The sequence below is a fragment of the Amycolatopsis sp. NPDC049252 genome, from assembly GCF_043197175.1.
Taxonomy (GTDB): Bacteria; Actinomycetota; Actinomycetes; order Mycobacteriales; family Pseudonocardiaceae; genus Amycolatopsis.
On record NZ_JBICSQ010000010.1, the window covers coordinates 64,302 to 174,139 of the forward strand.

General features: G+C 72.1%; 119 protein-coding genes, 1 tRNA gene and 2 pseudogenes (1 of these 122 only partly in view). 57 read left to right on the forward strand and 65 right to left on the reverse strand.

All coding sequences use genetic code 11. The features are described 5' to 3' along the window. The 3 genes from ACGFMK_RS15190 to rimO all read right to left on the reverse strand — a co-directional run. On the reverse strand, window positions 1-96 hold a 96-nt coding region (locus ACGFMK_RS15190; RefSeq protein WP_392762848.1), incomplete at its 3' end, for a CinA family protein. Window positions 97-98: 2 nt separating this feature from the next. Then, a complete protein-coding gene (gene pgsA / locus ACGFMK_RS15195) occupies window positions 99-755 on the reverse strand; it encodes a CDP-diacylglycerol--glycerol-3-phosphate 3-phosphatidyltransferase (RefSeq protein WP_323331431.1) in 657 nt (218 codons plus the stop codon). Beyond that, a complete protein-coding gene (gene rimO / locus ACGFMK_RS15200) occupies window positions 752-2,188 on the reverse strand; it encodes a 30S ribosomal protein S12 methylthiotransferase RimO (protein ID WP_392762541.1) in 1,437 nt (478 codons plus the stop codon). Before rimO ends, pgsA begins: the two co-directional genes overlap by 4 nt. A gap of 87 nt (window positions 2,189-2,275) precedes the next feature. Here rimO and ACGFMK_RS15205 point away from each other — a divergent pair, with 87 nt between their 5' ends. From ACGFMK_RS15205 to ACGFMK_RS15215, 3 genes are all read left to right on the forward strand, one after another. After that, the gene (locus ACGFMK_RS15205) at window positions 2,276-2,794 is read left to right on the forward strand and encodes an amino-acid N-acetyltransferase (protein ID WP_392762851.1); all 519 of its coding nucleotides are present in this window, start codon (window positions 2,276-2,278) and stop codon (window positions 2,792-2,794) included. 159 nt (window positions 2,795-2,953) lie between these two features. Beyond that, the gene (locus ACGFMK_RS15210; protein ID WP_392762543.1) at window positions 2,954-3,388 is read left to right on the forward strand and encodes a phospholipase; all 435 of its coding nucleotides are present in this window, start codon (window positions 2,954-2,956) and stop codon (window positions 3,386-3,388) included. Window positions 3,389-3,434: 46 nt separating this feature from the next. Beyond that, a complete protein-coding gene (locus ACGFMK_RS15215) occupies window positions 3,435-4,061 on the forward strand; it encodes a nitroreductase family protein (protein ID WP_392762546.1) in 627 nt (208 codons plus the stop codon). On the opposite strand, the gene ACGFMK_RS15220 is transcribed toward ACGFMK_RS15215, so the two are convergent. Beyond that, window positions 4,054-4,464: a hypothetical protein gene (locus ACGFMK_RS15220; protein WP_392762549.1), complete on the reverse strand. Its 411-nt coding sequence runs from the start codon at window positions 4,462-4,464 to the stop codon at window positions 4,054-4,056. The two genes, ACGFMK_RS15215 and ACGFMK_RS15220, sit on opposite strands and share 8 nt — an antisense overlap. 36 nt (window positions 4,465-4,500) lie before the next feature. Next, window positions 4,501-7,005 carry a DNA translocase FtsK gene (locus tag ACGFMK_RS15225; protein WP_392762551.1) on the reverse strand — a complete coding sequence of 835 codons (2,505 nt, stop codon included), beginning with the start codon at window positions 7,003-7,005 and terminating at the stop codon, window positions 4,501-4,503. A 126-nt stretch (window positions 7,006-7,131) separates the two neighbouring features. Between ACGFMK_RS15225 and ACGFMK_RS15230 the strand changes: the two genes are divergently transcribed. Genes ACGFMK_RS15230 through ACGFMK_RS15240 form a run of 3 tightly spaced genes read left to right on the forward strand, consistent with a single transcriptional unit; the run spans window position 7,132 to window position 9,611 of the window. Next, window positions 7,132-7,941: a lysophospholipid acyltransferase family protein gene (locus ACGFMK_RS15230; protein ID WP_392762854.1), complete on the forward strand. Its 810-nt coding sequence runs from the start codon at window positions 7,132-7,134 to the stop codon at window positions 7,939-7,941. A 55-nt stretch (window positions 7,942-7,996) separates the two neighbouring features. Beyond that, entirely contained in the window at window positions 7,997-8,614 is a 618-nt protein-coding gene (wrbA, locus tag ACGFMK_RS15235) for an NAD(P)H:quinone oxidoreductase (RefSeq protein ID WP_392762553.1), read from the forward strand. A gap of 49 nt (window positions 8,615-8,663) precedes the next feature. Further along, window positions 8,664-9,611, forward strand: a complete 948-nt coding sequence (locus tag ACGFMK_RS15240; RefSeq protein WP_392762556.1) for a DMT family transporter — start codon at window positions 8,664-8,666, stop codon at window positions 9,609-9,611. Here ACGFMK_RS15240 and ACGFMK_RS15245 read toward each other — a convergent pair. The 9 genes and pseudogenes from ACGFMK_RS15245 to thyX all read right to left on the reverse strand — a co-directional run. Then, window positions 9,601-9,912, reverse strand: a pseudogene (locus ACGFMK_RS15245) (TIR domain-containing protein); the annotation flags it as partial. The gene ACGFMK_RS15240 and the pseudogene ACGFMK_RS15245 overlap by 11 nt on opposite strands. Before the next feature lie 95 nt (window positions 9,913-10,007). After that, window positions 10,008-11,660, reverse strand: coding sequence for a VWA domain-containing protein (locus ACGFMK_RS15250; RefSeq protein ID WP_392762559.1), 1,653 nt, complete (start codon window positions 11,658-11,660; stop codon window positions 10,008-10,010). A 360-nt stretch (window positions 11,661-12,020) separates the two neighbouring features. After that, a complete protein-coding gene (locus ACGFMK_RS15255) occupies window positions 12,021-13,718 on the reverse strand; it encodes a ribonuclease J (RefSeq protein WP_392762562.1) in 1,698 nt (565 codons plus the stop codon). Next, entirely contained in the window at window positions 13,715-14,728 is a 1,014-nt protein-coding gene (gene dapA, locus ACGFMK_RS15260; RefSeq protein ID WP_392762564.1) for a 4-hydroxy-tetrahydrodipicolinate synthase, read from the reverse strand. The genes ACGFMK_RS15255 and dapA overlap by 4 nt, the downstream gene beginning before the upstream one ends. 101 nt (window positions 14,729-14,829) lie before the next feature. Next, window positions 14,830-16,317 carry a serine/threonine-protein kinase gene (locus ACGFMK_RS15265; protein ID WP_392762567.1) on the reverse strand — a complete coding sequence of 496 codons (1,488 nt, stop codon included), beginning with the start codon at window positions 16,315-16,317 and terminating at the stop codon, window positions 14,830-14,832. 77 nt (window positions 16,318-16,394) lie between these two features. After that, on the reverse strand, window positions 16,395-16,835 hold the full coding sequence (locus ACGFMK_RS15270) for a hypothetical protein (protein ID WP_392762569.1): 441 nt from the start codon (window positions 16,833-16,835) through the stop codon (window positions 16,395-16,397). A 25-nt stretch (window positions 16,836-16,860) separates the two neighbouring features. Then, the gene (locus ACGFMK_RS15275; RefSeq protein WP_392762571.1) at window positions 16,861-18,102 is read right to left on the reverse strand and encodes an Nramp family divalent metal transporter; all 1,242 of its coding nucleotides are present in this window, start codon (window positions 18,100-18,102) and stop codon (window positions 16,861-16,863) included. Between the two features lie 116 nt (window positions 18,103-18,218). Next, complete coding sequence (locus ACGFMK_RS15280) at window positions 18,219-18,617, reverse strand: ACT domain-containing protein (protein WP_323331448.1); 399 nt, start codon at window positions 18,615-18,617, stop codon at window positions 18,219-18,221. Next, window positions 18,617-19,369 (reverse strand): FAD-dependent thymidylate synthase, encoded by a 753-nt coding sequence (thyX, locus tag ACGFMK_RS15285; RefSeq protein ID WP_392762574.1) that lies wholly within the window; start codon window positions 19,367-19,369, stop codon window positions 18,617-18,619. Before thyX ends, ACGFMK_RS15280 begins: the two co-directional genes overlap by 1 nt. Before the next feature lie 132 nt (window positions 19,370-19,501). Here thyX and ACGFMK_RS15290 point away from each other — a divergent pair, with 132 nt between their 5' ends. From ACGFMK_RS15290 to ACGFMK_RS15300, 3 genes are all read left to right on the forward strand, one after another. Continuing rightward, complete coding sequence (locus ACGFMK_RS15290; protein ID WP_392762577.1) at window positions 19,502-20,020, forward strand: toxin-antitoxin system HicB family antitoxin; 519 nt, start codon at window positions 19,502-19,504, stop codon at window positions 20,018-20,020. Between the two features lie 12 nt (window positions 20,021-20,032). After that, the gene (locus tag ACGFMK_RS15295; RefSeq protein WP_392762579.1) at window positions 20,033-20,998 is read left to right on the forward strand and encodes a DUF4097 domain-containing protein; all 966 of its coding nucleotides are present in this window, start codon (window positions 20,033-20,035) and stop codon (window positions 20,996-20,998) included. Between the two features lie 83 nt (window positions 20,999-21,081). Further along, the gene (locus ACGFMK_RS15300; protein ID WP_392762581.1) at window positions 21,082-22,167 is read left to right on the forward strand and encodes an ADP-ribosylglycohydrolase family protein; all 1,086 of its coding nucleotides are present in this window, start codon (window positions 21,082-21,084) and stop codon (window positions 22,165-22,167) included. A gap of 240 nt (window positions 22,168-22,407) precedes the next feature. Here the strand turns inward: ACGFMK_RS15300 and ACGFMK_RS15305 are convergent, their stop codons facing one another. Beyond that, window positions 22,408-23,622: a winged helix-turn-helix domain-containing protein gene (locus ACGFMK_RS15305; protein WP_392762583.1), complete on the reverse strand. Its 1,215-nt coding sequence runs from the start codon at window positions 23,620-23,622 to the stop codon at window positions 22,408-22,410. 57 nt (window positions 23,623-23,679) lie between these two features. Between ACGFMK_RS15305 and ACGFMK_RS15310 the strand changes: the two genes are divergently transcribed. After that, window positions 23,680-24,237, forward strand: a complete 558-nt coding sequence (locus tag ACGFMK_RS15310) for a GNAT family N-acetyltransferase (RefSeq protein ID WP_392762585.1) — start codon at window positions 23,680-23,682, stop codon at window positions 24,235-24,237. A 66-nt stretch (window positions 24,238-24,303) separates the two neighbouring features. Here ACGFMK_RS15310 and ACGFMK_RS15315 read toward each other — a convergent pair. Continuing rightward, window positions 24,304-24,897, reverse strand: a pseudogene (locus ACGFMK_RS15315) (GtrA family protein); the annotation flags it as partial. Between ACGFMK_RS15315 and ACGFMK_RS15320 the strand changes: the two are divergent. Continuing rightward, entirely contained in the window at window positions 24,851-25,369 is a 519-nt protein-coding gene (locus ACGFMK_RS15320) for a hypothetical protein (protein WP_392762587.1), read from the forward strand. The pseudogene ACGFMK_RS15315 and the gene ACGFMK_RS15320 sit on opposite strands and share 47 nt — an antisense overlap. A 149-nt stretch (window positions 25,370-25,518) precedes the next feature. Here the strand turns inward: ACGFMK_RS15320 and ACGFMK_RS15325 are convergent, their stop codons facing one another. The 10 genes from ACGFMK_RS15325 to truB all read right to left on the reverse strand — a co-directional run bounded on the left by ACGFMK_RS15325 (window position 25,519) and on the right by truB (window position 34,866). Next, window positions 25,519-26,295: a hypothetical protein gene (locus ACGFMK_RS15325; RefSeq protein ID WP_392762588.1), complete on the reverse strand. Its 777-nt coding sequence runs from the start codon at window positions 26,293-26,295 to the stop codon at window positions 25,519-25,521. 19 nt (window positions 26,296-26,314) lie between these two features. Beyond that, window positions 26,315-26,761: a tetratricopeptide repeat protein gene (locus tag ACGFMK_RS15330; RefSeq protein WP_392762590.1), complete on the reverse strand. Its 447-nt coding sequence runs from the start codon at window positions 26,759-26,761 to the stop codon at window positions 26,315-26,317. Window positions 26,762-26,771: 10 nt separating this feature from the next. After that, a complete protein-coding gene (dapB, locus tag ACGFMK_RS15335; protein ID WP_392762593.1) occupies window positions 26,772-27,512 on the reverse strand; it encodes a 4-hydroxy-tetrahydrodipicolinate reductase in 741 nt (246 codons plus the stop codon). Beyond that, window positions 27,509-28,873 (reverse strand): M16 family metallopeptidase, encoded by a 1,365-nt coding sequence (locus ACGFMK_RS15340; RefSeq protein ID WP_392762595.1) that lies wholly within the window; start codon window positions 28,871-28,873, stop codon window positions 27,509-27,511. The genes dapB and ACGFMK_RS15340 overlap by 4 nt, the downstream gene beginning before the upstream one ends. Window positions 28,874-28,967: 94 nt before the next feature. Next, entirely contained in the window at window positions 28,968-31,217 is a 2,250-nt protein-coding gene (locus ACGFMK_RS15345) for a polyribonucleotide nucleotidyltransferase (RefSeq protein WP_392762598.1), read from the reverse strand. A gap of 231 nt (window positions 31,218-31,448) precedes the next feature. Beyond that, on the reverse strand, window positions 31,449-31,718 hold the full coding sequence (rpsO, locus tag ACGFMK_RS15350) for a 30S ribosomal protein S15 (protein WP_003084034.1): 270 nt from the start codon (window positions 31,716-31,718) through the stop codon (window positions 31,449-31,451). Window positions 31,719-31,863: 145 nt separating this feature from the next. After that, entirely contained in the window at window positions 31,864-32,367 is a 504-nt protein-coding gene (gene thpR, locus ACGFMK_RS15355; protein WP_392762604.1) for an RNA 2',3'-cyclic phosphodiesterase, read from the reverse strand. Beyond that, window positions 32,367-32,840 carry an XRE family transcriptional regulator gene (locus tag ACGFMK_RS15360; protein ID WP_392762608.1) on the reverse strand — a complete coding sequence of 158 codons (474 nt, stop codon included), beginning with the start codon at window positions 32,838-32,840 and terminating at the stop codon, window positions 32,367-32,369. The genes thpR and ACGFMK_RS15360 overlap by 1 nt, the downstream gene beginning before the upstream one ends. 120 nt (window positions 32,841-32,960) lie before the next feature. Further along, complete coding sequence (locus ACGFMK_RS15365) at window positions 32,961-33,923, reverse strand: bifunctional riboflavin kinase/FAD synthetase (RefSeq protein WP_392762610.1); 963 nt, start codon at window positions 33,921-33,923, stop codon at window positions 32,961-32,963. Window positions 33,924-33,951: 28 nt separating this feature from the next. Beyond that, a complete protein-coding gene (gene truB / locus ACGFMK_RS15370) occupies window positions 33,952-34,866 on the reverse strand; it encodes a tRNA pseudouridine(55) synthase TruB (RefSeq protein ID WP_392762613.1) in 915 nt (304 codons plus the stop codon). A gap of 123 nt (window positions 34,867-34,989) precedes the next feature. Here truB and ACGFMK_RS15375 point away from each other — a divergent pair, with 123 nt between their 5' ends. Next, window positions 34,990-35,487: a GNAT family N-acetyltransferase gene (locus ACGFMK_RS15375; protein ID WP_392762615.1), complete on the forward strand. Its 498-nt coding sequence runs from the start codon at window positions 34,990-34,992 to the stop codon at window positions 35,485-35,487. Here ACGFMK_RS15375 and ACGFMK_RS15380 read toward each other — a convergent pair. After that, window positions 35,458-36,783, reverse strand: coding sequence for a nitrate/nitrite transporter (locus ACGFMK_RS15380; RefSeq protein WP_392762618.1), 1,326 nt, complete (start codon window positions 36,781-36,783; stop codon window positions 35,458-35,460). The genes ACGFMK_RS15375 and ACGFMK_RS15380 overlap by 30 nt on opposite strands. 164 nt (window positions 36,784-36,947) lie before the next feature. Here ACGFMK_RS15380 and ACGFMK_RS15385 point away from each other — a divergent pair, with 164 nt between their 5' ends. Further along, window positions 36,948-37,751 (forward strand): SDR family oxidoreductase, encoded by an 804-nt coding sequence (locus ACGFMK_RS15385; protein ID WP_392762620.1) that lies wholly within the window; start codon window positions 36,948-36,950, stop codon window positions 37,749-37,751. Between the two features lie 44 nt (window positions 37,752-37,795). On the opposite strand, the gene ACGFMK_RS15390 is transcribed toward ACGFMK_RS15385, so the two are convergent. Together ACGFMK_RS15390 and ACGFMK_RS15395 are read right to left on the reverse strand one after the other, a co-directional pair. Then, entirely contained in the window at window positions 37,796-39,115 is a 1,320-nt protein-coding gene (locus ACGFMK_RS15390) for an MATE family efflux transporter (RefSeq protein ID WP_392762857.1), read from the reverse strand. Between the two features lie 78 nt (window positions 39,116-39,193). Further along, window positions 39,194-40,183, reverse strand: a complete 990-nt coding sequence (locus ACGFMK_RS15395) for a bifunctional oligoribonuclease/PAP phosphatase NrnA (protein WP_392762623.1) — start codon at window positions 40,181-40,183, stop codon at window positions 39,194-39,196. A gap of 25 nt (window positions 40,184-40,208) precedes the next feature. Here ACGFMK_RS15395 and ACGFMK_RS15400 point away from each other — a divergent pair, with 25 nt between their 5' ends. Beyond that, on the forward strand, window positions 40,209-41,240 hold the full coding sequence (locus ACGFMK_RS15400) for a TRM11 family SAM-dependent methyltransferase (RefSeq protein WP_392762626.1): 1,032 nt from the start codon (window positions 40,209-40,211) through the stop codon (window positions 41,238-41,240). Here the strand turns inward: ACGFMK_RS15400 and ACGFMK_RS15405 are convergent. Beyond that, on the reverse strand, window positions 41,237-42,394 hold the full coding sequence (locus ACGFMK_RS15405; protein WP_392762629.1) for an SPFH domain-containing protein: 1,158 nt from the start codon (window positions 42,392-42,394) through the stop codon (window positions 41,237-41,239). The two genes, ACGFMK_RS15400 and ACGFMK_RS15405, sit on opposite strands and share 4 nt — an antisense overlap. Window positions 42,395-42,414: 20 nt before the next feature. Beyond that, window positions 42,415-42,696 (reverse strand): hypothetical protein, encoded by a 282-nt coding sequence (locus ACGFMK_RS15410; protein ID WP_392762631.1) that lies wholly within the window; start codon window positions 42,694-42,696, stop codon window positions 42,415-42,417. Between the two features lie 94 nt (window positions 42,697-42,790). Between ACGFMK_RS15410 and ACGFMK_RS15415 the strand changes: the two genes are divergently transcribed. The 4 genes from ACGFMK_RS15415 to ACGFMK_RS15430 are packed head-to-tail and all read left to right on the forward strand — an operon-like array spanning window position 42,791 to window position 44,867. Then, on the forward strand, window positions 42,791-43,351 hold the full coding sequence (locus ACGFMK_RS15415; RefSeq protein ID WP_392762633.1) for a TetR/AcrR family transcriptional regulator: 561 nt from the start codon (window positions 42,791-42,793) through the stop codon (window positions 43,349-43,351). Further along, window positions 43,348-43,980: a class I SAM-dependent methyltransferase gene (locus tag ACGFMK_RS15420; RefSeq protein WP_392762636.1), complete on the forward strand. Its 633-nt coding sequence runs from the start codon at window positions 43,348-43,350 to the stop codon at window positions 43,978-43,980. The genes ACGFMK_RS15415 and ACGFMK_RS15420 overlap by 4 nt, the downstream gene beginning before the upstream one ends. Window positions 43,981-44,007: 27 nt before the next feature. Beyond that, the gene (locus ACGFMK_RS15425; protein ID WP_392762639.1) at window positions 44,008-44,451 is read left to right on the forward strand and encodes a helix-turn-helix transcriptional regulator; all 444 of its coding nucleotides are present in this window, start codon (window positions 44,008-44,010) and stop codon (window positions 44,449-44,451) included. 5 nt (window positions 44,452-44,456) lie between these two features. Beyond that, complete coding sequence (locus ACGFMK_RS15430; RefSeq protein ID WP_392762642.1) at window positions 44,457-44,867, forward strand: VOC family protein; 411 nt, start codon at window positions 44,457-44,459, stop codon at window positions 44,865-44,867. On the opposite strand, the gene ACGFMK_RS15435 is transcribed toward ACGFMK_RS15430, so the two are convergent. The 7 genes from ACGFMK_RS15435 to rimP form a co-directional block, all read right to left on the reverse strand. Next, window positions 44,851-45,684, reverse strand: coding sequence for an alpha/beta hydrolase (locus tag ACGFMK_RS15435; RefSeq protein WP_392762645.1), 834 nt, complete (start codon window positions 45,682-45,684; stop codon window positions 44,851-44,853). The genes ACGFMK_RS15430 and ACGFMK_RS15435 overlap by 17 nt on opposite strands. Window positions 45,685-45,687: 3 nt before the next feature. Then, on the reverse strand, window positions 45,688-46,164 hold the full coding sequence (gene rbfA / locus ACGFMK_RS15440) for a 30S ribosome-binding factor RbfA (protein WP_392762648.1): 477 nt from the start codon (window positions 46,162-46,164) through the stop codon (window positions 45,688-45,690). A gap of 9 nt (window positions 46,165-46,173) precedes the next feature. Continuing rightward, window positions 46,174-46,467 (reverse strand): DUF503 domain-containing protein, encoded by a 294-nt coding sequence (locus tag ACGFMK_RS15445; RefSeq protein ID WP_155545954.1) that lies wholly within the window; start codon window positions 46,465-46,467, stop codon window positions 46,174-46,176. A gap of 80 nt (window positions 46,468-46,547) precedes the next feature. Next, window positions 46,548-49,559: a translation initiation factor IF-2 gene (infB, locus tag ACGFMK_RS15450; protein ID WP_392762651.1), complete on the reverse strand. Its 3,012-nt coding sequence runs from the start codon at window positions 49,557-49,559 to the stop codon at window positions 46,548-46,550. 78 nt (window positions 49,560-49,637) lie between these two features. Continuing rightward, window positions 49,638-50,033 (reverse strand): YlxR family protein, encoded by a 396-nt coding sequence (locus ACGFMK_RS15455; protein WP_392762653.1) that lies wholly within the window; start codon window positions 50,031-50,033, stop codon window positions 49,638-49,640. Next, window positions 50,030-51,076 carry a transcription termination factor NusA gene (gene nusA / locus ACGFMK_RS15460; protein ID WP_392762655.1) on the reverse strand — a complete coding sequence of 349 codons (1,047 nt, stop codon included), beginning with the start codon at window positions 51,074-51,076 and terminating at the stop codon, window positions 50,030-50,032. The genes ACGFMK_RS15455 and nusA overlap by 4 nt, the downstream gene beginning before the upstream one ends. Then, on the reverse strand, window positions 51,073-51,615 hold the full coding sequence (gene rimP, locus ACGFMK_RS15465) for a ribosome maturation factor RimP (protein WP_392762658.1): 543 nt from the start codon (window positions 51,613-51,615) through the stop codon (window positions 51,073-51,075). Before rimP ends, nusA begins: the two co-directional genes overlap by 4 nt. Window positions 51,616-51,738: 123 nt before the next feature. Between rimP and ACGFMK_RS15470 the strand changes: the two genes are divergently transcribed. Further along, on the forward strand, window positions 51,739-52,680 hold the full coding sequence (locus tag ACGFMK_RS15470) for a ferritin-like domain-containing protein (RefSeq protein ID WP_392762660.1): 942 nt from the start codon (window positions 51,739-51,741) through the stop codon (window positions 52,678-52,680). A 65-nt stretch (window positions 52,681-52,745) separates the two neighbouring features. Here the strand turns inward: ACGFMK_RS15470 and ACGFMK_RS15475 are convergent, their stop codons facing one another. The 5 genes from ACGFMK_RS15475 to ACGFMK_RS15495 all read right to left on the reverse strand — a co-directional run bounded on the left by ACGFMK_RS15475 (window position 52,746) and on the right by ACGFMK_RS15495 (window position 57,614). Next, window positions 52,746-53,339, reverse strand: coding sequence for a hypothetical protein (locus ACGFMK_RS15475; RefSeq protein WP_392762859.1), 594 nt, complete (start codon window positions 53,337-53,339; stop codon window positions 52,746-52,748). 112 nt (window positions 53,340-53,451) lie between these two features. Further along, window positions 53,452-54,462, reverse strand: a complete 1,011-nt coding sequence (locus ACGFMK_RS15480; RefSeq protein ID WP_392762662.1) for an aminotransferase class V-fold PLP-dependent enzyme — start codon at window positions 54,460-54,462, stop codon at window positions 53,452-53,454. A 31-nt stretch (window positions 54,463-54,493) separates the two neighbouring features. Next, on the reverse strand, window positions 54,494-55,258 hold the full coding sequence (locus tag ACGFMK_RS15485) for an isocitrate lyase/phosphoenolpyruvate mutase family protein (protein WP_392762665.1): 765 nt from the start codon (window positions 55,256-55,258) through the stop codon (window positions 54,494-54,496). 228 nt (window positions 55,259-55,486) lie between these two features. Next, a complete protein-coding gene (locus ACGFMK_RS15490) occupies window positions 55,487-56,152 on the reverse strand; it encodes a GPP34 family phosphoprotein (RefSeq protein WP_392762667.1) in 666 nt (221 codons plus the stop codon). 10 nt (window positions 56,153-56,162) lie between these two features. Further along, a complete protein-coding gene (locus tag ACGFMK_RS15495; protein ID WP_392762670.1) occupies window positions 56,163-57,614 on the reverse strand; it encodes an ArnT family glycosyltransferase in 1,452 nt (483 codons plus the stop codon). A gap of 166 nt (window positions 57,615-57,780) precedes the next feature. Here ACGFMK_RS15495 and ACGFMK_RS15500 point away from each other — a divergent pair, with 166 nt between their 5' ends. Next, the gene (locus ACGFMK_RS15500) at window positions 57,781-59,016 is read left to right on the forward strand and encodes a sensor histidine kinase (protein WP_392762673.1); all 1,236 of its coding nucleotides are present in this window, start codon (window positions 57,781-57,783) and stop codon (window positions 59,014-59,016) included. After that, window positions 58,991-59,641 (forward strand): response regulator, encoded by a 651-nt coding sequence (locus ACGFMK_RS15505; RefSeq protein ID WP_392762676.1) that lies wholly within the window; start codon window positions 58,991-58,993, stop codon window positions 59,639-59,641. The genes ACGFMK_RS15500 and ACGFMK_RS15505 overlap by 26 nt, the downstream gene beginning before the upstream one ends. Window positions 59,642-59,727: 86 nt before the next feature. Here ACGFMK_RS15505 and ACGFMK_RS15510 read toward each other — a convergent pair whose 3' ends face one another. From ACGFMK_RS15510 to ACGFMK_RS15525, 4 genes are all read right to left on the reverse strand, one after another. Continuing rightward, window positions 59,728-60,447, reverse strand: coding sequence for a M50 family metallopeptidase (locus ACGFMK_RS15510; RefSeq protein ID WP_392762677.1), 720 nt, complete (start codon window positions 60,445-60,447; stop codon window positions 59,728-59,730). 99 nt (window positions 60,448-60,546) lie between these two features. Next, window positions 60,547-60,918, reverse strand: coding sequence for a winged helix-turn-helix transcriptional regulator (locus ACGFMK_RS15515; protein ID WP_392762680.1), 372 nt, complete (start codon window positions 60,916-60,918; stop codon window positions 60,547-60,549). 40 nt (window positions 60,919-60,958) lie between these two features. Then, window positions 60,959-61,534 (reverse strand): TetR/AcrR family transcriptional regulator, encoded by a 576-nt coding sequence (locus tag ACGFMK_RS15520; RefSeq protein ID WP_392762862.1) that lies wholly within the window; start codon window positions 61,532-61,534, stop codon window positions 60,959-60,961. A gap of 66 nt (window positions 61,535-61,600) precedes the next feature. Then, entirely contained in the window at window positions 61,601-62,041 is a 441-nt protein-coding gene (locus ACGFMK_RS15525) for an SRPBCC family protein (RefSeq protein WP_392762682.1), read from the reverse strand. Window positions 62,042-62,064: 23 nt separating this feature from the next. On the opposite strand from ACGFMK_RS15525, the gene ACGFMK_RS15530 reads away from it, so the two are divergent. The 5 genes from ACGFMK_RS15530 to ACGFMK_RS15550 all read left to right on the forward strand — a co-directional run bounded on the left by ACGFMK_RS15530 (window position 62,065) and on the right by ACGFMK_RS15550 (window position 65,416). Further along, window positions 62,065-62,592, forward strand: coding sequence for a TetR/AcrR family transcriptional regulator (locus ACGFMK_RS15530; RefSeq protein ID WP_392762684.1), 528 nt, complete (start codon window positions 62,065-62,067; stop codon window positions 62,590-62,592). A gap of 93 nt (window positions 62,593-62,685) precedes the next feature. Next, complete coding sequence (locus ACGFMK_RS15535) at window positions 62,686-63,108, forward strand: hypothetical protein (RefSeq protein WP_323331493.1); 423 nt, start codon at window positions 62,686-62,688, stop codon at window positions 63,106-63,108. Continuing rightward, window positions 63,105-63,299, forward strand: coding sequence for a hypothetical protein (locus tag ACGFMK_RS15540; RefSeq protein ID WP_392762687.1), 195 nt, complete (start codon window positions 63,105-63,107; stop codon window positions 63,297-63,299). Before ACGFMK_RS15535 ends, ACGFMK_RS15540 begins: the two co-directional genes overlap by 4 nt. A gap of 45 nt (window positions 63,300-63,344) precedes the next feature. Next, entirely contained in the window at window positions 63,345-64,031 is a 687-nt protein-coding gene (locus ACGFMK_RS15545) for a response regulator (protein WP_392762689.1), read from the forward strand. Beyond that, entirely contained in the window at window positions 64,028-65,416 is a 1,389-nt protein-coding gene (locus ACGFMK_RS15550) for a sensor histidine kinase (RefSeq protein ID WP_392762691.1), read from the forward strand. The genes ACGFMK_RS15545 and ACGFMK_RS15550 overlap by 4 nt, the downstream gene beginning before the upstream one ends. 216 nt (window positions 65,417-65,632) lie before the next feature. Here ACGFMK_RS15550 and ACGFMK_RS15555 read toward each other — a convergent pair whose 3' ends face one another. Beyond that, window positions 65,633-66,037, reverse strand: a complete 405-nt coding sequence (locus ACGFMK_RS15555) for an ester cyclase (protein WP_392762694.1) — start codon at window positions 66,035-66,037, stop codon at window positions 65,633-65,635. An 81-nt stretch (window positions 66,038-66,118) separates the two neighbouring features. Between ACGFMK_RS15555 and ACGFMK_RS15560 the strand changes: the two genes are divergently transcribed. The 7 genes from ACGFMK_RS15560 to ACGFMK_RS15590 all read left to right on the forward strand — a co-directional run bounded on the left by ACGFMK_RS15560 (window position 66,119) and on the right by ACGFMK_RS15590 (window position 72,630). Then, window positions 66,119-66,655: a TetR/AcrR family transcriptional regulator gene (locus ACGFMK_RS15560; RefSeq protein WP_392762696.1), complete on the forward strand. Its 537-nt coding sequence runs from the start codon at window positions 66,119-66,121 to the stop codon at window positions 66,653-66,655. 205 nt (window positions 66,656-66,860) lie between these two features. Further along, window positions 66,861-67,757, forward strand: a complete 897-nt coding sequence (locus tag ACGFMK_RS15565; RefSeq protein WP_392762698.1) for a LysR family transcriptional regulator — start codon at window positions 66,861-66,863, stop codon at window positions 67,755-67,757. Window positions 67,758-67,874: 117 nt separating this feature from the next. Further along, complete coding sequence (locus tag ACGFMK_RS15570) at window positions 67,875-69,029, forward strand: CaiB/BaiF CoA transferase family protein (protein WP_392762701.1); 1,155 nt, start codon at window positions 67,875-67,877, stop codon at window positions 69,027-69,029. 15 nt (window positions 69,030-69,044) lie between these two features. Then, complete coding sequence (locus ACGFMK_RS15575; RefSeq protein WP_392762703.1) at window positions 69,045-69,788, forward strand: crotonase/enoyl-CoA hydratase family protein; 744 nt, start codon at window positions 69,045-69,047, stop codon at window positions 69,786-69,788. Between the two features lies 1 nt (window position 69,789). Further along, on the forward strand, window positions 69,790-70,536 hold the full coding sequence (locus ACGFMK_RS15580) for an acetoacetate decarboxylase (protein WP_392762706.1): 747 nt from the start codon (window positions 69,790-69,792) through the stop codon (window positions 70,534-70,536). Beyond that, entirely contained in the window at window positions 70,533-71,438 is a 906-nt protein-coding gene (locus ACGFMK_RS15585; protein WP_392762708.1) for a 3-hydroxyacyl-CoA dehydrogenase NAD-binding domain-containing protein, read from the forward strand. The genes ACGFMK_RS15580 and ACGFMK_RS15585 overlap by 4 nt, the downstream gene beginning before the upstream one ends. A gap of 1 nt (window position 71,439) precedes the next feature. After that, the gene (locus tag ACGFMK_RS15590) at window positions 71,440-72,630 is read left to right on the forward strand and encodes an acyl-CoA dehydrogenase family protein (protein ID WP_392762711.1); all 1,191 of its coding nucleotides are present in this window, start codon (window positions 71,440-71,442) and stop codon (window positions 72,628-72,630) included. Between the two features lie 6 nt (window positions 72,631-72,636). Here the strand turns inward: ACGFMK_RS15590 and ACGFMK_RS15595 are convergent, their stop codons facing one another. Both ACGFMK_RS15595 and ACGFMK_RS15600 read right to left on the reverse strand, forming a co-directional pair. Beyond that, window positions 72,637-73,851 carry an LCP family protein gene (locus tag ACGFMK_RS15595; protein WP_392762714.1) on the reverse strand — a complete coding sequence of 405 codons (1,215 nt, stop codon included), beginning with the start codon at window positions 73,849-73,851 and terminating at the stop codon, window positions 72,637-72,639. A 225-nt stretch (window positions 73,852-74,076) separates the two neighbouring features. After that, window positions 74,077-74,820 carry an SDR family NAD(P)-dependent oxidoreductase gene (locus tag ACGFMK_RS15600; protein ID WP_392762716.1) on the reverse strand — a complete coding sequence of 248 codons (744 nt, stop codon included), beginning with the start codon at window positions 74,818-74,820 and terminating at the stop codon, window positions 74,077-74,079. Between the two features lie 96 nt (window positions 74,821-74,916). On the opposite strand from ACGFMK_RS15600, the gene ACGFMK_RS15605 reads away from it, so the two are divergent. From ACGFMK_RS15605 to ACGFMK_RS15615, 3 genes are all read left to right on the forward strand, one after another. Beyond that, entirely contained in the window at window positions 74,917-75,537 is a 621-nt protein-coding gene (locus tag ACGFMK_RS15605; protein ID WP_392762719.1) for a TetR/AcrR family transcriptional regulator, read from the forward strand. A gap of 79 nt (window positions 75,538-75,616) precedes the next feature. Continuing rightward, window positions 75,617-77,134 (forward strand): MFS transporter, encoded by a 1,518-nt coding sequence (locus tag ACGFMK_RS15610; protein ID WP_392762722.1) that lies wholly within the window; start codon window positions 75,617-75,619, stop codon window positions 77,132-77,134. 9 nt (window positions 77,135-77,143) lie between these two features. After that, window positions 77,144-78,127 carry an RNA polymerase subunit sigma-70 gene (locus tag ACGFMK_RS15615; protein WP_392762725.1) on the forward strand — a complete coding sequence of 328 codons (984 nt, stop codon included), beginning with the start codon at window positions 77,144-77,146 and terminating at the stop codon, window positions 78,125-78,127. A gap of 357 nt (window positions 78,128-78,484) precedes the next feature. Here ACGFMK_RS15615 and ACGFMK_RS15620 read toward each other — a convergent pair whose 3' ends face one another. Beyond that, window positions 78,485-78,748 carry a WhiB family transcriptional regulator gene (locus tag ACGFMK_RS15620; RefSeq protein ID WP_323331510.1) on the reverse strand — a complete coding sequence of 88 codons (264 nt, stop codon included), beginning with the start codon at window positions 78,746-78,748 and terminating at the stop codon, window positions 78,485-78,487. A gap of 595 nt (window positions 78,749-79,343) precedes the next feature. On the opposite strand from ACGFMK_RS15620, the gene ACGFMK_RS15625 reads away from it, so the two are divergent. Both ACGFMK_RS15625 and shbA read left to right on the forward strand, forming a co-directional pair. Then, the gene (locus ACGFMK_RS15625; RefSeq protein ID WP_392762728.1) at window positions 79,344-79,835 is read left to right on the forward strand and encodes an RNA polymerase sigma factor; all 492 of its coding nucleotides are present in this window, start codon (window positions 79,344-79,346) and stop codon (window positions 79,833-79,835) included. Between the two features lie 147 nt (window positions 79,836-79,982). Beyond that, window positions 79,983-80,579 (forward strand): RNA polymerase sigma factor ShbA, encoded by a 597-nt coding sequence (gene shbA / locus ACGFMK_RS15630; RefSeq protein WP_392762865.1) that lies wholly within the window; start codon window positions 79,983-79,985, stop codon window positions 80,577-80,579. Here the strand turns inward: shbA and ACGFMK_RS15635 are convergent, their stop codons facing one another. Beyond that, entirely contained in the window at window positions 80,580-81,413 is an 834-nt protein-coding gene (locus tag ACGFMK_RS15635; protein WP_392762731.1) for a LysR family transcriptional regulator, read from the reverse strand. Window positions 81,414-81,509: 96 nt separating this feature from the next. On the opposite strand from ACGFMK_RS15635, the gene ACGFMK_RS15640 reads away from it, so the two are divergent. Beyond that, a complete protein-coding gene (locus tag ACGFMK_RS15640; RefSeq protein ID WP_392762734.1) occupies window positions 81,510-82,490 on the forward strand; it encodes a bile acid:sodium symporter family protein in 981 nt (326 codons plus the stop codon). A 143-nt stretch (window positions 82,491-82,633) separates the two neighbouring features. On the opposite strand, the gene ACGFMK_RS15645 is transcribed toward ACGFMK_RS15640, so the two are convergent. Beyond that, a tRNA-Ile gene (locus ACGFMK_RS15645) sits at window positions 82,634-82,707 on the reverse strand. A 190-nt stretch (window positions 82,708-82,897) separates the two neighbouring features. Here ACGFMK_RS15645 and ACGFMK_RS15650 point away from each other — a divergent pair. Continuing rightward, window positions 82,898-83,170: a hypothetical protein gene (locus tag ACGFMK_RS15650; protein ID WP_392762736.1), complete on the forward strand. Its 273-nt coding sequence runs from the start codon at window positions 82,898-82,900 to the stop codon at window positions 83,168-83,170. A 249-nt stretch (window positions 83,171-83,419) separates the two neighbouring features. Here the strand turns inward: ACGFMK_RS15650 and ACGFMK_RS15655 are convergent, their stop codons facing one another. After that, a complete protein-coding gene (locus tag ACGFMK_RS15655) occupies window positions 83,420-84,379 on the reverse strand; it encodes a hypothetical protein (protein ID WP_392762739.1) in 960 nt (319 codons plus the stop codon). A 190-nt stretch (window positions 84,380-84,569) separates the two neighbouring features. Here ACGFMK_RS15655 and ACGFMK_RS15660 point away from each other — a divergent pair, with 190 nt between their 5' ends. After that, window positions 84,570-85,571, forward strand: coding sequence for a hypothetical protein (locus ACGFMK_RS15660; RefSeq protein ID WP_392762741.1), 1,002 nt, complete (start codon window positions 84,570-84,572; stop codon window positions 85,569-85,571). A gap of 59 nt (window positions 85,572-85,630) precedes the next feature. Here the strand turns inward: ACGFMK_RS15660 and ACGFMK_RS15665 are convergent, their stop codons facing one another. Then, window positions 85,631-85,813: a hypothetical protein gene (locus ACGFMK_RS15665; protein WP_392762744.1), complete on the reverse strand. Its 183-nt coding sequence runs from the start codon at window positions 85,811-85,813 to the stop codon at window positions 85,631-85,633. A gap of 45 nt (window positions 85,814-85,858) precedes the next feature. After that, window positions 85,859-86,374, reverse strand: coding sequence for a hypothetical protein (locus ACGFMK_RS15670; protein ID WP_392762745.1), 516 nt, complete (start codon window positions 86,372-86,374; stop codon window positions 85,859-85,861). 206 nt (window positions 86,375-86,580) lie between these two features. Here ACGFMK_RS15670 and ACGFMK_RS15675 point away from each other — a divergent pair, with 206 nt between their 5' ends. Further along, complete coding sequence (locus ACGFMK_RS15675; protein ID WP_392762748.1) at window positions 86,581-86,862, forward strand: isoamylase; 282 nt, start codon at window positions 86,581-86,583, stop codon at window positions 86,860-86,862. Window positions 86,863-86,866: 4 nt separating this feature from the next. On the opposite strand, the gene ACGFMK_RS15680 is transcribed toward ACGFMK_RS15675, so the two are convergent. Beyond that, a complete protein-coding gene (locus ACGFMK_RS15680; RefSeq protein WP_392762751.1) occupies window positions 86,867-87,610 on the reverse strand; it encodes a LysR substrate-binding domain-containing protein in 744 nt (247 codons plus the stop codon). Between the two features lie 41 nt (window positions 87,611-87,651). Here ACGFMK_RS15680 and ACGFMK_RS15685 point away from each other — a divergent pair, with 41 nt between their 5' ends. From ACGFMK_RS15685 to ACGFMK_RS15705, 5 genes are all read left to right on the forward strand, one after another. Beyond that, the gene (locus ACGFMK_RS15685) at window positions 87,652-88,035 is read left to right on the forward strand and encodes a DUF5997 family protein (protein ID WP_392762754.1); all 384 of its coding nucleotides are present in this window, start codon (window positions 87,652-87,654) and stop codon (window positions 88,033-88,035) included. Further along, complete coding sequence (locus ACGFMK_RS15690; RefSeq protein ID WP_392762868.1) at window positions 88,032-89,255, forward strand: kynureninase; 1,224 nt, start codon at window positions 88,032-88,034, stop codon at window positions 89,253-89,255. Before ACGFMK_RS15685 ends, ACGFMK_RS15690 begins: the two co-directional genes overlap by 4 nt. A 62-nt stretch (window positions 89,256-89,317) precedes the next feature. Beyond that, window positions 89,318-89,776: a MarR family winged helix-turn-helix transcriptional regulator gene (locus ACGFMK_RS15695; RefSeq protein ID WP_392762757.1), complete on the forward strand. Its 459-nt coding sequence runs from the start codon at window positions 89,318-89,320 to the stop codon at window positions 89,774-89,776. Window positions 89,777-89,786: 10 nt separating this feature from the next. Next, window positions 89,787-90,638 carry a haloalkane dehalogenase gene (locus ACGFMK_RS15700; protein ID WP_392762759.1) on the forward strand — a complete coding sequence of 284 codons (852 nt, stop codon included), beginning with the start codon at window positions 89,787-89,789 and terminating at the stop codon, window positions 90,636-90,638. A 43-nt stretch (window positions 90,639-90,681) separates the two neighbouring features. Next, window positions 90,682-92,418, forward strand: a complete 1,737-nt coding sequence (locus tag ACGFMK_RS15705; RefSeq protein ID WP_392762761.1) for a pyruvate dehydrogenase — start codon at window positions 90,682-90,684, stop codon at window positions 92,416-92,418. Window positions 92,419-92,427: 9 nt separating this feature from the next. Here the strand turns inward: ACGFMK_RS15705 and ACGFMK_RS15710 are convergent, their stop codons facing one another. From ACGFMK_RS15710 to ACGFMK_RS15725, 4 genes are read right to left on the reverse strand one after another with little or no spacing between them, the layout of a single operon-like run. Continuing rightward, a complete protein-coding gene (locus tag ACGFMK_RS15710) occupies window positions 92,428-93,054 on the reverse strand; it encodes a TetR family transcriptional regulator (RefSeq protein WP_392762764.1) in 627 nt (208 codons plus the stop codon). Between the two features lies 1 nt (window position 93,055). Beyond that, window positions 93,056-94,201: an NAD(P)/FAD-dependent oxidoreductase gene (locus tag ACGFMK_RS15715; protein WP_392762767.1), complete on the reverse strand. Its 1,146-nt coding sequence runs from the start codon at window positions 94,199-94,201 to the stop codon at window positions 93,056-93,058. After that, window positions 94,198-94,386, reverse strand: coding sequence for a ferredoxin (locus ACGFMK_RS15720; protein ID WP_392762770.1), 189 nt, complete (start codon window positions 94,384-94,386; stop codon window positions 94,198-94,200). Before ACGFMK_RS15720 ends, ACGFMK_RS15715 begins: the two co-directional genes overlap by 4 nt. Then, complete coding sequence (locus tag ACGFMK_RS15725; protein WP_392762772.1) at window positions 94,386-95,783, reverse strand: fatty acid desaturase; 1,398 nt, start codon at window positions 95,781-95,783, stop codon at window positions 94,386-94,388. Before ACGFMK_RS15725 ends, ACGFMK_RS15720 begins: the two co-directional genes overlap by 1 nt. Before the next feature lie 332 nt (window positions 95,784-96,115). Between ACGFMK_RS15725 and ACGFMK_RS15730 the strand changes: the two genes are divergently transcribed. The 8 genes from ACGFMK_RS15730 (at window position 96,116) to ACGFMK_RS15765 (ending at window position 104,065) form a co-directional block, all read left to right on the forward strand. Next, window positions 96,116-97,117 carry a helix-turn-helix transcriptional regulator gene (locus ACGFMK_RS15730; RefSeq protein WP_392762774.1) on the forward strand — a complete coding sequence of 334 codons (1,002 nt, stop codon included), beginning with the start codon at window positions 96,116-96,118 and terminating at the stop codon, window positions 97,115-97,117. Between the two features lie 380 nt (window positions 97,118-97,497). Then, window positions 97,498-99,906, forward strand: coding sequence for a nitrate- and nitrite sensing domain-containing protein (locus ACGFMK_RS15735; RefSeq protein WP_392762776.1), 2,409 nt, complete (start codon window positions 97,498-97,500; stop codon window positions 99,904-99,906). Window positions 99,907-99,974: 68 nt separating this feature from the next. Further along, complete coding sequence (locus tag ACGFMK_RS15740) at window positions 99,975-100,400, forward strand: roadblock/LC7 domain-containing protein (RefSeq protein WP_392762778.1); 426 nt, start codon at window positions 99,975-99,977, stop codon at window positions 100,398-100,400. Then, on the forward strand, window positions 100,397-100,768 hold the full coding sequence (locus ACGFMK_RS15745; protein WP_392762781.1) for a DUF742 domain-containing protein: 372 nt from the start codon (window positions 100,397-100,399) through the stop codon (window positions 100,766-100,768). Before ACGFMK_RS15740 ends, ACGFMK_RS15745 begins: the two co-directional genes overlap by 4 nt. 16 nt (window positions 100,769-100,784) lie before the next feature. Beyond that, complete coding sequence (locus ACGFMK_RS15750; protein WP_392762784.1) at window positions 100,785-101,339, forward strand: ATP/GTP-binding protein; 555 nt, start codon at window positions 100,785-100,787, stop codon at window positions 101,337-101,339. A 141-nt stretch (window positions 101,340-101,480) separates the two neighbouring features. Beyond that, the gene (locus ACGFMK_RS15755) at window positions 101,481-102,569 is read left to right on the forward strand and encodes a hypothetical protein (RefSeq protein WP_392762787.1); all 1,089 of its coding nucleotides are present in this window, start codon (window positions 101,481-101,483) and stop codon (window positions 102,567-102,569) included. Between the two features lie 48 nt (window positions 102,570-102,617). Beyond that, the gene (locus ACGFMK_RS15760; RefSeq protein WP_392762790.1) at window positions 102,618-103,247 is read left to right on the forward strand and encodes a hypothetical protein; all 630 of its coding nucleotides are present in this window, start codon (window positions 102,618-102,620) and stop codon (window positions 103,245-103,247) included. Further along, on the forward strand, window positions 103,244-104,065 hold the full coding sequence (locus ACGFMK_RS15765) for a hypothetical protein (protein WP_392762793.1): 822 nt from the start codon (window positions 103,244-103,246) through the stop codon (window positions 104,063-104,065). Before ACGFMK_RS15760 ends, ACGFMK_RS15765 begins: the two co-directional genes overlap by 4 nt. 14 nt (window positions 104,066-104,079) lie before the next feature. On the opposite strand, the gene ACGFMK_RS15770 is transcribed toward ACGFMK_RS15765, so the two are convergent. Further along, window positions 104,080-104,664 (reverse strand): TetR/AcrR family transcriptional regulator, encoded by a 585-nt coding sequence (locus ACGFMK_RS15770; protein WP_392762796.1) that lies wholly within the window; start codon window positions 104,662-104,664, stop codon window positions 104,080-104,082. A gap of 109 nt (window positions 104,665-104,773) precedes the next feature. Here ACGFMK_RS15770 and ACGFMK_RS15775 point away from each other — a divergent pair, with 109 nt between their 5' ends. Further along, window positions 104,774-106,186, forward strand: coding sequence for an MDR family MFS transporter (locus ACGFMK_RS15775; protein WP_392762799.1), 1,413 nt, complete (start codon window positions 104,774-104,776; stop codon window positions 106,184-106,186). Here the strand turns inward: ACGFMK_RS15775 and ACGFMK_RS15780 are convergent. The 3 genes from ACGFMK_RS15780 to ACGFMK_RS15790 form a co-directional block, all read right to left on the reverse strand. Next, window positions 106,174-107,247 carry a family 2 encapsulin nanocompartment cargo protein terpene cyclase gene (locus ACGFMK_RS15780; protein WP_392762803.1) on the reverse strand — a complete coding sequence of 358 codons (1,074 nt, stop codon included), beginning with the start codon at window positions 107,245-107,247 and terminating at the stop codon, window positions 106,174-106,176. The two genes, ACGFMK_RS15775 and ACGFMK_RS15780, sit on opposite strands and share 13 nt — an antisense overlap. Before the next feature lie 38 nt (window positions 107,248-107,285). Next, window positions 107,286-108,137, reverse strand: coding sequence for a geranyl diphosphate 2-C-methyltransferase (locus ACGFMK_RS15785; RefSeq protein ID WP_323331542.1), 852 nt, complete (start codon window positions 108,135-108,137; stop codon window positions 107,286-107,288). 556 nt (window positions 108,138-108,693) lie between these two features. Continuing rightward, window positions 108,694-109,269 carry a TetR/AcrR family transcriptional regulator gene (locus tag ACGFMK_RS15790; RefSeq protein WP_392762806.1) on the reverse strand — a complete coding sequence of 192 codons (576 nt, stop codon included), beginning with the start codon at window positions 109,267-109,269 and terminating at the stop codon, window positions 108,694-108,696. A gap of 93 nt (window positions 109,270-109,362) precedes the next feature. Between ACGFMK_RS15790 and ACGFMK_RS15795 the strand changes: the two genes are divergently transcribed. Continuing rightward, window positions 109,363-109,838, forward strand: the beginning of a protein-coding gene (locus ACGFMK_RS15795) for an aldo/keto reductase (protein ID WP_392762809.1). The gene runs 544 nt beyond the window's last position; the window shows 476 of its 1,020 coding nt (coding positions 1-476); the start codon lies at window positions 109,363-109,365; the stop codon falls past the right edge of the window.

Consider the following 109,838-nt stretch of genomic DNA (forward strand, 5'->3'; position numbering starts at 1 on the left):
CAGGGTGGCGCAGACCAGCCCGGCGGTCAGCGACTCGGCGGCCGCGACCGTCTCGCCCCGGGCCCGCAGCGCCGCGACCAGGGCCTTCTCGTCCACGCTCAGCTCCCGGTGACGCGGCGCCCGGCCGCGCGCAGGCGCACCGCCCGGACCAGGTAGTCGACGCCGGTCACGACGGTCAGCACCAGGGCCAGGCCCATCAGCGCCCAGCGCACCGGGTCGGCACCGGCCGGCAAGGGCAGCAGGTACGCGGTGATCGCGGCGATCTGGGCCATCGTCTTGGCCTTGCCGCCGCGGCTGGCCGGGATGACGCCGTGGCGGATCACCCAGAACCGCAGCAGGGTGACGCCGATCTCGCGGACGGCGATCACGATCGTGACCCACCAGCCGAGCTCGCCGAGGATGCTCAAGCCCACCAGCGCGGCGCCGGTCAGCGCCTTGTCCGCGATCGGGTCGGCGATCTTGCCGAAGTCGGTGATCAGGCCGTACTTGCGGGCCACCCAGCCGTCGAGCTGGTCGGTCGCCGACGCGACGGCGAACAGCCCGGTGGCGATGGCGCGCCAGGTCGTGTCGACGCCGTCGCCGGTGAACAGGGCCGCGATGAACAGCGGCACCAGCACCAGGCGCGAGAGCGTCAGCAGGTTCGCCAGGTTCAGGGTGGGAACCGGGGTCGGTTCGGGAACCTGCGCGGGTGCGTCGCCGGCCGGCGTGGCGTGGGCCAGGCCCTCGTCCGCGGCGTCGCTCGGGAGCGCACTCACCGGTCGGCGTCCGGTGACGCGCGGACGATCAGGTCCACCCCCGCCGAGTCGACGACCTCGCACCGGAGGAAGTCACCGACCTGCGTCTTCTCCGGCGCGTCGAGGATGATGCACTCGCCGTCGACCTCGGGGGCCTGGTGCGCGGCGCGGCCGGTGAGCTCGCCGTCGTCGTCCAGCTCGACCAGGACGTCGACGAAGGTGCCGATCCGGTCCTCGGCGCGCTGCGAGGTCAGCTCCTCGACCAGGGCCGAGATCCGGGTGACCCGGCGGCCGACCTCTTCCTCGTCGAGCTTGCCGTCGAAGCCCTCGGCCTCGGTGCCGTCCTCGTCGGAGTAGCCGAAGACGCCGACCGCGTCGAGCCGGGCGCCGGTGAGGAAGCGCTCCAGCTCGGCCAGGTCGTGCTCGGTCTCGCCGGGGAACCCGACGATCACGTTGGTGCGGATGCCGGCCTCGGGCGCGTACTCGCGGATCTGCTCGGTCAGCGCCAGGAACGAGTCGGTGGAGCCGAACCGGCGCATCCGGCGCAGCACCTGCTCGCTGGAGTGCTGGAAGGACAGGTCGAAGTACTCGGCGACCCCCGGCGTGGTCGCGATGGCCTTGACCAGCTGCGGGCGCGTCTCGGCCGGCTGCAGGTAGGAGACGCGGACCCGCTCGATGCCCTCGACCTCCGCCAGCCGCGGCAGCAGCCGCTCCAGCGCGGTGGCGCCGTCGCGGCCGAAGTCCTTGCCGTAGGACGTCGAGTTCTCGCTGACCAGGAACAGTTCCTTGACGCCGTGCTCGGCCAGCCACATCGCCTCGGCGACGATCTCGTCCGGCTGCCGCGACACGAAGGAACCGCGGAACGACGGGATCGCGCAGAACGAGCAGCGGCGGTCGCAGCCGGAGGCGATCTTCAGCGCGGCCACCGGGGAGTCGTCGAGGCGCGTGCGCAGCACCCGCGGGCCCCAGCCGTGCTGCGCGTGGCCCGGGACCTCGACGTTCTCGGCCGCGGCGGGCCGCTGGACCGGGCTGATCGGCAGCAGCTTGCGGCGGTCGCCCGGGGTGTGCGAGGCGACCTTGCGCCCGGCGACGACGTCGTCGAGGCGGTCGGAAAGCTCGGCGTAGTGGTCGAAGCCGAGGACGGCGTCCGCCTCGGGCAGGCTGTCGGCCAGCTCGTGGCCGTAGCGCTCGGCCATGCAGCCGACCGCGACGACCTTCTTGCCCGTGTCGGAGGCCGCCAGCAGCGTGTCGACGGAGTCCTTCTTGGCCGACTCGACGAAGCCGCAGGTGTTGACCACCACGACGTCGGAGTCCTCCGGATCGGCCGCCAGCTCCCAGCCGCCGGCCGCCAGCCGGCCCGCCAGCTCCTCCGAGTCGACCTCGTTGCGGGCGCAGCCCAGGGTCAGCAGGGAGACGCGTCGGGTGGCGGCAGGTTCCGTGGCAGGAGAAGGCACGACGTTCAGGGTAGCCGCCGGGCCCGGGCGGCCCGACGACGGCGTAGCCCGGTCGTGTCGCCCCGCCTCCGGGAGCGTGTGGTTGAGTTGACGATCGTGCCGTCCGACTCGCCCCGCCCGACCGTCCGCCGCGCCCGGATCGCCGACATCCGCAAGATCAAGGCCCTGGTCGACGCGGACGCGGGCCGCGTGCTGCTGGAGAAGGACCTCGTGACGCTGTATGAGGCGGTCCACGAGTTCTGGGTCGCCGAGGCGGCGGGCGAGGTCCTCGGCGCGGCCGCCCTGCACGTGCTGTGGGAGGACATCGCCGAGCTGCGCACCGTGGTCGTCGACAAGGCCGCCCGCGGCCAGGGTGTCGGGCGGCTGCTGGTCGCCCGGCTGGTCGACGAGGCGCGTGAGCTCGGTCTCAAGCGGCTGTTCGTGCTGACCTTCGAGACCGGCTTCTTCGCCGGGCACGGCTTCGTGGAGATCGACGGCACCCCGGTGTCGCACGAGGTCTACGAGGAGATGCGGCGCTCGCACGACACCGGCGTCGCCGAGTTCCTCGACCTGCCCTACGCCAAGCCGAACACCCTGGGCAATTCGCGCATGCTGCTCGAACTCTGAACCCCCGGTGTCAACCCTGATCACCTGAACGATTCACGCGCGGTACCCCTGCTTCGAGAAGAATTTTCCGAATCCCCTCTTTCGGGCGGTGACGCACGCCACCCGAGGCCCGAAGCTGATCCGGCAACCGTCCGCCTGATCGGCAAGGGAACGAGAACGATGCGCACGACACTGCGGAACCTGGGGGCCACCGTGGCGGTGGCCGTTTCTGTCGGCGGGGGCGTCCTGATGGGCGCCGGCACTGCGGCGGCCGTCGACATCCCGACGGTCACCGACCAGTACCTCTTCCACACCTCGCTGTCCGGCTTCGAGTCGACGCGGGCCCAGCAGCCCTACAACGGCCAGCTCGACTGGTCGTCCGACGGCTGCTCCTGGTCGCCGGACACCCCGTTCGGCTTCCAGTTCCTCCCGGGCTGCCACCGGCACGACTTCGGCTACCGCAACTACAAGAAGCAGGGCCGCTTCAACGAGACGACCCGCAAGACGATCGACGACAACCTCTACAACGACCTGAAGAGCGTCTGCGGCGGCAACGTGGTCTGCAAGGGCACGGCCTGGACGTACTACCAGGCCGTCCGCAAGTTCGGCGGCTGATCCCGTTCCTGGCCCGGGCCGTCGCGGTCCGGGCCAGGATGGGGTCATGGAGATCGATCACCTGCTGAGCACCACCCGTGCCGTCCGGCGGAAGCTCGACCTCGACCGCCCGGTCGAGCCGGCCGTCCTCGAGGAGTGCCTGAACCTGGCCCTGCAGGCTCCCACCCCGGGCAACGCCCAGGCGTGGCGCTGGCTCGTGGTGCGCGACCAGGACGTGAAGGAACGGCTCGGCGCGCTGTTCCGCGAGGTCGGCGAGGCCTACCTGGCGGGCCGGGAGGCCGCGGCCGGAGACGACGCCGGCGCGAGCCGGTCGCTGGCGTCCGGGCGGCACCTGATCGACGTCATCGAGCGGGTCCCGGTGTTCGTCATCCCCTGTCTCGAGGGGCGGCCCAGCGGCGAGAACGCGACGGACGCGGCGTTCTACGGCGGCATCTTCCCCGCGGTCTGGAGCTTCCAGCTGGCCCTGCGCTCCCGCGGGCTGGGCTCGACGCTCACGACGTACCACCTCTCGCGTGAAGCGGAGGCGGCGGAAATCCTCGGTGTCCCGGACGGCTTCACGCAGGTGGGGCTGCTGCCGGTGGCGTACACGACCGTCCAGGACTTCAAGCCGGCCGCGCGCGTCCCGCTGTCCGAGGTCGCCTACCTGGACCACTGGGGCACGCCGCTCAGCTGACGCGGACGGTGGCCTCCTGGCCGTCCTCGCTCACCGACACCAGCTCGACCCGGCTCGCGGCGAACGACGTCGCCTGCGGGCCGGTGCGCGGGCCGCTGTGCAGCTCGGCCGTGGTGCTCTCGCCGCGGCCGGGCTCGCTCAGCAGGAACGCGAGGGACGCCTCGCCCTGCCAGAAGCACGTCATGCTCGGGCGGCACCGGGAGTCGCTGACCACGCGGACGTAGCGCACGGTCAGGTCCTTCCCCTGCACGGCGGCCTCCTGGCCGGCGTGGAGCGTCACCTCCGCCCCGGGCGGGGTGCTGACGGTCGAGGACACGGCCTGCCCGGAGGCGGCCGAGCTCCCGGCGCCCACCACGACGACGGCGAGGGCGAACACTCCGGCTGCGATGCGCTGCAGGTCCATGTGCTCAGGACGGAACGGACCCGGCGGCGGGTTGCACTACTCGTCGTCCGGGTCCGAAGGCACCGGGTCGCCGCCGCGGATCATGAAGAGGACCGACTCCAGTTCCTCCGGCTTGATCAGCACGTCGCGGGCCTTCGAGCCCTCCGACGGGCCGACCACGCCGCGGCTTTCCAGCAGGTCCATCAAGCGGCCGGCCTTGGCGAAGCCGACCCGCAGCTTGCGCTGCAGCATCGACGTCGAGCCGAACTGGGACGTCACGATCAGCTCGGCCGCCTGGATCAGCACGTCGAGGTCGTCGCCGATGTCCGGGTCGATCTCCTTCTTCTCGCCGGCCTTCTGCGCGGTGACGCCGTCCTGGTAGTCCGGCTGCGCCTGCTCCTTGGCGTAGTTGACGACCGAGGAAATCTCCTCGTCGCCGACGAACGCGCCCTGGATGCGGACCGGCTTGCCGGCGCCCATCGGCAGGTAGAGCGCGTCGCCCATGCCGATCAGCTTCTCCGCGCCCGGCTGGTCGAGGATGACCCGCGAGTCGGTCAGCGACGACGTCGCGAACGCCAGGCGCGAGGGCACGTTGGTCTTGATCAGGCCGGTGACGACGTCGACCGACGGCCGCTGCGTGGCCAGGACCAGGTGGATACCCGCGGCACGGGCCTTCTGGGTGATCCGGACGATCGCGTCCTCGACGTCGCGCGGGGCGGTCATCATCAGGTCGGCGAGCTCGTCGACGATCGCCATGATGTACGGGTACGGCCGGTACTCGCGCTCGGACCCGGGCGGCGCGGTGATCTCGCCCGACTTGACCTTCTTGTTGTAGTCGTCGATGTGCCGGACCTTGTTGACCTGCATGTCCTGGTAGCGCTGCTCCATCTCCTCCACCAGCCAGGCCAGCGCGGCGGCGGCCTTCTTCGGCTGGGTGATGATGGGCGTGATCAGGTGCGGGATGCCCTCGTACGGCGTCAGCTCGACCATCTTCGGGTCGATCAGGATCATCCGGCACTCGTCCGGCGTCGCCCGCGCGAGCAGCGACACCAGCATCGAGTTGACGAAGCTCGACTTACCGGAACCGGTCGAACCGGCGACCAGCAGGTGGGGCATCTTCGTCAGGTTCGCGGTGACGAAGTGGCCCTCGATGTCCTTGCCGAGGCCGATCACCATCGGGTGGTTGTCCTTGACCGTGGTCGGCGCGCGCAGGACGTCACCCAGGCGGACCATCTCGCGGTCGGAGTTCGGCACCTCGATGCCGACGGCGGACTTGCCGGGGATCGGCGCCAGCAGCCGGACGTTGTCGGTGGCGACGGCGTAGGCGATGTTCTTGGTCAGCGCGGTGATCTTCTCGACCTTGACGCCCGGGCCGAGTTCGACCTCGTACCGCGTCACCGTCGGGCCGCGGGTGAAGCCGGTGACCTGCGCGTCGATGCTGAACTGCTCCAGCACGCCGGTGATCGCCTCGATCATGGCGTCGTTGGCCTTGCTGCGGGACTTCGGCGCGTCGCCGAGCTTCAGCAGGTCCGGCGGCGGCAGCTGGTAGTCGCCTTCCACCGTCCGGGTGACCGCCAACGGGGGGTCCGCAGGCTTCTTCGGCTTCTTCTCCGGTACCTCGGCGGGCGGCTTGGGCAGCGCAGCGCTGGCCTTCGGGGGCTTGATCGGCGTCGGCATTTCGGCCAGCGCGGCGTCGAGGTCCAGCTGCTCGGGGTTCGCGTCGGCCGCCTGGCGGCGCCGCGACGGCTTGCGCAGGCGCGCGGTCTTCGGGTCGGCCTCGGTGACGGCGCCTTCGTCGGTCGCGAAGCCGGCGCCCTGCTCGGCCTCGGCGATCTCCTCCTCGTCGAGGCCCCAGTTGCGCAGGCGCTGCGGGATCTCGCGCACCGGCGTGCCGGTGAACACGAGCACGCCGAACACGAGCGCGAGGATCAGCAGCGGCACCGCGACCCAGGTGGTGACGCCCATGGTGAGCAGCCCGCCGGAGAAGGCGCCGATGATGCCGCCGGCGTACATCCGGGCGTCGTTGGTGTCCGGGAGCGCGGTGAAGATGTGTAGCATCCCGAGCACGGACAGCACGACCATGATCGTGCCGACGACCATCCGCGGCCGGGTCTCCGGGTGCGGTTCGGACCGCATCAGCGCGACCGCGACCACGACCAGGACCAGCGGCAACGTGACGGCGCCGGCCCCGAGGACGGTCCGGGTGGCGATCTCGACGGCCGCGCCGATCGGGCCGGCCGCGCGCCACCAGACGCCGACCGCGGCGATGATGGCCAGGGCGATCAGGCCCAGCGCGAGGCCGTCGCGGCGGTGCTCGGGCTCCAGCTCCCGCGTGCGGCCGACGGTGCGCGCCAGCGTCCCGAGGCCCTTGGCCAGCAGGTTCCAGGTGCCGCGGACGCCCTTGCCGAACACCCCCGGCGTCTTGCGCCGCGGGGCCGGCTTGCGGGCAGCGGGCTTGCGGGCGGCCGAGGTACGTGGCTTCGCCGGAGTACGGGGCTTGCGCGCCGCTGCTCCCTTCGCGCCGCTACCCGTACTTCGCTTCCTCGTCGCCGACCCAGCCATGCTCCAACGGTAACCGCCCCGGACGTTTCGTCACATGCGCCACTCTCAGCGCATCGTGAACTTCTGCCTCACAGTCGGGGCATGAGGGGCCATCCGGGTGAAATCGGCGTCTGCCATGCTCTGCGCATGTTCGCGCTGCGCACCGACGACTCGTCCCGCCGTGCCCCGGCCATCTGGCGGACCATGCTGAACATCGACCGCGGGCTGGTGAACCTCGTCGGGCGCCTCACCGTGACCGGCCGGATCCCGGCCCAGCTGCGGGGACGGCCGCTGCTGATGACCGCGAACCACATCGGCGTGTTCGACGCGTTCGTGCTGATGGCCGCGTGCAAGCGGATCGGGATCAACCCGGTGTTCATGCTGGCCGGCGGCATCCTGGACGCCCCGGTGATCGGGCCGGCGCTGCGGGTGAGCGGGCACCTGCGGGTGGACCGGAAGGTCGCGGCGACGGCGGTCGGGCAGTTCACCGAGGCCGTCGAGGCGCTGAAGACCACGCGCGAGCCGCTCATCGTCTACCCCGAGGGCCGGATCAGCCACGACCCGGGCCTGTGGCCGGAGCGCGGCAAGACCGGCGCGGCGCGCCTGGCGCTGGCCGCGGGCGTCCCGGTGATCCCGATCAGCCAGTGGGGCGCGCACGAGGCCGTCTACTGGGGCACGGAGACCGTCAACGGCCCGGCCGACCTGGTCCCGCTGGCCCGCTCCGGCCTGAGCGCGCCGCTGCGCCGCCCGAAGTTCCGGGTGCACTTCGGCGACCCGGTGGACCTGTCGGACGTCGAGCCGTCCCGCCCCGGCGCGGGGGTGCGAGCCCACGCGAAGATCATGCAGGCGATCACGGACGGCCTGGTCCCGCTGCGCGCGGGCGAGCTGGACCGGCCCCGGTTCCACGACCCGACCCGGCCGACCGACACCGTCAGCCCCTGGAAGCCCAAGCCCTGAGGTCCGGGAGTCCGGATCCTGAGACTCGTGGCCGCCTGCCCCTAGAGTCGGGCCGGTGAGCACACGGATACTCGTCGTCTACTACAGCTCGACCGGGAACACCGCCGCCCTCGCCGAGGCGCTCGCCGCGGGGGCGGCCGAGACCGGGGCCGAGGTGCGGGTGCGGACCGTGCCGGAGACGGTGCCCGCCGAGGCCATCGCGCAGAACCGGCGCTGGCAGGCCTGGATCGACTCGGGTCCGCACCACGAGCTCGCCACGCTCGACGACCTCCGGTGGGCCGACGGCCTCGCCGTCGGCAGCCCGACCCGGTTCGGCGGGCCGGCCGCCCAGTTGAAGTCCTATTTGGACAGCACGGGTGGGTTGTGGGCGCAGGGAAAGCTGGCGGACAAGGTCGCGACGTCGTTCACCACGGCGTCGACCTCGCACGGCGGGCTGGAGTCCACGCTGCTGGCGATCAACAATGTCTTCTACCACTGGGGCGCGATCGTCGTGCCGCTCGGCTACACCGACCCGCACCTGATGGAGTCCGGCAACCCGTACGGCGGCTCGTTCGTCTCGCGCAAGTCGGCGTCACCGGACGAGCTCGCGCTCGGCGCGCTGCGGGTGCAGGGGCGGCGGCTGGCCACCATCACGACGCACGTCGCGACCGGGCTCAAGCAGGACCGGGAGTAACCCGGAAAACCGCTTTGGTGGTGTCCGGGCGGCCCTTAAAGTCGCGACGGTGACCACCGAACTGCCCGTCGTCGCGCCACCCCGGGTCGCCTCGCGCGCCCGCGGGACCACGCTCGTCCTGCTCGCCGCCCTGTTCTTCAGCACGTCGGGCACGCTGGGCAAGTCCGCGATGTCCGCCGGGATCACCCCGGAGCAGGTGGCCGCGGCGCGGATCACGCTGGCCGGGCTCGTGCTGCTCGCCGGCGTGGCGCTGTTCGCGCCGCGGAAGCTGAAGGTGCGCCGCGAGCACCTCCCGGTGCTGCTCGGGTACGGCCTGCTCGGCGTGGCCGGCGTGCAGCTGCTGTACTTCGTCGCCGCGGGCCGGATCCCGGTCGGCATCGCCATCCTGCTGGAGTTCGTCTCGCCGGTGCTCATCGCGCTCTGGGTGCGGTTCGTGCGGCGCCACCGGCTGCCGCGGCCGGTGTGGGGCGGCATCGCGCTGGCGATGGCCGGCCTGTCGCTGGTCGCCCAGGTCTGGCAGGGCGTCACGCTGGACGGCGTCGGGCTGCTGGCCGGCTTCGGCGCGGCCCTCTGCTCGGCCGGCTACTTCCTGCTCGGTGAACGCGCCGTCGCCGACATCGACCCGCTGGGCCTGGTCACCTGGGGCATGGTGCTCGGTGCGGTCGCGATCTGCGTCGTCGCGCCGCCGTGGACGTGGCCGATGCGCCTGCTCGACGCCGGCGTCGAGTTCGGCGCCTGGCACCCGCCCGTCTGGCTGCTGATGGTCCTGCTGGTCCTGGTGGCGACGGTGCTCGCCTACGCCTGCGGCATCTCGTCGCTGCGGCACCTGCCCGCGTCGGTGGCGAGCGTGCTCGGGCTGGTCGAACCGGTGATCACGACGGTCGCCGCGTGGCTGCTGATCGGCGAGGAGCTCGCGTGGCCGCAGCTGCTCGGCTCGGCGATCCTGCTGGTCGGCGCCTACATCGTGCAGCGCCACTCGCCGATCCTCACCGCCTGACTCCACGCACAATGCGCTCTTTTCCCGTGGGTCTGCCGAAACTCGGCGTGCTGTCCCGCTCGGTGAGCTCGAACGCCCGGCGTGCACTGCCGGAAAGGTTCGGCACAGATCCGCTGACCGAACCGACGGGCTTGTCCTCGAAGGAGAGCGTCCCCTTCAGGCTCAACGTGAGTTCGGCGTCGTCGTCGGACCGGCCTGCGATGTCGGTGAGCGATCGCACCTTCCCGAACTCGACCAGCACGGTGTGCTCCGGATATCGGCCGGACGCCATACCCGCCTCGTAGAGCACGTTCGGCCGAGCTTGTCCGGTCGCGGCAGGTCCGGATCGCCGTCGTCATCCGCGTGCTCGTGCCCGCGCAACCGTGAATGTCTGCGACGTACGGCGATCACCGAACGTCAGCCGCCGGCGATCCGGCTCAACGCGCCGAAGAACACTTCGGTGATCTTGGCCGGGTCCGCGGCCACGAAGGCGCTTCCGCCCGTGGCCTTGGTCAGGTCGTCCAGCTCCGCCTTGTCCGCGTCCGGGCCGACGCCCACCCCGATCAGCCGGATCGGGCGTCTCGGGTCCTGCAGTTTGGCCAGCTCCGTCAGCAGGTCCGCGCGGCTGATGCCCTTCGGGTCCTCGTTGCGGCCGTCCGTCACGACGATCACCAGGTTCAGCCGGCCGGGCTCCCACTCGCGCCGCGCCGTGCGGTACGTCTCCAGCACGCTGTCGTAGAGCCCCGTTCCGCCGTCGGCGGTGGCCTTGAGCTGGTTCAGCTTGTCGAGCGCGCCGCTGGCCAGGTGCTGCGCGACCGGCGCCATCGGGAGGATCTCGCGGTAGTCCTTGTCACCGTCCAGGCGGGTCGAGAACTCCAGCATCCGCAGCTGCGTCGTCGGCTTGAACAGGTGCAGCGCCTTGGCCGTGGCCTCGGTGGTCAGCTGCATCCGGTTCAGCCCGGTCCCCGGCACCTGCGCGTTCATCGAACCCGAGACGTCCAGCAGCACCTGGACCCGCGCGCTCAGGTTGATCCCCGCCCACTGGCTGAGCAGCTGGTCGACGTCGGCGGCGTCCGGCAGGCCGACCGTCCAGAAGCCCGGGGGCGACACCCGCGGGTCGCCGGTGTGCTCGCGCAGCGCCTGGCCGCCCGCGGCCCGCAGGCCGGTCTTCGTGATGGCGTCGCCGCCCGAGCCGTTGAGCATCGCGTCGCGCAGCTTGTCGACGATCCGCTGCTGCGGCGGCGTGATCCCGCCCAGCTCGGCGAACGGGTAGTCCAAAGTGGGCACGGCGGTCGAGTAGACGGCGACCAGCGGCGACGTCGCGTCCTCGATGTTGTGGCGCAGCAACGAGTTCTCCGACGCCGGGAACGCCGTCACCGAACCCGCTCCGGTGCCCTCGCTCGATTCCGGCAGCCGCGCGATGAGGTCGGTGTCCCCGCCGAGCGTGTTCGCCGAGAACCGCCGCAGCTGCGCGACGAACGCCGCCGCGGCGTCGGGGCCCGGCCGCACCGAGGCGCGGATCCCGAGCAGGGCGGTCGCGCCGACCGCGTCGCGGGCCGGGTCGGGCATGCCGGTGACGATCCCCGCCGCGTCCGGTGCGAGGACGTCCGCCCAGGTCAAGGTGCGCGACGGCCAGCCGAGGCCCTTCGCCGCGGCCTCCGCGACGGCCAGGACCACCGGCGAGCTGGCCACCGACGCGCCCGTCTCGGGGACGTCGGCGGCGCCGAGCTGGTGGGCGCGGCGCAGCGCGAGGGTGGAGTCGGGCACCCAGACCTGCGGCCGCGGGCTGCCGTCGGACATCGCGAGCCCCTCGGCGGCCAGCGTCGCCTCACGGGTCTGGACCTCGACGGAACCGCAGCCGAGGTCGAGACCGCGCGCGACCAGCGACAGCGCGGGCGCGACGTCCGGGGACGCCGTGACGAGGACCTTCGCCGGGTTCTCACAAGTAGGACGGGACCGCACCACCGAGACGGTGACCCAGGCCGCGGCCCCGAGCACGACCACGAGACCGGTCGCCAGGGCGGGCACGAGCAGCCGGCGTCGTCGCCCGTCCGGCGAATGACGTCCCATCGGCGCGGCCTCTCTTCCCGAGGCGGGTGTGCTCCAAGGCTAGACCGCGGTCCAGTGGCGGCACGTGGTCCGGACGGCGTAAGTACCGCTGCATCCCGGGGAAACCTCATCCCCGGGTCGGAGGCGATTCGTCCTCCGGCGGGATGTTCCGGGCCCCTCCTCGCGGAACACTGGGTGCCGTCGAAGGGGGTTCGCATGAAGCCGACACGCACCGAACAGCGCCGGGCCCGGTGGGACCTGGCCCGGCAGACGGCCACGGTGGCCGTGGCCCTGCTGCTCGCCAAAGCCGGGCGCTGAAACGCCGTGAGGGGCACCTTCAGGACGTCAGATCCCTGAAGGCGCCCCTCACGGCGTAGCGGTCTAGACCGGGATGACCGTCGGGACGATCATCGGACGGCGGCGGTAGGTGTCGGCGACCCAGCGGCCGACCACCCGGCGGACCGCCTGGGCGATGCGGTGGGTGTCGGTGATGCCTTCGGCCTCCGTGCGCGCCAGCTCCATCTCCACCAGCGGCACGACGGCGTCGAGCGCCTTCGGGTCGTCGGAGAAGCCGCGGCCGGACACCGTCGGGGCGCTGACCGGGCGGCCGGTGGCGGACTCGATCGCGACGCTGATCGAGATGAACCCGCCCTCGCCCAGCACCAGCCGGTCGGACAGGGTCGACTCGCCGACGTCGCCGACCGAGAGGCCGTCGACGTAGACGTGCCCGACCTCGACGCGGCCGGTGCGGGTGGCCTTGCCGTCGACCAGGTCGACGACCACGCCGTCTTCGGCGATCACCACGTTGTCCGCCGCGACGCCGGTGCGGATCGCCAGCTCGGCATTGGCCTTCAGGTGCTTCCACTCGCCGTGGACCGGCATGACGTTGCTCGGGCGGACGGCGTTGTACAGGTAGAGCAGCTCCCCCGCCGACGCGTGGCCGGACACGTGCACCTTGGCGTTGCCCTGGTGCACGACGTTCGCGCCGAGCCGGGTCAGGCCGTTGACCACGCCGAACACCGCGGTCTCGTTGCCCGGGATCATCGAGCTGGCCAGCACGACGGTGTCGCCCGCGCGGATCGAGATCTGCCGGTGCTCGCCGCGCGCCATCCGCGACAGTGCCGAGAGCGGCTCGCCCTGCGAACCCGTGGAGACGAACAGGACCTTGCTCTCCGGGAGGTTGCTCGCCTGGTCGAGGTCGACCAGCAGGCCGTCCGGCACGTTGAGCAGGCCCAGCTCGGCGGCGATGCCCATGTTGCGGACCATCGACCGGCCGACGAACGCGATCCGGCGGCCGTGCCGGTGCGCGGCGTCGAGCACCTGCTGGACGCGGTGCACGTGGCTGGCGAAGCAGGCCACGATCACGCGCTGGTCCACGCGGCGGATGACGTCGTCGAGCACCGGGCCGATGTCGCGCTCGGGCATCACGAACCCGGGGACCTCGGCGTTGGTCGAGTCGACGCAGAACAGGTCGACACCCTCGTCGCCGAGCCGGGAGAAGCCGGCCAGGTCGGTGAGGCGCCCGTCGAGCGGGAGCTGGTCGAGCTTGATGTCGCCGGTGTGCAGGACGACGCCTGCCGGGGTGCGGATGGCGACGGCCAGCGCGTCCGGGATCGAGTGGTTCACCGCGAAGAACTCGAGGTTGAACACGCCGACGTCGCGGCGCTCCCCCTCGCGGACCTCGATCAGCTTCGGCCGCTGCCGGTGCTCCTTGGCCTTCGCCGCGAGCAGCGCGTTGGTGAACCTCGAGCCGTAGATCGGCAGGTCCGGCCGCAGGCGCAGGAGGAACGGGACGGCACCGATGTGGTCCTCGTGCCCGTGGGTGAGCACCAGTCCGTCGATGTCCTCGAGACGGTCCTCGATCGCGCGGAAGTCGGGCAGGATCAGGTCGACGCCGGGCTGGTCGTCCTCGGGGAAGAGCACCCCGCAGTCGACGATGAGCAGCCGGCCGGCGAACTCGAAGACGGTCATGTTGCGCCCGACCTCGCCGATGCCGCCGAGCGCGACCACGCGCAGGGCTCCGTCGGGAAGCGCGGGAGGGGCGTTGGTGGGGCCTGGACCTGGGGGTAGTGAGCTCACCGAGGCAGGGTCCCAACGCTGGTGTGCGAGGTCGGCGCCACGTAGGCGGCCCTCGAGTCTGCATGTGCCACCCGCTCACCATGCCAGTCCTGAGCCGCCGTGTCGCCCAGCGGCACGCCGCCCTGGGCCAGATCGGCGGCGATCAGGGCCGTCTGCTCGGTGGTCGGGGCCACGATCGGGAGGCGCGGGTCGCCGATGTCGAAGCCGCGCAGGCGCAGGGCCGCCTTGCTGAACGCGACCCCGCCGACCCGCGACATCGCCCGCAGCACCGGCAGCATGCCGCGGTGGTTGGTGCGCGCGGTGGACGTGTCGCCGTTCTCGTAGGCGTCGATCATCGCGCGGATCCGGCCCGCGACGACGTGACCGATCACACTCACCACGCCGACGCCGCCGACCGACAGCCAGGGCAGGTTCAGGCCGTCGTCACCCGAGTAGTACGCGAGGTGGGTGTTGGCGATGACCTCGGAGCCGGCGATCAGGTCGCCCTTGGCGTCCTTGACCGCGACGATCCGCGGGTGCTCGGCCAGCCGCAGCAGCGTGTCGACCTCGATCGGGACGATCGAGCGCGGCGGGATGTCGTAGAGCAGCACCGGCAGGCCGGTGCTGTCGGCGACGGTGGTGAAGTGCGCGTACAGCCCGGCCTGGCTGGGACGCGAGTAGTACGGGGTGACGACCAGCAGGCCGTGCGCGCCGGCCGCTTCGGCCTGCTTCGCCTGCTCGATGCTGTGCGCCGTGTTGTTGGTGCCCGCGCCGGCCACGATCGTCGCGCGGTCGCCGACGGCCTCGACCACGGCGCGGATCAGCTCCTGCTTCTCCGTGTCGGTCGTGGTGGGGCTCTCGCCGGTGGTGCCGTTGACGACCAGGCCGTCGTTCCCCAGGTCCACGAGGTGCTCGGCCAGCTCCTGCGCCCGCTTCAGGTCCAAGGCGCCGTCGGCGTCGAAGGGGGTGGCCATCGCGGTGAGCACGCGCCCGAACGGCCGTCCGGGCGCTGCGGCAGGTGGGTTGGACATGCCCAGACGGTACCCCGTCCCTCTGTCGAAAACCGCGCCGACCTGGTCGGGTACGCGAAGTGCGGAGGATTTCCGCGAGGACGCCGCTCGTCGCGGAACTTCTACTTGACCTTGGTCACGATCGGCGCGGTGATCGGGCCGCCGTCGGCCTTGGCGAGCACGCAGTAGAACTCGCGGCTGGGTGAGTCGGAGCCCTCGGGCTGGAGGTTCCACTCGTCGGCGGTCGGCACGATGGCCCGGTAGACGAGGTCGGCGCGCTTGCCGGCCGGGACGACCGAGGACCGGAAGGACTCGGCGCAGCGGGCCTCGGCGAAGGCCGTGAGCGCCGCGAAGTCCGGGTACTGGGCGACGGTCGCGTCGGAGTCGCTGTAGCTCGTGACCGGGAGCACCCGCTCCACGTCGTAGATCTCCAGCGTGTGGGTCTTTTCGCAGCTGTCGGCCCGGTTGTCGTCGCCGATCACGACGTTCTGCTGGACGGCGGTGTTGTAACAGGGGGTGTAGTTCGAGTTGCCGTCGATCTTCAGGTAGCCGCCGACCCCGTAGGTCACCGTGTCGCGCTTCTGGGCGTCGACCGCGGGCTTCTCGAACGCCCGGCCCGCGAAGAACCCGCCGGTCAGGGCACCCACGACGAGCACCGCGGCGAGCGAGATCCACAGCGCGCGCAGGTTCTTCTTCGGCGGCTGCGGCGTGACGCGTGTGGGCGGCGGGGTCAGCGCCGTGCCGCCCGGCGGGGTCGGCCGCACGCCCTGGGCCGTGGCCAGCAGGTTCTGAGCCTGGGCCGCGGTCAGCCGGGCTTCCGGCTTGGCCACGAGCAGGCCGAGGATCACCGCGGCGATCGGCCCGTGGCCGCGGGTGAGGTACGGGACCTCGGTCATGATCGCGTGCAGCGTCGCCGCCGTCGTCGACCGCTCGAACGGCATGGTGCCTTCGACCGCGTAGAACAGCGTCGCGCCCAGGGACCACAGGTCGGACTCGGGCATCGCTTCGCGGCCTTCGACGCGCTCCGGCGCCATGAAGGCGGGCGAGCCGACGATCATGCCGCTGGTCGTCAGGCGCGGGTCGTCGATGGCGTGGGCGATGCCGAAGTCCGTCAGCTTCACCCGGCCGTCCGGCGCGACCAGGATGTTGGCCGGCTTGACGTCGCGGTGCACGATCCCGGCGGCGTGCGCGGCCTGCAGCGCGGCGAGCACCCGCTCCCCCAGCTGCGCGGCCTGCGCGGAGTGCATCGGGCCGTGCCGGCGCACCAGCTCGGCCAGCGACGGCGCCTCGACGAGCTCCATGACGATGAACGTGGTGCCGCCGTCGGTGACGACGTCGTACACGGTGACGACGGCCGGGTCGTTGAGCCGCCCGCCGGTGCGCACCTCGCGCAGCGCGCGCTCGGAGAACACGGCGGCGGATTCGGCGTCGGGCAGCCGCAGTTCCTTGACCGCGACCGGCCGTCCGATGACCTGGTCGTGCGCCCGCCACACGACGCCCATGCCGCCGCGCCCGAGCTCACCGAGCAGCGCGTAACGGCCCGCGACCACCCGCTGACCAGGCGTTGCGGGGGCCCGGGGTGGATAGGGCCGGGTCTGTTCGTCGGTCACGGTGCTCCTTCAAGCGGCGGTCGCGCAGATGCTAGTCGGACCGTCGCGGAGCGCCCTGGGTTCCGCGAAATCGTGACTCACCGAGCCGGGGTGTACCGCTCCCCGTGGTAGGGGATCCACCGGTAGCCCGGCGCGAAGTCGCTGAATTCGAGCCGGCGGCCGGCCGCGGTCCAGATGTCTTCGCTGACCACGAGGCCGGGCACGAGCGTCAGGTCTTCGGCCATGAGGGTGTCGTACTTGCGCAGTTCCTCGGTCCCGCCGCCGGCGAGGGCGTAGCGGTAGACCGGCGGCGCGGTCCGGAGCAGCCAGTAGAGCCGGCGCACCGCCGCGGTCGCCGCCGCGGCGTCGGCGCCGGACCCGATGCCCGTTTCGCTGAGCCCCTCCGGCGTGACCCCGCACCACCAGCCGCTGCCGTGGGAGAACACGCGGGACGTCCAGCCGTCGAAGTGGCGGGCGAGGTCCCGTGCGTGGGTCTCCCGTCCCCCGCATTCGGCGTTGAGGGCGATGATCCCGGCCATGGCGGCGGCCTCCCTGCTCGAGGGCTCAGCCGGTGATGGTGAGGTAGATCAGCACCAGGTTGAGCGCGATGATCACCACCGCGATCAGTGACGCCGCGATGGTCGTCGAACGGCGGTTGGCGTCGACGCCCATCAGATCACGGTCGGCCGTCAGCCGGATCAGCGGTACCAGTGCGAACGGGATCCCGAACGACAGCACCACCTGCGAAACGACCAGCGCCGTGCTCGGGTCGGCACCGAGCGCGAGTACCACGATAGCCGGGGTGAGGGTCACCAGGCGGCGCAGGACCAGCGGAATCCTCTTGTGCAGCAAGCCTTGCATGATCATCGCGCCCGCGTACGCGCCGACCGACGTCGAGGCCAGGCCGGAGGCGAGCAGGCCGATCGCGAACATCAGCGCGATGCCGGGGCCGAGGGCCTGCGCGACGGCGCCGTGCGCGCCCTCGATGCTGTCGACGCCCGCCTGGCCTTGCAGGTTCGTCGCCGCGAGCAGCAGCATGCCGAGGTTGACCGCGCCGGCCAGGAGCATCGCCAGGCCGACGTCGGCGCGGGTGGCGCGCAGCAGACGGCGGCGGCTGCCGGCGTCCGCCCGGCCGTGGCGGTCGCGGACCAGACCGGAGTGCAGGTAGACGGCGTGCGGCATGACGGTCGCGCCGAGCATCGCGGCGGCGATCAGGACGCTGCCGGAACCGTCGAACTTCGGCACCAGCCCGCCGAGCGTGCCCGAGGCCGACGGCGGTTCGACGAAGAGGCTGGCCAGGAAGCCGATCGCGATGACCAGCAGCAGCCCGGTGACGACCCGCTCGAACGTGCGCTGGCCGCCGCGGTCCTGAACCGCCAGCAGTGTCAGCGAAACCGCGCCGGTGATCAGGCCGCCGACGACGAGCGGGAGGTCGAACAGCAGGGCCAGCGCGATGGCGCCGCCGACGACCTCGGCCAGGTCCGTGGCGATGGCGACGATCTCGGCCTGCAGCCAGTAGGCCAGCCGCGCGGCCGGGGACAGCCGGGCGCGCAGGGCCTCCGGCAGCGACGTCCCGGTGACCAGCCCGAGTTTCGCCGACAGGTACTGGACGAGCACGGCCATCAGGTTCGCCACCACGATCACCCAGACCAGCAGGTAGCCGTAGCGGGCGCCGGCGCTGATGTTGGCCGCGACGTTCCCGGGGTCGACGTAGGCGATGGCCGCGACGAACGCCGGGCCGAGCAGGGCCGAGCCGGTGCGCAGCCGCGACACCAGGTTCGGCCGGGCGGCCTCGGTCACAGCCATGTCTGCCCCTCCGCCTGATGTCGGTCAACCTAAACCGAAGTTTAGGCATGCCGAACTTTCCCTGACAAGGGTGACCGCTCCCACCCACGCCCGGCCGGGTACCCCGCGAAGCCGGGTCAGGGGTGCGCGACCTCGTGGCCGGATTCGCGCAGCGCCTTGACGGCGTGGTCGAGCTCGGTCGCGCGGACCAGGATGTGGTCGGTGTCGAAGGTGGACATCGAGAACAGCGCGACCCCGGCCGCGGCCAGCTCGGAGGCCAGCGCGGCGATGATGCCGGTGAGCGTGAACTCGAGCGGGCCGCGGACCGAGAGCAGCCGCCAGCCGTCCTCCGACGCCGTCCCGCCGCCGGGTTCGCGCCCGGCCGGGCAGATCACCGACAGCTCTTCGGGGGTGCGGGTCACCGAGACGAACGCCGGTTCGCCGGGAGCGAGCAGCTCCGCCGGCACCGGGGCGTCCGCGGGCAGCCGGACGACGGCGTACTCGCCGGGCCGGACGTCGATAGCGAGGCGTTTCATCAGCCTTCGAAAACCTTCGGGCTCGTGGCGATCTCGGTGCCGTCCGGCAGCGTCGAGATGGTGAAGTCGGCGAACACGTTCGCCGCGGCCTTCTGCAGCTCCCGCAGGCAGTCCACGGCCAGCTGGCGGATCTCGACGTCGGCGTGCTCGGTGGCGCGCATCGCGACGAAGTGACGCCACGCGCGGTAGTTCCCGGTGACGACGACGCGGGTCTCGGTGGCGTTCGGCAGGACGGCGCGCGCGGCCTGGCGGGCCTGCTTGCGGCGCAGGGTCGCGCTCGGCACGTCGGCGAACTTCTCCTCGAGCCCGGCGAGCAGCTCGGTGTAGGCGTCCACGCTCGCCTGGGCCGCGGCGAGGAACTTCTCGTGCAGCACCGGGTCGTTCGCGATGACCTCGGGCTCGACGAACTCGGCGTCGCGCTCGGGCACGTACCGCTGGGAGAGCTGGGAGTAGGAGAAGTGGCGGTGGCGGATCAGCTCGTGGGTCAGCGACCGGGAGATGCCGGTGATGTAGAAGGTGACGGTTCCGTGCTCCAGCACCGAAAGGTGGCCGACGTCGATGATGTGCTCGAGGTAGCCGGCGTTGGTCGCGGTGGCCGGGTTCGGCTTCTTCCAGGACTGGTAGCAGGCACGGCCGGCGAATTCGGCGAGGGCCTGGCCGCCGTCCGCGTCGGTGGACCACGGCACGTCTTCGGGCGGGAAGAACTCCGTCTTCGCGATCAGCTGCACTCTCGGTGACACGGTTTCGGCCACGTCCGCACTCCTTCTCCGGCCCGGCTCCACGACTCCCAGCGCAGCCTAACCGCGCGCGGACGGCCACTCCCGGGGGACACGTGACACCACGGTCTCCTTGACCGACGTCACCTATGACGTCATAGTGGTGTCATGGACCTGACGCCGTACATCGCCAACCTCCGCGAGGACCTCGCGAACACGGCCTCCGCCGGGGACGAGCACACCCGGCGTGCGGCCGCCCTGCTCTCGACCGCGCTCGAACCCGCGGTCCGCCTGACGCTGATGAACGCCCTCGCGGACCTCGCCGCCGAGGTCACCGCCAATCTACCCGGCCAGGTCGTCGACGTCCGGCTCGACGGCCGGGACGTCCGCGTGGTCGTGACCGGCGCGGCGGAGGAGCCGCCGCCGAGCGCGACACCACGTGACACCACGCCACCACCACCGATGGACGGCGGTGACATCACGCGCATCACCCTGCGGCTGGTCGAGCAGATCAAGGGGCAGGCCGAGCGCGCGGCGCAGGCGCAGGGCGTCTCGCTGAACACCTTCGTCTCCCAGGCGGTGCAGGGGGCGCTGGGCCACGGCGCGCTGGGCGGCGGCGGCCACCGGCAGCACCACTCCAAGAGCAACCAAAGCGGCTCCCGCCTGCACGGCTGGGTCGAGGGCTGAGGGGAAACGACCATGAGCGAAGAGCAGACGACACCGAACGAAGAGATCCCCGCCGAAGAGCCCGCAGCGGCTCCGGCCGGGGAAACCGCGGCCGGCAAGCCGGCGCGCGTCGAGGAGTTCGAGGCCGGCGGGCCGCTCGAGCTGGACGTCGCCGTGACGATCGGGCGCGTGGAACTGGTGCTGACCGGCGAATCCGGCGCCCGCGTCGAGGTGCGGCACGACCGGGGCGAGCAGCAGCCGTGGGTGGAGGGCGTCAACAACCTGCTGTCCTGGGTCGGCGAGCGCTTCGGCGACCAGCTGGGCGTCGACCCGACGGCCTCCCCCGCCGAAGCGGTGAAGCAGACCCGGATCGAGAAGCTCGGCAACCGCCTCGTCGTCCAGGCGCCGAAGGCGTGGCAGCTGCGCAACGTCGCGTTGTCGGTGCTCGTGCACGCGCCGGCGGGTTCACACGTCGAGGTGCGGGCGGGCGCGGCGGACGTCACCGTCTCCGGCTCGGCCGGGCGGGTGGACGTGCTCACCGGCTCCGGCGAGGTGAAGCTCGACCGGGCCGACGGCGCGGCGACCGTGCGCACCGGCAGCGGCACCATCAAGCTCGGCCCGACCCTGGGCGGCCTGCAGCTGCGCAGCGGCAGCGGCAACGTCGAGGCGACGTCGCTGGCCGGGTCGGCGACCCTGGCGACCGGTACCGGCGACGTCTGGCTGGGCGCGGTGTCCGGCGACGTGATGGCCCGCACCGGCAGCGGCGACCTTTCGGTGGCCGACGCCGGTTCCGGCTCGCTCGACCTGATCACCGGCTCGGGCGAGGTCCGCATCGGCATCCGCGGCGGCACGGCCGCCGAGGTCGACCTGACCTCCAGCGGCGGCCGCGTGTCCAGCGAGCTGGACGTCGCCGACACCGCCCCCGAGGGGGGCGTGAAGCTCAAGGTCCGCGCCCGCACGGGCTCCGGCAACGCCGTGGTGACGCGCGCGGCCGGCTGAATGAAGGGGGTGACGGGCCGTTTCCGGCAGGGGGTTGCCGGGAACGGCCCGTTTCCCTGCCCGGCGGATGCCAGGATGACGCCATGACGACGGTGGAGACCGGCCGCGCGGTGTACCGGACGCGGCTGCGCGGATGCCTGCTGGGCGGGGCGATCGGCGACGCGCTGGGCAACCCGGTGGAGTTCCAGGCGCTCGCGGCCATCCGGCAGCCGGTCGGCCTGGTGCCGAACGCCGCAGGCGTCGCGGAGATCACCGACGACACGCAGATGACGCTGTTCAGCCTGGAGGGCTTCCACCGCGGGTGGGTCCGCGCGCAGGCGAAGGGCATCGGCGGTGCGATGGCGTCCCTGGTGCACGACGCGTACCTGCGCTGGCTGGACACGCAGGAGAACCCGGTGCCGCCGCCCGCGGAGGGCCGGCGGCACCGGGCCGGACAGCTGCGGCTGGAACCGTGGCTCTACGCGCGGCGAGCGCCGGGTTCGGCGTGCCTTTCGGGCCTTCGCGCGGACTACACCCCGGAGACGTTCGCGGAGCCGAGCGGCCGGCCGGGTCCGGTGAACCCCGATTCCAAGGGCTGCGGCACGGTGATGCGCTCGGCGCCGTTCGGATTCGCCGGCGGCGCCCACCACGCCTACGTCGTCGCGGCCGGCTGCGCGCAGATCACCCACGGCCACCCGACCGGCTACCACGCGGCGGGCGCGTTCGCGGCGATGATCGCGTACCTGCTCGAAGGCGAGTCGCTGGAAGCGGCGGTGCTGCGGTCGATGCGGCTGCTCTCGCGTCACCCGTCGCACGAGGAGACGCTGGCCGCGCTGAGCCGGGCCCTGGAGCTGGCCTCCTCAGGCGATCCTTCGCCCGAGAAGGTGGCATCCCTGGGCGGCGGCTGGGTCGCCGAGGAGGCGCTGGCGATCGGCGTCTACGCGGCCCTGGCGCCGGTGAGCGTGCCGGACGCCTACCCGGAGACGGCGTTCCGCGCCCGGCTGCGGCTGGCCGTCACGCACTCCGGCGACAGCGACTCGACCGGCTCGATCTGCGGGAACCTGCTCGGCGCGTGGCACGGCGAAGATGTGCTGCCCTGGGACTGGCTGTCCCTTGTGGAGGGTCGCGCGACGATCGCGCGGCTGGCGGACGATTTCGCGGCGGAGTCCGCGCAGACGCGCGGGTACTAGGCGACGAACGCCACGACCTCCGCGCACCTCGACGGACGACACGCGCACCTCGACGGACGACACGCGCACCTCGACGGACGACACGCGCACCTCGACGGACGACACGCGCACCTGGACGGACGACACGCGTACCTGGACGGACGACTCGCTTACCTGGACGGTCGGCTACCTGAGCCGACCTCCGGTTTCAGCTGGACCGATGCCCGGTCCGCCTCCCGCGTCCGGACCTCACCGCCACCGTCAGCGCACCAGCTTCGACAGTGCCGGGGCCAGGTCGCCGCGGGCGCCTACCGTCACGCCCGACAGGCCCAGCCACTCCGCCATGTGCGTCAGCTCCGCCGCCAGCTCCGGGAGCACCCGCGCCACGTCCGCGCCCTCCTCCGCGAACGCGCCCTGGACCCGCAGGACGCCCGCCGCGCGGTCGGACTTCAGGTCCACCCGGGCCACCAGCTCACCGTCCAGCAAGAACGGGAACACGTAGTACCCGTACACCCGCTTCGGCTCCGGGACGTAGATCTCGATCCGGTAGTGGAACCCGAACAGCCGCTCGGTCCGGGCCCGCTCCCAGATCAGCGGGTCGAACGGGCACAGCAGCGCCCGGCCGGTGACCGCGCGGGGCGTGCGCGCTTCGAAGTGCCGGTACGCCTGGGCCTTCCAGCCGCGGACCGCCACCGGCTCCAGCACGCCCGACTCGACCAGCTCCGCCACCGCCCGGTGGGCCGGGGCCGGCCCCAGGCGGTAGTAGTCGCGCAGGTCCGTCTCGGTCGCGACGCCCAGCGCTCGCGCCGACCGCTCGATCAGGCCACGCGCGCCTTCGTCGGCCGACACCGAGGCCGACAGGATCTCCGGTGGGACCACTCGTTCCGTCAGGTCGTACAGCCGCTCGAACGACCGGCGTGTGCCCGTGGTCAGCTGGCCGACGCCGAACAGGTACTCGCAGACGCGCTTGACCTCCGAGCGCTCCCACCACGAGCCCGGGCCGCGCCGCTGCGCGTCCGCCTCCACCTGTCGCTCGATGCCGCCCGCGCCGATCGGGCCCAGCTCCTTGACCACCGACAGGATCTCGTCGACCAGCCCCGGCGACTTCTCGATCAGCGGCCCGTAGTTCTTCCACCAGCCGTCGCGCTTCGCGCCCGAGCGGATCAGCGGCCAGTCCTCGACCGGCAGCAGGCTCGCCTCGTGCGCCCACGTCTCCACCAGCAGGCGCGGCTGCTTCGCCGAGTGCGACCACGCCGCGCTGTCCAGCAACGCGGGGTCGTAGGCACCCAGGCGCGAGAACACCGGCATGTAGTGCGCCCGGACCGCGACGTTCACCGAGTCCAGCTGCAGCAGCTGGACGCGCGAAAGCACGCGTTTCAGGTGCCGCCGCGACGGCACACCGGAGGGACGCGGGTCGGCGAAGCCCTGCGCGGCCAGGAACGTCTTCCGGGCCGTCGCGACACTGATCGTCTGCATGATGACCACATGGTGCCAGGCACCACCGACAAAAACCGCACCGCTAGATTCAGGTCCATGAGCGACGCCGCCGTCCGCCCCGCCGACCTGCCCGACGCCGCGGAGATCGCCCGCATCCAGCGCGAGACCTGGCACGCCGCCTACGAGGACCTCCTCGGCAAGCAGGCACTGGCCGAGCTGGACGCCACCGACCTGATCGGCACCTGGGCCGAGACCATCGACTACCCCGGCAGCCTGGTCTACGTCGCCACCGAAGGCGAGTACACCGTCGGGTTCTGTGTCGCCGGCCGCGCCCCCGAAGGCGAGGTCGCCGCCGCCGACGGGTCCCTGCCCGAGGACGCCGGCACCACCGGCCTGATCGCCACCCTGCTCATCGAGCCGCGATGGGGACGCCGCGGCCACGCCGGCCGGCTACTCGCGACGGCCGCCGCCGGGCTGCGGGCCGACGGCGCCACCCGCGGCATCGCCTGGGTCGCCCAGGGCGACCACGCCTCCCTCGGGTTCTACCGCCGGGCCGGCTGGAACCCCGACAGCACGGTCCGCACCCTCGACACCGGTGAACGCATGCTCCGCGAGGTCCGGCTCACCGGCACCCTCGCGTTGTCCCTCGCCTGAGTCCCGGAAGACCACCCAGCGCATCACGGAGTACATGAAGACGCCCTCGCAGGCGCCCGCCAGCACCCGCGAGAGGTGGTATTCCAGGCCGAGCGCGGTCAGTCCCGCGCCCACACCCAGCAGAAACGCCGCGTAATTGACGGCGATCGCCGCGATGTAAAGCACGAGCTGGAATCCGACGGCGGCGTGGGAATGGAAGTTGAACGTCCGGTTCAGCACGAAACTCACCGCGAACGCACACAGGTACGCCAGCGTGATGCCGAGCCACAACGGCCAGCCCAGCAGTCCGTGAAAAACGGTCAGCAGCCCCAGGTCGACGCCGAAGGTGAAACCGTTGATCAGGCAGAAGCCGAGAAACGTCGGCGCCACGATCCGCGACAGACCCAGGGGAAGAAACCGCACGACGGTCCGGCACAGGGCGCCGAATCGGTCAGCGGGCGTAGGAGGTTGCTCGGCGGCCACGCCGCCAGGTTTCCAGCGGCAGGTGGCCGGAAACCGTCCGGCAGGTGATCTTCTGGTGCCTGCCACCGGCCGAAGAGTAGGGCCAACCCCCGTGCGCGCAGATTTCGAACTGATAACTTGGAAGACCGGGAGCAAATCAGGAGGTGACACGATGAGCTGGATCCTGCTGACACTGGGCGTCGCGTTCGGCTCCGCCATCGTGCCGCTGATCAACGCCGAGGTGTTCCTGATCGGGCTGTGCGCGAGCCACCCGGGCCTGCACTGGCTGTGGCTCGGCGCGGCCGTCGCGGTCGGCCAGATCGCCGGCAAGACGCTGTACTACCTCGCCGCGCGCGGCACCATCAAGCTGCCGAAGCCGCTGCACGACCGGCTGCACCGCGAACGCCCGATGACCGCGCGCCGGGTGCGCTGGGAACTGCGGACGAAGAAGATCCGCGCCCGGGTGGACGCCCTGCGCGAGCGCTGCCACCGCCACCCGCACTGGATGGCCGGCACGTACGGCGTGAGCTCGCTGGTGGGCCTGCCGCCGTTCATGGCGACGAGCGTGCTGGCCGGGCTGGTCCGCATGCGCCTCATGACGTTCCTGACGGCGGGGCTGACCGGGCGCTGGATCCGCTTCAGCCTGATCGCCGCCGCACCCGCGGTCTTCGCGGGCTGGCTGCACCACTGACCGGTTCATCGCCGAACCGCTGCCGGGATCCGCGCCATGGTTCCTTATCCGCCCGTGGGAAGCCGGGCACCCTGGCCAGCACCTCGGCCGACGGGCACCCGCTGCCCGCGTTCGGCTCGGGCCGCGCCCGCCGATCCGGATCGAGGACGTCAGCCAGCATCGGGGACACCCAACCACCGGCCACCGTAAACGGAAATCCCTGCCTGGACCACGAGCACACCGGCCACCGCCACCACGAACGCGTAACCGCCGAGCGGCTCGGCCAGCACTGCGACCAGGAAGCAGAACGCCGCGAACCCGCCGAGCCCGCGCAGCACGCCCCGCGTTGTCGCGACCGCTGCCGCCGGGCCGCCCTGGGCCAGGGCGAACCCGGCCACCACGGTCGTGCCGATCGGGAACGGTGCCAGCACCCCGGTGATTTCCGGGCCGAGACGCCCGGCGGCGGCCGTCAGGGCCAGCACCAGGGCCGCCGTCGCCACGGCGCGGCCCGGCAGGTCCCACCACGGCAGCGCCACCGGCCGGGCCTCGCCCCTCGCCGGGGGCATCGCCTTCGCCGCGCCCCACGCCGTCAGGACCGCCATCCCGAGCGCGGCCCACGCCGGGACCGGCACGAACGACAGCGCGAGATCCACGGCGAGGCACGCGGCCCAGCCGGTCAGAACGGTCAGCGTCAGCCCGCGCGCCGCCGACACCCGCGCGAAGACCAGGGTGAACACCGCCAGCGACACGAGCCCCAGCAACGACGCCGAGACGGCCCGGGCTGCGAAGGCCGCGCCGTGCTCCAGGTACGTGATGAACAGGATCGGCCCGGCCACGACGGGCAGAGCCACCAGCAGGCCCGTCACCCCCGGGCCCCAGCGGCGCCCGGCCAGGGACGACCCGACGACCAGCAGTGGCGCGAGCACGAGCTTCAGCAGCAGCGTCACTGACACCAGTCTGCCGGAATCAGCGGTCGGCGGCTTCCAGTTCCAGGGCCTTCTTCATCGTCTCCCGCGCCCGGCGCCGGTCGCCCGCGATGTCGTAGGCGTACGCGAGCTTGTACCAGGCGCGCCAGTTCTCCTGGTCGGCCTGGACCTCGGCGCGGCGCTGGTCGAACCAGGCGTCGGCCGCGTCGCGGTCGACGCGGCCCGACGGGCGGCGCGGCAGGTCGGAGACGTCCGGCAGCTGGCCCTCGCTGTCCAGGCGGCGGGACAGCCGCTGGATCTGCAGGCCGTTGCGCCAGGTGACGACGACGATCCAGATCCCCAGGATCGGCAGCAGCAGCACGCCGATCCCGAGCGCGATGCCCGCCCCGGTGCCGGACTTGAACAGCGCGAACGCCCGGTCCGCGAGCAGGACCAGGTAGACGACCAGCGCCGCCGTCATCAGCAGCGCGACGTTGCGGGCTTTCATGGGCGGGCCTTCACAGGTCGAGCACGTTCTCCAGGCCGACCGTCAGGCCGGGGCGCGTCAGGACCGTGCGCACGCCGAGCAGCACACCCGGCATGAACGACGTCCGGTCGAGCGAGTCGTGGCGGATGGTCAGGGTCTCCCCCTCGCCGCCGAACAGGATCTCCTCGTGCGCGACGAGCCCGGGCAGCCGGACCGAGTGCACCCGGACGTCCTCGACCGAGGCACCGCGGGCACCGTCCAGTTCGGACGTCGTGGCGTCGGGACCCGGCTCCACGCCCGCTTCCGCGCGCGCCGCGGCGATCATCCGGGCGGTGTGCGCGGCGGTGCCCGACGGGGCGTCGGCCTTGCGGTTGTGGTGCAGCTCGATGATCTCGGCCGAGGCGTAGAACTTGGCCGCCTGCGCGGCGAAGCGCATCGCCAGCACCGCGCCCAGCGCGAAGTTCGGCGCGATCAGCACCCCGAGCGACGGCTTCGGTTCGAGCAGGCCGCGCAGCTCGGCCAGCCGCTCCTCGCTGAAGCCGGTGGTGCCGACGACCGCGTGGATGTCGTGTGCCACCAGGTACTTCAGGTTGTCCATCACGGCGTCGGGGTGGGTGAAGTCGACGACGACCTGGGCCTCGGCCAGCGCCGCGAAGTCGTCACCCGCGTCCAGGGCGGCGACGACCTTCATGTCGCCGGCGCCTTCGACGGCCTTCACCACCGTCGCGCCCATCCGGCCGCGCGCCCCGAGCACACCGACGTTGACGGTCATGAAGCGATCACCTCGTGCAGGTCGTCCGGAAGGTCGTCGGCGTGAGCGTACGGCCCGACGACCGCCGCCGCCGAGACCCCGCCCGGCCGTGCGAACAAAGTGCGAGCGAGCGCACACACCTCTTCGGTGGTGACGGCGTCGATGCGGGCGATCGTGTCGTCGACGCCCAGGTAGTGGGCGTAGTTGAGCTCGTTCTTGCCGATCCGCGACATCCGCGACGACGTGTCCTCCAGGCCCAGCACGATCCCGCCGCGCAGCTGGCCCTTCGCGCGGGTCACCTCGGCCTCGGTCAGGCCGTCGACGCCGACCTTGTCGAGCACCTCGCGGATCACGCCCGCGACGTCGCCGAGCTTCTCCGGCTGGCAGCCGGCGTACACGGACATGTGACCGGTGTCGGCGTAGCTCGCGACGGACGAGTACACCTGGTACGCCAGCCCGCGCTCTTCGCGGATCTCCTGGAACAGCCGCGAGCTCATGCCGCCGCCGAGCGCCGCGTTGAGTACCGACAGCGCGAAGCGGCGGTCGTCGTGCCGCGACAGCGACCGCAGGCCGAGCATGACGTGCGCCTGCTCGGTGTCGTCGGTGTGCAGCGCGAGCTTCGGCGGGGTCTTGATCCGCGCGCGGCCCTCGCGGGGCGCGACCGGCGTCGCGGTGCCGGTCAGCCGCTCCTTCAACGCCTTGCGCACCAGGCGGAGCACCTGGCTGTGGTCGACGTTGCCGGCCACGGCCAGCACCATGCGCGGCAGCGTGTAGCGGCGCTTGTAGAACCCGCGCAGGGCCGTCGGTGACATGCCGATGATCGACTTCTCGGTGCCGAGCACCGGGCGGCCGAGCGGGTGCTCGCCGAGGATCGCGTTGACGAACGTCTCGTGCAGCAGGTCCTCGGGGTCGTCGTCGCGCATCGAGATCTCTTCGAGGACGACGCTGCGTTCCATGTCCATGTCGCGGTCGGTGCAGAGCGCCTCGAACACGACGTCGGTGACCAGGTCCACGGCGAGCGGGAGGTCCGCGTCGAGCACCTGCGCGTAGTAGCAGGTGTGCTCCTTCGCGGTGAAGGCGTTGAACTCGCCGCCGACCGCGTCGATCTCCTCGGCGATCGTCTTCGCGTCGCGGTGCTTCGTGCCCTTGAACAGCAGGTGCTCGAGGTAGTGCGCGGCACCGGCGACGGCGTCCGGCTCGTCACGGGAGCCGATGCCGACCCACAGCCCGACCGTCGCCGAACGGGACGCCGGCACGTGCTCGGTGATCACGCGCAGGCCGCCGGGCAGCACGCTGCGCTTGACGACCGCACCGTCCGAAGTGGACTCCAGCGTGCGGGTGGTGCCGACGGGCTGCTCGTGCCCGGAAACCTGCCGTGCCATGGGTTCCTTACTCAACTAGCCGTGAAGGCCACATCAAGGGACTCAGAGTCCCTCGATGTGGCCTTCACGGACAGGTAGCTCGCGCAATGCGGTCTTACTGGGCGTCGGCCTTCTCGGCGTCGGCGGCCGGCGCGGCACCCTCGGCGGGGGCCTCGTCTTCCTTGACGACGATCAGGCTGATCTTGCCGCGGTTGTCGATGTCGGCGATCTCGACGCGGAGCTTGTCGCCCACGTTGACGACGTCCTCGACCTTGGCGATCCGCTTGCCGTTGCCCAGCTTGGAGATGTGCACCAGGCCGTCCTTGCCCGGCAGCAGCGAAACGAACGCGCCGAACGCGGCCGTCTTCACCACGGTGCCGAGGAAGCGCTCCCCGACCTTGGGCAGCTGCGGGTTGGCGATGGCGTTGATCAGGTCGATCGCCGCCTCCGCCGACGGGCCGTCGGCCGCACCCACGTAGATCGTGCCGTCGTCCTCGATGGAGATGTCGGCACCGGTCTGCTCGGTGATCGAGTTGATCATCTTGCCCTTCGGGCCGATGACCTCGCCGATCTTGTCCACCGGGATCTTCACGCTGGTGACGCGCGGCGAGTACGGGCTCATGTCGTCCGGGCCGTCGATCGCCTCGGCGATGACCTCCAGGATGGTGAGCCGGGCGTCCTTCGCCTGCTTCAGCGCGGCGGCGAGCACCTCGGAGGGGATGCCGTCGAGCTTCGTGTCCAGCTGCAGGGCGGTGATGATGTCCTTGGTGCCGGCGACCTTGAAGTCCATGTCGCCCATGGCGTCCTCGGCACCGAGGATGTCGGTCAGCGCGACGTAGCGGGTCTCCCCGTCGACCTCGTCGGAGATGAGGCCCATCGCGATGCCCGCGACCGGCGCCTTCAGCGGCACGCCGGCGTTGTACAGGCCCATGGTGGACGCGCAGACCGAGCCCATCGAGGTCGAGCCGTTGGAGCCCAGCGCCTCGGAGACCTGGCGGATCGCGTACGGGAACTCGTCACGCTTCGGCAGCACCGGCACCAGGGCGCGCTCGGCGAGCATGCCGTGGCCGATCTCGCGCCGCTTCGGCGAACCGACGCGGCCGGTCTCGCCGGTGGAGAACGGCGGGAAGTTGTAGTGGTGCATGTAGCGCTTGTGCGTCTCCGGGGACAGCGAGTCGATCTGCTGCTCCAGGCGAAGCATGTTCAGCGTGGTGACACCCAGGATCTGGGTCTCGCCGCGCTCGAACAGCGCCGAGCCGTGCGCCCGCGGGATCACGGCGACCTCGGCCGAGAGCGACCGGATGTCGGTGAGGCCACGGCCGTCCATGCGGATCTTGTCCGTGAGGACGCGCTTGCGCATGACCTTCTTGGACAGCGCCTTGAACGCGGCGCCGATCTCCTTCTCGCGGCCCTCGAAGGCTTCGCCCTCGCCGACGCCGACCTTCTCCAGGACGGCGGCCTTGACCTGGTCGGTCGCGGCGTCGCGGTCCTGCTTGCCGGCGATCTGGAGCGCGTTCGCCAGGTCGTCGGTCGCGATCGCGGCGACGGCGTCGAAGGCGTCCTGCTCGTAGGCCAGGAAGACCGGGAACTCGCCGGTCGGCTTGGCGGCGACGTCGGCCAGCTTCTGCTGGGCCTCGCACAGCACCTTGATGAACGGCTTGGACGCCTCAAGGCCCTCGGCGACCGAGACCTCGTCCGGCGCCTTGCCGCCCGCGGCGATCAGGTCGAGCGTGTTCTCGGTGCCCTCGGCCTCGACCATCATGATCGCGACGTCGTCACCGACGATGCGGCCGGCGACGACCATGTTGAAGGTGGCCTTCTCCAGCTGCGACCAGGTCGGGAACGCGACCCACTGGTCCTCGATCAGCGCGACGCGGACGCCGCCGACCGGGCCCGAGAACGGCAGGCCGGCGATCTGGGTCGACGCCGAGGCGGCGTTGATGGCCAGCACGTCGTACGGGTCGTCCGGGTTGAGGCTCTGGACGGTGATGACGACCTGGATCTCGTTGCGCAGGCCGTCGGTGAACGACGGGCGCAGCGGCCGGTCGATCAGGCGGCAGGTCAGGATCGCGTCGGTCGAGGGACGGCCCTCGCGGCGGAAGAACGCGCCGGGGATGCGGCCGGCCGCGTACATGCGCTCCTCGACGTCCACCGTCAGGGGGAAGAAGTCGAAGTGGTCCTTCGGGTGCTTCGACGCGGTCGTCGCCGAGAGCAGCATGGTCTCTTCGTCGAGGTACGCGACGACGGCGCCGGCGGCTTGCTTGGCCAGGCGGCCCGTCTCGAAGCGGACGGTGCGGGTGCCGAAGCGGCCGTTGTCGATCACGGCTTCTGCTTCGTGCACGGTGACTCCGGTGGAGTCGGTCATAAATGCTTCTCCTCTTTGGTTCCTTCGTACGACGCGAGTCTCCCACCCTGGGACCCGTTTCGCCTGAGGACGCTCGAGGAGTGATGCCGGTCTTCGATCGAAGCCCCCGGGACTCTTCCCGGAAGCCACTACCGAGGACCGGCGGACGGTTCCCCGGGCGCGCTCGCGCCGTTTCTTTCTCCTGCTGGACCGAAGGGGAGCGACCGGCGGTCACTCCCCTTCGGGCAACAGCTATCGGCGCAGGCCGAGGCGCTGGATCAGCGCACGGTAACGCTCGATGTCCACCTTCATCACGTAGTTCAGCAGCCGGCGGCGACGGCCGACCAGCAGCAGGAGCCCGCGACGCGAGTGGTGGTCGTGCTTGTGAGCCTTGAGGTGCTCGGTGAGGCCGACGATCCGCTTGGTCAGCAGCGCGACCTGGGCCTCGGGGGATCCCGTGTCCGAGTCGTGCACGCCGTACTCGGCCAGGATCGACTTCTTCTCTTCGGTGGACAGCGCCACTTGTGTTACTCCTCGAAATGATCAGTGCCGTGCGGCCCCGGACGCGGAATGAACGCCGGGAAGTCGGTCACGGCCGCCACGGACTGCAGCCGGACCCGGTCATTGACGTTACCAGCCGCCGCCACTGTGGCCCTGAGCAGGGCCTTCAGGCGTGGTCCAGCCCGAACGAGCGGACTGCCCGGTAGCGGGTCCCGCCCGGCTCGCGCTCACTCGTCATGAGCGCCACCTCGGCGGCCCGCCAGCGCCGGCTCGAGAAGCCGGCCAGCCGTTCGGTCCAACGCCGCGCGAGCTCCGGTTCTTCCCGGGGGAACCGCGCCAGCGTGAGGTGGGCCACATACGGTCTCGTCTCGGCGCCGGCGCCCGCGGCGTGCGCGAGCGGCGTCAGCTCCGGTCCGGCGACAGTCAACCACAGCACCCCGGGGAAGGTCGCGGCCTTTTCCAGCCGGACGTCCACCGCGCGGCGGCCGGCGAGCCGGTCGGCCAGCCAGGCCGCCCGCGCGCCGAGGTCGTCGCGGCCGTAGTAGGCGAGGGTGACGTGCCACCGCTCCGGCGGCTCCCAGGCCAGCTCACCACCGGTGTCCCCGAGCACCTCGGCGACCGCTTCGACGACGTCGTCCGGCGGCAGCAGCGCGCTGAACAGGGCCGTCATCAGCCGCCGTGACCGGCCCGGCGGAGCAGGTCGGCGATGGCCGGGAAGTCGTCGTCGAGGCGCTTGGCGGCCTCGCCCAGGTCCTCGTCCTCGGCCAGGTCGCGCAGGTAGGCGAGAACGGCCTGGTCGTCGTTGCCCACCGGGATGTTGTCACGGCCGACGGTCGGGCGGGCGTCGCGGACGTCCTCCATCGCGGCCAGCATCGCGTCGCGATTGCCCGCGGCGACCTCGGGGACCAGGATCTTGCGTTCGAGCATGATCATCCTGGCCAGCACGACCGGGTTGCCGATCTTCGCCCGCCGCCCGCTCATCACCTGGCTGAGCATGGGGGCGCTGATCCCGAGGACCTCGGCCAGGAACGCCTGCGAAACATCGAAGGCGACCACGAGCCGGCGCACGCGGTCGCCCAGCGGCTCGCCGTACCACTCCCGCTGCAGCGCGATGTTCCGCTGGACGATCTTGTGGTCCTCCACCAGTCCCGCTCCCCTAAACCCGCTTCGCCCGCACAGTCCGCGCGCACACCGTACGTGAGCATCTTGCCATCACGGTCACCTCCGTGAACGTGAAATCACCGATTCCGCCCCGGTCGGGCGCTACGGCGTGTCCGGAAGGGCAGCGCGCGTCGCCACGACGTCCTCGTCGATCTGGGCGACCAGCCCGGCGGAGTCGGCGAACCGCACCTGGTCGCGCAGCCGGGTGCCGAAGTCGATCGCCACGTGCTGGCCGTAGAAGTCCTCGTCGACGTCGAGGACGAAGGCCTCGACGGTCCGCTCGCGGCCGGAGAACGTCGGGTTGGTGCCCACCGAGACCGCGGCGCGCAGCCGGCGCGACGGGTCCGCCGAGCGGGTGAACCAGGCACTGTAGACACCGTCGGCCGGGACGGCGGCGAACCGCGGCGTCGACAGGTTCGCCGTCGGGTAGCCGAGCTCGTGGCCCCGGCCGTCGCCGCGGACGACGATCCCCTCGAGCCGGTGCGGGCGCCCGAGCGCCTCGGCGGCGGCCTCGACGTCACCGGCGTCGATGCACGAGCGGACGTACGTGCTCGAGAACGTGATGGCCGACTGGTCCTCTTCGGACAGTTCCTTGCCCTGCAGCTCGGCGCCGTAGGCGGCGAAGCCGAACCGGCGGCCGAGGGTGCGCAGCAGCTCGACCGTGCCGGCCGCCTTGGCGCCGAAGGTGAAGTTGTCGCCGACGATCACCGCGGCCGCGTGCAGCCGGTCGACGAGCACCTCGTGCACGAACTCCTCCGGCTGCAGCCGGGAGAGCTCGAGGGTGAAGGGCAGCACGCAGAAGACGTCGACACCGAGGCCCTCGACGAGCTCCGCCTTGCGCCGCAACGTGGTCAGCTGCGCCGGGTGGCTCCCCGGGCGCAGCACCTCCGACGGGTGCGGGTCGAACGTCAGCACCACGCTCGGCAGGCCGCGCTCGGCGGCCGCGGCCACGGTCCGGTTGATCAGCTCCTGGTGCCCGCGGTGCACGCCGTCGAACACGCCGATGGTGACCACGCACCGTCCCCAGCCGCCGGGAAGGTCCCCCAGCCCACGCCACCGCAGCACGTCACACTCCCGTCTTCTCGCACCCACCCTAGGCGGGCAGCAGCACGACCACTGCTTTGGACACGCCTTGTTCGTCGGCGGCCAGCGCGAGCACCCGGCCGTCCGGTCCGAAGAGGCCGTAGGTGCCCTCGAGCCCGGCCGCCGGGATGCGCTGGCCGTGGCGGATCGCCTTGGCCGTCGCGGCGTCGAGGTCGCGCCGCGGGAAGGCGGCGGCGACGGCGGCGTCGAGGTCCAGGCTCAGCTCGGGGGTCTCCTCGAGCTGGTCGAGGGTCTTCGCCTTCGCCAGCGTGAACGGGCCGACCGTGGTGCGGCGGAGGGCCTGCAGGTGGCCCCCGACACCGAGGCCGGCGCCCAGGTCGCGGGCCAGCGCGCGGACGTAGGTGCCCGACGAGCACTCGACGACGGCGTCGACCTCGACGTGGTCCTCTTCGTGGCGGATGCCCAGGACGTCGAAGCGGTAGACGGTGACCGGGCGCGGCGGGATGACGACGTCCTCCCCCGCGCGGACCCGGGCGTAGGCGCGCTTGCCGTCGATCTTGACGGCGCTGACCGCGCTGGGCACCTGCTGGATGTCGCCGGTCAGCTTCGCGACGCCGTTCGCGATGGCCCCGTCTTCCACGTCTTCAACGGCCTTCGTGTCCGCGCTCGCGAGGACCTCGCCCTCGGCGTCGTCGGTCGTGGTGCTGCTGCCGAGGCTCAGGGTGGCCAGGTAGGTCTTGCGGTCGAGCGCCAGGTGGCCGAGCAGCTTGGTGGCGCGCTCGATGCCGAGCACCAGCACGCCGGTCGCCATCGGGTCGAGCGTGCCGGCGTGCCCGACCTTGCGGGTGCCCATGAACCGGCGGGCGCGGGCGACGACGTCGTGCGACGTCATCCCGGCGGGCTTGTCGACGATCACGAGACCGGGCGGCGGGGCGGGACGGCGGGGCGGTTTGGGGCTCGACACGCGGCAAACCCTAGCGGCCGCCCATCGTCGGCCGATCGGGTGCGTTGGGCGGCGCGATCGGCGCCCTCGGGTATGGCGGCCGGGTGCTTGAGCGGCGGCGCGGGGGCGGGCCAGGATGAAGGCGTGGCGAAGATCGAAGTCCGGCCCGCCCGTCCCGCCGACCTCGAAGCCGTCGCCGGGCTGAGATGGCGGTGGGTCGCCGAGCGCGACGGCCTGCCCGGCGACGGCCGCGCGGAGTTCGTCCGGGAGTTCGCCGCGTGGGCGCTGGCGAACGCGGCCACCCACCGGTGCCTGGTCGTGGTGCGCGAGGACCGGGTGCTCGGGATGGCGTTCCTCGCGATCACCGCGCGCGTGCCGACGCCGACGGCGTTCACCCGGGCCGCCGGCGACGTGCAGAGCGTCTACGTCTCGCCGGAGGCCCGGGACGGCGGTCTCGGCGGCCAGCTCATCAACGGCGTCCTGCGGCTGGCCGCGGAGCTCGGGCTCGAGCGCGTGACCGTGCACTCGTCGAGACGTGCCGTGCCGGCGTACGAACGACGCGGGTTCGCGGTGGCCCGGCACCTCATGCAGGCCCTGGTACCGCCCGGCCGGTCAAGCGGCCACGATCGGCGTCTCCGGTAGGGCGGCGTCCCAGCGGCGGCGGGTGATCCGCACCGGCAGCTCCTCGCCGCGGGCTTCGGCCAGGAACAGGTGGGTCCGGGTGCGGCGCCACCACACGAGCAGCCGCGAGGTGCCGAACGCCAGGATCGCGACGATCGCCAGCAGCGACAGCCGGAAGCTGCCGCCGGTCCACTGCAGCAGCACGCCGACCGCGAGCGCGGCGATCGTCGTCGCCACGAAGCCGCCGACGTTGACCACGCCCGTCGCGGTGCCGACCCGGCTGAGCGGGTTGTAGTCGCGGGCCAGCGCGAAGCCGATCATCGACGCCGGGCCGCCGAGGGCGAGGAAGGCGAACGCGGGCACCAGCAGCGCCACCGGCACCTGGCCGGGCCAGCTCAGCAGCACCGCCCACAGCAGCGCGGCGCCGCCGATGTACCCGCCGACCAGCGGCATCCGCAGCGACGGGCGCCGGCCGATCAGGCCACCCAGCAGCGGCCCGCCCGCCATCGACCCGAAGACGAACACCGTCAGCAGCGCGCTCGCGGTGGCCTTCGACTGGCCCTGGCCCTGCACCAGCCACGGCACACCCCACAGCAGCGTCAGCGCGTTCGGCGCGAACATCGTGCTGAAGTGGACCCAGAACCCCAGGCGCGTCCCCGGCGTCCGCCACGCCTCGGCGACCTGGTGGGCGAGTTCGCGGGGGCGGACGGCTGCACGGGCCGGCACCTCGACGCCGGCCGGGACGTCACGCACCCGCAGCGTCACGACCAGGGTGTAGAGCACGGTCAGCGCGCCGACCGCGAGGAAGGTGGGCGTCCAGCCGGCGCTGTCGAGCACGAGCGAGAGCGGGACGGTGGCGGCCAGGTTGCCGATGTAGCCGACGGCGGCGGTGAACGACGTCAGCAGCGCGTACTGGCGGCCCGGGAAGTGGGCCGCGACCAGCCGCAGCACGCTGACGAAGGTGAGCGCGTCGCCGAGGCCGAGCACCCCGCGGGCGAGCAGGCCCAGGCCGTAGGAGTGCGCGACGCCGAGCAGGATCTGGCCGGCCCCGAGGATCAGCACGGCGACGGTGAGCACCCGGCGCGGGCCGTAGCGGTCGACCAGGACGCCGGTCGGGATCTGCATCGCCGCGTAGACGCCGACCTGGAGCACGGTGAACGTGCCGAGCGCGGCCGCGCCGACGCCGAAGCGCTCGGCCGCCTGCAGCCCGGCGACGCCGAAGGAGGTGCGGTGGAACACCGCGAGGAGGTAGACGGTGACGGCGGCGGACCAGATGAGCCAGGACCGGGCGGTGGCGCGGCCGGTGGCGGGCGGCACGGGGACCTCCAGTGACTTGGGCGTTCAGGGCTTTCGGTGCGGGACGCCCTCGCTGCCGTCCCCACTACTTGTAGCGCCTAAGCAACGGCGAAACCTAGCCGTTACCCCGGTGGCGTTCACCACATGGTTTTATCTGAATGTCTTTCACGTTCGGGGGTGGTTTCGTGACCGGGCTCCACGGGGCGCACGCGGTGATCACCGGCGGCTCCAGCGGGATCGGCCTCGCCACCGCGGCCGCGCTCGCCGCCCGGGGCGCGTCGGTGTCGCTGGTCGCGCGGAACCCGGAACGGTTGCGCGAGGCCGCGGTGTCGCTGACGTCACGGGGCGCCGACGTCCGGACGGCCGTGGCCGACGTCTCCTCCCAGGCCGACGTCGAAGAGGCGTTCGCGTCCTTGACGGCCTCGGCGGGGCCGTGCGACGTGCTGGTGACGTCGGCGGGCCAGGCGCGTCCCGGCGAGTTCCTGGAGCTGGACGACGAGGTGTTCCGGCGGATGGTCGAGGTCGACTACTTCGGCACGCTGCACGCCGTGCGCGCGGTGGCGCCGTCGATGGTCCGGCGGCGGTCGGGGTCGATCGTGGCGATCTCGTCGGCGGCCGCGGTGCTCGGGATCTACGGGTACACGGCGTACGCGCCGGCGAAGTTCGCGGTCCGCGGCCTGATGGAGGCCCTGCGCGACGAGCTGAACCCGGCCGGGGTGCACGTCGCCTGCGTCTACCCGCCGGACGTCGACACACCCCAGCTGGCCGAGGAGAACCGCTACAAACCGGCGGAGACGGCGGCGATCAGCGGCACGATCCGCCCGCTGGCGGCCGAGGCCGTGGCGACGGCGATCGTCCGCGCGGTGGAGCGGGAGCGTTACGCGGTCTACCCGGACCGCTCGGTGGCCCTGCTGGCCGCCCTGGGCCCGCTGGCGGCCCCCTTCCTGCGGCGACTGGTGGACCGCCGCATCCGCCACTCCCGCCGCTGACCCGGACCCAGAGGGCCGACTCCCTGGGTACGCGAGCCGACCGTTCAGGCGGGGCGGATGGCGCCGGTGACCGCCCAGTGGCCCGAGCGCCAGCGGACCAGGACGAACGCGAGCCTCAGGACCATGAACAGGGACAGGCCGGTCCAGATGCCCGTGAGGCCCCAGCCGAAGGCGAGGGACGCCCAGATCAGCGGCAGGAAACCCAGGGCCGCGCTGCCGAGGGTCGCGTTGCGGAGGAAGGCCGCGTCACCCGCGCCGAGCAGCACGCCGTCCAGGGCGAACACCACCCCCGCGATCGGCTGCAGCGCGACGAAGAACCACCACGCGTGCGGGATCTCCGCGAGCACCCCCGCGTCGGAGGTGAACGCGTGCGGCAGCACCCACGACAGCGCCGCGAACAGCACACCCAGGAAGCACCCCATCAGCAGGCCGTAGCCGGTGATCTGGTTCGCGACCCCGCGCGCCTGCCGGGCCGCGCCGGCCCCGAGCGCGGCGCCGACCAGGGACTGCGCCGCGATCGCCACCGAGTCCAGCACCAGCGCCAGGAACGTCCACAGCTGCAGCACCACCTGGTGCGCGCCCACCGCCTCGGTCGACGTCCGGGCCGCGACGGCCGCCGCCGAGACGAAGCACGCCTGGAACGCGAGGCTGCGCAGCACCAGGTCACGGCCCAGGCCGAGCTGGGCGCGCATCACCTTGAAGTCCGGCCGCAGGCCGACCTTCTCCTTGACCAGCGCGACGAAGAACAGCGACGCCGAGATCACCTGCGCCACGACGTTCGCGATCGCCGAGCCCTCCAGGCCGAGCCCGGCCCAGTAGACGAGCACCGGGCACAGCACGGCCGAGATCCCGTTGCCCGCCAGCACGTACCGCAACGGCCTCGCGGCGTCCTGCACCCCGCGCATCCAGCCGTTGCCGGCCATCGTGACCAGGATCAGCGGCGCCCCGAACAGCGCGATCCGCACCCACGACACCGCGGCTTCGGCGATCTGGTCGCTGCCCGAGAGCACCCGCGCGATCGGCCAGGCCAGCAGCTGCCCGGCGACCAGCACGACCAGCCCGACGAACACCGCCAGCCACGTCGCCTGGACGCCCTCGCGGACCGCGTCGGCCCGCCGCCCGGCGCCGTGCAGCCGGGCGGTGCGCGACGTCGTGCCGTACGACAGGAACGTCAGCTGGCTCGACACCTGCGCCAGCACCACGCCGCCGAGCGCGAGCCCGGCCAGCGAGAGCGCGTCGAGGTGGCCGACCACCGCCGTGTCGACCAGCACGTACAACGGCTCGGCGGCCAGCACGCCCAGCGCCGGCACCGCCAGGCCCAGCACGCGCCGGGCCGGGACCCGCTCGTTCTCCTCCACGTTCACCACGAACCGGACTCTAACCGCCGCCACCGACAATCCCGGCCGGCGGGAAGCCCGGCCCCACAATCCACTGTGGACGGCCTAGAGCAGCGGTGCCCGGTCCAGGGCGTCGCGCAGGCCCGCGAGGACCTCCTCGGCGGTGCCCGCGATCGTGCACCCCGCGGCCTGCCGGTGCCCGCCGCCGCCGAACTCCGCGGCCACCGCGGAGACGTCGATCCCGATGGAGCGCAACGAGATCTGCCACTGCCCGGGGTTCGACGGGTCCTGCTTCAGCACCGCCGCCACGGCCGCCTCGCGCACCGAGCGGACGACGTCGATGACCGACTCGACCTCCTCGGCCCGCACCTTGGCCGCGGCGTCGACATCGACGACCGCGTGCACGAAACCCTTGCCCTGTGCGGCTTCCGGCTCCAGCTCGGCGCCGGCCAGCACCGACGACAGCATCGGCAGCCAGGCGAACGGCCGTTCGTCGACGATCCGCCGCACCACCGACTCCGGGTCGACGCCCGCCTCCAGCAGCCGCGCCGCCATCCGGTGGGTCTCCGGGCTCGCGCGGCGGAACCCGCTGGTGTCGGTGACGATCCCGGCGTACAGCCCGCGCGCGATCGGCTCGTCGAGCTCGACGCCCATCGCGTCCAGGACGCGGAACACGAGGATCGCACTCGCCTCGGCGCTCTCGTCGACCACGTTGCAGGTGCCGTAGAACGTGTTGGTCGCGTGGTGGTCGATCACCAGCACGTCACCGGCCAGCTCGACGCGCCCGGCCAGCCGGCCCAGCCGCTTCGGCACCGGTGTGTCGACGCAGACCAGCAGCGCCTCGGTGTCGGGCAGGTCGTCCGGGTGGGTGAGCAGGGCGTCCTCGTCGAGCCACCGCAGCGTCTCCGGGGCCTCGTCCGGCTCGCCGAAGGAGACGCGCACCCGCGCGCCCCGCCGGAGCAGGGCCCGGCCGAGGGCGAGGGCGCTGCCCAGCGCGTCCGCGTCCGGCCGGACGTGCCCGAGCACCGTCACGTCGGTGGCCGAGGCCAGCAGCGCGGCCGCGGCCCGGATGTCCTGCGCCAAAGTAGGGGTCACGGTGCGTCACGCTACGCTCTGCGGGATGTCCGAGTACGTGATCCTGGTCCACCCGTCCGCCAACCGGGTCTACGCCGCCTCCTCCCCCGCGTTGCTGCGCGCCGAGCTGGCGGTGTTCGGCACGGCGCTGGCGGCCGAGCTGTCCGGCATCGAGGACGTCGAGCTCGGCGGCGTCGGCTATGTCCGGTTCACCACGTCCGCGCCGCTCGGCGAGCGTGACATCGCGCTGCTGTCGAACCTGTCGTCGCTGTACGCCCTGTTCCGGCTGGAGGGCGACGTCCTGCGCCCGGTGACCGTGACACCGCTCGCGAAGGCCGACTCGGACCTGCTGACCATCCAGAAGTACGCCGGCAAGACCAACGAGTCGTTCACCAAGCTCCTGCTGAACGTCACGCTGCTGGCCACCGCGGACGCGCTGTCGGACAAGCCGCGCTACCTGCTCGACCCGCTCTGCGGCCGCGGCACCACGCTCAACCAGGCGATCATGTACGGCCTGCACGCGACCGGCCTGGACGTCGACGCCAAGGACTTCGAGGCCTACGAGGCGTTCATCAAGACGTGGCTGCGGAACAAGCGCGTCAAGCACACGGCCGAGTCCGGTTTCCTGCGCCGCAACAAGGTGCGGCTCGGGCGCCGCCTCGACATCGAGTACGCGTTCAGCAAAGAGGACTACAAGGCGGGCGAAACCCGCAAGCTCGCGTACTTCAACGCGGACACCCTGACGACGGACGAGATCCTGCGCGCGAACTCCTGCGACGTGATCGTCACGGACGCGCCGTACGGCGTGCAGCACGGCAGCCACCGCGAAGCCGGCCTGCAGCGCAGCCCGCGCGACCTGCTCGCGGCGGCGATCCCGGTGTGGACCCGGGTGCTGAAGCCGGGCGGCGCGCTCGGCATCTCGTGGAACACCACCGTGCTGCCCCGCGAAGAGCTGGTCGCGGTCCTGCAGAAGGCCGGCCTCGACGTCCGCGAAGGCGGCCCGTACGACGGCTTCGCCCACCGCGTCGACCAGGCCATCCTGCGTGACCTGGTCGTCGCGGCGAAACCGGCTTCTTAAGACTGCGTCAGCTCACCCGGCTTCGGCAGCGCCTGGCCATTCGTCTCCGGCGCGGGTGCCGGGGCCGGCGCGGGCGCAGTGCTCAGGCCGCGCTTCACCGAGTCCAAGATGGACAGTCCCTGGCCGACGAGGCCGGCGGCCATCTCGCCGAGGCCGTCGGCGCCGTTGAGGATGTTGACGTTCGCGCCGGCCAGGCCGCGCCCGGCCTCCTTGACGATCAGGGGCAGCTGGTCGATGAGCATCCGGTCGAGCGCGACGCGGTTGTTCGACGCCGCCGCTTCCGCCTGCACGCGCATCTTCTCCGCGTCGGCCAGCGCGAGGATGCGGATCCGCTCGGCCTCCGCGTCGGCCGGCTTGATGACCTCGGCCACCAGCTGCTGCTGCCGCAGCTCGGCTTCGCGCTGGGCCAGCTCGGTCCGCGCGTCGATGACCTCCTGCTGCGCCTTCGCCTGCGCGAGCGGCCCGGCCTGGGCCGCCTCGGCCTGGGCCGCCTCGACCTCGGCGCGGTACTGCGCCTGCACGATCGACGTCTGCCGGGCGTACTCCGCCTGCGTGCGCTGCGACTCCTGCTCGGCCTCGGCCGCCCGCTTGTTCGCCACGGCCTGGGCGATCTGGGCGTCCCGCTGGATGGCGGCGTTGTGCGGCGCGGCCATCGCGGCGATGTAGCCGAGCTTCATGTCGTCGATCGACTGGATCTGCAGCGCGTCGACCGACAGGCCGATCTTCGCCATCTCCACCGCCGAGCCGTCCAGCACTTCGGTGGCGAGCTTCTGCCGCTCGGTGATGATCTCCTCGACCGTCATCGAGCCGATGATCGAGCGCAGGTGACCGGAGAAGATCCGGCCGGTCAGCACGGACATCTGGTCCTGGTCGGAGAGGAACCGCTGGCCGGCGTTGACGATGCTCTCGGTGTCGTTGCCGACCTTGAACGCGATCACCGCCCGCACGGTCAGGGCGATGGCCTGTTTCGTGACGCACACTTCGGTCACTTCGGCTTCGTTCATCGCCAGTGTCAGGAACCGGACTTTCCGGAAGATCGGCATGACGAACGCACCGTGGCCGGTGACGACCCGGAACGGCGCCGCGCCACTGCTGTTCTTCCCGCCCGAGATGAGCATCGCTTCGTTGGGGGCGGGAACGCGATAACCGAACATCGACTGTCCTTAGACGAACACTAGGTAGTGGGTTCCGGCGTGGGTTCGGGGACGTCCCACGCCACGACGTCGACCGTGCGCCGTCCCCGGGTTTCGACGACCAGCACGGTCGTCCCCTTCGGCAGCTCCGTGTCGGACCAGGCCAGGAAGGTTTCCAAGCCACCCCGGATCCTGATCAGCACCTCCCCGGGACCGCGCGGCCCGCGCGTCCCGACCAGGAGGACTCCGGTGCGGCCCGACGGCGAGAGATCGGAGTGCATGCTGCCGACCTCCCCTCGCTGGGCCGCCTCGACGCGGGTCACCCCCGCTGTCCCCCATTGTGCTCCCGGCGGCGACCGCGCGCGGGCACTGTGAGGTTCCGATCAGGAGGCAACCCGGACCGCTAGACTGCGGACCGTGACGGTGGAGCAGCGCCCCCTGCGCGCGGACGCCCGGCGCAACCGCGAGGCGCTGGTGGCGGCCGCGCGGGAGGTGTTCGGCGCCAAGGGCGTCGACGCCCCGCTCGACGAGATCGCCCGCCGCGCCGAGGTCGCGATCGGCACGCTCTACAACCGCTTCCCGACCCGGGCGGACCTCGTCGAGGCCGCGTTCCTGCCGACGCTGGAGGAGGCCCAGGCGGTCGGCGACGAGGCCCTCGCGTGCGCGGACCCGTGGGACGGTTTCGTGCGGTACCTCGAGCGCTCGATCCGGATGCAGGTGACCGACCGCGGCTTCACCGAGGTGTGCTCGCGGACGTTCGACCCGGCCTCGGGTCTCGAAAAGGCCAAGCGGGCCAACGGTTCCCGGATGGAGCGGATCATCACGCGGGCGCAGGAGGCCGGCGCGCTGCGGCCGGACTTCCGCCTGCCGGACCTGGCGGTGGTGTTCGCGGCGGCGACGGCGGCCCCGGACTGGCGGCGCGGGCTCGCCCTGGTCCTCGACGGCCTGCGCGCCCCGGCCGCCCATCCGCTGCCGTGACCGACTGGCTCGCGGACACGCGCACTTCGTACGACACCGTGGCGTCGAGCTACGCCGGCATCGTGCGCGACGCCGTCACGACCCAGCCGTACCTCCGGGCGGCGCTCGCGCTGTTCGCGGAACAGGCCGGCGGCCCGGTCGTGGACGTCGGCTGCGGGCCGGGGCACTTCACCGCCCACCTGGCCTCGCTGGGCCTCGACGTGTCCGGCGTCGACCTCTCGCCGTCGATGATCGAACTGGCCCGCGAGGCGTACCCCGGCATCCGGTTCGAGGTGGGCTCGATGACGGACCTGCCACTCGCCGACGCGTCGGTCGCGGGCGTGCTCGCGTTCTGGTCGCTGATCCACATCCCGGACGACGAGGTGCCCGGCGTGCTCGGCCACTTCCACCGGGTGCTGCAGCCGGGCGGCCGGGTGGTGATCGGCTACCACGTCGGGACCGAGTCCCGGCTGAAGACCCAGGGCTACGGCGGCCACCCGATGAAGGTGCACGTCCACCGCCGCCGCCCGGAGCAGGTGGCGGCCCTGGCGCGCGACGCGGGGTTCGAGATCGAAGCGGAATGGCTGATGAGCCCCGATGACGACGTTCCGCAAGCGATCCTGTTCGCCCGGCGTCCGCCTTTGCGATGACGCGAACCAGCGGGCATGCTGAGGGGCGTGACCGGCAGATCAGACGCGCGCCTGCGCGACCTCGTCCTGCTGCGCCGCGTCCGCGACCGGATCGACCGTGACTACGCGCAGCCGCTGGACGTCGAGGCGCTGGCGCGCGGGGTCCACGTCTCCGCGGGGCACCTGAGCCGGGAGTTCCGCGCCGCCTTCGGCGAGTCGCCCTACAGCTACCTGATGACCCGGCGGATCGAACGGGCGATGACCCTGCTGCGCCGGGGCGACCTCTCGGTCACCGAGGTCTGCTTCGCGGTCGGGTGCTCGTCGCTGGGGACGTTCAGCACGCGGTTCTCCGAGCTGGTCGGCATCTCGCCGAGCGTCTACAAGCGGATGGCGGCCGGCGACGGCGAGGGCATCCCCACCTGCCTGGCCAAGCAGGTCATGCGGCCGATCAGGAATCGAGAAGCGACGCCCACCCGCGCCGACCTATCGTGACCGGCATGAACCTCATCATCCAGCACACGTTCCTCCCGGCCGACGATCCCGACGCCTCGCTCGCCTTCTACCGTGACGCACTGGGTTTCGAGGTGCGCAACGACGTCGGGTACGGCGAGATGCGCTGGATCACGGTCGGCCCGGCCGACCAGCCGCACACGTCGATCGTCCTGCACCCGCCGGCGGCCGACCCCGGCCTCACCGACGACGAGCGCCGCACGATCGCCGAGCTGATGGCCAAGGGCAGCTACGCGTCGATCGTGCTGGCGTCCTCGGACCTGGCGGGCACGTTCGACCAGGTCCAGTCCAGCGGCGCCGACGTCGTCCAGGAGCCGATGGACCAGCCCTACGGCGTCCGCGACTGCGCGTTCCGCGACCCCGCGGGCAACATGGTCCGCATCAGCCAGCTGGGGTGATCCGCCGCCCGGCGAACTCGAGGACGTCGGGCAGCACCCCGCGCCAGTACGCGTCTTCGTGCTTGCCCGGCGAGAACCGCGCCACGGCCGGGGACACCGCCTTCACCAGCTTGCGGTCCGCGCCCTCGAACGGGTCCGACTCACCGCACCACACCCCGAGGCTCGCGCCGCGCAGCTCGTCCGGGTGCAGCAGCGGCTCTTCCGCGCGCCAGTTGGCTTCATCCGCGAACACCTTGCGGGCGCGGGCGTCCGGCCAGCTGACGAACAGCGCGGCGCTCGCCACGGCGGCCGCCTTCAGGTCCGGGTGGGCCCGGGCGTACCGAAGGGCCCCGAACCCGCCCATCGAAATGCCGAGCACCGCCGACGGCGGTTGCAGGTCACGCTGCCGCACCCACGCGGGGACCTCGTCGGTGAGCATCTTCTGCGGGTCGTCCTCGTCGCCGACGCCCACCCAATAGTGGTCGCCGTCGACCGCGGCGATCGCGAACGGCGGGACACCCGCGCGCACCGCCGCGGTCAGCGCGGCGGGGACGCCCAGCTCCAGGAACGTGCGGGCGCGGGCGCCCCGGCCGTGCAGGGCCAGGCACACCGGCAGCCCCGAAGCGGGAACGCCTTCGGGGCTGATCAGGACCAGGTCGACGTCGGTGCCGCGGGCCGCCGACGGCATCCGCTGCACCGTCACCGGCTCGCGCAGGGGTGCCGGTCCGGACGGGACCGGCACCGCGGGCGGGCCGGGTGGTGGACCGGACGGCGGCGACGAGCAGCCCGCCAGCAGCGCGAGTGCGCTGCCGGCGAGCAGGCCGCGGCGGGAGAGCACGGGTCAGCCCCGGCTCTCCTCCTCCGCGAGCTCGTCTTCGTCTTCGCTTTCGCGGGGCGCCTTGTACGGGTCGGGTTCGCCCGCGTGCTGCGCCCCCGCCGAGCGGCGGGCGACCTCCGCGTCGGCCTCACGGGCCTTCGCGAGCAGGTCCTCGATGCGCTTCGACTCTTCGGGGATCGTGTCGGCCACGAACGTCAGGGTCGGCGTGTAGCGGACCCCGGTGCCCTGCCCGACCTTGGTGCGGAGCATCCCGCGCGCCGATTCGAGCGCGAGGGCGGCGCCGGTGAAGTCCGGGGGGACGTCCAGCTTCTCGCCGAGCACCGTGTAGTACACCGTGGCGTCGTGCAGGTCGCCGGTGACCTTCGTGTCCGTGATGGTCACGTAGTCCAGCCGGGAGTCCTTGACCTCGTGTTCGATCGCCGACGCGACGATCTGCGAGATCCGCTTGGCGAGCTTGCGAGCCCGAGCAGGATCAGCCATGTCTTTCTCCTAGTCTTCTGGACCGAGCAGCCGCCGGCGCGCGGTGAGCAGCTCGAATTCCGGCCGGCTGGCCACGTACCGCTCACACGAGTCGAGCACGTCACGGACGTGCTCGCCACCTTCGGCGACCACGGCCACCCCGATGAGGGTCCGCCGGTGCAGGTCGGTGTGACCGGCCTCGGCCACCGACACGGCGAAGCGCTTGCGCACCTCCGCCAGCACCGGCCGGACCACGGATCGCTTCTGCTTCAGCGAATGGACGTCGCCGAGCAGGATGTCGAGCTCAAGAGCTCCGACGAACATAGGCAAATGAGGTGGTGTCGTAGGGATAGGACGCGAAACCCGGGTGTGCGGCCGAAACCGCACACCCGGGACCGGAAGCGTTACGCCCGCGGCTTCTCGCGCTGCTCGTAGGTCTCGATCAGGTCGCCGACCTTGAGGTCACCGTACGAGCCCAGCGTCAGACCGCACTCGTAGCCCTCGCGGACCTCGACCACGTCGTCCTTGAACCGCCGCAGCGAGCTGACCGGCAGGTTCTCCGCGACGACAGTGCCGTCGCGCAGCAGCCGGGCGCGCGCGTTGCGCCGGATCTCGCCGGACATGACCAGGCAACCCGCGATCGTGCCGATCTTGGAGGACTTGAAGACCTCGCGCACCTCCGCGCGGCCCAGCTCGACCTCTTCGTACTCCGGCTTGAGCATGCCCTTGAGGGCCTGCTCGATCTCGTCGATCGCCTGGTAGATGACCGTGTAGTAGCGGACGTCGACGCCCTCGCGGGTGGCCCGCTCGGTCGCCTTGCCCTGGGCGCGGACGTTGAACCCGAGGACGATCGCGTCGGACGCGGTCGCCAGGTCGATGTCCGACTCGGTCACGCCACCGACACCGCGGTGCACCACGTTCAGCTCGACGTCGTCGCCGACGTCCAGCTGCAGCAGCGATGCTTCGAGGGCCTCGACGGTACCCGAGTTGTCACCCTTGATGATCAGGTTGAGGCTGTTCGTCTCCTTCAAGGCGGAGTCGAGGTCCTCGAGGCTGACCCGCTTGCGGCGCGACGCGTTGAGCGCGTTGCGCGTACGAGCGGAGCGGCGCTCGGCGATCTGCCGGGCGACGCGGTCCTCGTCGACCACCAGGAAGGTGTCGCCCGCGCCCGGCACCGAGGTGAACCCGATGACCTGGACGGGACGCGACGGCAGCGCCTCGGTCACGTCGACGTTGTGCTCGTCGACCATCCGGCGGACGCGGCCGTAGGCGTCACCCGCCACGACCGAGTCACCGACGCGCAGCGTGCCGCGCTGGACCAGGACGGTGGCCACCGGGCCGCGGCCGCGGTCGAGGTGCGCCTCGATCGCGACACCCTGGGCCTCCATGTCCGGGTTGGCCCGGAGGTCCAGAGCGGCGTCGGCGGTCAGCAGGATCGCCTCGAGCAGGCCGTCGATGTTGATGTTCTGCCGCGCGGAGATCTCGACGAACATCGTGTCGCCGCCGTACTCCTCGGCGACCAGGCCGTACTCGGTCAGCTGCTGCCGGATCTTGTCCGGGTTCGCGCCTTCCTTGTCGATCTTGTTGATCGCGACCACGATCGGGGCCTTGGCGGCCTGTGCGTGGTTGATCGCCTCGACCGTCTGCGGCATCACACCGTCGTCGGCCGCCACCACGATCACCGCGATGTCGGTCGAGTTGGCACCACGGGCACGCATGGCGGTGAACGCCTCGTGACCCGGGGTGTCGATGAAGGTGATCAGGCGCGGGTTGCCCTCGAGCTCGGTCTCGATCTGGTACGCACCGATGTGCTGCGTGATGCCGCCGGCCTCGCTCTCGCGGACCTTCGTCTTCCGGATCGTGTCGAGCAGGCGGGTCTTACCGTGGTCGACGTGACCCATGATGGTCACGACCGGCGGCCGGACCTGCAGATCCTCTTCGCCACCCGCGTCGTCGCCGTAGGTGATGTCGAAGGTCTCCAGCAGCTCGCGGTCCTCCTCCTCGGGGCTGACGACCTGAACGTTGTAGTTCATTTCGCCGCCGAGCAGCTCGAGGATGTCGTCCGACACGGACTGCGTCGCGGTGACCATCTCGCCGAGGTGGAAGAGCACCTGCACCAGCGAAGCCGGGTTGGCGTCGATCTTCTCGGCGAAGTCGGTCAGCGAAGCGCCACGCGGCAGCCGGATCGTCTCGCCCTGCCCCTTGGGCAGGCGGACGCCGCCGACGCTGGGCGCCTGCATGTTGTCCATGTACTCCTGGCGCTTCTGCCGCTTCGACTTGCGACCCTTGCGCGAGGGACCACCCGGGCGCCCGAAGGCACCCGCCGTGCCACCACGGCCACCGGGGCCGCCACGGCCGCCGCCACCGCGGAAGCCGCCGCCACCACCGGCCGGGGCACCGGCACCGGGGCCGCCGCCACCCGGGCGGAAGCCGCCGCCACCGCCGCCGCCACCGGGACCGCCGCGGAAGCCACCGCCGCCGCCACCGCCACCGGGACCGCCACGGAAACCGCCGCCACCGCCACCGGGGCCGCCACGGGCGCCGCCACCAGGACCGCCACGGGCGCCGCCACCGGGTCCACCACGAGCGCCGCCACCGGGACCGGCCGGACGCTGCGTGCGGCCCGGCATCATGCCGGGGTTCGGCCGCGGGGGCATGTTGCCCGGGCTCGGCCGGTTGCCACCGGCGCCACCACCGGGACGCGGGGCCGGACGGTCACCGCCGCCACCGGTCCCACCGGGACGCGGCGGGCGGTTGTCGCCGCCCTGGCCGCCACCGGGGCGCGGGCCCTGCGGACGCGGCGGGGCGCCGGAACCGACGCCGAACGGGTTGTTGCCGACCCGCGGGGTGCGCGGACCGGGCTTGGGACCGCCGGGCTTGGGGCCCTGCGGCTTCGGCGGGACGACCGAACCGGTGTTGCCCGCGGGGGGCGCGGCCGGGGTCTCCTGCTTGGGGGGTGCGGCAGGCGCTTCGGCTTTCGCGGCCGGGAGCTGCTCCTGGGGAGCGGGCGCCGCCGGCTGCTGACGCGGGCCGGGCCGGGGGCCGGGACCCGCGGGACGGGCACCACCCGGGGCGGCGGCCGGCTTCGAGGCCGGTGCCTGCTGCTGCGGGGCCGCCGCGGGGGCGGCCTTGGCCGCGGGCACCTGCTGCTGGGGAGCGGGCGACGCGGGCTTGGGGGCGGGCGCGCCCGGCTTCGCGGCCGGGGGCCCGGGGCGCGCCGACGGGCCGGGGGTCGGCCCCGGCTTCTTGGCGCCCTTGGGGGCGTACGCGTCACGGAGACGGCGGGCGACGGGCGCCTCGACCGTGGACGACGCGGACTTGACGAACTCGCCCTGTTCCTTCAACTTGGCGAGAACGTCCTTGCTGGTGATGCCGAGCTCCTTAGCGAGCTCGTGTACGCGGGCCTTGCCTGGCACAGCTCTCCTCATCTAGGGGAGGCCAGGCGGGTGACCCGCTGACCTCGTCCTTATTGTCTCGCGTTCATGGCTTCAGCTTCACGGCTGACTCATGACGGGTCGACCTGCTTCCTTCGTTCCTCGCGGAGCCGGGGACGTCCCGGCTCCGTGATGCGCAGCGTGCTCGACGTACTCGCGGACCTCGCGGACGTCGAGCGCTCCCGGAGCTCGCAAAGCCCTCGGGAAAGCCCGCCGCCGTTCGGCTTTGGCCAGACAGTCCGGGTCGGGGTGCAGCCATGCCCCCCGGCCCGGGAGCCGACGACGTCCGTCGACGACCACCCGTCCGGCCACCGCGACCACGCGCAGCAGCTCACCTGCCAACGCCCGCCGCTTGCAGCCGACACAAGTCCGCACCGGGAATTCTCGGTGGGGCTGGTGCTCGGCTACCCGCCGCGGGCTTCGAACCACTCCTGAGTCTAGCGCTTCGACCTTCACTCAGCCGAACCGGTTGTCGCGGCGGGCCGCGCCGGACCGGCGTGGTCTTGATCACCCTCGTCCTCGACCGGTGCGGCATCGCTGCGGATGTCGATCCGCCAGCCGGTCAGGCGGGCGGCGAGGCGGGCGTTCTGGCCCTCCTTGCCGATCGCCAGCGACAGCTGGAAGTCCGGCACCACGACGCGGGCGGTCTTGCCCCGCTCGTCCACTACTCGAACAGACACAACCTTCGCGGGGGACAGCGCATTCCCCACGAACCGGGCCGGGTCCTCCGAGTAGTCGATGATGTCGATCTTCTCACCGGCCAGCTCGCTCATGACGTTGCGCACGCGCGCGCCGACCGGGCCGATGCAGGCGCCCTTGGCGTTGACGCCCGGCACGGTCGACTTCACGGCGATCTTCGTGCGGTGCCCCGGTTCGCGCGCCACGGCGGCGATTTCGACCGTCCCGTCGGCGATCTCCGGGACCTCCAGCGCGAACAGCTTGCGCACCAGGTTGGGGTGCGAGCGCGAGAGCGTGATCTGCGGGCCGCGGTTGCCGCGCGAGACGGTGACCACGTAGGCCTTGATCCGGCTGCCGTGCTCGTACGACTCGCCGGCCACCTGCTCGGCCGACGGCAGCACGCCCTCGGTGTCACCCACCTGGACCACGACCATGCCGCGCGCGTTGGCGCGGGCGTCGCGCTGGATGACGCCGGCGACGATCTCGCCCTCCTTGGTGGAGAACTCGCCGAAGGTCTTCTCGTGCTCGGCGTCGCGCAGCCGCTGCAGGATGACCTGGCGCGCGGTGGTGGCGGCGATGCGGCCGAACCCCTCGGGGGTGTCGTCCCACTCCTCGTCGGTCTCGCCGTCGTGGGTCAGCGTGCGCGCGAGCACGCGCACCAGGCCGGTCTTGCGGTCGATGTCGATGCGGGCGTGCGGCTGGTGCCCCTCGGTGTGCTTGTAAGCGGTGAGCAAGGCCGTCTCGATGGCCTCGATCACCGTTTCGAAGGGGATGTCCTTGTCCCGTTCGATCGCCCTCAGTGCGGCGATGTCGACGTTCACTTCGACCCCTTCTCCGTCTCGGCCTGACCGGCGCCGATCATGCCGGACGCGTCGTTCTCCAGCAGTTTCAGGTCCTCGGCCGGCGGCTGCTTGAACTCGATCTCGACGACCGCCTTCGCCACGTGGGCGTAGCGGACGTCGCGCAGCTCGCCGCCGACGAGGACACGGGCGGCGTCCGCGCCCGCGTGACCGACCCGGCCCACGAAGGCGTCGCCCTCGGCGGGGGTGACCTTCACCAGGCGGAACCGCGCGCGGCGCCAGTGCCGCTGCTCGGTGAGCGGCCGGTCCAGGCCCGGCGAAGTGACTTCCAGCGTGTACGCGCTCGCGAGCACGTGCTCGTTTTCGTCGAGCGCCGCCGCGACCTTGCGGCTGACCTCGGCGACCTCGTCCAGCCCGATGCCGTCGTCGGAGTCGACGACGACCTTGACCAGCTGCCGCCGGCCGGCCTGCTGCACCTCGAAGGAATCGAGGTCGAAACCCGCGGCGGTGACGGCTTCGGCCACTATCGGCTGAAGCCGGCTGGCGAGTTCTCCTGGCACGTGGGGCTCTCCTCGGTCGGGGTGGGGGTGGGGTTCGGGTCGGTGGTGGACCAGCTTATCCGGTCGCCCCGTCACGACGCGCGAGCGGCGGTCCCGCCCCGGGGCCTGGCAGGATGGGCCGACGTGACCGGAAGACCGACCGAGCTGACCCGCCGTGCCGCCCTCCGCTTCGGGGCGGCGGCCTCACTGGCCGCTTTGGCCGTGCCGCTGGCCGCCTGCGGGCCCGGCTACGACGAAAGCCCCGACCCCCTGCAGCCGCTCCTGGCCGCCGCCGACGCGGACGCCGCGGCCGCGCGGGCACTGGCCAAGGGCAAGGACGCCGACGCCGCCGGCCAGCTCGCCGACGCACGCGCGGCGCACGCGGCCGCGCTGAAGTCCGAAGTGGACCGGCTGAACCGGCCGAAGCCGTCGTCGTCCGCGCCGCCGCCGGCCGCGGCGTCGCTGAGCGACCTGAAGGAGCGGCTGGCGACCTCGCGCAAGCAGGCCGAAGACCTCGTCGGCGGCCTGCCGCGCTACCGCGCCGGGATGGTCGCGGCGATCGCCGCGGGCTGCGCGGCCCTGCAGCGCATCGCCCCGGCGCTGGGCCCGGGCGAGGACGCCCCGGCCGCGGCCGCGCCGGCCGGCGCCGTCCCCGCGGAGGCCGTGGACCCGCTGCAGCAGGCGCTCGCCGCCGAGCACGCCGCGGTCTGGGTCTACGGGCTGGTCGGCGCGTTCCTGCCGGCCGACTTCGGCGACGCGGAGAAGGGCGGCGTCGCCGAGCACACCCAGCGGCGCGACCTGCTGCAGACGATGCTCGCGGCCGCCGGGGCGACCCCGGTGGCGCCGGAGGCGGCGTACAACCCGAAGAAGCCGGTGACCGACACGGCGTCGGCCGCGCTGGTGGTCGCGACGGCCGAGGCCGACTGCGCGTCGGCGTGGCTGGCCGTGGTCAACCACACCGACGACGCGGGCCTGCGCACGACGGCCCTGCACGCGCTGGTGGCGGCTTCGCGGCGCGGGACGCCGTGGCGCTCCGAGGCGGGCGAGAAGCCCACCGCCGTCGCCATGCCCGGCCAGGCCAGCTGACCCCGTAAGTCCGTGAAGGCCACGTTGAGGGACTCCGAGTGGCCTTCACGGACGTCTGGAGCAGGTCAGCCGAAGTCGCCGGACAGGCGCAGGGCGTCCTTGACGATCTTGTCGAGCAGGGCCTTGTCCTTGTGCTTGTCGTAGAAGTCGCCCAGCACGATCGTCGTGTTCGTGCCCTCGACCCGGGAGGCGTACGCGGCGTTCTCGCTGCTCACGCTCGGGGTGCCGGAGCCGGCGAACGTCTTGTCCTTGACCAGGTCGGTGACGTTGCCGGTGCCGTCCTGCTCGGTCAGCGTCTTGAGGGCCTTCGCCTTCGCCGAGTCCGGCATCCCCACCAGCACCACCGACACCAGCGCCTTCGCGCCGCCCGACTCCGTCGTGTAGAGCGCGCGGACCAGCGACTGGCACGGGCTGTCCTGGAAGAAGGCCTGGGTCTTGCCGTAGGACTTCGCGGCGCAGTCCGTCGACCGCACCGGCCCGGCGACCGGCGTGAACGTGTACTGCCCGGTGCTCTTGGCCGGCGGCTGCGCCGTCGGCTCGTCCGGCGAGGAGTCGTGCCGGATCAGGAACCAGAGCAGTCCCGAGATCACGGCGATCGCGACCAGCCCGGCGCCCCTGAGAACCAGGGTCCGGGTGTCACGCGCCGGTGGGCCGGGCACGGGCGGGCGGGGCTGCGGGGGAACCGCGCCCAGCGGGGCCGTGTCGGACGGGCCTGGGGTGAAATGCGCACCAACCACGACGCCATACGGTAGTTCACTCGCTCGGCGGCGTTCACTCGAATGCGTGTAAGACGCGTTCGACGTCGTCAGCGGTGTTGTAGAGGTGGAAGCCGACCCGCACCTTCCCGTTGCGCACCCCGGAGACGATCCCGGCCGCGGCCACCCGTTCCGGGTCGGCCTCGAGGGACACGATCGCGCTGCCCCGCGGCGGTAGCCCGAGCTTCTCGAGCAGCGTGTCGGCCAGTCCGGTGTTGTGCGCCCTGACCTGCGCGAGGTCGAGCCCGCCGAGGTACTCCAGCGCGGCGGCCGCGCCCACCTGGGCCAGCCAGACCGGGGAGAGGTCGAACGCGCGGGCGTCGCCGGCCAGGCGCAGCGGGAGGCCGTAGACGGTGGCCCACGGGTCCTCCCCCGCGTACCAGTTGGCCGCGACCGCGCGGGTGCGGTCCTGGGCGTCCGGCCGGACCGCCAGCCAGGCGCTGCCGCGCGGCGAGAGCAGCCACTTGTAGCCCGCCGCGACCACCCAGTCCGCCCAGGCGAGCTCCAGCGGCAGCCAGCCGGCGGCCTGCGTCGCGTCGAGCAGCACCGCCGCGCCGGCGGCCTCGGCCGCGGCCCGCAGCGAGGGGAGGTCGGCGATCCGGCCGTCGGCGGACTGGACGACGCTGACGGCGACGACGTCGTGCCCTTCGACGCGCCCGGCCAGCTCGTCCAGCGGAACTTCGGTGACGCGGTGCCCGCAGGCCGCGAACGGGAAGGTCACGCTGGTGAAGTCGCCTTCGGCGGTGAGCACGCGGGTGCCGTCCGGCAGCGCGGCGGCGACGTTCGCGATCACCTGCGAGACGGACGCGCCGATCGCGACCCGCCCGGCCTCGACCCCGAGCAGCCGGGCGAACCCGGCCCGCGAGCGGGCGACGTACTCGTCGAAGTCCCCGGGCCGGCTCGCCCCGGTCCGCCAGTGTTCGACCGACTCCGCCACGGCCGCGGCGACCGGCGCGGGCGGGATGCCCATGCTCGGCGTGTTGAGGTACCCGGGCGGGACGGCGAAGTCGGCTCCGAAGGCGCGCATGCCCCGAGCCAAGCAGACCGGCGCAACCCGTTTAGGGCAGGAACGCCGTGACGTCGGCGTACGACGGCGGCGTCAGCGGCAGGTCACGGCCGTCGCGCACGGCCAGCGCCGTCCCGGCCGCCGCGGCGAGGGCCATCCGGTACGGCAGCGAGCCCAGGCTGACCCGGGCGACACCCAGCTCCGCCAGCCCGGCCAGGGTCACCTTTCCGGGCAGGAACAGCAGGTTGACCGGGACGCCGACCGCGACGATCCGCTCGACGTCCGCCGGGTCGGCGAGGCCGGGCACGAACACGCCGTCCGCGCCCGCCGCGACGTAGGCCCGCGCCCGCGTCTCGGCTTCGGCCACCGAGCGGTCGCCCGCCCAGTGGGTGTCGGTGCGGGCGTTGAGGAAGAGCTGGGGCGTCCGCTCCTTCACCGCCTCGACCAGGGCGGACTGGACCTCGACCGGGGCGAGGGAGCCGTCGGCGCGGCCGTCTTCGAGGTTGACGCCCACCGCGCCGGCCGCGGCGAGCTCCTCGGCCAGGTCGGCGACCGCGGCCGGGTCCGCGCTGAAGCCGTCGGCGATGTCGACGCTGACCAGTGCGTCGAGCCGGGCCAGGCGGGCGGCCAGCGCGACGGTCGCGTCCCGCGTCGACGGCGCGCCGTCGGCCTCCCCCGCCGCCGCCGACACGCCGAGGCTGGTCGTGCCGAGCGCGCGGAACCCCTGCGCGACGAGGTGCGCGCCGACGCCGAACTCCCACGCGTTCGGCAGCAGCAACGGAGAACCGGGGACGTGCAGTGCACGAAATTCGTCCATGGCCCGACGGTAGGGCGGCGACACTTCGGCCGCCGCCGAAGCCCGGCGGACGACACGCGTACCTGGACGGACGACACGCGTACCCGGGAGGACGACACGGCGAGACCCTCCCTGCTCGCTCGTGTCGTCCACCTGCGTACGCGTGTCGTCCACCTGCGTACGCGTGTCGTCCACCTGCGTACGCGTGTCGTCCGCCGGGGTACGCGTGTCGTCCGGCCCGGTACGGCGTCAGCCGCCGCTGCCGCCCGAGCTGGCGGCCGAGATCGCGGCGGTGCGGGCCGCCTTCAGCTCCCGGACCACCTTGCGCAGGGCCGGAACCGCGGCTCCCGCGCGGTCCTCCAGCTCCGCGAGCCGGGCCTTGAACTGCCGCCGGTCGCGGCGCGGGAGGACCGTGCCCAGCTCGGCCGCCGCGGCCAGCGACGTCAGCGCGGCCACCCCCGGGTCGACCTGGGACGCCGGTTCGGCGCCGCGCAGCGCGGCCGCCACCGCCTCGTGCAGCCGGGCCGCCTCGGCCCGGTCGCGGACCACCGGGCGGCGGCGCGGGAAGAGCCCCAGCACGCGGGACGTCCGCAGCGTGATCGTGCCCGCCGCGTCGAGCTGGGTCTCCAGGGACTGGAGCGTGGCGCGGGCGTCGCGGCGGACCCAGCCGCGCCACTTGCGGTGCGGGTCCGCGGCGAGGTCGCTCAGCAGGTCGTCGAGCACCAGGTGGCCGGTGCCGCCGGGGCCGGTGACCACGGGACGCCCGTCGTCGTCGGCGACCAGGCCGCGCAGGACCAGGTCCGTCAGCGCCGCCGCGCGCACCAGCGGCGCGACCCGGTGCCGGTCCGGCAGCCGGTCACGGCCGGTGTCGCACGCCAGCAGGTAAGCCTGGGCGGGCAAGGACAATGTGCTCATCTTCTCCCTCTCATTGCCGCTTCAGCGCGGGCCAGATCTGTGCCCAGGGCGCGTTCCGGCCGTCGTACTCCCACAACAGCCCGTCGACGACCTGGGTCTCGTGCGCGAAGTAGGGCCGCAGCAGCCCCGGGTCGAACCCGGCGAACAGCACCGCGTCGGCCGAGTCCGGCGGCGGCCCGAAGTACCAGTAGGCCCGGTGTCCACTGTAGACGGTGTGGATGCCGTACGGCGCGCCGTAGAACTCCGTCACCGCCGCGAACGGGTAGATCTCGGAATAGACCGCCGTCCGCGCGCGGACGGCCGGCGGCAGCGCGGCGTACGTCTGCCCGATCACCTTGGCCAGGTCCTGCTGCGGCAGCTCCCCCTGGGCGAACGCGCTGCCGAGGGAAAACGGCCCGAACGACGTCCGCGCCGAAGCCGGCCACACCGGCAGCGCGACGAGCGTGACCACCGCCGAGAGCACGAACGCGGGCCACGCCACGGCTTTCCACCAGCCGGCCAGGTTCCGCCGGGTCAGCTCGGTGGCCGCCGCCGCGAACGGCACGGCGTAGCAGCCCATCAGGTAGTACGACCGCCCCTGCGTCGCGACCACGGCCAGCGCCACGAGGATCAGGGCGACGCCGAGGTACCGGTACGGCCGCAGCTCCGCCGACCGCAGCAGCCGCCAGACGCCGTAGAGCAGGGCCACCACGCCGACCCCGATCCCGGCGCCGAGCAGCCCGTCGCGCACCCACGGGCCGTAGCCCGGGAACTCCGCGGCGACAACTTCACTCATGTGGGTGTAGGGCCAGCCGTTCGCAGCTTGCCAAACCAGTGTCGGCACCGTGACGACGACGGCGATCGCCGCGCCCAGCCAGAGCTTCGGGCGCCGAAGCAAGTCTCGCGGCCCGACCACCAGCGCGGCGAGCAGCACCGCCGCCCACAACGCCGGGATCAGGAACTTCGTCTCCAGCGACACCGCCGTGACGACGCCGGCCCAGACCAGCAGGCCGTCGCGGCGGGTGCGGGTCCAGCGGACCAGCAGCCAGGCCACGACCGTCCACAGGAACGGGTCCAGCACGTAGGTCCCGATCCAGTGGCTGACGATGACGATGCCGGACGTCGCGTAGCAGGCCGCCGCCATCGCCTGGGCGCCGCGGCCGCCGCCGAACTCCCGCGCGATCAGCGCCGTGACGGCCACCCCCGCGGCCGCCGCGAGCGTCATCGGCAGGCGCAGCACGACGAGCGAGCCCGGCGCGAGCCGGTCCATCGCCGCGGCGAGCGCCGGGATGAGGGGTGGCTGGTCGAAATACCCCCAGCTCAGGTGATCTCGACCGGCCACCAGGAAGTAGAGCTCGTCGAACCCGCCGGCGTAGCGCCCGCTGGTCAGGAGCAGCGCGAGCCCGGCGAGGCCCGCGATCGCCACCACCGGGCCCCGGGCGAACGCCACGCTCGTCGTCTGTCGCGTTTGGACAGTCACCACGGTTGCCTCCCTCGCTGTGGTCCGTCCACTCCACCGGATCGAGGGGCACCGGCGAAACGGGGCAAGGGAGATCGTCGCGGCGACGAAAGTTGCGCACCCGCGCCCCACCCGCAACTTTGGTTGCGCATCCGGCGCGACGGCCCGCGCGAGCGGTTACCGTGACCGCGTGACCAGCACCAGGCGGCCGTGGTGGCCGAGCCGCTCCGACGTCTTCTGGCTGTTCCTGGCGGCGTTCGCGTTCGCGGGGCTGAACGTCCTGCTCTACGCGCTGGGCGAGGTCACGACCGGGCCGCTCGGCCCGGCGGCCGGGCTGGTGCTGCAGCTGGTCTGCGACTTCTCTCTGGTGCTGCTGTTCCGGTTCCCGCGGCAGGTCGCCTGGTTCGTCACCGCGGCGGGCGGCCTGATGCTGGCGTCCGACCTGTTCACCCCCGGCCTGCTCGTGGCGGTGCGCCCGCTCGCCCTGACGACGGTGCCGACCATCACCCCGGTCGTGCTGTCGCAGCTGCCGCGGGTGCTGGACCGGCGGAGCGTGCTGTGGCTGGCCGGGATCCTCACGCTGATCGCCGCGCGGCCGTGGGTGCCGAGCTGGAGCACCACGCCGTTCGCCGTGCTCAGCACCACGCTGCCGGCGATGTTCGGGCTGTACGGCGAGGCGCGGCGCCAGCTGCTGCGGTCGCTGCGGGACCGCGCGGAACGCGCCGAGCGCGAGCAGCACCTGCTCGCCGAGCAGGCCCGCGCGGAGGAACGGCGGCGGCTGGCGGGCGAGATGCACGACGTCGTCACGCACCGGCTCAGCCTGATGGTGCTGCACGCCGGGGCGCTCGGGGTGACGTCGCACGAGGAGCCGGTGAAGACGGCGGCCGAGGACATCCGCCGCGAGGGTGCGCTGGCCCTGGACGAGCTGCGCGACCTGGTCGGTGTGCTGCGCAACGGCACCGAGCTGGGCCCGCGGACGCTCAGCCCGGAGCAGCCCGGCGACCCGGCGGGGCTGGTCGAGGAGTCGCGCTCGGTCGGGGTGGCCACCGAACTCGCGGTGGACGGCGACCCGGCGCAGGTGTCACCGACCGTCGCGCGGACGGCGTACCGGCTGGTGCAGGAGGCGCTGACGAACATCCGCAAGCACGCGCCGGGCGCGTCGGCCACGGTGTCGCTGCGCTACCACCCGGGCGGCCTGGACGTCTCGGTCGGCAACACCGCGGCCGCGCGGCGGCCCGACCCGGCGCTGGCGGGCAGCGGCTCCGGGGCCGGGCTCGCGGGGCTGCGGCAGCGCGTGGAACTGGTCGGCGGGCGGTTCGACGCGGGCCCGGTACCCGGCGGCGGGTTCCGGGTCGGTGCGATACTGCCCGCCTACGTACCGACGGCGGAAGGCACGCACAGTGATCCCGGTGCTCGTGGTCGATGACGAGCCGATGGTGTGCGCGCACCTGCGCACGATCCTCGGTTCGGCGGGCGACATCGACGTCGTGGCCCAGGCGGGCGACGGCGCCGAAGCCGTCGAGGCCGTGGTCCGGCACCGTCCGCGCGTCGTGCTGATGGACCTGCGCATGCCGGGCGTCGACGGCCTGACCGCGATCGAGCGGATCGCGGCGCTGCCGGACCCGCCCGCGGTGGTGGCGCTGACGACGTTCGACGCGGACACGTACGTGATCCGCGCCCTGCGCGCGGGCGCGGCCGGTTTCCTGGTGAAGTCGACGCCGCCGGAGGACTTGATCGGCCTGGTCCGGGTGGCGGCGGACGGCCATACGGTCCTGTCGCCGTCCGCGGCCCGCCGTCTGGTCGCCCTGTCCTCGGACGGCCGCGAACGCGGCGACGACGCCCGCCGCCGGACGTCCGGACTCACGGACCGCGAGCGGGATGTGTTGTCCTGCCTGGGCGAGGGACTGTCCAATGCGGACATCGCGGCCCGGCTGCACCTGGCCGAGGCGACGGTGAAGAGCTACGTGTCGCGGATGCTGGTGAAGCTGGACTGCACGAACCGGACCCAAGCGGGCCTGCTGGCCCACGAAGCCGGCCTGGTCGCCCGCTGACCCGCACTTTCGCCGGGAAAGTGCGATGACCTCACACGAACCTCACGCCACTTTCGCCGTGAAAGATGCGGCACCTCACGCCGATTTCACACCGGCCACAGCAGCGGGACCGCGCGCCACACCGCCCAGCCGATGAGGGCGAGCCAGGCGGCGATCCACCCGAGGGCGGGAATCCCGGTGCTCCCCGCGAGCGCCGCGGCGTCGTCCTGCTGACCGCGGAACCCACCGCGGAACCGGTTGCGGACGAGCGCGCGCAGGCCGCCGATTTCGCTGGTCAGCAGCAGCCACGCTTCGGCGTACGCGACACCGTTCTTCAGCCAGGGCGGCGCCCAGCGCAGCGCGCCGAACACGACCGCACCCACCACGAGGACCACCACGAAGGTGAGCGCGTCCCGGGTGAACAGCAGGACGAACAGCATCGCGGCCAGGGTCAAGGCGAGCACCGCGGGGGCCAGCCCGCGGTGCAGGAGGGCCGCCGCGCCCAGGCCGGCCAGCGGGGGCATCGCGTACCCGGCGGCGACGGCCAGCACCCGCGCGAACGGCGAGGGGCTCCACTGCCAGGTACCGCCGGATTCCGCGCCGGTGATCGCGATCCGGCGGACGCCGCCGCCGGTCAGGATGCTCACCAGCGCGTGGCCGCCTTCGTGGAAGAGCGTGCCGAGGAAGTTGGCCCCGTAGACGACATTCCGCCGGCCGCTGACGAAGGACATCATGACGGCCACGACGGCGATCGCGGCGGTCGTGCCCACGAGCGCCCACCCCGGCGGCGGCACGGTTTCGTTGAGCACAGCGAAAGCGGACGCCATGAGTCCCTCCCCGGAGCCGTGGAGCCGTCCTCCACAGTGTCACCGGAGCGGGATTCCGGGCGGAACCTCAGCGGCGGATTGTCCTTGAGCTGTCCAGCCTCACGCGGACGCGGGGGTGTGCTCCGCGTCGTAGGCGTCGCGGGCGTCCTGGACCGACGTCATGTGCTGCCGGGCCCACCGGTCCAGCATCTCCAGCGGCTCGGAAAGGTTGCGTCCCAAGGAGGTCAGCTCGTACTCGACCTTCGGCGGGATCACCGCGTACGCCGTGCGGGTGAGGATGCCGTCGCGGACCAGGCTGCGCAGGGTCTGCGTCAGGACCTTCTGGGAGATGCCGTCCACGCGGCGGGCGATCTCGGTGAACCGCAGCGGACCGGCGGTCAGCGCGCCGACGATGAGGACCGTCCACTGGTCGCCGATGCGGTCGAGCAGCTGGCGGGTCGGGCAGTCGCGGTCGTACGGGTCCGGGTGCACAGCGCGTCTCCTCACTTTCCCAAAGAGAGTAACACGCGATTCAGGCGGTGGGAGCCATCAGCGTGGCGAAGAGGATCCGCAGGTGACGGCGCCCTCGTTCCCAACGCGCGTCCAGCTCACCCTGGTCGCGGGTGGCCCAGCTGGCGATGAGGATGCCGCGGACGACGTCCATCGCGGTGTACACCGCGTGCAGGAACTCGTGGTGCCCCGCGTGCTCGGGCAGCAGGGCCTTGCCGAACTCGACCAGGCTGGACGTCGCGATCGGCTCGACCAGCGCCATCTGGCGACGCAGCTCGGCGTCGGTCCGCGAGGCGACCCACAGCTCGACCGTCGCCGAGAACACCGGTCCCTGGTGCATCTCCCACATCAGCTGCAGCGCGTCGCCGACCGGGTCGGTGGACGCGCGCAGCCGGTCCAGCTCGGCCATCGCGACCTCGGTGCGCTTCGCGGCCAGGTGCCGGATCGCCGAGGTGACCAGGTCGGCCTTCGTCGGGAAGTGGTGCACCTGCGCGCCGCGCGTGACGCCGGCGCGATCGGCGACGCGGGTGGTCGTCGTGCCCGCGTAGCCGTACTCGACCAGGCAGTCGATCGTCGCGTCGAGCAGCCGGACGCGCATCGCCGCGCTGCGCTCCTCCTGGGTGCGGCCGGTCGATCCCCGTCGTGGCGCTGACATGCGCCCACTTTATGGGGCGACGCGTGCCTCGGTCGCGGCGACCAGCCCGGCGACCACCCGCTTGATGAACCCGCCCAGGACCCGCCGGTAGAACCAGCCGGTGCCGGGGATCTTCGCGGTGAACGTCGAATGCCAGTGGACGTCGGTGCCGCCGTCACCCGGCGAAAGGTCGACGTAGGCGACGTAGTCCCGCAGCGGCAGGCCGTGCTCCAGCGCGTAGCCGAACCGGCGCCCGGGCTCCAGCGCGACGATCTTCTCGTACGAGCGGGTGCGGCCGGTGCGGAACAGCCGGACCGCGCCGAGCCCCTCTCGCTCCTCGTCCCCTTCGCTGACCAGCTCGAACGAGCCCAGCGGCGACCAGGTGGGCCAGCTCGCGCCGTCGCGAAGGAGGGCGTAGACGGTGTCGGCCGGGGCGGACGTCCGGCCGCGGATGGAAATGCTCTGTACCATTTGGTACGTGTACCATCTGGTACATGATCGACACAAGCCCGCGGGCCAAGCTGCTGGACGCGGCGATCGACCACATCGCCCACCACGGCGGCGCGGGCAAGAGCCTGCGCGCCCTGGCGGCCGGCCTCGGCACCAGCCACCGGATGCTCATCTACCACTTCGGCTCGAAGGAAGGCCTGCTCACGGCGGTCGCGCGCGAGGTCGAGGCCCGGCAGCGCACGGCACTGGCCGACGTCGGCGAGGGCCGCGAGTTCTGGCGGCGGCTGACCGACGAGGACCTGCGCGCCAACGAAAAGCTCTTCTTCCAGCTCTGGGGCCAGGCCCTCGGCGGCACCCCGGGCACCACCGAGTTCCTGGACGGCGTCGTCGACGACTGGCTCGGCCCGATCGAAGCCCTGCTCGCCCGCTACGGCGTCCCCGAGGCCGACCGGGCCGCGCACGCCCGGCTCGGCCTGGCCGTCACCCGCGGCCTGCTGCTGGACCTGGTCACGACCGGCGACCGCGAGGCCGTCGACGCCGCGATGGAGCGGTTCCTCGCCATGTACGAGTAGCCCTTACACAGCCCGAACATTCGGCGCACGCCGTCCGTACACCCGCCCGCGAAAGTTCTCCTCGTACCGGAAACCTTCACTGAAGGAGACACCATGCGAGGACCCATCTGGACGCGGCGGCTGGCACTGGCGGGCGCCGGGAGCGCGGCCTGCCTGCTGGCGCTGGCGCCGCTGGCCTCGGCCCAGACGACGTCCCCGGCGCCGGTCGCGCCGATCACGCTCAGCCCCGAGGAGTCGCAGCAGGTCTGCGGCGACTGGGTGCCGAAGCTGCAGAAGCGGGCCGACAGCCTGGAGAAGCGGATCAACGGCGGCCCGGAGGTGGCCGGCTCGGTCGCCAACCTCAAGGCCCGCGCGCAGGACCAGCGCACGGCGGGGCACAACGACCGCGCCACCAAGCTCGACGAGCGCGCCACCAAGCGGCAGGGCAAGGTCGGCGAGCTGACCACCGCGAAGCAGAAGCTCGACGCCTTCGCGTCCGCCCACTGCAAGCCGGCCGCCCCGGCGCCGACCAAGTGAGGGCGGCGAGGATCGCGGCAGCGGTCGGGGCCGCCGCGCTCATCACGCTCGGCTGCTCGGCCTGCCGCGACAACCTGGTGGGCTCACCCGGCAGCGACAGCGGGGCTTCCCCGGCGTCGTCCGAGCTGAGCGGCATCGAGTCGACACTCAACGGCGTCGAGTCCGACATGAACAGCGATGGCTCACCCTGACCGGCTAGCGTCTCCCCGGTAGTGACGGCGGAGACGGGAGCGGGAATGGGGTCACCGGGGCGCGGCCTCGTCCTCGTGGTCGAGGACGAGGCCGCGATCGCCGAACTGGCGGCGCTGTACCTCAAGCGCGACGGCTTCGGCGTGCACGTCGAGGCGGACGGCGGCCGCGCGCTCGACGCCGTCCGGCGGCTCAAGCCGGTGGCGATCGTGCTCGACATCGGACTGTCCGGAATGGACGGTATCGAGATCTGCAAGACGCTGCGCGCGGCCGGCGACTGGACGCCGGTGCTGTTCGTCACCGCCCGCGACGACGAGCTGGATCGCCTGCTGGGCCTGGAGATCGGCGCCGACGACTACCTGACCAAGCCGTTCAGCCCGCGCGAACTGGCCGCCCGCGTCCGGACCGTGCTGCGGCGCGCGTCCGGGGCGGCGCCGGCCCCGTCGGCGTTCAGCGTCGGCGCGGCGCGCGTGGACCTCACCAGCCGCCGGGCCTGGGCGGGCGAGACGGAGGTTTCCCTGACGTCCACGGAGTTCGACCTGCTCACGCACCTGCTCCGGCACCCGGGGCAGGTGCTTTCGCGCGACCAGCTGCTCAGCGCCGTCTGGGGGTACGCCGCGGCGGCGGGCACGCGGACGGTGGACGTCCACGTCGCGCAGCTGCGGGCGAAACTCGGCGCGTCCAGTCCGATCAGGACGGTCCGCGGCATCGGCTACGCGGCGGACCCGGCATGAGGTACCGCGGCACCCTGGCCGGGCGGATCACGCTCGTCTGCCTCGCCGTCGCCGGGATCGCGGTGATCGTGGCCGGGTTCGTGGCGGCCCGGTTGATCCGGACCACGGCGGACAACGTGCTGCAGACGTCGCTCTCGGCCCAGGCCGACGTCGTGGCGTCGCAGCTCGACGAGACCGGCATCGGCAACCGGCTCGGCGTCGGCAAGGTCGCCGACGTCGTGCGCGGCCAGGGCATCTCGGTCGTCGTGCGGCGCGCGGGCGGGCAGCCGGCCGGCGACGCGGTGTCCGTGCAGGCGGTGGTGAAGGCGGGGCTCGGCGCCCGGCACTCCGAGCGGGTCGTGGTCGCGGGCGCGCAGTACCTGGTGGAGACGCGCCCGATCGGCACCCGCGGCGCGGCGTTCGGGCTGGTCCTGCCGGCGCGCAACGCGGAGACGACGCAGCGCGCGCTCGTCCGGAACATCCTGTTCGCGCTGGGGATCGGGCTGCTGGTGGCGGCCGTCGCCGGGTTCGCGTCCGGGCGGCTACTGGGCCGTCCGCTGCGCCGCGCGGCCGCGGCCGCCGGTTCGCTGCGGGCCGGCCGGCGGGACGTCCGGGTGCCGGTCGAGGGTCCCCGGGAGGTCGCGGAGGTGGCGGGCTCGCTGAACTCCCTGGCCGACGCGCTGGCGGTGAGCGAGGCGCGGCAGCGGGACTTCCTGCTGTCGGTGTCGCACGAGCTGCGGACGCCGTTGACGGCGGTGACGGGTTTCGCCGAGGCGATCGCGGACGGCGTCGCGTCGGGCGACGACGCCCAGCGCGCCGGGCAGACGATCCAGCGGGAGGCCCAGCGGCTGGAACGCCTGGTCACGGACTTGCTGGAACTGGCCCGGCTGGGCGCCGACGAGTTCCGCCTGGACGTCACGACGCTCGACCTGGGCGCGCTGCTGCGCGACTGCGCGGAGGTCTGGCAGCTGCGGTGCGCGCGGGAGAACGTCCAGCTGTCCGTCGCGGCGCCTGCTACCCCGGTCCCGGTGATCGCCGACGCCCGCCGCCTGCACCAGGTCGTCGACGGCTTGGCGGAGAACGCCCTGCGGGTGACCCCCGCGGGCGCCCCCATGGTCTTCGCCCTTTCGGTGTCCGGCTCCGACGCCCACCTGTCGGTCCGCGACGGCGGCCCGGGCCTGGCCCCGGAGGACTACCCGGTGGCGTTCGAGCGCGGCGTCCTGAACGCCCGCTACCGCGATCGCCGCCCGGTGGGCTCGGGCATCGGCCTGGCCCTGGTCCACGGCCTGGTCACCCGCATGGGCGGGACCCTGACGGCGGGCCCGGCCCCCGAAGGCGGCGCGGCCTTCACCATCACCCTGCCCCTGGCCGCGTCGACTGCCACCGTCCCGCTACCCCGCCCCTGACCCGACCCTCCAGGCACGCGAACCGACCCGCCAGGTACGCAAGCCGACTGTCCAGGTACGCGAGTCGACCCTCCCAGCACGTGAGTCGACCTCCCCATCACCCGTGAGGCGCTTTCAATCACGCGAGATGCCTCTCTGATCACACGAGATCCGCCCTCGATCACGCGAGTTACGCGCCTGATCACGTGAGATGCGCGTCCAAGCACGCGGCGCCGGTCAGGCCGGCGGGGCCAGCTGCGCCGCGCGGTCGGTCACGTCCATCACCGCCCAGTGCTCGACGACCCGGCCGTCGCGGACGCGGATCATGTCCATGCTCGTCACGGCGTAACCGCGGCCGGTCGAGATCTGCGTTCCCGTGCTCGTGTAGCGGTTCACCGAATACTCGCCGTCGCTGACGTTGCGCTCGACCCGGACGCCCACGTCGCGGAAGTCGGCGAAGAACTCGCCGCCCAGCATGGCTTCCCACTTCGCGCGCCAGGCGTCGATGCCGTGGTGGTCGCCGCCCGCGCCGCCGCGGTGGTCGACCACCTCCGGGTCGATGTAGCGCAGGCCTTCGGCGACGCTCTCGGCCGTGAACGGCGTCAGCGCGATCAGCCGGCGGTGCACTTCGGCCGCGTCCATGCTCACTCCTTAAATGGGGAACTCCCCAGTTAGCGTTCGGCTACACTAACCGGGGAGATCCCCAGTTGGCAAGGGAGCGGCATGGCGGCACGGGCCCGCAGGTCGGACGCGCGGGACAACCAGGCGCTGCTGCTCGCCGCCGCGAAGGAGGTCTTCGCCGAGGACGGGCCGGACGCGCCGCTCGATCGCGTCGCCCGCCGCGCCGGCGTCGGCAACGCGACGATGTACCGGCACTTCCCGAACCGTCGCGAACTGGTCGTCGCGGTGTACGCCGACGAAGTCGCGGAGCTGCGAAGCCGCGCGGACCTCGAAGCGGACGACGCCGGCGAAGCGCTCTTCGCCTGGCTCGGGCTGTTCGTCGAGCACGTCCGGACCAAGCGCACCCTCGCGCTGTCGCTGGCCGATCCCGCGGGTGACCACGAGAGCCTGTTCGCGGGCTGGCACGCCGCGATGAACACGACCGCCGCCACGCTGCTCGGCCGCGCCCGGGCCGCCGGCGCCGTCGCCCCCGACGTCACCGAGCGGGACCTCCTCCTGCTCGCGACCGGCATCGCCCTCTCCGGCGGCGAGCCCGCCCGGCTGCTCACCCTGGTCCGCCGCGGCGCGTCGGCCTCCTGAACACACGTGTCGTCCACTCAGGTACGCGTGTCGTCCACCCAGGTACGCGTGTCGTCCGTTCCGGCACTCGTGTCGTCCGTTCCGGCACACGGGACTCGCGTGGCTGGAGGCGCATCTCGCGTGATTGGACGGACGACACGCGTATCCCAGTGGACGACACGCGTACCTGGGAGGACGACACGGTGAGGGTCGTTAGGGTCTGGGGATGGAGATGCTGCACCTGCGCTACTTCGTCGCGGTCGCCGAGGAGCTGAACTTCTCGGCGGCGGCCCGGAAGCTGCACATGGCCGCGTCGCCGTTGAGCCAGCGGATCAAGGACCTCGAACACGAACTCGGGCAGCAGCTGTTCGACCGCAGCACCCACCACGTCACGCTCACCGCCGCCGGGGCCGCGTTGCTGCCGCTCGCGCGGGACGTCCTCGAGCAGGTGAACGCCATCCCGTGGCGGCTCAAGGAGGCGGCCGAGCCGCAGCGCAGCACGGTTTTCCTCGGCATGCCCGCCGGCGTGCACCCGGACCTGCGGGAGCGGGTCAACGCCCTGGCCGAGCGGGTCAAGGCGCGCTACGAGCTCAAGCGCTGGCCGGGCACCACCGCCGACCTCGTCCAGGGCGTGCACGACGGGAAGCTCGCGCTCACCCTCGCCCGGCTGCCGGTCACCGATCCGGCGCTGGAGCAGCTGCCCGTGATGTCGGAACGGCTCGGCGCGGTCGTTCCGGCCGACCTGTTCGCCGGGCGGGACTCCGTTGCCCTGGCCGAGCTGGCCGAATTCCCGTACGTGGCCTCACCTGGGGAAATCACGCCCGCGTACTTCGACCAGCTCGATCATCAATTGAACGAACTGGGCGTCAAGAAACGCATCCGGCTGACCAACACCGGCTACGGCGGAACGTCCGAAATCATTTCCAGCGGCGAGGCCTTTTCCATTTCCATGCTCGACGACCGGAGCCCGATGCACGGTTACCGCCTGGACAACGTGATCGTGCTGCCGTTCAGCGACTTCCGGCCTCAGCTGGACACCGGCCTGCTGTGGCGCCGGGACCGCGACCTGCGAGAACTCGTCGAAGCCGCGAAAGACATCTTCAAAGAGCCCCTCAGCAGCTGAAGAAATGGTATGACCATCGCGGTCACACCATTGTGCGCATCATGATCATTCCCTTTCGTGCCGCCCGCGCCTACGTTCGTAAGTAGAGCAACGAAGCAAGGCGCGAAAGGACGAATGATGACGGACATCACCCCCACCGCCGCCGGCCCGCTGGACGGCGTGCGTGTGATCGACCTCTCGACCGTGGTGATGGGCCCGTACGCGGCCCAGATCATGGGCGACCTCGGCGCCGACGTGATCAAGATCGAGTCCCCCGCGGACACCGTGCGGGTGGGCCAGTACCGCACCACGCCGGGCATGACCCCGCTGAACCTGAACGTCAACCGCAACAAGCGCAGCGTGGCCCTCAACCTCAAGGACGAGGCCGAGCGCGAGCAGGCCCTCAAGCTGATCGACACGGCCGACGTGCTGATCACCAACATGCGCCCCGGCGCGCTGGCCCGGCTCGGCCTGAACTACGCCGACGTCGCCGCGCGCAACCCGCGCCTGGTCTACGCCCACGCGCAGGGCTTCCGCAGCGACTCCGACCAGGCCGGCAACGCCGCCTACGACGAGACCGTGCAGGCCTCCTCCGGCCTGGTCGACGTGGCCAACCGCGCGCTCGGCGAGCCGGTCTACCTGCCGACGATCATCGGCGACAAGGTGTCGTCGCTGACCATCGCCTACAGCGTGCTCGCCGCGCTGGTGCACCGCGACAAGACCGGCGAGGGTCAGCGGATCGAGATCCCGATGACGGACACCCTGCTCGCGTTCAACCTGGTCGAGCACCTCGCCGGCCACACCTACGAGCCCGCCGAGGGCCCCACCGGCTTCGGCCTGTCGATGACGAAGGGCCACGCCGCGGTCCGCACCAAGGACGGCCTCGCCTGCGTCATCCCCTACAACCCCAAGAACTTCCGCGACTTCTTCGCCGCGGCGGGACGTCCGGAGCTGGCCGCGGACCCGCGGGTCAACGGCGAGGCCATCGACCGCACCGACAACGAGTGGCTGACCGAGCAGATCGCGGCGTGCGCCCCGGCGCTGACCACCGAGGAGTGGGCCGAGGTCTGCGCAAAGCACAGCATCCCGATGGCGCCGGTGCTCGAACTGGACCGGGCGCACGAGGACAGCTACGTCCGCGACGGCCACCTGCTCGACACCGTCGAGCACCCGAGCGAGGGCACCATCCGCACGGTCGGCATCCCGGTGAAGTTCTCCGCGACGCCCGGCTCGATCCGCCGCCTGGCCCCGCTGGCCGGACAGGACACCGCCGAAGTCCTCGCGGAACTCTGAGAAAGAAGCAAGACCATGACCGAAGTACGTACCGAGCGGATCGGCGGCACCCTGCTGATCACGATCGACCGGCCGCAGGCCCGCAACGCGGTCAACGCCGCCGTCGCGGCCGGGCTGGCCGCCGCGCTGGACGAGCTGGAAGCCGACCCGGCGCTCCGGGCGGGCGTCCTGACCGGCGCCGACAACACCTTCAGCGCCGGCATGGACCTCAAGGCCGCGCTGCAGGGCGAGTCGCCGGAGATCCCGGGACGCGGGTTCGGCGGCCTGACCGAAGCCGAGCTGACCAAGCCGCTGATCGCCGCCGTCGAAGGGTCCGCCATGGGCGGCGGGTTCGAGCTGGCCCTGGGCTGCGACCTGATCGTCGCCGCCGAAGACGCGAAGTTCGGTCTTCCGGAAGTGAAGCGTGGCCTGATCGCCGCCGGTGGTGGCGTGCTCCGGCTGCCGAAGCGGATCCCGCACCACCTGGCGATGGAGTTCCTGCTCACCGGCGAGCCGGTCACCGGCCGCCGCGCGGGTGAGCTGGGCCTGGCCAACCGCGCCACGCCGAGCGGGGACGCCGCCGCCGTCGCGCTGCAGCTGGCCGAGAAGCTGGCGGAGAACGCGCCCCTGGCGCTGGCCGCCGTGAAGAAGATCGTGCGTGCCGCGGATCCCGCGACCGTGCAGCGTGAACAAATCAAGAAACTGATGCAGTCCGCCGACGTCCGCGAGGGCATGACCGCCTTCGCCGAGCGCCGCAGTCCGAAGTGGACCGGTGAGTGACATGAAGATCGACGAAGTCCGCCGGCACGTGACGACTCCCCTGACCGCCCCGGCGTTCGCGCCCGTGGTCCCGAGGTTCACCGACCGCGAGTACCTGAACATCGTCTACCGCACCGACGCCGACGCCCTGCGCGCCGTCGTCCCGGAGCCGCTGCGGGTCGAGGAACCGTTGGTGCGCTTCGAGGTCATGAAGATGGGCGACGTCTCCGGCTACGGCCCGTACACCGAATCCGGCCAGGCGATCGAGGTCAGCTTCGACGGCGAGCGCGGCGAGTACCTGCACGCGATGTACCTCGACAACTTCCCGGCCACCGCGTCCGGGCGCGAGGTCAGCGCGTACCCGAAGACCGTCGGCCGCCCGAGTCTGTATGTCGACAACGGTGTCCTGGTGGGCACCCTGGACTACGGGACGCTCCGGGTGGCGACCGCGACCATGGGCTACAAGCACCACGAGCTGGACGTCCGCGAGGCCGAAAAGCAGATCACGGTCCCGACGTTCATGCTCAAGACCATCCCGGGCTACGACGGCACGCCGCGAGTGCAGGAGCTGGTCCGCACCGAGATCACCGACGTGGTGGTCAAGGAGGCCTACACCGGCCCCGCGCGGCTGCAGCTGTTCCAGCACGTCCTGGCTCCGCTGGCCGACCTGCCCGTGCTGGAGGTCGTGTCCGCCAGCCACATCCTCACCGACCTGACGCTCGCTCCGGTCAAGCCGGTCTTCGACTACTTGGAAGGAGCGCGGTCATGAAGAACGCCGCAGTCATCGGCGCGGGCACCATCGGCCTGTCCTGGACGGCGTTGTTCGCCCACCACGGCCTGACCGTCCGGGTCAGCGATCCGCGCCCCGACCTCGCCGAGGCCATCACCGACGCCCTCGAGACGTTCGCCCCGCACCTCGGCACGACCGCCGAGGCCCTGGCGGGCCGGGTCTACATCGCCGCCGACGTCACCGAAGCCGTGCGCGACGCGGATGTCGTGCAGGAGAACGGTCCCGAGAACGTCGAGTTCAAAAAGGACCTGTTCGCGACCCTGGTCAAGGAAGCTCCGCAGCACGCGTTGCTGCTGAGCTCGTCGAGCGCCATCCCGTCGACGGCGTTCACCGGTGAAATCGACGGCAGCCGGGTCCTGATCGGACACCCGTTCAACCCGCCGCACCTGATCCCGCTGGTCGAGGTCGTCCCCGGCGAGCAGACCAGCCGGCAAAGTGTCGAAACCGCCGTCGACTTCTACACCTTCCTCGACCGCACACCGGTCGTGGAGCGCAAGGAAATGCCGGGCTTTGTGGGGAACCGGCTGCAGAACGCGCTGAGCCGCGAGGCGATCTACCTCGTCGAGCAGGGTGTGGTGACGCCGGAGGACCTGGACAGGGTCATCACGAATTCGCTCGGGATCCGCTGGGCCACGGTCGGGCCGTTCCTCGGCTCACACCTCGGTGGTGGCCCCGGCGGGTACCGGCACATGGCCGAGCACATCGGCAAGTCGATGAAGCAGATGTGGGCCGGGCTGGGCACTCCCAGCCAGCGCCCCGAAGAGCAGGAACGGCTGATCGAGGCCGTCGAAAAGGCTTACGGCTCCTCCACGTACTCGGAACTCGCCGGGACGCGCGACCGCAAGCAGCTCGCCGTGATCAAGGCAGTGGAGGAGAACTGACATGGAACCGCTCAAGGACAAGCTGACCGCCGACTTCTACGACTTCGAAGCGCTGCTGCCGGACGACGAGCGCAAGCTGCTCGTGAGTGCGCGCGAGTTCATGCAGAACGACGTGAAGCCGCTGGTGAACGAGAACTGGGAAAAGGGCACCTTCCCGAAGGAACTGATCGGGATGTTCCGCGAAAGCGGTCTCGCCGGGCTGCCGTACGAGGGGTACGGCGAGCACAAGCCCGCGGTCAGCCACCTGCTCACCGGCATGATGGCGATGGAGATGAGCCGCACCGACGCGTCGGTCGCGACGTTCTTCGGTGTCCACAACGGACTCGCGATGTACTCGATCCACTCCGGCGGCAGCCAGGAACAGCGTGACCGCTGGCTCCCCGGGATGGCCGCGATGGACAAGATCGGCGCGTTCGCGATGACCGAACCGCTCGGCGGCTCCGACGTCGCGGGCGGCATGCGTACGACCGCCAAGCGCGACGGTGACACCTGGGTCCTCAACGGCGCCAAGAAGTGGATCGGCAACGCGACCTTCGCCGACTACATCGTCGTCTGGGCGCGGGACGTCGACGACAACCACGTCAAGGGTTTCGTCGTCGAGAAGGACATGCCAGGCTTCGTGCCGGAGAAGATCGAGGGCAAGATCGCGTTCCGGATCGTCGAAAACGCCGAGATCACCCTGACCGACGTCCGCGTGCCGGAGGCCAACCGCCTGCAGGGCATCAACTCCTTCCGCGACGTCGCGGAGATCCTGCGCGCCACCCGCGGCGGCGTCGCGTGGCAGGCGCTCGGCGTGGCGATCGGCGCCTACGAAGCCGCGCTCGCCTACGCCCAGGAGCGGCAGCAGTTCGGCCGGCCGATCGCCCGCTTCCAGCTGGTGCAGGACCTGCTCGTGAAGAGCCTCGGCAACATCACCGCGTCGTGGGGCATGCTCGTGCAGCTGGCCCGCCTGCAGGACGCCGGGATCTTCAAGGACGAGCACTCGTCGCTGGCCAAGGCGTTCGTGACGTCGCGGATGCGCGAGGTCGTCGCCTGGAGCCGCGAGATCTTCGGCGGCAACGGGATCGTGCTCGGCTACGACGTCGCGCGGTTCTTCGCCGACGCCGAGGCGATCTACTCGTTCGAGGGCACTCGTGAGATGAACACGCTGATCGTCGGCAAGGCGATCACCGGACAGTCCGCGTTCGTGTAAGGACGCTCAGTTCACGCAGCCGGCGGCCGTCGAGGTCGCCGGCTGCTTCGGCGTGGAGCCGGGGGCACCCGGCGACGGCGTCGACGTGCCGGTCGCGGCGACCGGGCGGACGCCGACCGCCGCGTCACCCGAGGCCTGCACCGACGGGGTGCTGATCGCCGTGCGCACGAACTGCTGGACCTGGCCCGGGTCGACCTTCACCGCGTCGCCGTCGGACGGCGTCGCCAGCGAGAGGCTCTGCACCGGGATCGTGGCGAACCCGATCGCGCCCGAGGTCATCCCCCGCAGCTGCTGCGCGAAGCTCAGCACGTCCCAGCCCCGGTCCAGCACCACCGCGCCCTGCACCGCGCCGACCAGCGCGTTCAGCTTCGTCGGATCGGTGAACGTGCCGGCGTTGAGGACGGTCTTCGCCATCCCGGACAGGAACGCCTGCTGCCGTGCGATCCGGTCGAGGTCGCCGTTGAGCAGGCCGTGGCGCTGCCGCACGAACGCGAGAGCCTGGGCGCCGGACAGCGTCTGCTTCCCGGCCGGGAAGTCCGCGCCGGAGTAGGTGTCGTGCACCGGCGCCTTGAGGCAGACCTCGACCCCGCCGACGGCCTGCGACAGCGCGTCGAACCCGGCGAGGTTGATCGACGCGTAGTGGTTGATCGTGAGGCCGGTGAACTTCTCGACGGTCTGGATGGTGGTCTTCGCGCCGGCCTCGTTCGCCGCCACCTCCAGCTGCGCGCCGGACAGCCCCTGGGCCCGCAGACCGGACATCGAGGCGTTCTTGCCGCGGCTGTAGGCCGAGTTGATCTTGTGTTTGCCGTAGCCGCCCGCGATGTCCACATAGGAGTCGCGCGGGATCGAGATCGCGGTCGCCGCGGCGCCGCCGGCCGGGATGTGCACCACGATGATCGTGTCCGTGGTGTCGCCGCCGTCGTCGCCGCTGCCCGCGTGCAGGGCGTCGAGAACGTTCTGCGGCAACGGGTTGCCGTACGCGTCGGTCCGCGCGTCGATCCCGACGAGCAGGATGTTCTGGGCGACCTTCAACGGCTCGCCGGGCGGAGCGTCTTCGGTGCCGATCTGGGCGGCAGGCGGGATGACGTTGGCCGTGACGATGCCGTCGTCGAGCTTGCTCAGCTGCGACCACGCGTACCCGGTCGCGGCGAGCACCAGCGTCGACACGACGCCGAGCACCACGCGGCCGCCGACGCGGCTCCCCCGGGACGACCACAGCACGACAGTTCCCCTGCTTCCCTCGATGACCCCTCGAAAGGCCTTCCGCCCCCTCGTTCGAGGATCACCGCGCTAGCTGGGAATTACCTGAGAAACTTGTTGAAAGCTTGTGACGCTGCCCGATCGGCCGAGCAAGAACGAGCCCAACGGCCGATTTCGCGACGCACCGTGCCCGCGCGGGCACGGGAAAGTGCTGTGGCGCCTGCCACACGCGTCCCGGCTACCGGGTCAACGCGGCATCCTGCGCCAGATCGCGCGGGGCAGCAAGCGCATCCCGAAGAAGACCGGACGGAGTACGCCCGGCACCCAGACGACCCCGCGCCCGCGGCGCAGCGCGGCGACCGTCGCGTCCGCGACCTGATCCGGCGTGCTCGAAAACGGCGCCGGAGACATGCCCTCGGTCATCCGCCCGATCACGAAGCCCGGGCGCACGAGCAGCAGGCGGACGCCGGAGCCGTGCAGCGCGTCGGCGAGGCCGCTCGCGAAGCCGTCGAGGCCGGCCTTCGCCGAGCCGTACACGTAGTTCGCGCGGCGCACCCGCACCCCGGCCACCGAGGAGAACACGACGAGACTGCCGTGCCCCTGCGCGCGCAGCAGGTTCGCGGCGTGCGTCAGGACACCGACCTGGGCGACGTAGTCGGTGTGGACGATCGCGGCGGCGTGGGCGGCGTCGGACTCCGCGCGCTCCTGGTCGCCGAGGACGCCGAAGGCGAGCACGACGACGTCCAGGGGCCCGTGGTCGGCCGCGACCTTCTCCAGGAACGCGCCGTGTGCGGCGAGGTCGTCGGCGTCGAAGTCGGCCGTTTCGACGGTTTCGGCACCCGCCTCGCGCAGCGCGGCGACCTCGGCAGCGAGGTCGGCGCCCGGTCGCGCGGCCAGCACGAACCGCCGCGTGTCCCCGTTGACCAGGCGTTTCGCCACGGCCAGCCCGATCTCACTGCGTCCGCCGAGCACCAGCACCGTTCCGCTCACCCGGGCAGTCTCCCAGCCGGGACCACCACCCGCGAAGGCAGGTCGGTGCACGAAATGCAACTTTGCACGACGTGCAAGTTCCGCTACCTTGGTGGCGTGCCCCCACCACCCGGCCTGCGCGAGCGCAAGAAGTACGAGACGCACCGCGCGCTGGCCGTCGCCGCCGTCGAACTCGTCGCCGAGCGCGGCCTCGACGCCGTCACGGTGGAGGACATCGCGGCCGCGGCCGACGTGTCGGTCCGCACGTTCTTCAACTACTTCGCGTCCAAAGAGGACGCGGTGGTGATCGCCTTCCCGGACCACCTCGAACGCACCGAGCGCGCCGTCGGGCGGTTCCTCGCCCAGCCGCCCGAGCTGTCCACAATGGACGCATTGGTCGCCGTCATGCGCGAAGAGGTCGCCGACGTCGGGGAAAACCCGCGGGAGTGGCTGGCCCGGATGACCGCGATCAAGAAGAACCCGGCCCTGTTCCACCGCGCGGTGACGATGAACGCCCAGCAGGCCGAGCCGCTGACCGCGGCGATCGCCCGGCGCGCCGGGTGCGAGCCGGGCGACCTGTTCCCTTCGCTGCTGCTGGCCGTGGTCGGCGGCGCGATGAGCGCCGCGATGCTGCGGTGGCGCGAGCTCGACGGCAAGAACACCACGGTCACCGAACTCTTCGACGAGGCCGTGGCGAGCGTCGCCGCCGGCCTGCCCGACCCGAAACGGACCTGCTGACCCGGTCCGAATCCGACACCCAGGGGGGACACCCATGTCCATGACCGCCGACCCACCGGAGACGAATACGTCCGGCCCGATGAGCCGCCGGCAGGTGCTCGAAGCCATGTCCGGGCTGATGATGGGCATCTTCGTGGCCATCCTGGCCTCGACCGTGGTCGCCAACGCGCTGCCGCGGATCGTCAGCGAGCTGGGCGGCTCGCAATCGTCCTACACCTGGGTGGTCACCACCGAACTGCTGGCGATGACGGCCACGGTTCCGTTGTGGGGCAAGCTTTCCGACCTCTACAACAAGAAGCTGCTGATCCAGGTCTCGCTGGCGCTGTTCGTGGTCGGCTCGCTCGTGGCCGGGTTCGCCGGCGACATCGAGGTGCTGATCGCCAGCCGGGTCGCGCAGGGCATCGGCGGCGGTGGGCTCACCGCGCTCGCGCAGGTGATCATGGCCGCCATCGTCTCCCCGCGTGAGCTGGGCAAGTTCTCCGGGATCTTCGGCGGTGTGTTCGCCGTCGGCACCGTCGCCGGCCCGCTGATCGGCGGTGTCCTGGTCGACACGTCGTGGCTCGGCTGGCGCTGGTGCTTCTTCCTCGGCGTCCCGTTCGCCGTCGCCGCGATCCTGCTGCTGCAGCGGACGTTGAAGCTGCCGACGGTGCGCCGTGACGTGAAGGTCGATTACCTGGGCGCGTTCCTGATCATGGCCGGGGTCTCGACGCTGCTGGTCTGGTCGTCGCTGGCCGGGCACCAGTTCGCCTGGAGCTCCTGGCAGACCGCCGTACTGGTGACGACCGGGCTGGTCGTGCTGGCGCTGGCCGTGTTCGTCGAGGCGAAGGTGCGCGAGCCGATCCTGCCGCTGGGCCTGTTCCGCAACCGCACGATCACGCTGACCACGGTGGCCAGCTTCCTGGTCGGCGTCGCGATGTTCGGCGGCACGGTGTTCCTGTCGCAGTACTTCCAGCTGGCGCTGGGCAAGTCGCCGACGGTGGCCGGGCTGATGAGCCTGCCGATGATCTTCGGCCTGCTCGTCTCCTCGACGGTGTCGGGCCAGCTGATCAGCCGGACCGGCAGGTGGAAGGCGCACCTGGTCCTCGGCGCGCTCCTGCTGGCGGCCGGGCTCGGGCTGCTCGGCACGATCGACGCGCACACGAGCGTGCTCGTGCTCAGCTTGTTCATGCTGGTGCTCGGCGTCGGCGTCGGCCTGCTGATGCAGAACCTGGTGCTGGTGGCCCAGAACGACGTCCCGGCGCACGACCTCGGTGCGGCGACGTCCACGCTCTCGTTCTTCCGCAGCCTCGGCGGCTCGATCGGGGTGAGCGCGCTCGGCGCGGTGCTCGCCGACCGCGTTACCGCGTTGATCACCGCCGGTCTCGGCCCGCTGCCGGGCGGCGGCAGCTCGGAGACGGTGCCGAACCTCGCCACGCTGCCGGAGCCGGTGGCGCGGGTGATCCGGGAGGCGTACGGGACGGCGACCAGCGACCTGTTCCTGATCGCGGCGCCGATCGCGTTGCTCGTGGTCGTCGCGGTGGCGTTCCTCAAGCACCTGCCGCTCAAGACGCAGAACGGCCTGGAGCGGCTGGCGGACGAGGAGCCCGCGGTGCGCTAGCTTGCCCGGGTGGACTTCGAAAGCGTCGTCGAGCGCCACCGCCGGGAGATCCAGGTGCACTGCTACCGGATGCTCGGTTCGCTGAGCGACGCCGAAGACCTCACGCAGGAGACGTTCCTGCGGGCGTGGAAGAGCCGCGACGGGTTCGAAGGCCGCGCGAGCGTGCGCACCTGGCTCTACCGGATCGCGACCAACGCGTGCCTCGACACGCTCGCCCGCCGGCCGCGGCGGGTGCTGCCCGACCAGCTGGGCCCGTCCGGGGAACCGGGCGGGCCCCTCGCGGCGGCCGACCTGCCGTGGCTGGAGCCGTACCCCGACCGGTTGCTGGACGCCGGCTCGCCGGACGCCGTGGTCGTCGAGCGCGAGACCATCGAGCTCGCGTTCCTCGCCGCCGTGCAGTACCTGCCGCCGCGGCAGCGGGCGGTGCTGATGCTGCGGGACGTGCTCGGCTGGCCGGCGAAGGAGACGGCGTCGGTGCTCGAAACGACCGTCGCGTCGGCGAACAGCGCGCTCCAGCGGGCCCGGACGACGCTGCGCGAGCGGCTGCCCGCGCGCCGGGCCGAGTGGTCCGCCGGTGATCCGACGGCCGGGGAAGCCGCGCTGCTCAAGCGGTTCATCGCGGCGTACGAACAGGGCGACCCGCACGCGGTGGCGCGGCTGCTGCACGAGGACGCGCAGGCGATCATGCCGCCGTACCCGCTGTGGTTCGGCTCGCGCGGGGCGATCACCGCGGCCCTGTCGCTCAGCCTGGACCCGGCCGCGCCGACGTGCGTCGGACGGTTCCGGATGCGGCCGATCCGCGCCAACCGCCAGCCCGCCGTGGCGACGTACCTGCGCCGCCCGGGCGAAGACGCCTACCGCTGGTTCGGTGTGACGCTGCTGACCGTCGAACGCGGCCTGGTCGCGGCGATGGCGGCGTTCGAGGCCTTGCCGGCCGGGCCGTGGGGCCTGCCGGAAACCTGGCCCGCGGAGGGCTTCCCGACGCCGGAGTGAGCCCGCTGGGAGAGCACGAACGCAGATCTCCCGGGTCCGGACTCGTCACTCGCGTGCGTGGGGACGGGACTCGCGTGTCCGGGGACGTGACTCGTTCTGTTCACGCGGGAGCGGGCCGGCCGGGTCTCCGAGCGTGCCGGTGGCAGTGGCGCAGGGCACGATCGCGGATCCCGCGGCGGCTCCGGAAACGGCGGTGAATGGTGCGCCGACAATGCGTCACCCACATCAGGCAAAAGAAATGCCCGGGTGGGTGATTCCCGCGGGAATCACCCACCCGGGCGCACACACGTCCGGTATTCGTTCTCCGGATTCGGTGTTTCGCTTTCAGGCCGCCGGGAAGAGGTCACCGGGCGGCGGTCAGGCCACTCGGTCCCGCTGGGGCGCCGTGCGCACCAGCTGCCGGCGTTCGACCGCGGTGTACCCACCGAAGACGCCGTGGTCCAGGCCGTTGTCGAGCGCGTAGCCGAGGCACTCGGCGCGTACCGGGCAGCGACCGCACACCGCCTTCGCGTGGGACGTCTGCCGGGCGCCCGGACCGACCTCGGAGATCGGGAAGAACAGTTCCGGGTCCTCGTCCTTGCAGGCCGCGAGTTCCGCCCAGCCCGTCATCGTGGCTTCCATTTCCTTCGTTCACCTCCCTAGCTCTCTTGTTTCCCATTGTCATGGCGCGTCAACCGACTTGACCGCCGCGGGCGCGCAAGCGTATCCGCGGGTCAAGGGGGTTTTGGCGTCGGTCCCCGGCTCACCCTCCGGGTAACCAAGACTGCAACACGTGAGAGTACGCCTTTCTTCCGGGGATCTCGATGTCGATCACGTCACCCGATCGACGGCACCGGCCCCGGCGCGTCCCCTTGCACCTCGTGGCCAAGCCTGGTGACCGGCGTCGGGTTTCCCGCTCCGGCAACGACTTCCGGCCCGGCCGCGACGGCCGCACACCGGGACGCGCGGTCGCCGGCCGGTGACCGGAAGTCACCGTTCGCGGGTGCGTCTCCGGGCGGAGCCGGGGCGCGCGGCCAGGTGACCGTGGCATCGGTCTTCGTGGTCTCCGTGACTCATCCCATTCCGGGTACCCAAGATCGCCGACCTAACCCGTCACTCGCTGTGATCCGGATGGCGCACCGCATTACTCCTACCGTGTAGTCGTGATCGAATCGTTACACGTGGCGGTCACCTCACCGCACCTGTCCCTGTGGAGGCGAGGGGTGGTGAGACGGCCGTGTGCGGTCGAGACGAGTTCGACGCGTTCTTCCGCGCCGACTTCCCGCCACTCGTGGCGTTCCTGTGCAAGGCCGGGTTCGAGGTCGAAACCGCGCGTGACGTGGCCGCCGAAGCGATGCTGCACGCGTTGGAGGCGTGGCCGACCATCGAGGAACCGCGGGCCTGGGTCCGCCGCGTCGCCGGGCGGCTGCTCGACACGCCGGACCCCGAGGCGCGCGTGGACTGGGCCCCGATCGCCGAACCGGGGGACGACGAGAAGCTGTCCGCGCTGGTGGAGCCGCACGGCGACCTCATCGAGCTGCTCGCGACGCTCCCCGGCCAGCAGCGGATGGTCCTCGCGTGGTCGCTCGACGGGTTCACCCCCGCGCAGATCGCGAAGGCGCTCCGGGTCGCCCCGGCGACCGTCCGCTCGAACCTCCGCCACGTACGGGAACGCCTCAGGCGTCACCGGGCCGCACCACCCGAAGACCAGCGGGACAGGGGAAGGTGAGCTGAAATGCCGGCAACCGAGTACGGGGATCGCGCGATCACCGAGCAGCTGCGGGAGTCGAACGCCGCGCTGCACGACTCGCTGCGCGTCGGCCTCGACGTGGAGGGCACCCTGCTGCGGGTCCGCGGCCGGGCGCTGGTCCGGGAGATAGCCGCGGCGCAACCCGCCGCCGAGTTCCCGTCCCACTGGCGACGGCACGACGAGCCGGTCGCCGACGCGATCGCCGGCGACGACGCCGCGATCGCCCGGCTGCTCGCGACGATCCGGCCGCTGGTGGTGCGCTACTGCCGGGCCCGCGTCGGGCGCCACGAGCGGTCCTTCGCTTCGGCCGACGACGTCGCCCAGGAGGTCTGCCTCGCGGTGCTCACCGCGCTGCCGTCCTACCGCGACCAGGGCCGCCCGTTCCTCGCCTTCGTCTACGGCATCGCCCAGCACAAGGTCGCCGACGCGCACCGCGCCGCGGCCCGCAACCGCACCGACCCGGTGGCCGAGGTCCCCGACGGCGTCGCCGAGACCGCCGGGCCGGAGCAGCGGGCGCTGCAGTTCGAGCTCAACGAGCGGCTCACCCGGCTGATGGAGATCCTGCCCGAGAAGCAGCGCGAGATCGTCGTGCTGCGGGTGGTCGTGGGCCTGTCCGCGGAGGAGACGGCCGGTGCGGTCGGCTCGACCCCGGGCGCGGTCCGCGTCGCGCAGCACCGCGCGCTGGCCCGGCTGCGGCGCCTGCTGACCGGTGACGAGGCGTAGTCAGCGTCCGACGCGGTCCAGGACGAACTCCGCGAGCGCCGCCGCGGGCTCCTCCATCGACTCGCGCGCCAGCAGCATGAACTCGATGTCGCCCGGCTCGGGCAGGCCGTCCAGCTCGACGAGGTCGGCCGGGACGAGGCTGCGCGCGTGCAGCGTGACGCCGAGCCCGGCCGCCGCCGCGGCCCGCAGGCCGGTGAGGCTCGAGGTCTGGCACGCGGCGCGCCACTCCAGGCCGGCGCGTTCGAGGCACTCCACCGCGAGCTGCCGGGTGATCGAGGGCATCGGGTACTGCACCAGCGGCACCGGCTCCCCCGGCTCCAGCACGGTGGCCGCCGAACCGATCCACACCAGCGGCTCCCGCCACAGCAGCCGGCCGTGGTGCGCGCCCGGACGGCGTTTGCCGAGGACGAGGTCCAGCTGCCCGGCCCGCAGCCGCTGCGCCAGGACGTCCGACAGCTCGACGGTCAGCTCGACGTCGACCAGCGGGTGACTGCGGCGAAGCCGGTGCAGGATCTCCGGCAGTTCGCCCAGCGCGAAGTCCTCGGACACCCCGAAGCGGACGCGGCCGCGCAGCCCGGCCCCACGGAAGTGCCGCTGGGCGCGCTCTTCGGTGTCCACGATGGTCTGCGCGAACCCCACCATCGCCTGCCCGCGCGCGGTGAGCTCGACGGTGTGGGTGTCGCGGGCGAACAGCGTCCCGCCGGCGTCGCGCTCCAGCCGCCGGACGTGCTGGCTGACGGTCGGCTGGCCGACACCGAGCCGGCGCGCGGCCGCGGTGAAGCTGCGCGTCTCGGCGACGGCGAGGAAGGAACGGCACAGGCGCGGGTCCAGCACTCTCTTCTTTTATCACGATCGGCGATGACAGTCAGTCCGGTCATCGGGGTTCACAATGAGCGGGGCCGTGGCGAGAATGGCTGTGGAAGGAGATCCATGTCCCGCTTGCGTCTCGACCCGTTCATCGTCGCCATCCTCGCCACCGTCGGCGTCGCCACGCTGCTGCCCGCTTCGGGGGCCGTGGCCGGCGGGTTCGGCACCGCCACGACGATCGCCGTCGGGCTGCTGTTCTTCCTCTACGGCGCCCGGCTGTCCACGCAGGAGGCCCTCGAAGGGCTGCGGCACTGGCGGCTGCACTCGGTCGTGCTCGCTTCGACGTTCGTGCTGTTCCCGCTGCTCGGCCTGGCCGTGACGCTGCTGCCCGCGTCCGTGCTGCCGGCGCAGCTCGCCGCCGGGGTGCTGTTCCTGTCGGTGCTGCCCTCGACGGTGCAGTCCTCGATCGCGTTCACCTCGATCGCGCGGGGCAACGTCGCGGCCGCGATCTGCAGTGCGTCGCTGTCCAACCTGGCCGGGATCGTGGTGACGCCGGTCCTGGTGGCGCTGCTGCTGTCCGGTGACGGTGCCGGTGTCGACGGCTCGGCCGTGCTGGGGATCGTGCTGCAGCTGCTCGCGCCGTTCGTCGCGGGCCAGCTGGCGCGGCGCTGGATCGGCGGGTGGATCACCCGGAACTCCGCGCCGCTCAAGCTGTTCGACCGCGGGTCGATCCTGCTGGTGGTCTACACGGCGTTCAGCGCGGGCATGACCGAGGGCATCTGGCACCGGCTCGACGCCGGCCACCTGCTGGTGCTGGCCGCGGTGTGCGTCGTGATGCTCGCGGCGGTGCTGACGGCAACCGGCTGGGGCGCGAAGCTGCTCGGGTTCGCCCGCGCCGACCGGATCACCATCGTGTTCTGCGGTTCGAAGAAGAGCCTGGCCAGCGGCCTGCCGATGGCCACGGTCCTGTTCGGGCACGCACAAGTCGGCCTGATCGTGCTGCCACTCATGCTGTTCCACCAGCTACAACTGATCGTCTGCGCCACCATGGCCCGCCGCCACGCCCGAGAAACCGAAGGTGCCGAGGAACTAGTCGCCGCCTGAAGGTCCACTGTGGACACCCCCAAGCCGACAACTCAAGGCGACACGCGTTAGCGCACCGGGGGTCCGGGGGTCGTCCCCCGGGCAGGTACGGCGGGCACGGGGAGCAAGCCCCGAAGGGCTTGCGAACAGCAAGACCCACCTCGTGGGGCGGGCGGGGCTCGAACCCGCGGCCAAGGGATTATGAGTCCCCTGCTCTAACCAACTGAGCTACCGCCCCCGGCCCCGGTGCGCGTGGACGGCACGGGGATTTGCTGATGCAAAGAAGACCCAGTTCGGTTCAAGTTATCACAGCGGCCATCCGGGCTGATCCGGTAGGCCAAACAGGTTGTCGTGGCTGCCGAACGGGGGCACGCTCGTCTAGGTTGCAAGGACGTTGCCGCTGAACGTCCCCGGCGGGAGGGTGACCGATGGCCACTGCACTCCAAGCCGTGCCGTCCCGGGCGATTCAGCTGGCCCTGCTCGACGCCCTGATCGCCGGAGCCGGCCTCGGCTACCTCGCGCACCAGTACCGGGAGGCGCTCGTGGCGAACTCCGCGGCCATCGGCCTGGGTCTGCTGCTCCTGTTCGCCCTGGGCTACGGCCTCCGCGCGGCGGCCCGGGTCCTGCTGCGCGCCGGCTCGCGCGTCGACGCCATCTTCGCCGAGGAACTGCGGGACAAGCCGTCGCCACGGCCCCGGTGACCTGAAGTCGTTGCCGGGCAAGGGTTTCACGGCGGATTCCGTCACCGGGCTCATGCTGGTGGTCGGGAACGGGAAGTCCGACGAGGTGTCTTCGGCGTCGTCCGGGCGAACCTGGAACGTGGTCGCCGAGGCGGCCGGGACCTGGCCGAGACCGTGCGAAACGGTGCAGAAATCGTTGCCGCCGATCGGTGCACCGGACAGCGCGGTTCGCGCCTTGTTCCATGACGGGCCGATCGCCCAGTGCGGGCGCTAGTCGGCCAGCCAGCGGATGCCGTAGGCGTAGCCGAGCTGTGGGGCCACGAAGTCCTGCGCCACCTCGAAAGTCCCGTCCAGAGGCAGGGCCGCGCCCGGCTGGGGTGGGTCGGCCAGGACCGACTGCGGGACCTTGTCCAGCCGCCACACCGCGCGGGGCAGGTGGTCCGGGTGGAAGCGGACGCGGACCGTGACCGACTCGCACGTCACCAGCGGCACGAACGCGTACGACGTCCGGATCGGCAGGCCGTCGTCGACCTGGAACTCCAGGGCGTACGAGTGCTGCTGCCCGCTGTCCAGCCGGCGGGGCAGGTCGAGCAGCCAGCGGAAGTGCCGTTGCCCCTCGCGGATCGGCTCGCCCATCCGGACGCCGTACTGGACGCCGGCGGACACGTGACGCTCGGCGTCGTGGCCGTCTTCGGTGCGGGGCACGGTGAACCGCGCGGAAATCCGGCTCAGGCCGTCGCGGGTCGCGACGATCAGCCGTTCCTCGACCACCGTCGGCGCGGCCTTGTCCAGCTGGACGACGGCCTTGAGCCGCTTGACGAACCAGCCCTTGTCCGGGTCCGGCTCGTCCGGGTCGCACTGCGTCTGCGCTTCGATCTCGGCGGCCAGCCTCGCGAAAGCGCGGTCGATGCGCCGCCGGGCCGTGCGCTCGGCGACGCGCAGGCGCCCCCGCAGGATCTCGACGCGGTCGCTCAGCTGCGGGTGCTGCGCGCCCGGCTCGATGCACAGCGCGAACCGGACCGCCAGCTGGTCGCCCTCGGGGAAGTCCTTGATCGCGTTCTCGACCGCGTCGCGCAGGACGCGCCGCGCCTCGCGGTCGTTCTTCGTGCGGTGCAGCTCGCACCAGGCGGACAGCAGCGGGCCCACGCGGCCGCGGAGGCCCACGGTCTCCAGCCCCCAGCCCCGCCGCAGCGCGGTCAGTTCGCGGCCCAGGCCGCCGTCAGGTGACATCGGAAACCGATTGTGACACGCGGGCTTCCGCGCGATCGGTCGTATTCGCTGGACCGAACAGGTGATTCCCGGGTGGCCAGTTGCTGGCCAGTCGGCCCGGAAATCGGCCTGGCGACGACCTTTTCCGCTCCTCCGACCGGCCGACCATTTGCCCTGGTAGCGCATTCGGACGAGGCAGCGGGAGGAACGAGTGCCCGGCACCACGTACCCGACCGGACCGGCCGACGTCGCCGGGGTCCGGGAGCTGGCCCGCGCCGGGCGGCTCGCCGGCTCGGCTTCGGCCGCGCCCGCCCGCGACCTCGCCCGGTTGCGCGGCGCGGTCTACAGCCTGACGTGGCCGCTGGTGTTCGCGCGGCTCACCAAGCCGCTGGAACTGCAGCGACGGCACCCGGACTGCCTGCGCGGGCTCGAGTGGATGCGGCCGGACTGCCTCGACGGCTTCCACGACGACGTCGAAGCCGTGGTGGAACACGCGTTGCGGCGCGCGAGCGAGCCGATCGAGAACCTGGAGGGCTGGCTGGCCACCCGGCTCACCCCGGCGACCGTCGACGCGCACCGGAAGCGCCGCGGCGAAATCGGGGCGCTGCAACGGCCCCGGCTGCCGGGCTGGCTGGGCGACGCCCTCGGGCACGACCCGTGGCTCGGCGAACTCGCCGTCCAGATCCTGCTCTGGGTCGGCGTGCCGGCGACCGCGGGCGGCGAGCTGTGGCCACTGGCCGGCTGGGCCGCGCGCCGCGCCGAGGTCACCGGTGAGCCGGCCGCGCACGACCTGCGCGACGCGCTCGACCGCGAGGTGCGGACGGTGCTGGCGGCCATGCGCACCCGGCCGAAGTGGTACGCCGCGCACGTCGAACGCCCGCTCGGGCACAAACGCGCGCCGGTCGCGCCGATGCCGGCCGAGAACTCGGCCGAACTGTCGCCGCTGGAGCTGGTGCGCCCGTACGAAGTCGAGGACGCCCGGCTCACCGCCCTCGCCGAACAGGCCCTGCGCGCGATCGAGGCGCGGCTGGCCCGCGGCCAGGACCCGGCGACGGCGGTCACCGCGGTGGTCCGGGTGGTGTTCGGCGCGGGCGCGCTCGAAGCGTTGCCGCACAGCGGTTCCCCGCGCGACGACTGGCTGGCCACCGCACTGGCCGACGACGCCCGCCTCGACCGGATCGTCACGACGGTCCTGACCCTGCTCACCCGCTGACCCCGGCGACAAGTCCGTGAAGGCCACATCGAGGGACGCTGAGTCCCTCAATGTGGCCTTCACGGACCATCGAGCGGGTCGGGAGCCTGAGCGGCGTCGGCGGCCGAGTTCAGCCGGACTTCGAACAGCTCCGTCAGGACTTCCGGTGGGCAGCCTGCGTGCTGGGCTCGGGCGGCGGCGGCGGACAGTTCGGCCACCAGCAGATCTCGCAGGGACGAACGGGTGGCGTCGGCCGGTCTCACCCGATGCTCCTCTCCGCCGGCCCCGCCTTCACCTGACGGACACGCTCAGCGCCACCACGGGGGCGGGGGCGCCGGGAGCCGCAGGGGGCAGCACGTGTGGCGGCCCGCCCAGCAGTCGCCGAGCCAGCGGGTCAGGGCGACCGGGCCGAGGAGGCTGTCCTCCCACACCGGCCGCAGCTCGCCGGCCCGGCGCAGGACGCGCTCGGCCGTGCGGCAGAAGCGGATGATCACGGCGACGGCGGCGTCGGCCCGGTCGCACGTCCAGTCGACCGCGGCCCCGGGCAGCCGGGCCGGGACGGCCAGGCCGGGCGCGACGGTGCAGTCCCTGGCCAGCTGCACGGCGAGGTCGAACTCGACGGCTTCGGCGCAGCGCTGCCGCGCCTGCCAGCCGGGCGACGCCGTGGCGGCGTGCAGGCCGGCCAGCCGCGCGGCGGCCAGCCCGTCCCACACCGTCAGGAGCACCGCTCGAGTGTCGGCCGGTGGCGCGTCGGCGAGCTCGTGGGTCGCGGCGCTGAGCCAGGCACACGGGTCCTGGACGAGACGATCAACGGTGATGGTCACGGCAGCCAGTTTTGCACCGGAAGCCTCGAAAAACAGCAAGATGATCATGGATGACGGCAGGTCCACCCGGTCGGTGGCGCACCGTTGAGCGGCGGTGTCCCCCTTTTGAGCACTCTTCGTGACCGAATCGTCACAGGTGTGCGATCATGGGCGCGCTCAGCGTCGAGCACGCCCTCCCGACCGTCCCGTGAAAGGGCCACCGCCGAGTGATCAAGATCAGCAAGAGCCGCGCCGGAGCCCGGCGCGTCACCTTCAGCCTGCCCGTCGACGCCCCGCCGGGGCGCGTGAGCGTCGTGGGTTCGTTCAACGACTGGACCCCCGGCCGCCACCACCTGCAGCCGCGGTCGAACGGCCGCCGCTCGACGTCGGTCGAGGTGGTGCCGGGCACCGTGCTCCAGTTCCGCTACCTCGGCGAGGACGGCCACTGGTTCGACGACCCCGACCTCCCGCACCGCGCGGACGGCAACTGCGTCTGCGCGACGGACTGACCGCTCAGGACCGGCGCCGCGGCTTCCCGCGCTTCGCCACCGCGCCACCGCGGCGCCCGGCGCCGGGTTTCGCGGACTTCCCCCCGGCGGCCTTGCGGGCCGGGGACTTCCGCTCGGCGGGAGCCGGCGCCGGCTCCCGGCGCCCGCGGGTGCTGTTCACCGTGCGGCCGCGGACGATGCCGATGAACTCCTCCATCAGGTCCGTCGTCTCGTCCTCCAGCCACGACAGCGCGACGCTCGAATGCGGCGCGTCCGTCACCGGCCGGTAGGTGAGGTCGCGGCGGTGGTGCAGCCGGGCGAGCGACTGCGGGACGACCAGCACGCCGACGCCCGCGGCCACCAGTTCGATCGCGTCCGCCGTCGTGGCCGGACGCTCCAGAGCCGGGCGTCCCGGGAGCGTTTCCCACTCGATCGTGTCATCGAGCGGATTCAGCACGACGTCGTCCGCCAGGTCCGCGACGGCCACTTCGTCGGCCGCGGCGACCATGTGGTCCTTGGGGACGACGACGACCGTCGTCTCGGTGTAGAGCGGGATCGCGTGCAGGCCGTCGCGGTCGATCGGCGAGCGCAGCAGCGCCGCGTCGGCGCCGCGCTCGCGCACGAGGGCGGTGGCGTCCGCGGCGGCCACGGGCACCAGCTGCAGCGGCACTTCCGGGACCCGCTCGGCCCAGGTCCGCACCCACTTGGCGGGCGTCGCTCCCGGGACGTACGCGAGCCGGAAGGTATCGGGGACGTCCGGGCCGGTCACCGGGTCAGGTTACCGGGCGGGCGCTGGCTACCCTGGTCGGCATGACGTCGCACAAGACCACCCAGACGATGAAGCCCGCGACCGCGGCGAAGAAGCTGGGTGTGTACCTCGAAGCCACGCCCCCGGAGTTCCAGGACGGCGTCGTGTCGCGCGACGAGCTGAACGCGCTGCAGACCGACCCGCCGGAGTGGCTGCGCGAGCTGCGCCGCACCGGGCCGCACCCGCGTCAGGTGGTCGCGGCCCGGCTGGGCGTCTCCATCGGCGGCCTCGCGCGCGGCGGCATCACCGGTGCCCTGACCACCGAGGAGATCGACGCGCTGAAGACGGAAAGCCCCGAGTGGCTGGTGCGCGAGCGCGCCGTCCAGGCCGACGTGCGCAAGGAAACCGCGCGGGTCAAGGAAAACCTCAAGGAGCAGGCCAACTGAGCGCGGCGGACACGTCGGCGCAGCGGGCCGCGCAGCTCGACGCCGACGACGAGCTGGCCCCGTTCCGGGCGCGGTTCGTGCCGATCGCCGACCCCGGCGTCGTCGCCTACCTCGACGGGAACTCCCTCGGCCGCCCCCTGCTCGCCACCGCGGAACGGCTGCAGGAGGTCGTCACCCAGGAGTGGGGTTCGCGGCTGATCCGGTCGTGGGACGAGCACTGGCTCACGCTGCCCGAGCAGATCGGCGACCGGCTGGGCCGGGTCGCGCTCGGGGCCGCGCCGGGCCAGGCGATCGTCGCCGATTCGACGTCGGTCTGCCTCTACAAGACGATCCGGGCCGCCGTCGCGCTGCGGCCGGGGCGCGACGAAATCGTCACGGACACCGCGAACTTCCCCACCGACCGGTTCCTGGTCGAAAGCGTCGCCGCCGAGCTGGGCCTGACCGTGCGGTGGATCGACGCCGACCCGTGGGACGGCTTCGGGGCCGAAGAAGTCGCGGCCGTCGTCGGCGAGCGCACCGCGGCGGTCGTGCTGTCCCATGTGGACTACCGGTCCGCCGCGATCGCCGACCTGGCCGGGATCACGCGGCTGGTGCACGAGCGCGGCGCGCTCGCCGTCTGGGACCTCTGCCACAGCGTGGGGTCCGTCCCGGTGGAGCTGGACGCCGCCGAGGCCGACTTCGCGGTCGGCTGCACGTACAAGTTCCTCAACGCCGGCCCCGGCGCACCCGCGTTCCTCTACGTCGCCGCCCGGCACCAGGACGCCTTCGGCCAGCCGATCACCGGCTGGATGGGCGCGGCCGACACGTTCGGCATGGCGGCGCGCTACGAGCCCGCGGCGGGAATCCGCCGCGCCCTGTCCGGCACGCCGCCGGTGCTCGGCATGGTGGGCGTCCAGGAAGGCGTCGCGCTGCTGGCCGAAGCGGGGATCACGCGCGTGCGCGCCAAGGCCGTCGCGCTCGGCCGGTGGGTGCTCGACCTCGCCGACGCGTGGCTCGTCCCGCTCGGTTTCACGGTCGCCTCGCCCCGCGAAGACGACCGCCGCGGCGGGCACGTCACCCTGCGGCACCCGGACGCCGAACGGCTGTCGGCGCGGCTCATCGAGCACGGCGTGATCGTCGACTTCCGCCGCCCCGACGGCATCCGGCTCGGGCTCAGCCCGCTGACCACCGGCTTCACCGAGGTCCGGGACGCGATGGCCCGGATCCGCGAGCTGGCCTGACCGCGGCAGAGTCCGGCCAGAAACAGTAGCCATGTACTTAGTAGCCATGTATTGTATCGGCCATGAGCAGGGAATCGAACGGGCCGACGCCGGGCTACCTCGTCTGGCGGCTGTCCATGAAGTGGCGGGTGGCCGTCGACCGCGCGCTGGCGCCGCTGGGGCTGACGCACGCCCAATACGTGCTGCTGGCTTCCCTCTACGGCCTTGACCGCACGGGACAGCAGCCGAGCCAGCGCGAGCTCGCCGACCAGACCGGGCTCGAGGCGCTGTACGTCTCCAAGCTGGCCCGCTCGCTCGACGCCGACGGGCTCATCGAGCGCACCCGCGACCCGGCCGACTCCCGGACCGTCCGGCTGACGCTCACCGGCCACGGCCGCGAGATCGTGCGCCCGGCGATCAGCACGGTGAGCGCCCTGCTCGACCGGCTGCTGGCCCCGCTCGGCGGCCGCGAGGGCGAGCGCACCGACGTGCTGGTCCGCGAGCTCACCCTCCTGCTCGACACCCCGTTGGATCCCTCCTGAAGGAACGGCCATGCCCGAAACCCCCGTCCTCGATTCGGTCATCCACCACGAAGAGTCCGGTAGCGGCTCCCCGATCGTGTTCCTGCACGGCAACCCCGGCTCGTCGTACGGCTGGCGGAACGTCCTCCCGCACGTCGGTGCCGGGCGGCTGCTGGCCCCCGACCTGATCGGCATGGGCCGCTCGGGCAAGCCCGACGTCCCGTACGCCTTCGCCGACCACGCCCGCTACCTCGACGCCTGGTTCGACGCGCTCGGCCTGGAGGACGTCGTCCTCGTCGGCCACGACTGGGGCGGCGCGCTCGCTTTCGACTTCGCCGCCCGCCACCCGGGCCGGGTCCGGGGGCTGGCGTTCTTCGAAACCATCATCAGGCCCATGGCCTGGGAAGACCTCTCACCGCAGGCGGCGGAACGGTCCCGGAAGATCCGCACGCCGGGTGTCGGCGAGGAAATGGTGCTGGCGCAGAACCTGTTCGTCCGGCAGGCCTTCACCGGCGGCGTGCGCACGCCGGTCGCCGACCTCGAGCCCTACCTGGCGCCGTTCCCGACGCCCGAAAGCCGCCGCCCGATCCTCGCCTGGGCCCGGCAGCTGCCGCTCGGCGGCGACCCGGCCGGGCTCGTCACGCGCATCGAGGCCTACGACGCGTGGCTGGCGTCCAGCGAGGACGTCCCGAAGCTGCTGCTGACGTTCGCAGGCTCGCCGACCCTGCTCATCGGCGAGGCGATGGCGAAGTGGTGCACGGAGAACATCGCGGCGCTGCACGTCGTCGCGTGCGGCGAAGCCGGGCACCACGCCCAGGAAGATCGCCCGAAGGAGATCGCTACCGAGATCTCGGCCTGGGCGGACAACCACGGGCTGCGGTAATACTGTCGATTGAGGACGGACCGCCGCGCGAAGGGAACTCCCGATGGCCACCACTGTGGCGGAACAGCTCGTCGAAGTGCTCCACGCGGCGGGTGTGCGCCGGATCTACGGCCTCGTCGGCGACAGTCTCAACCCGATCGCGGACGCCGTCCGCCGGCACCCGGACTTCGACTGGGTGCACACCCACAACGAAGAGGGCGCGGCCTTCGCGGCGTCCGCCGAGGCCCAGGTCACCGGCCGGCTGGCGGTCTGCGCCGGCAGCTGCGGGCCCGGCAACACCCACCTCATCCAGGGCCTCTACGACGCCCACCGGAGCGCCGCGCCGGTGCTGGCGCTCGCGTCGCACATCCCGTCGAACCAGATCGGCACCGGCTACTTCCAGGAGACCCACCCGGAGCGGGTGTTCGACGACTGCAGCCACTTCACCGAGATGGTCAACGGCGCCGCGCAGATGCCGCGGCTGCTGCGGATCGCCATGCAGACGGCGGTCGGCAAGCACGGTGTGTCCGTGCTGGTCATCCCCGGCGACATCGGCGCCCGGCCGATCGCGCACGAAACCGGGACGAGCCCGCTCGCCTACCGCACGCCGGTCGAGGAGCCGGCCGCCGACGACGTCCGCGAGCTCGCCGACCTGATCAACCGGGCCGGGAGCGTCGCGCTGTTCGCCGGCGCCGGGGTCCGGGACGCGCGGGCGGAGGTGCTGGCGCTGGCCGAAAAGGTCAACGCGCCGATGGGGCACTCGCTCGGCGGCAAGGAGTGGATCCAGTACGACAACCCCTACGACGTCGGCATGAGCGGGCTGCTCGGCTACGGCGCCTGCTACGAGGCGACGCAGGAGGCCGACCTGCTCCTGTTGCTGGGCACGGACTTCCCCTACGACAGCTTCCTGCCGGGCCGCCGCACGGTGCAGATCGACCGCGACGCCGCGCGGCTGGGCCGGCGCACGCCGCTGGAGCTGGGGGTCACCGGCGACGTCGGGGCGACGCTGCGCGCGGTGCTGCCGCTGCTGGAACCCAAGACCGACCGCGGGTTCCTGGACAAGATGCTGCGGCGGCACGCGAAGGCACTCGAGAACGTCGTCTCCGCCTACACCAAAGACATCGCGAAGCTGCGGCCGATCCACCCGGAGTACCTCGCCGCGCAGCTCGACGACGTCGCGGGCGACGACACGATCTTCACCGTCGACACCGGCATGGGCAACGTGTGGGCCGCCCGGTACCTCACGCCGGGACCGGGCCGCCGGGTGCTCGGGTCGTTCCGGCACGGCTCGATGGCCAACGCGCTGCCGATGGCGATCGGCGCCCAGACCGCGGCGCCGGGCCGCCAGGTGGTCTCGCTGTCCGGCGACGGCGGGCTGTCGATGCTGCTGGGCGAGCTGCTGACGGTCCGCGAGCAGCACCTGCCGCTCAAGGTGGTCGTGTTCAACAACGGCTCGCTCGGCATGATCCGGCTCGAGATGATGGTGGCGGGCTATCCGTTCTACGAGACCGACCACGGCATGGCGGACTACGCGGCGATCGCGGCGGCGTGCGGCCTGGAGTCGGTGGCGGTGGACGACCCGGCCGACGTCCGCCCGGCGCTGGAGCGGGCGCTGGCGTCGCCGGGCCCGTTCCTCGTGGACGCCAGGACCGATCCCAACGCGCTTTCGCTGCCGCCGCACATCACGGGTGAGCAGGTGCGGGGGTTCGCGCTGGCCTCGACCCGCACGGTGCTGCAGGGCGGGGTGGGCCGGATGCTGGAGCTGGCGCGCAGCAACCTGCGCAACATCCCGCGGCCCTAGGGCCGAATGTCAGGCGTGGCGCAGGCGCGGGTGCGTCTCGACGCCGAGGACCCGCGCGGCCACCCAGGCCAGGGCGTCCGCGGTGCGGGCCGGGGTGTCCGACGGCTGCATCACGTGGCTGAGCACCGTGCGCACGACGACGTCGATCACGACCGTGACCTGCTCGGACGTCAGCTCCGGGCGGTAGGACACCACGCGGGTGGTCAGCATGGTCTTCGCGCCGGTGAGCAGCAGGCTCGCCCGGGTGGTCAGCAGCGGCAGCAGCTCGGTGTCCGTGCCGTGGGTGGCCGTCGCGATCGCACGCAGCAGGATGTTGTCGTCGGCCAGCTCCAGGACGGCGCGAACGGCGTCGTACATCGCCTCGACGAGGTCGTCCGGGTGGCGCTCGAAGGCCGCCGAGACGACCGAGAGGAACCGGTCGAGCTCGTGGGCGACCATGGCCTCGGCCAGGGCCGCCTTGGAGCCGATCTCGTTGTAGACGGTCTGGCGGCTGACGCCGACCAGCTCGGCCAGCCGGGCCATGGTGACCGCCGACCAGCCGGACTTCGCGGTCAGCTCGATCGCCGCGGTGATGATCGGCCGCCGGTGCTGACCACCTTCGACCTGCGCCGGAACCGCCCCGCTCATGGTGCGCATCCTAGGCGGTGGCCGTCAGGGCCTCGGACCACGGGGCGCGCGCCGCGATCCGCCTGCGGTGCTTCATGATCTCGCGCGGCCGGTCGACGGTCAGCGCGCCGACGATCCGGTCGGCCCGCCGGTAGAGCGTGGTGTCCCCCTGGACGAGCACCTCGTCCGCGTGCGGCGTCCCGACGAACTGGATGCGGTGGCCGTACCAGTCGGACCAGAAGTACGGCACCGGCTGCAAGGCGCGCGCCGACGCCGGGTCGAGCGCGTGGCGAGCGGCGGCCGCACCCTGCTCAGCCGCGTTCGTCCAGTGCTCCAGCCGCATCGGCTCGCCGTCGAACAGGGGGTTCGCCACGTGCGCGACGTCGCCGGCCGCGTAGACGCCGGGTGGTCCCGCGGCGAGCGTCGCGTCGCAGACCACGCCGCGGTCACGCTCGTGCAGCGTCAGGCCGCTGCCCTCGAGCCAGCCGGTGGCCGGGACGGCGCCGATGCCGGCGACGACCAGGTCCGCGGGCAGGACTTCGCCGGTGGCCAGCCGGACGCCGTCCCCTACCTCGACGACCTCGGTGGCGAGCCGCAGGTCGGTGCCCGCCGTGTGGTGCAGCCCGGCCAGCGCCGCCCCGGCCTCCGCGCCGACCGCGCGGACGAGCGGGACCGCCTGGGCTTCCACGATCGTCACCGGCAGGCCGCGCTTGCGGGCCGCCGAAGCGACTTCGCTGCCGATGAACCCGGCGCCGATCACGACGGTGCGCGCGCCCTCGTCCAGCGCGGCGCGCACCGCGACGGCGTCTTCGGCGGTCCGCAACGCCCTGGCCCCGGGGAGCCGGCGGGCGGTCGCGCCGGTGGCGACGACCAGGGCGTCATACCGGATCGCGGCGCCGCCGGCCGTCACCTCGCGGGCGGCCGTGTCGAGGCTTTCGGCGGGCGCGCCCAGCACCAGCTCGACGTCGAGTTCGTCCCGCAGCACGGTTTCCGGGTGGAACGGCGTCACCTCGGCCGGGCCGCCGGCGTCGAGGAACGCCTTGGACAGCGGCGGCCGGTCATAGGGCAGGTGGTCCTCGGCGCCGATCAGCACGATCCGGCCGCGGTAGCCGGTGCGGCGCGCGGACTCGACCGCGCGCAGCCCGGCCAGTGACGCGCCCACGACGACGAGGGTCATGTCAGTTTCAGGGCCAGCACGGGGCAGGAGTCCACGGCGGCGGCGACGTCCTGGCGGTGCTCCTCGCCGGGCCGCTCGTCGAGGACGACGACCGTGCCGTCGTCCCCCACCTCGAAGAAGTCGGGCGCCATCGCCTCGCACATGCCGAGGCCGTCGCACTTGCCGAGGTCCGCTTCGATCCGCATCACGCGTCCACCCGTCCCGGCGCGACGAAGTCGACCTTCTCGCGGACGCCGCAGTCGGGGCAGCACCATGAGTCCGGGATCGCCGACCACGATGTCCCCGCCGGGAAGCCCTCGCGCGGGTCGCCGAGCTTCTCGTCGTAGACGTACCCGCAGCCTGGGCACATGCCACCTTCGGTGGCGTCGCCGTGGGTGTCCTGGAGCTGGTGCCCCGCGGTGACGCGGGTGCCGTACCGCGCGAGGAGCTTGTCGCGTTTGGACGGTTGCAGGTTCGCGCGGGAGAGGTCGCCGTCGAAGTGGGCGAGCACGCGCGGGTCCATCACCCGGCGCCACACGGGCGGGACGAGCGCGAGCACGATCATCCCGGCGTACCCGGTGGGCAGGACCGGCGACTCCGCGAAGTCGCGCAGCGTCTGGTAGCGCCGGGTCGGGTTGGCGTGGTGGTCGCTGTGGCGCTGCAGGTGGTAGAGCAGGACGTTGGTGGCGATGTTGTTGGAGTTCCAGCTGTGGCTGGGATCCACGCGCTCGTACCGGCGGCGGTCGGGCGCGCCGACGCGCTGGCGCAGCATGCCGTAGTGCTCCATGTAGTTGACGACCTCGAGCAGCGAAAAGCCGACCACGGCCTGGATCACCAGGTACGGCAGGATGCCGACGCCCAGCCAGGCGACCATCGCGGCCCACAGCACGGCCGACATCAGCCACGCGTTGAGGACGTCGTTGCCGAGGCGGAACGGGTGCCTGTCACGCCGGGCGTAGCGCTTGCGCTCCAGCCGCCACGCGGACTTCAGCGAGCCGAAGACGGTGCGTGGCCAGAAGCGGTAGAAGCTCTCGCCGACGCGGCTGCTGGCCGGGTCCTCCGGCGTCGCGACCCGGACGTGGTGGCCGCGGTTGTGCTCGATGTAGAAGTGGCCGTAGAAGCTCTGCGCCAGCGCGATCTTCGACAGCCAGCGCTCGTGGCTCTCCTTCTTGTGGCCCAGCTCGTGCGCGGTGTTGATGCCGATCCCGCCGATGCAGCCGATCGAGATCGCCAGGCCGATCTTGTCCACAACGGACAGCTCACCGCGGGCGACGAGCCAGAACGCGGCGACGAAACCGACGTACTGGATCGGCAGGAAGGCGAAGGTGATCCAGCGGTAGTACCGGTCCTTCTCGAGCCGTTCGAGCACGTCGTCGGGCGGGTTGCTGCGATCCAGCCCGGCGGCCAGGTCGATGAGCGGCACGACCACGAGGATCACGATCGGCCCGATCCAGAACCAGACCCCCCAGCCGGTGGCGGCGTGCAGCCCGATGGCGAGGAACGCGAGCGACGGCACCACCAGCCCGATCAGCCACAGGTACCGCTTGCGATCGCGCCACACCTCGGTCGACCCGGCGGGCACCGTCCCGGTCACTTCGCTCATCACACCCTCCTCCGTTGGCTGGGTTTACAAAACGATAGAGGATGTACAGCTCAGTTGACAAGAGGCGACCTTTTGTCAATCACTTGGGTCCGGGACCTGGTCGCGGCTCCCAGGGACCTGGGTAAAGCCGTGAATGTCGCATTGAGGGACTTAGAGTCCCTCAATGCGACATTCACGGACTTGTCGGGCGTGGGGGTCCTGGGTGGTCAAGGCCGCGGCCGCAGCCCGTCCGGCGGGTGAGCCGGCGCTGGGAGCACAGGTCCGCAAGCGGGACCGGGCCCAGCCCGGATACCGGGCGGGATCCGCCCGGTATGCGTGTCAGACTCAGGAACGTGACGCGACCGACCGCCCGGGTGCTCGCCCTGTTGGAGATCCTGCAGGGCGGCGGCACCCGCTCCGTCGCCGAGCTCGCCGGGCGGCTCGGGGTGGACGAGCGCACCGTCCGCCGGTACGCCGCCCACCTGATCGACCTCGACGTCCCGGTCCGCACCGTCCGCGGCCGCTACGGCGGTTACCGGCTCGCGCCCGGGTTCCGAATGCCGCCCCTGATGCTCACCGACGACGAGGCGCTCGCCGTGCTCCTCGGCCTGGTCGCCGGGCACCGGGCCGGGCTGGCCACCACCTCCGCCGTCGCGCGGGAAAGCGCTACCGCGAAGGTGCGCCGCGTCCTGCCCGAGTCGCTCGGCCGCAAGCTGGACGCGCTGCTCGAGACCCTCGACTTCACCACTCCCGCGCGAGCGGCCACCAGCCCCGAGACGACCGTGCTGCTGACGCTCGCCGAAGCGGCGCGGGACCGGCGGCCCGTCGCCGTCGCCTACACCGCGTGGGACGGGCGGCGCAGCGAGCGCACCGTGCACCCGTACGGGATCGTCGCCCACTCGGGGCGCTGGTACGTCACCGGCGAAGACTCGGCCAGCGGCGAGGTGCGCACGTTCCGGCTGGACCGGATCGCGTCCGCGACGCCAGCGGCCGGCTCCTTCACGGTGCCCGACGGGTTCGAGCCCGGCGAGCGGGTCCTGGCCGGGCTCGCGGAAGTGCCGCGGCCGCACGAGGTTTCGGTGCGGGTGCGGGCGAGCGCCGAGCAGGTCCGGCCGCGGCTCCCGGCCGGGATCGCGACCGTGGCGGCGATCCCGGGCGACGACGACTGGGTGCGGGTCCGGCTGCGGGCCGAGCGGCTGGACTGGGTCCCGTCGCTGCTCGCGTCCCTGGACCGGCCGTTCACGATCGAGACGCCGGACGCGCTGCGTGATCAAGTTCGCGGCCTCGCCCGGCGGCTCAGCGCCTGGGCGGCCGCCGGATCCGGTGAAATCGTCGAAGAACCCGAACGGCGGTAGCGCCCACCGGGGCACCCGCACTGCCCCTTCGTCCCGCTACCGGGACGATCACTCCCGATCAATTCAGTTTCACCCGTTCGGCCTAGTCTCGAGTACTGCGAATTGCCGCCCGGCGCCGAGACCCGCGCAAATGGCGGTAGCGGCCCCGGCGCGAACGGTAAACGGTGTTCGCGCGACGCCGGACAGGCGTCCGCGGGCCGGGTCAGCTCCGCCGCGCGTCAGTGGTTCGTGGTAAAAAACGGACCCTGATCGATACTGCGGCAACACGGAGGGTGAGGCGAAGACGAGTGACGGCGGCCACTGTGTCCCATCGTCGTGTCTGCTTCCTCGACCGGGTCCCCCCTTATCGCCGACCGTCACTCAGGAGTTCGTGAACCCCCGTGCGTACCAAAGACGACAAAGACGAGGCCGACAAGCCGTACGACAAGTCGATCCGCAAAAGGCTCACCCGGACCGTCCTCATTCCGAGTGTGACGCTCCTCGTGCTGTGGACGGCGCTGTCTTCGTACTTCTTCGTCAACGGCCTCTACGTCCGGCTGGTCGCGGCCTCCGTGCGCGAGGTGTCGATCCCCGCCGCCACCGCGCTGGCCGCCTTCCAGCAGGAGCGCCAGGTCGCCCTGCAGTACCTGGACGACCCGGGGCTGGGGCAGACCCGGCTGCAGACGCAGCAGAAGGCCACCGACCAGAAGCTCTCCGTGCTGCAGAACGCCTTCGCCGCGACGATCTCCAACGCGCCCGACGAGATCGCGACGAAGGTCAACGCGCTCAAGAACCAGTTCGACCAGCTTCCGGTGCTGCGCTCGCAGATCGGCTTCCGCAGCATCGACCGCGCCCAGGTCAACACGTACTACAACGGCGTGCTGGACACGGCGTCGAACCTGTTCGACACCCAGGCGCGCGTGGTGCCGGACGCCGCGGCCGCCTACGGCGGCATCACCGCGACGTCGGTCTTCCGCGCCGGGGACATGATGTCGCGCGAGACTTCGCTCGTCTCGACGGCGCTCGCGTCCGGGACGTTCGCCCCCGACGACTTCGTCCAGTTCACCCAGCTGTCCGGGTTCTACAAGACGCAGCTGACGCAGATCGCGCCGTTCCTCGACCCCGCGGTCCGCGCCAAGTACGAGGCGCTGACCACCGGCACGGCGTGGCGGCAGCTGGCCGGCGCCGAAGACGCGATCGTCAAGCACGGCCCGTGGTCCGGCAGCGACCGGGACGGCCCGCCGGTCGGCAGCGCCGACTGGCAGAGCGCCACGAGCAAGGTCGCCCAGGCCCTCAACGACATGGCGATCGACCAGGCCGACAAGGTCTCCGCGGCGGCCATCGACTCCGGTGACGCCCAGCTGCGCAACGCGATCATCGGCAGTGTGGTGGCCCTGCTCGCCTCGCTCGCGGCGATCATCGTCGCGATCCGGGTGTCCCGCTCGCTCGTCGACCGCGCCCTGATGACGCGTCTCGCGCGGCTGCGCAACGACTCCCTCGACCTCGCCCGCAACCGGCTGCCCAACATCGTGGACCGGCTCAAGAACGGCGAATCCGTCGACCTCAACGAAGAACTCCCGCAGCTCGACCACGGCCGGGACGAGATCGGGCAGGTGGCCGAGGCGTTCAACACCGCCCAGCTGACCGCCGTCAACGCCGCCGCAAGCGAGGCGAAGGCGCGCAGCGGCGTGCACAACGTGTTCCTCGGCATCGCCCACCGCAACCAGGTCCTGGTCCACCAGCAGCTGCAGATCCTGGACGAGATGGAGGCCCGGGAGGAGAACTCGACGCAGCTGGCGTCGCTGTTCCAGCTCGACCACCTCGCCGCCCGGGCGCGGCGCACCACGGAGAACCTGATCATCCTGGGCGGCAAGCAGCCGGGCCGCCGCTGGCGCAAGCCGGTGGCGCTGATGGAGGTCCTGCGCGCGGCGGTCTCGGAAACCGAGCAGTACCCGCGGGTCCAGGTCGAGCAGGTCGCCGACGTGGCGATCGCCGGCGCCGCGGTGGCCGACACGATCCACCTGATCGCCGAGCTCGTCGACAACGCGACCACGTTCTCCCCGCCCGGCTCGCCGGTCGAGGTGACCAGCCGCGTGGTCGCCCGCGGTGTCGTGGTCGACGTGTCGGACCAGGGCCTCGGCATGAAGGAGGGCGTCCGGCAGTGGGCCAACGAGATGATGGCCGAGGCGCCCGAGTTCGACGCGATGGCGCTGCGGGCCGACTCGAGCCTCGGCCTGTTCGTGGTCGCGCGGCTGGCGTCCAAGCTCGGGATGACCGTCACCTTCGACCCGTCGCGCTACGGCGGCCTGCGGGCCACCGTGCTCGTCCCGACCGCGCACCTGGCGACCGACCAGCCGGCCGGCCCGGACGGGGCCGAGTTCGTCCGGGCCGAAGACACCGCGGTCCTCGCGCCGGTGGGCGCCCCCGTGGCACAGGCTCCGGCCCCGGCACCGGAAAGCGCCCGCCGCTCGATGGACCCGCCCAGCTCGTTCACCGGTCAGATCCCGATGAAGCGGGACGTCAAGCCGAGGCCGTACCCGGTGCGGGCCCCGCTCGACCCGCCGCCCGCCCCGCCGGCGGCGCTGGAGGAGCGGCTCGCCGCCCGCCCGGCGGAGCCGCCGCAGGAGCGGCTCGACGACCGGCCGCGCCTGCCGCGGCGCGAGCCGCAGCAGAACCTCGTCGCCCAGCTGGAGAACGAGCCGGAGGACGACGCCGTGCCCGACGTGGCCCCGGGTGAAGGCACCGCGCGCACGCTCGCGGCCTTCCACAAGGGCACCCGGCGAGGCCGCGACGGCGCCGAAGACTCGTAAGCCGCGTCACGCACCCGAACGTCCACATAGGAAAGTCGTCACCACAGGAAAGTCAAGGTCTCTGGAGCATGAACGAGTACGGGAACGCGAAACCCGATCTCAACTGGCTGCTCGACGACGTCGTGAGCCGCGTCGTCGGCGCGCAGAACGCCATCGTGCTGTCCGCCGACGGGCTGCTGATCGGCAAGTCGGCCGGCATGAGCAAGGACGACTCGGACCAGCTGTCCGCCATCGCCTCCAGCCTGGTCAGCCTGGCCAAGGGGGTGAGCAAGCAGTTCAACCGCGGCCCGGTACTGCAGAACATGATCGAGATGGAGCGCGGCTACCTGTTCGTCTCCGCGGCCGGGCAGGGTGCCTGCCTCGCCGTGCTGGCGGCGGACAGCGTGGACGTCGAGATGATCGCCTACGAGATGAACCGGTTGGTCAAGCGCGTCGGGGACTACCTGGCGTCCGCGCCGCGCGACGCGGCACGCGTACTACGGGAGGCCACGTGAGCGGGGACGACGGCTGGTACGACGAGGCCGCGGGGCCGCTCGTGCGGCCCTACACGATCACCAGCGGCCGGACGCCGGGCGAGCACGCCCGGCTCGACCTCTCGACCCAGGTGATGACCCTGCGTTCCGAGCAGGAGCCGCTGGGGCTGGGCCCGGAGCACCTGGCGATCGTGCAGCTGTGCCGCAACCCGGTGTCCATCGCGGAGATCGCGGTCTACGTGAAGATCCCGCTCGGGGTCGTCCGGGTGCTGTGCGGCGACCTGATCGAACGCGGCCTCGTGATCACGCGCTCCCCCACCCACAATCCGGCGCAGGCGCCGGACCTCGAAACTCTCCAGGCGGTTCTCGATGGCCTCATCAGGTACTGACGGCTCCGGGGTGGACATGGTCCCCACCCCGGTCAAGATCATCATCGCCGGCGGGTTCGGCGCGGGGAAGACGACCATGGTCGGCTCGGTCAGCGAGATCCCGCCGCTGACGACCGAAGAGGTGCTGACCGAGGCCAGTGCCGGCGTCGACGATCTGTCCGGCGTGGAGCGCAAGACCACCACGACCGTCGCGCTCGACTTCGGGCGGATCACCATCTCGCCGCGCCACGTGCTCTACCTGTTCGGCACCCCGGGCCAGGCACGCTTCTGGTTCATGTGGGACGACCTGGCGCGCGGCGCGATCGGCACCATCGTGCTCATCGACACCCGGCGCCTGGAGACCAGCTTCGCGGCCATCGATTTCTTCGAACGCCGCAAGATCCCGTTCGTCGTGGCGGTGAACTGCTTCGACAACGCCCCGCGGTACACGCCGGACGAAATCCGGGAAGCGTTGGTCATTCCCGACCGTGTGCCGATCGTCATGTGTGACGCACGCGACCGGGATTCCGGCAAACTGGCCCTGATTCGTCTGGTCAAGCACGCGATGACCGTGGTACCCGCAACGGTCTGATGTCTTGTTTTGTCCTGCTGGGACAGCCACGTACCCCTGCGTGGCCAGGGCGAACGCCGACAGACCCACATGGCGCAATTGGTTGGACCACCTGGGTACAGCTTTTTAGTTGCGAATGCACCAAACTGATAGCATCCGGACGTGACCAGTCGATTGCCGTGGTTTCCCGAATATATAAGGGAAAACTATCCAGCACGGGGCCGGCTGTTCGGTGATTTCCTGGGCGGGCTGTGGGCGACGGCGTGCGAAGCGCTGGAGATCCCGGTCGACCAAGCCGTGCGGACCACCCGGCTGCTGCGCGGTTTGCTCCCTTCGTGGAGCGGCGATCCGATCGGGAGCAAACCGGCCCAGCCGTCCTACGTGGCCGGCGACGGGTTCCCGGCCGAGATGTCGGTGAACTGGTCCGGGGGCCACCCGGAGCTGCGCCTGCTGTTCGACACCCTCGGCGAAGAGGACCCGGATCCCGCGGTGGACACCGGGGAAACCCGCTACTGGGGCCGGATCCACGAGCTGTTCACCACGCGCGCCGGCCGGCCGTCGACGGCGCCGCTGTGGCACTCGGTCGCCTGGCGGCCGCCGGCGCGGATCGTCCACAAGTCCTACTTCGGCCTGTACGAGTGGCCGCTGCCCCACCGCTACGCGGCGGTGGGCGAAGCCATGGACCGGCTCGGCCTGACCCCCGCGTGGGACGACGCGCGCCGGCGCGTCGAGAGCGCCGACGGCGAGCGGGAGATCGAGTTCTTCGCCGTGGACGTGGCCGAAGACGCCGACGCCAGGGTGAAGATCTACTACCGCAACCACGGCGCCGACCTCACCGAGCTGAACCGCATCGCCGCCGTCGCGCGGCAGCACGACGCCGAAAGCGCCGCGGCCGCCTACCGGGTGCTGACCGGTGACCGGGAAGGCGCCGGGGAAGCCGCCTTGAGCTGCCTGGCGTTCCGGTCCGGACTGGACCGGGCCGCCGAGTCCACGACGTACCTCCGGCTCCCCGCGCTGGCCTCCGGTGACGCCGAGGCCGTGGACCGCACCGCCGCGCTGCTGGGCGGCGAAGGCGTCGACCCCGGCCGGTTCCGCGCCCTCGTCGCCGCGCTGGCCCCGGGGCCGCTGACCGAAAGCCGGGGTCTGCTCGAGCTGGTCAGCCACCGCGCCGCCGGCCGCCGCGGCGACGTCACCACGTACTTCCGGTTCCCCGTTTTCGACCAGGCGCTCGCGTCGGTCGATCCCGCGTAGGGGCACCGGAAAGACGATCTGCCGCAGCACCACCGGAAGGAGCCGGCCATGTCCCAGCAGGACGTCGAGCGCGTCGCCGCCTACAACGAGGAACGGCAACGCGAGTACGAAGAGTCGGAGCTGATCCGGCTGCTGACCGACGAGGCCACGTCGGCCGAGACCAAGAGGGCCGTGCTCACCTACCTGCAGCCGTGGTCGAACGCCTTCCAGCGGATGATCAGCGCGCGCGTCACCTACGAGTCCGACCCGAAGCTGCGGGCGCTCGCGCTGGAGCACCAGGAAGAGGAGATCGGCCACGACCGGATCCTGGCCCGCAGCCGCGCGGAGGACCGGGAGCTGGTCTGGGACCCGGTGATCGAGGCGGGCGCGTCGTGGTTCGTCGACCAGTTCGCGGTGCTGCCCGGTGTCCAGCGCGCCGTGCTCGCCCACCTCGCCCTCGAAGCCGGGAGCCTCGTGTTCAGCCAGGCCGGCACGAAAGCGTTTCCCGAGGACGAGTACTTCGAGCTGCACGACGAGGCCGACGTCGAACACCTCGAAATGGGCTACGAAGTGCTGCGGCAGCGCGACGACTGGACGGTCGACTCGCTCGTCACCGTGCTGGACCGGGCCTGGCAGGTGATCGGGGTCGTCTCGAACCGCATCGCCGAGTGCGCCAAGCGCGCTACCGTCGCGGCATGACGATCACCGACCCCGCCGCCGCGGCCCGTACCGTCGCCGGCGAAGCCGTGCGTGCGTACCAGGAAGCCTTCGGCGAACGCCTGGTCGCGACCTACCTGCTGGGCAGTCTCTCCTACGGCGGTTACTCGGCCGCCGTGAGCGACATCGACCTCGCCGTCGTCCTGACCGAGCGCCACGACGACGACCCGGCCACGTTCGACACCCTCGGTGAGCGGCTTCGCGAGCGGAGTCCCTTGCACCGCAAGCTGTCCGTGTTCTGGGGGTCGCTGCCGGCCCTGAGCCGTGGCGAGGAGGACGGGCGTTTCCCGGCGATCGACCGCCTGGAACTGGCCGAGCGCGGCGCGCTGCTGACCGGCGAGGAGATCGCCGGGAAGGTGGCTCGCCCGGACGGTACGGAGCTGCTGCTGGAGAGCGCGCGGTTCGCCGTCGCCGTCCTGGCGGCCGACGAGGTGGTCGCCGAGTTCCACCGGCCGGAGCGGCTGCTGGCCGACAAGGTGTGGTTCACGAAGGCGGTGTTCTTCCCGCTGCGCTTCGGGTGCACGGGGGCGATGGAGTCCGGCCGCGCGGCGACCAACGACGAGGCGATCGCCTGGTACCTCGGCCGTCCCGGCGCTTCGGCGGCGCCGCTGGTCCACCTGGCGACGCGGGTCCGGGCGGGCGAACCGCTGGATCCCGCGGAGGCGGAACCGGCACTGCTGGCGCACCTGGCCCCGCTGTACCGGGAGTACATCGAGGACGAAACGCGGCGGCTTCGCGAAGCCGGCGCGCCCGAAGACCTCGTCACGGCGTTCACGTCCTGGCACGAACGCCTGGCGTGACACCGCGCTGAACCTCACTGATCCGGCGTGCCTCCCGCCGTCGCGCGGACGAGCGGGAGGAACACGTCGTCCACGATCTCGAGGAGCGTGTCCTCCCCGATCGGCTCGCGGGCGAAGAAGATCTCGTTGCGCAGCAGGTCGGCGGGCAGCGTGACGACGCGCGCGGGCAGGGCGGCGAGCGTGAGCTCGCCCCGGTCCGCGGCGTGGCGCAGCACGGCGGTCATCGCCTCGCGCATCACCGTGAAGAACTCCGGGTTCATCTCGGGTACTTCGGCCAGCAGCCCGTGGACGACGTCGGGGCTGACGTCGTGCTGGCGCCGCGCCATCCGCCGCAGGAGCGTCAGGACGTCGCCGCGAAGCGTTCCCGTGTCGGGGATCCGGTCGACGATCGAGCCCGTGTTGTGCCGCAACGCGGCCACCACCAGTTCGGCCCGGTTGGGCCAGCGGCGGTAGAGGACCTGCTTGCCGGTCCTGGCCCGCGCGGCGACCCCTTCCATCGTCAGGCGCGCGTACCCGACGGCGGCCAGCTCTTCCCACGCCGCCTCGAGCAACGAGGCCTCCAGCGCCGCGCCACGGCGTCGCGCCCCGCCCTGCGTCATGCCCATCCCCTCCGAAAGAGACGTTGCGTCTCTTGACGGCTCAGGCTACCGTACGTCGTTAGAGACGGACCGTCTCTAACGACTGTCTCTGACGACGATGGGGGTTCGCATGACCGCACCGACCCGTCCGGACCGGCTGGAGCCCGCGGTGCTCAAGCTGGCCGGCGTCCTGGTCCTCGGGGCGATGGCCCCGCTGCTGGACAGCACGATCGTGAACGTCGCCCTGCACACGCTGGGCACCGAGCTCGGCGCGCCGGTGGCGACCGTGCAGTGGGTCAGCACCGGCTACCTGCTGGCGATGGCCACGGCGGTGCCGGGCAGCGCCTGGCTGACCGACCGCTTCGGCGCCAAACGGCTGTGGCTGGCGGCGTTGACGCTCTTCCTGCTGGGTTCCGTGCTGAGCGGGGCGGCGTGGGACATCGGTTCGCTGATCGGGTTCCGCGTGGTCCAGGGGGTCGGCGGCGGGCTGATGCTGCCGCTCCTGCAGACCCTGCTGGTCCGGGCCGCCGGCGGACGGCGGCTCGGGAAGCTGCTGGCCGTCGTGACGTTGCCCGCGCTGATCGGCCCGATCCTCGGCCCGGTGCTCGGCGGGCTCATCGCCGGGCACCTGAGCTGGCGGTGGATCTTCTACGTCAACGTCCCGCTGTGCCTGCTGGCGATCGTGCTCGCCTGGCGGCTGCTCCCCGAGGACCCGCCGGGCAAGGCGAGCCGCCTGGACGTTCCCGGGCTGCTGCTGCTTTCGCCGGGCGTGGCCGCCGTCGTCTACGGCCTGTCCGAGATGGCCACCTCGGCCGGCCCGGGCAGCCTGCGGGCACTCCTCCCCCTGGCGGCCGGGCTCGTGCTGCTCGCCGCGTTCACCCGCCACGCCCTGCGCACCACCGAACCGCTGGTGGACCTGCGGCTGTTCCGGACGCGCTCGTTCGCCGCGTCGTCGGCCCTGCTGTTCCTCTCCGGGCTCGCCCTGTTCGGCTCGATGCTGCTGCTTCCGCTGTACTACCAGCAGGTGCAGGGCGAAGGCGTCGTCGCCGCCGGGCTGCTGCTGGCCCCGCAGGGCCTGGGCAGCCTCCTGGCCCGGTTCACCGGTGGCCTGGCCGACCGGATCGGCCCGCGCCCGCTCGTGCTGGCCGGCATCGTGCTGACCGCCGCGGGCACCCTCCCCTTCGCCCTCGGCGGCCAGCACACCAACGGCCTGCTGCTCGCGATCGCCCTGGTCGTCCGCGGCGCCGGGTTGAGCGCGGCGAACATGGCCGTGCTGGTCGGCGCCTACCGGGACCTGCCCCCCGAGCGGATCTCGCACGCCAGCAGCACGACCCGGATCGTGCAGCAGATCGGCGGCTCCTTCGGCACCGCCGTGCTCGCCGTCGTCCTCCAACGCCAGCTGACCGCCCACCCCGGGACGGCCGGTCAGGTCACCGCCTTCGGCCACACCTTCGCCTGGGCGGTCGCGTTCGCCGCGCTCGCCGTCGTCCCCGCCCTGCTGCTGCCCGGCACCCGCCCGGCCGGCTCAGGTCAGGTTCGGTAGCGCGGGTTGGTGGCGTGCCATTCGTACCCGCCGCCCATCCACGCCCGGACACCCTTGAGGAACCGGTGCAGCTCGGGCGCGGGCACGGCGAGCAGTTCGCGGTGCCCCGCCTCGAACTCGCGGACCATGGTGTTGTGCAGGTCCACGGTGACCTCCGTGGCCTCCTCGACCGAACAGCCGCGGTCGGCGGCGACCTGCAGGACCATGTTGCACACCGGGTTCTCGTCGGCGGCGTCCTTCGCCACCGAGTACAGGTCGTTCACCAGCACGCAGGCGGTACCGGCGCGCATCATCGCCCGGCGCACCCGCGGGTCGTAGTACAACGCGGCGGGCAGCTCGTAGCCGCCGACCGGGTCGCACAGCGTCATCGAGGTGTAAAAGCTGTCGTGCTGGCGCGCGGCCAGGTACTCCCACGCCGGCGGGTAGGCCTCGGTGTAGCGCCAGGCCGCGTACGCGTCCCAGCTGACGAACATCGAGAACGTGGCGTAGCAGACGCGCTGGACCTGCGTCGGCGTGCCGTGCCGGCCCAGGTGCCCGACCGCCGAGTTCAGCCCGACCAGGATCGGGTCGGCCCGCAGCGCCTCCTCGAGCGGGCCGCTGAACTCGCCGGCCGGGGCGACCGGGTCCATCGCCGCCATCACCAGGGCCAGGCGCGGCGGCAGTTCGGTCGGCGACGCGCCGAGTGCGCTGTCGTCGGCGTAGTAGTCGTCGGCGGCCCACCAGACGGCGTTGAGCTGCGCGGCGATCAGCAGCAGATCCGGGTCCGCGCTGTCGGGGTGGGCCAGCATCGCCAGCCGGCCGAAGCCCGCCTTCGCGATCTGGTCGAGCCCCTCGCCGGTGAACCCGCAGTCCGCGGCCCACGCGACGAGCCGCCGGTCGACCTCCTCGGCCAGCGGCTCGTCGACGCGTTCGACCACCGGGACGTACAGCGGCGAAGCCGTGCCGTCACCCCATTCCCGCTCCGCGTACGCCGGCTCGTGGGCCAGGTCCGCCGTGATCCGGGCCGCGGACGTGCCGATCCCCGACGGCCCGGCGGCGAACGCGAGCGCGTCGTCCACCATCCACAGAGGACACCCCGGGGCGGTGCCGGTCGCCACGGTCAGACCCGGTCGGCGGCGATGAGCAGGTAGTGGAAACTGCCTTCGCGGTACGCCGTGAGGAACGGGTCCTCGATCCCGGTGGCCACCGACGACTGCGCGCGCAGCTCCCAGTACGGGATGGTGGCCGCGGTCAGGTCGACGACGTTGATGGGCACGAAACCGTTGGCCGACAAGGCCTTGAAGTAGTCGCCGCGGGCGTGGATGTTGCAGATGTAGTGCTGGTCGATCTGGCTCACCGCGCGCGACCGGCCGCCGGTCACGTCGTTGTAGCACCCGGTGATGGTGACGTACCGGCCGCCCGGCGCGATGTGGCGCGCGTGCTCGGCGAAGAGCTGGTGCAGGTCGACGTACATCGTGCTTTCGTTGTTCCAGGCGCCCTTGAAGGCCCCGGTCTCGAAACCCGTGTCGAGCATGTTGCGCAGGTGGTAGCGCACCCGGCCGGCGACGCCGCGCTTGTTCGCCTGCTCGTTGGCGAAGGCGACCTGTTGCTCCGAAATGGACACCCCGTCGACCTGGCAGCCGAACCGCTGGTTGGCCATGATGCTGGTGCCGCCGCGGCCGCAGCCGGCGTCGAGCAGCCTGTCGCCCGGCCCGACCGCGCCGAGGTGGTCGAGCAGGACCTCGGCCTGCGCCGTCTCGAGCCGGTGCATCTCCGCGATGATCGCCTCGTCGCGGATGTTTTCGGGGGCCTCCAGCACCGCGGGGTCGTATTCGCCGATGCCGTAGTGGTGGTGGTAGAGCCCGTCGACGTCGCCCAGCCGGAGGTTGACCGGATCCTTTTCCCGGTTCCAGTAGTCCGCGATGGACTGCTGGTACGCGCTGCGGATCACGGGCTGGTCGGTGGAGATCACGGGCGGCTCCTTGTATTTCCCATGGCGGAAAGAATGGGACCGGACGTTTTCCTCGGCCCGATGACCAACGCTAGTGGGCGATTGTCGCGGGTCACAAGAACGTTCACTCCGGGAAACGGGAGCCCGCGATTCCGCGGCCTGATCGGACCATCGGGCCCTCCCGAGCGACAGGGATCTCGCCCGGCACGGCAACCCGGGCGGCCCAACGCGTTCCCTGGTCGGATGACGACGGACGACAGCGGGTGAACGATCCGCCGCCTTGGCGAGCGGCCAACACCGGTTTCGGGTTTCCCGGCAGCCGGTGGGGCCGTTCGGGCGGCGGCCTGGCCGCGACGAGCGCTGAGGGCCCTGCCGTGGCGTCCCCCTGAAGGGTCCACTGTGGACGTTGGCGCCGTGGACGGACCGGCCGTGATGCACCCGATGTGGCGTTGGGTGCATCTGACGCACCGAACGCCACATTGGGGCGCATCTGGCCGCCGCCAGCCACGATCGGGCGCCGGGCAGGTGCTCCCCTCCGCACTCGCCACCTTCCCGGCACATCACGGGGAGAGCCGGGTCACCGCGGCAGGCGCAGCCCCGCGACGAGGACCCCGACCAGGCGGCGCGCGTCGTAGCCGTCGTCGCTGTCCGCGCCGATGCACAGGTTCCCGACGCCGCGCATCAGCTGGATGGCCGCCAGGTCGGCGCGCACCTCGCCCGCCGCGACCGCGGCATCGAGCAGCTGCGTGCACACCGGCACGAGCCGGTCGAGGAAGTACGCGTGGAGCGTCTCGAACCCGGCGTTGTCGGACTGCATCGCCCCCGCCAGGCCGTGCTTGGTGACCAGGAAGTCGACGAACAGGTCGATCCACTGCGCCAGCGCGGCGTGCGGGCTCTCGCTGCTTTCGAGCAGCGCCGGGCCGGCCTCGGCGCACGCTTCGACCTGGTGCCGGTAGACGGCGATGACCAGGTCGGCGCGGGTCGGGAAGTGGCGGTAGATCGTGCCCATCCCGACGCCGGCCTTGGCGGCGATGTCGCGCACCGGCGCGTCCACGCCCGAGGCGACGAAGACCGCCGCGGCCGCGTCGAGCAGCGTCTCCTTGTTGCGCCGCGCGTCCGCCCGCTTCGGCCGCGCAGCCCCTTCGTCCACCACGACGTCCTCCCGTCCTTGCTAAACGGAACAATGCTCCGTATCGTTAGTGGAGCAACGTTCCGTTTGACCATGATGCCATGGAGGACCAGTCTCATGCAGTACCGCACGTTGGGCCGCACCGGTGTGCAGGTCAGTTCCCTCGCGCTCGGCGCGATGAACTTCGGCGCCATCGGGCGCACCACCCAGGACGAGACCACCGCCATCGTCGACGCCGCCCTCGAAGGCGGGATCAACCTCGTCGACACCGCCGACATGTACGGCGACGGCGAGTCGGAGGTGATGGTGGGCAAGGCGATCGCCGGCCGCCGCGACGACCTCGTGCTCGCCACGAAGGCGGCCATGCCGATCGGCGACGAGCGCAACCACCGCGGCAGCTCCCGCCGCTGGCTGGTCACCGAGCTGGACAACAGCCTGCGCCGGCTGGACGTCGACCACGTCGACCTCTACCAGATGCACCGCTGGGACCCGGCCACCAGCGACGAGGAAACGCTTTCCGCGCTGACCGACCTGCAGCGCGCGGGCAAGATCCGCTACTTCGGCTCGTCGACCTTCCCGGCCTACCGGATCGT

Coding starts and splice junctions, on each gene's coding strand:
- ACGFMK_RS15510 (WP_392762677.1), bottom strand. CDS start 60,447: ATGGCGTCCGCTTTCGCTGTGCTCAACGAAACCGTGCCGCCGCCGGGG.
- ACGFMK_RS15320 (WP_392762587.1), top strand. CDS start 24,851: ATGAGCTGGATCCTGCTGACACTGGGCGTCGCGTTCGGCTCCGCCATC.
- ACGFMK_RS15305 (WP_392762583.1), bottom strand. CDS start 23,622: ATGCAGACGATCAGTGTCGCGACGGCCCGGAAGACGTTCCTGGCCGCG.
- ACGFMK_RS15490 (WP_392762667.1), bottom strand. CDS start 56,152: ATGAGCACATTGTCCTTGCCCGCCCAGGCTTACCTGCTGGCGTGCGAC.
- ACGFMK_RS15695 (WP_392762757.1), top strand. CDS start 89,318: ATGAGCAGGGAATCGAACGGGCCGACGCCGGGCTACCTCGTCTGGCGG.
- ACGFMK_RS15220 (WP_392762549.1), bottom strand. CDS start 4,464: ATGGACCTGCAGCGCATCGCAGCCGGAGTGTTCGCCCTCGCCGTCGTC.
- ACGFMK_RS15215 (WP_392762546.1), top strand. CDS start 3,435: ATGGAGATCGATCACCTGCTGAGCACCACCCGTGCCGTCCGGCGGAAG.
- ACGFMK_RS15485 (WP_392762665.1), bottom strand. CDS start 55,258: ATGGACGAATTTCGTGCACTGCACGTCCCCGGTTCTCCGTTGCTGCTG.
- ACGFMK_RS15780 (WP_392762803.1), bottom strand. CDS start 107,247: ATGGTGGACGACGCGCTCGCGTTCGCCGCCGGGCCGTCGGGGATCGGC.
- ACGFMK_RS15295 (WP_392762579.1), top strand. CDS start 20,033: ATGAGCGAAGAGCAGACGACACCGAACGAAGAGATCCCCGCCGAAGAG.
- ACGFMK_RS15705 (WP_392762761.1), top strand. CDS start 90,682: ATGGCCACCACTGTGGCGGAACAGCTCGTCGAAGTGCTCCACGCGGCG.
- ACGFMK_RS15710 (WP_392762764.1), bottom strand. CDS start 93,054: ATGCGCACCATGAGCGGGGCGGTTCCGGCGCAGGTCGAAGGTGGTCAG.
- ACGFMK_RS15480 (WP_392762662.1), bottom strand. CDS start 54,462: ATGCGCGCCTTCGGAGCCGACTTCGCCGTCCCGCCCGGGTACCTCAAC.
- ACGFMK_RS15565 (WP_392762698.1), top strand. CDS start 66,861: ATGGAGATGCTGCACCTGCGCTACTTCGTCGCGGTCGCCGAGGAGCTG.
- ACGFMK_RS15650 (WP_392762736.1), top strand. CDS start 82,898: ATGGCCACTGCACTCCAAGCCGTGCCGTCCCGGGCGATTCAGCTGGCC.
- ACGFMK_RS15725 (WP_392762772.1), bottom strand. CDS start 95,783: ATGAGCGAAGTGACCGGGACGGTGCCCGCCGGGTCGACCGAGGTGTGG.
- ACGFMK_RS15760 (WP_392762790.1), top strand. CDS start 102,618: ATGTCCCAGCAGGACGTCGAGCGCGTCGCCGCCTACAACGAGGAACGG.
- ACGFMK_RS15210 (WP_392762543.1), top strand. CDS start 2,954: ATGCGCACGACACTGCGGAACCTGGGGGCCACCGTGGCGGTGGCCGTT.
- ACGFMK_RS15580 (WP_392762706.1), top strand. CDS start 69,790: ATGAAGATCGACGAAGTCCGCCGGCACGTGACGACTCCCCTGACCGCC.
- dapA (WP_392762564.1), bottom strand. CDS start 14,728: ATGTCCAACCCACCTGCCGCAGCGCCCGGACGGCCGTTCGGGCGCGTG.
- ACGFMK_RS15530 (WP_392762684.1), top strand. CDS start 62,065: ATGATCGACACAAGCCCGCGGGCCAAGCTGCTGGACGCGGCGATCGAC.
- ACGFMK_RS15620 (WP_323331510.1), bottom strand. CDS start 78,748: ATGGAAGCCACGATGACGGGCTGGGCGGAACTCGCGGCCTGCAAGGAC.
- ACGFMK_RS15655 (WP_392762739.1), bottom strand. CDS start 84,379: ATGTCACCTGACGGCGGCCTGGGCCGCGAACTGACCGCGCTGCGGCGG.
- ACGFMK_RS15575 (WP_392762703.1), top strand. CDS start 69,045: ATGACCGAAGTACGTACCGAGCGGATCGGCGGCACCCTGCTGATCACG.
- ACGFMK_RS15225 (WP_392762551.1), bottom strand. CDS start 7,005: ATGGCTGGGTCGGCGACGAGGAAGCGAAGTACGGGTAGCGGCGCGAAG.
- ACGFMK_RS15280 (WP_323331448.1), bottom strand. CDS start 18,617: ATGAAACGCCTCGCTATCGACGTCCGGCCCGGCGAGTACGCCGTCGTC.
- ACGFMK_RS15275 (WP_392762571.1), bottom strand. CDS start 18,102: ATGGCTGTGACCGAGGCCGCCCGGCCGAACCTGGTGTCGCGGCTGCGC.
- ACGFMK_RS15525 (WP_392762682.1), bottom strand. CDS start 62,041: ATGGTACAGAGCATTTCCATCCGCGGCCGGACGTCCGCCCCGGCCGAC.
- ACGFMK_RS15345 (WP_392762598.1), bottom strand. CDS start 31,217: ATGACCGACTCCACCGGAGTCACCGTGCACGAAGCAGAAGCCGTGATC.
- ACGFMK_RS15270 (WP_392762569.1), bottom strand. CDS start 16,835: ATGGCCGGGATCATCGCCCTCAACGCCGAATGCGGGGGACGGGAGACC.
- ACGFMK_RS15300 (WP_392762581.1), top strand. CDS start 21,082: ATGACGACGGTGGAGACCGGCCGCGCGGTGTACCGGACGCGGCTGCGC.
- ACGFMK_RS15290 (WP_392762577.1), top strand. CDS start 19,502: ATGGACCTGACGCCGTACATCGCCAACCTCCGCGAGGACCTCGCGAAC.
- thpR (WP_392762604.1), bottom strand. CDS start 32,367: ATGACGGCCCTGTTCAGCGCGCTGCTGCCGCCGGACGACGTCGTCGAA.
- ACGFMK_RS15400 (WP_392762626.1), top strand. CDS start 40,209: ATGTCCGAGTACGTGATCCTGGTCCACCCGTCCGCCAACCGGGTCTAC.
- ACGFMK_RS15405 (WP_392762629.1), bottom strand. CDS start 42,394: ATGTTCGGTTATCGCGTTCCCGCCCCCAACGAAGCGATGCTCATCTCG.
- ACGFMK_RS15520 (WP_392762862.1), bottom strand. CDS start 61,534: ATGCGCGTCCGGCTGCTCGACGCGACGATCGACTGCCTGGTCGAGTAC.
- ACGFMK_RS15340 (WP_392762595.1), bottom strand. CDS start 28,873: ATGGCACGGCAGGTTTCCGGGCACGAGCAGCCCGTCGGCACCACCCGC.
- ACGFMK_RS15535 (WP_323331493.1), top strand. CDS start 62,686: ATGCGAGGACCCATCTGGACGCGGCGGCTGGCACTGGCGGGCGCCGGG.
- ACGFMK_RS15330 (WP_392762590.1), bottom strand. CDS start 26,761: ATGAAAGCCCGCAACGTCGCGCTGCTGATGACGGCGGCGCTGGTCGTC.
- ACGFMK_RS15775 (WP_392762799.1), top strand. CDS start 104,774: ATGACCGCACCGACCCGTCCGGACCGGCTGGAGCCCGCGGTGCTCAAG.
- ACGFMK_RS15740 (WP_392762778.1), top strand. CDS start 99,975: ATGAACGAGTACGGGAACGCGAAACCCGATCTCAACTGGCTGCTCGAC.
- ACGFMK_RS15430 (WP_392762642.1), top strand. CDS start 44,457: ATGAACCTCATCATCCAGCACACGTTCCTCCCGGCCGACGATCCCGAC.
- ACGFMK_RS15585 (WP_392762708.1), top strand. CDS start 70,533: ATGAAGAACGCCGCAGTCATCGGCGCGGGCACCATCGGCCTGTCCTGG.
- ACGFMK_RS15545 (WP_392762689.1), top strand. CDS start 63,345: ATGGGGTCACCGGGGCGCGGCCTCGTCCTCGTGGTCGAGGACGAGGCC.
- ACGFMK_RS15700 (WP_392762759.1), top strand. CDS start 89,787: ATGCCCGAAACCCCCGTCCTCGATTCGGTCATCCACCACGAAGAGTCC.
- dapB (WP_392762593.1), bottom strand. CDS start 27,512: ATGACCGTCAACGTCGGTGTGCTCGGGGCGCGCGGCCGGATGGGCGCG.
- ACGFMK_RS15445 (WP_155545954.1), bottom strand. CDS start 46,467: ATGTTCGTCGGAGCTCTTGAGCTCGACATCCTGCTCGGCGACGTCCAT.
- ACGFMK_RS15550 (WP_392762691.1), top strand. CDS start 64,028: ATGAGGTACCGCGGCACCCTGGCCGGGCGGATCACGCTCGTCTGCCTC.
- rbfA (WP_392762648.1), bottom strand. CDS start 46,164: ATGGCTGATCCTGCTCGGGCTCGCAAGCTCGCCAAGCGGATCTCGCAG.
- ACGFMK_RS15310 (WP_392762585.1), top strand. CDS start 23,680: ATGAGCGACGCCGCCGTCCGCCCCGCCGACCTGCCCGACGCCGCGGAG.
- ACGFMK_RS15230 (WP_392762854.1), top strand. CDS start 7,132: ATGTTCGCGCTGCGCACCGACGACTCGTCCCGCCGTGCCCCGGCCATC.
- ACGFMK_RS15770 (WP_392762796.1), bottom strand. CDS start 104,664: ATGACGCAGGGCGGGGCGCGACGCCGTGGCGCGGCGCTGGAGGCCTCG.
- ACGFMK_RS15570 (WP_392762701.1), top strand. CDS start 67,875: ATGACGGACATCACCCCCACCGCCGCCGGCCCGCTGGACGGCGTGCGT.
- ACGFMK_RS15765 (WP_392762793.1), top strand. CDS start 103,244: ATGACGATCACCGACCCCGCCGCCGCGGCCCGTACCGTCGCCGGCGAA.
- ACGFMK_RS15685 (WP_392762754.1), top strand. CDS start 87,652: ATGACGTCGCACAAGACCACCCAGACGATGAAGCCCGCGACCGCGGCG.
- ACGFMK_RS15590 (WP_392762711.1), top strand. CDS start 71,440: ATGGAACCGCTCAAGGACAAGCTGACCGCCGACTTCTACGACTTCGAA.
- ACGFMK_RS15715 (WP_392762767.1), bottom strand. CDS start 94,201: ATGACCCTCGTCGTCGTGGGCGCGTCACTGGCCGGGCTGCGCGCGGTC.
- ACGFMK_RS15610 (WP_392762722.1), top strand. CDS start 75,617: ATGAGCCGCCGGCAGGTGCTCGAAGCCATGTCCGGGCTGATGATGGGC.
- ACGFMK_RS15250 (WP_392762559.1), bottom strand. CDS start 11,660: ATGGGACGTCATTCGCCGGACGGGCGACGACGCCGGCTGCTCGTGCCC.
- ACGFMK_RS15720 (WP_392762770.1), bottom strand. CDS start 94,386: ATGCGGATCGAAGCGGACCTCGGCAAGTGCGACGGCCTCGGCATGTGC.
- ACGFMK_RS15750 (WP_392762784.1), top strand. CDS start 100,785: ATGGTCCCCACCCCGGTCAAGATCATCATCGCCGGCGGGTTCGGCGCG.
- ACGFMK_RS15640 (WP_392762734.1), top strand. CDS start 81,510: ATGTCCCGCTTGCGTCTCGACCCGTTCATCGTCGCCATCCTCGCCACC.
- ACGFMK_RS15555 (WP_392762694.1), bottom strand. CDS start 66,037: ATGGACGCGGCCGAAGTGCACCGCCGGCTGATCGCGCTGACGCCGTTC.
- ACGFMK_RS15560 (WP_392762696.1), top strand. CDS start 66,119: ATGGCGGCACGGGCCCGCAGGTCGGACGCGCGGGACAACCAGGCGCTG.